The organism is Chryseolinea sp. T2, assembly GCF_037203685.1.
Taxonomy (GTDB): Bacteria; Bacteroidota; Bacteroidia; order Cytophagales; family Cyclobacteriaceae; genus Chryseolinea.
Genome location: NZ_JBBCAU010000008.1, coordinates 57,672 through 173,014, shown reverse-complemented (window position 1 = coordinate 173,014; position 115,343 = coordinate 57,672). Strand labels below are relative to the sequence as shown.

The 115,343-nt window shown below is 47.6% G+C and carries 87 protein-coding genes (2 of these 87 cut by a window edge); 46 read left to right on the top strand and 41 right to left on the bottom strand.

What is annotated here, in order from left to right:
* Both purD and recQ read right to left on the bottom strand, forming a co-directional pair.
* Positions 1–66, bottom strand: partial view of a phosphoribosylamine--glycine ligase gene (gene purD / locus WBG78_RS23935; RefSeq protein WP_337329037.1) — the 5' portion only. 1,221 nt of this gene lie to the left of the window's left edge; only the first 66 of its 1,287 coding nucleotides appear in the window; it begins with the start codon at positions 64–66; the stop codon falls past the left edge of the window.
* A 204-nt stretch (positions 67–270) separates the two neighbouring features.
* A complete protein-coding gene (gene recQ, locus WBG78_RS23930) occupies positions 271–2,457 on the bottom strand; it encodes a DNA helicase RecQ (protein WP_337329227.1) in 2,187 nt (728 codons plus the stop codon).
* A gap of 68 nt (positions 2,458–2,525) precedes the next feature.
* Here recQ and WBG78_RS23925 point away from each other — a divergent pair, with 68 nt between their 5' ends.
* Together WBG78_RS23925 and WBG78_RS23920 are read left to right on the top strand one after the other, a co-directional pair.
* The gene (locus tag WBG78_RS23925) at positions 2,526–3,494 is read left to right on the top strand and encodes a KpsF/GutQ family sugar-phosphate isomerase (RefSeq protein ID WP_337329036.1); all 969 of its coding nucleotides are present in this window, start codon (positions 2,526–2,528) and stop codon (positions 3,492–3,494) included.
* Positions 3,495–3,564: 70 nt separating this feature from the next.
* Positions 3,565–4,641, top strand: coding sequence for a mannose-1-phosphate guanylyltransferase (locus WBG78_RS23920; RefSeq protein ID WP_337329035.1), 1,077 nt, complete (start codon positions 3,565–3,567; stop codon positions 4,639–4,641).
* A gap of 115 nt (positions 4,642–4,756) precedes the next feature.
* Here WBG78_RS23920 and WBG78_RS23915 read toward each other — a convergent pair whose 3' ends face one another.
* Positions 4,757–6,271: a M28 family peptidase gene (locus WBG78_RS23915; protein WP_337329034.1), complete on the bottom strand. Its 1,515-nt coding sequence runs from the start codon at positions 6,269–6,271 to the stop codon at positions 4,757–4,759.
* Positions 6,272–6,618: 347 nt separating this feature from the next.
* Here WBG78_RS23915 and gcvP point away from each other — a divergent pair, with 347 nt between their 5' ends.
* Complete coding sequence (gene gcvP, locus WBG78_RS23910; RefSeq protein WP_337329033.1) at positions 6,619–9,504, top strand: aminomethyl-transferring glycine dehydrogenase; 2,886 nt, start codon at positions 6,619–6,621, stop codon at positions 9,502–9,504.
* Positions 9,505–9,752: 248 nt separating this feature from the next.
* Positions 9,753–10,625, top strand: a complete 873-nt coding sequence (locus WBG78_RS23905; RefSeq protein WP_337329032.1) for a nuclear transport factor 2 family protein — start codon at positions 9,753–9,755, stop codon at positions 10,623–10,625.
* 116 nt (positions 10,626–10,741) lie between these two features.
* On the opposite strand, the gene WBG78_RS23900 is transcribed toward WBG78_RS23905, so the two are convergent.
* Positions 10,742–12,124: a M28 family peptidase gene (locus WBG78_RS23900; protein ID WP_337329031.1), complete on the bottom strand. Its 1,383-nt coding sequence runs from the start codon at positions 12,122–12,124 to the stop codon at positions 10,742–10,744.
* A gap of 185 nt (positions 12,125–12,309) precedes the next feature.
* On the opposite strand from WBG78_RS23900, the gene sdaAA reads away from it, so the two are divergent.
* The gene (gene sdaAA, locus WBG78_RS23895; protein WP_337329030.1) at positions 12,310–13,209 is read left to right on the top strand and encodes an L-serine ammonia-lyase, iron-sulfur-dependent, subunit alpha; all 900 of its coding nucleotides are present in this window, start codon (positions 12,310–12,312) and stop codon (positions 13,207–13,209) included.
* Positions 13,210–13,234: 25 nt separating this feature from the next.
* Here the strand turns inward: sdaAA and WBG78_RS23890 are convergent, their stop codons facing one another.
* The 3 genes from WBG78_RS23890 to upp all read right to left on the bottom strand — a co-directional run bounded on the left by WBG78_RS23890 (position 13,235) and on the right by upp (position 16,933).
* On the bottom strand, positions 13,235–15,661 hold the full coding sequence (locus tag WBG78_RS23890) for an ABC transporter permease (protein ID WP_337329029.1): 2,427 nt from the start codon (positions 15,659–15,661) through the stop codon (positions 13,235–13,237).
* Positions 15,662–15,724: 63 nt separating this feature from the next.
* Entirely contained in the window at positions 15,725–16,135 is a 411-nt protein-coding gene (locus WBG78_RS23885) for a hypothetical protein (protein ID WP_337329028.1), read from the bottom strand.
* Positions 16,136–16,288: 153 nt separating this feature from the next.
* Positions 16,289–16,933 carry a uracil phosphoribosyltransferase gene (gene upp / locus WBG78_RS23880; RefSeq protein ID WP_337329027.1) on the bottom strand — a complete coding sequence of 215 codons (645 nt, stop codon included), beginning with the start codon at positions 16,931–16,933 and terminating at the stop codon, positions 16,289–16,291.
* Between the two features lie 102 nt (positions 16,934–17,035).
* On the opposite strand from upp, the gene WBG78_RS23875 reads away from it, so the two are divergent.
* Complete coding sequence (locus WBG78_RS23875) at positions 17,036–17,947, top strand: M20/M25/M40 family metallo-hydrolase (protein ID WP_337329026.1); 912 nt, start codon at positions 17,036–17,038, stop codon at positions 17,945–17,947.
* A gap of 95 nt (positions 17,948–18,042) precedes the next feature.
* Positions 18,043–19,401, top strand: coding sequence for a Gfo/Idh/MocA family protein (locus tag WBG78_RS23870; RefSeq protein WP_337329025.1), 1,359 nt, complete (start codon positions 18,043–18,045; stop codon positions 19,399–19,401).
* 220 nt (positions 19,402–19,621) lie between these two features.
* Here the strand turns inward: WBG78_RS23870 and WBG78_RS23865 are convergent, their stop codons facing one another.
* The 3 genes from WBG78_RS23865 to WBG78_RS23855 all read right to left on the bottom strand — a co-directional run bounded on the left by WBG78_RS23865 (position 19,622) and on the right by WBG78_RS23855 (position 21,994).
* Entirely contained in the window at positions 19,622–20,179 is a 558-nt protein-coding gene (locus tag WBG78_RS23865; protein ID WP_337329024.1) for a hypothetical protein, read from the bottom strand.
* Between the two features lie 606 nt (positions 20,180–20,785).
* Complete coding sequence (locus WBG78_RS23860) at positions 20,786–21,298, bottom strand: hypothetical protein (protein ID WP_337329023.1); 513 nt, start codon at positions 21,296–21,298, stop codon at positions 20,786–20,788.
* Positions 21,299–21,346: 48 nt separating this feature from the next.
* Complete coding sequence (locus WBG78_RS23855) at positions 21,347–21,994, bottom strand: BACON domain-containing protein (RefSeq protein ID WP_337329022.1); 648 nt, start codon at positions 21,992–21,994, stop codon at positions 21,347–21,349.
* Positions 21,995–22,177: 183 nt separating this feature from the next.
* Here WBG78_RS23855 and hpt point away from each other — a divergent pair, with 183 nt between their 5' ends.
* The 6 genes from hpt (at position 22,178) to WBG78_RS23825 (ending at position 27,370) form a co-directional block, all read left to right on the top strand.
* Positions 22,178–22,729 (top strand): hypoxanthine phosphoribosyltransferase, encoded by a 552-nt coding sequence (gene hpt, locus WBG78_RS23850; protein WP_337329021.1) that lies wholly within the window; start codon positions 22,178–22,180, stop codon positions 22,727–22,729.
* Positions 22,730–22,809: 80 nt separating this feature from the next.
* Positions 22,810–23,391, top strand: coding sequence for an adenylate kinase (locus WBG78_RS23845; RefSeq protein WP_337329020.1), 582 nt, complete (start codon positions 22,810–22,812; stop codon positions 23,389–23,391).
* A 57-nt stretch (positions 23,392–23,448) separates the two neighbouring features.
* The gene (gene obgE, locus WBG78_RS23840; protein WP_337329019.1) at positions 23,449–24,438 is read left to right on the top strand and encodes a GTPase ObgE; all 990 of its coding nucleotides are present in this window, start codon (positions 23,449–23,451) and stop codon (positions 24,436–24,438) included.
* A 220-nt stretch (positions 24,439–24,658) separates the two neighbouring features.
* Positions 24,659–25,201 (top strand): nucleotide exchange factor GrpE, encoded by a 543-nt coding sequence (locus WBG78_RS23835; RefSeq protein ID WP_337329018.1) that lies wholly within the window; start codon positions 24,659–24,661, stop codon positions 25,199–25,201.
* A 29-nt stretch (positions 25,202–25,230) separates the two neighbouring features.
* Positions 25,231–26,358, top strand: coding sequence for a molecular chaperone DnaJ (gene dnaJ / locus WBG78_RS23830; protein ID WP_337329017.1), 1,128 nt, complete (start codon positions 25,231–25,233; stop codon positions 26,356–26,358).
* A gap of 124 nt (positions 26,359–26,482) precedes the next feature.
* Complete coding sequence (locus WBG78_RS23825) at positions 26,483–27,370, top strand: hypothetical protein (protein WP_337329016.1); 888 nt, start codon at positions 26,483–26,485, stop codon at positions 27,368–27,370.
* A gap of 96 nt (positions 27,371–27,466) precedes the next feature.
* Here WBG78_RS23825 and WBG78_RS23820 read toward each other — a convergent pair whose 3' ends face one another.
* Together WBG78_RS23820 and WBG78_RS23815 are read right to left on the bottom strand one after the other, a co-directional pair.
* Positions 27,467–29,863: a penicillin acylase family protein gene (locus tag WBG78_RS23820; RefSeq protein WP_337329015.1), complete on the bottom strand. Its 2,397-nt coding sequence runs from the start codon at positions 29,861–29,863 to the stop codon at positions 27,467–27,469.
* A gap of 66 nt (positions 29,864–29,929) precedes the next feature.
* Entirely contained in the window at positions 29,930–32,152 is a 2,223-nt protein-coding gene (locus tag WBG78_RS23815; RefSeq protein WP_337329014.1) for a tetratricopeptide repeat protein, read from the bottom strand.
* 121 nt (positions 32,153–32,273) lie between these two features.
* Here WBG78_RS23815 and WBG78_RS23810 point away from each other — a divergent pair, with 121 nt between their 5' ends.
* The 9 genes from WBG78_RS23810 (at position 32,274) to WBG78_RS23770 (ending at position 39,759) form a co-directional block, all read left to right on the top strand.
* Positions 32,274–33,188, top strand: coding sequence for an ABC transporter ATP-binding protein (locus WBG78_RS23810; protein ID WP_337329013.1), 915 nt, complete (start codon positions 32,274–32,276; stop codon positions 33,186–33,188).
* Positions 33,181–34,044 (top strand): ABC transporter permease, encoded by an 864-nt coding sequence (locus WBG78_RS23805; protein WP_337329012.1) that lies wholly within the window; start codon positions 33,181–33,183, stop codon positions 34,042–34,044. Before WBG78_RS23810 ends, WBG78_RS23805 begins: the two co-directional genes overlap by 8 nt.
* The gene (locus WBG78_RS23800; protein ID WP_337329011.1) at positions 34,004–34,477 is read left to right on the top strand and encodes an ABC transporter permease; all 474 of its coding nucleotides are present in this window, start codon (positions 34,004–34,006) and stop codon (positions 34,475–34,477) included. The genes WBG78_RS23805 and WBG78_RS23800 overlap by 41 nt, the downstream gene beginning before the upstream one ends.
* A gap of 147 nt (positions 34,478–34,624) precedes the next feature.
* Positions 34,625–35,845, top strand: a complete 1,221-nt coding sequence (locus WBG78_RS23795) for a sensor histidine kinase (protein WP_337329010.1) — start codon at positions 34,625–34,627, stop codon at positions 35,843–35,845.
* A gap of 239 nt (positions 35,846–36,084) precedes the next feature.
* On the top strand, positions 36,085–37,590 hold the full coding sequence (gene atpD, locus WBG78_RS23790) for a F0F1 ATP synthase subunit beta (RefSeq protein WP_337329009.1): 1,506 nt from the start codon (positions 36,085–36,087) through the stop codon (positions 37,588–37,590).
* A 43-nt stretch (positions 37,591–37,633) separates the two neighbouring features.
* On the top strand, positions 37,634–37,879 hold the full coding sequence (atpC, locus tag WBG78_RS23785) for an ATP synthase F1 subunit epsilon (RefSeq protein ID WP_337329008.1): 246 nt from the start codon (positions 37,634–37,636) through the stop codon (positions 37,877–37,879).
* 118 nt (positions 37,880–37,997) lie between these two features.
* Positions 37,998–38,696, top strand: a complete 699-nt coding sequence (locus tag WBG78_RS23780; protein ID WP_337329007.1) for an RluA family pseudouridine synthase — start codon at positions 37,998–38,000, stop codon at positions 38,694–38,696.
* A gap of 95 nt (positions 38,697–38,791) precedes the next feature.
* Positions 38,792–39,124 (top strand): DUF6787 family protein, encoded by a 333-nt coding sequence (locus tag WBG78_RS23775; RefSeq protein ID WP_337329006.1) that lies wholly within the window; start codon positions 38,792–38,794, stop codon positions 39,122–39,124.
* Positions 39,121–39,759 carry a hypothetical protein gene (locus tag WBG78_RS23770; RefSeq protein ID WP_337329005.1) on the top strand — a complete coding sequence of 213 codons (639 nt, stop codon included), beginning with the start codon at positions 39,121–39,123 and terminating at the stop codon, positions 39,757–39,759. Before WBG78_RS23775 ends, WBG78_RS23770 begins: the two co-directional genes overlap by 4 nt.
* On the opposite strand, the gene WBG78_RS23765 is transcribed toward WBG78_RS23770, so the two are convergent.
* Both WBG78_RS23765 and WBG78_RS23760 read right to left on the bottom strand, forming a co-directional pair.
* A complete protein-coding gene (locus WBG78_RS23765; RefSeq protein WP_337329004.1) occupies positions 39,712–41,934 on the bottom strand; it encodes a peptidase domain-containing ABC transporter in 2,223 nt (740 codons plus the stop codon). The two genes, WBG78_RS23770 and WBG78_RS23765, sit on opposite strands and share 48 nt — an antisense overlap.
* 11 nt (positions 41,935–41,945) lie before the next feature.
* Positions 41,946–43,100: an HlyD family secretion protein gene (locus tag WBG78_RS23760; RefSeq protein WP_337329003.1), complete on the bottom strand. Its 1,155-nt coding sequence runs from the start codon at positions 43,098–43,100 to the stop codon at positions 41,946–41,948.
* A 271-nt stretch (positions 43,101–43,371) separates the two neighbouring features.
* Between WBG78_RS23760 and WBG78_RS23755 the strand changes: the two genes are divergently transcribed.
* The 5 genes from WBG78_RS23755 to WBG78_RS23735 all read left to right on the top strand — a co-directional run bounded on the left by WBG78_RS23755 (position 43,372) and on the right by WBG78_RS23735 (position 49,806).
* Entirely contained in the window at positions 43,372–43,695 is a 324-nt protein-coding gene (locus WBG78_RS23755; protein WP_337329002.1) for a PadR family transcriptional regulator, read from the top strand.
* Between the two features lie 18 nt (positions 43,696–43,713).
* A complete protein-coding gene (locus WBG78_RS23750) occupies positions 43,714–46,338 on the top strand; it encodes an ABC transporter permease (protein WP_337329001.1) in 2,625 nt (874 codons plus the stop codon).
* 153 nt (positions 46,339–46,491) lie between these two features.
* Positions 46,492–47,238: a L,D-transpeptidase family protein gene (locus tag WBG78_RS23745; protein WP_337329000.1), complete on the top strand. Its 747-nt coding sequence runs from the start codon at positions 46,492–46,494 to the stop codon at positions 47,236–47,238.
* 774 nt (positions 47,239–48,012) lie between these two features.
* Positions 48,013–49,140 (top strand): hypothetical protein, encoded by a 1,128-nt coding sequence (locus tag WBG78_RS23740; RefSeq protein ID WP_337328999.1) that lies wholly within the window; start codon positions 48,013–48,015, stop codon positions 49,138–49,140.
* Entirely contained in the window at positions 49,141–49,806 is a 666-nt protein-coding gene (locus WBG78_RS23735) for an LA_2272 family surface repeat-containing protein (RefSeq protein ID WP_337328998.1), read from the top strand.
* Between the two features lie 22 nt (positions 49,807–49,828).
* Here the strand turns inward: WBG78_RS23735 and WBG78_RS23730 are convergent, their stop codons facing one another.
* Positions 49,829–50,125, bottom strand: a complete 297-nt coding sequence (locus WBG78_RS23730; protein WP_337328997.1) for a hypothetical protein — start codon at positions 50,123–50,125, stop codon at positions 49,829–49,831.
* Between the two features lie 199 nt (positions 50,126–50,324).
* Positions 50,325–51,083, bottom strand: a complete 759-nt coding sequence (locus tag WBG78_RS23725; protein WP_337328996.1) for a DUF6882 domain-containing protein — start codon at positions 51,081–51,083, stop codon at positions 50,325–50,327.
* A gap of 23 nt (positions 51,084–51,106) precedes the next feature.
* Here WBG78_RS23725 and WBG78_RS23720 point away from each other — a divergent pair, with 23 nt between their 5' ends.
* Complete coding sequence (locus WBG78_RS23720) at positions 51,107–51,715, top strand: NADAR family protein (protein ID WP_337328995.1); 609 nt, start codon at positions 51,107–51,109, stop codon at positions 51,713–51,715.
* 145 nt (positions 51,716–51,860) lie between these two features.
* Here the strand turns inward: WBG78_RS23720 and WBG78_RS23715 are convergent, their stop codons facing one another.
* Positions 51,861–53,444 (bottom strand): peptide chain release factor 3, encoded by a 1,584-nt coding sequence (locus tag WBG78_RS23715; RefSeq protein WP_337328994.1) that lies wholly within the window; start codon positions 53,442–53,444, stop codon positions 51,861–51,863.
* 299 nt (positions 53,445–53,743) lie between these two features.
* Here WBG78_RS23715 and WBG78_RS23710 point away from each other — a divergent pair, with 299 nt between their 5' ends.
* Together WBG78_RS23710 and dnaK are read left to right on the top strand one after the other, a co-directional pair.
* Positions 53,744–54,715 carry an aldo/keto reductase gene (locus WBG78_RS23710; protein WP_337328993.1) on the top strand — a complete coding sequence of 324 codons (972 nt, stop codon included), beginning with the start codon at positions 53,744–53,746 and terminating at the stop codon, positions 54,713–54,715.
* A gap of 423 nt (positions 54,716–55,138) precedes the next feature.
* Positions 55,139–57,070 (top strand): molecular chaperone DnaK, encoded by a 1,932-nt coding sequence (gene dnaK / locus WBG78_RS23705; protein ID WP_337328992.1) that lies wholly within the window; start codon positions 55,139–55,141, stop codon positions 57,068–57,070.
* A 197-nt stretch (positions 57,071–57,267) separates the two neighbouring features.
* Here the strand turns inward: dnaK and WBG78_RS23700 are convergent, their stop codons facing one another.
* Positions 57,268–59,235 (bottom strand): S9 family peptidase, encoded by a 1,968-nt coding sequence (locus WBG78_RS23700; RefSeq protein WP_337328991.1) that lies wholly within the window; start codon positions 59,233–59,235, stop codon positions 57,268–57,270.
* Between the two features lie 159 nt (positions 59,236–59,394).
* Positions 59,395–61,797, bottom strand: coding sequence for an ABC transporter permease (locus WBG78_RS23695; protein WP_337328990.1), 2,403 nt, complete (start codon positions 61,795–61,797; stop codon positions 59,395–59,397).
* A 224-nt stretch (positions 61,798–62,021) separates the two neighbouring features.
* Here WBG78_RS23695 and WBG78_RS23690 point away from each other — a divergent pair, with 224 nt between their 5' ends.
* The gene (locus WBG78_RS23690; protein WP_337328989.1) at positions 62,022–62,198 is read left to right on the top strand and encodes a FeoB-associated Cys-rich membrane protein; all 177 of its coding nucleotides are present in this window, start codon (positions 62,022–62,024) and stop codon (positions 62,196–62,198) included.
* Between the two features lie 108 nt (positions 62,199–62,306).
* Here the strand turns inward: WBG78_RS23690 and WBG78_RS23685 are convergent, their stop codons facing one another.
* A complete protein-coding gene (locus WBG78_RS23685; RefSeq protein ID WP_337328988.1) occupies positions 62,307–63,314 on the bottom strand; it encodes an SPASM domain-containing protein in 1,008 nt (335 codons plus the stop codon).
* 72 nt (positions 63,315–63,386) lie between these two features.
* Between WBG78_RS23685 and WBG78_RS23680 the strand changes: the two genes are divergently transcribed.
* Positions 63,387–64,589, top strand: a complete 1,203-nt coding sequence (locus tag WBG78_RS23680) for a lipoprotein N-acyltransferase Lnb domain-containing protein (protein WP_337328987.1) — start codon at positions 63,387–63,389, stop codon at positions 64,587–64,589.
* A gap of 6 nt (positions 64,590–64,595) precedes the next feature.
* On the opposite strand, the gene WBG78_RS23675 is transcribed toward WBG78_RS23680, so the two are convergent.
* From WBG78_RS23675 to WBG78_RS23660, 4 genes are all read right to left on the bottom strand, one after another.
* Positions 64,596–65,285 (bottom strand): DUF6090 family protein, encoded by a 690-nt coding sequence (locus tag WBG78_RS23675; RefSeq protein WP_337328986.1) that lies wholly within the window; start codon positions 65,283–65,285, stop codon positions 64,596–64,598.
* A 72-nt stretch (positions 65,286–65,357) separates the two neighbouring features.
* Positions 65,358–66,755, bottom strand: coding sequence for a dihydrolipoyl dehydrogenase (gene lpdA / locus WBG78_RS23670; RefSeq protein WP_337328985.1), 1,398 nt, complete (start codon positions 66,753–66,755; stop codon positions 65,358–65,360).
* 28 nt (positions 66,756–66,783) lie between these two features.
* Complete coding sequence (gene odhB, locus WBG78_RS23665; RefSeq protein WP_337328984.1) at positions 66,784–68,346, bottom strand: 2-oxoglutarate dehydrogenase complex dihydrolipoyllysine-residue succinyltransferase; 1,563 nt, start codon at positions 68,344–68,346, stop codon at positions 66,784–66,786.
* Between the two features lie 54 nt (positions 68,347–68,400).
* A complete protein-coding gene (locus WBG78_RS23660) occupies positions 68,401–71,133 on the bottom strand; it encodes a 2-oxoglutarate dehydrogenase E1 component (RefSeq protein WP_337328983.1) in 2,733 nt (910 codons plus the stop codon).
* A gap of 334 nt (positions 71,134–71,467) precedes the next feature.
* On the opposite strand from WBG78_RS23660, the gene WBG78_RS23655 reads away from it, so the two are divergent.
* Together WBG78_RS23655 and rimM are read left to right on the top strand one after the other, a co-directional pair.
* Positions 71,468–71,998, top strand: a complete 531-nt coding sequence (locus tag WBG78_RS23655; protein ID WP_337328982.1) for a 30S ribosomal protein S16 — start codon at positions 71,468–71,470, stop codon at positions 71,996–71,998.
* Between the two features lie 79 nt (positions 71,999–72,077).
* A complete protein-coding gene (rimM, locus tag WBG78_RS23650; protein ID WP_337328981.1) occupies positions 72,078–72,587 on the top strand; it encodes a ribosome maturation factor RimM in 510 nt (169 codons plus the stop codon).
* A 215-nt stretch (positions 72,588–72,802) separates the two neighbouring features.
* Here the strand turns inward: rimM and WBG78_RS23645 are convergent, their stop codons facing one another.
* The 3 genes from WBG78_RS23645 to WBG78_RS23635 form a co-directional block, all read right to left on the bottom strand.
* Positions 72,803–73,825: an aldo/keto reductase gene (locus WBG78_RS23645; protein ID WP_337328980.1), complete on the bottom strand. Its 1,023-nt coding sequence runs from the start codon at positions 73,823–73,825 to the stop codon at positions 72,803–72,805.
* A gap of 96 nt (positions 73,826–73,921) precedes the next feature.
* The gene (locus tag WBG78_RS23640; protein ID WP_337328979.1) at positions 73,922–74,812 is read right to left on the bottom strand and encodes a helix-turn-helix domain-containing protein; all 891 of its coding nucleotides are present in this window, start codon (positions 74,810–74,812) and stop codon (positions 73,922–73,924) included.
* Between the two features lie 134 nt (positions 74,813–74,946).
* The gene (locus WBG78_RS23635) at positions 74,947–77,340 is read right to left on the bottom strand and encodes an ABC transporter permease (RefSeq protein WP_337328978.1); all 2,394 of its coding nucleotides are present in this window, start codon (positions 77,338–77,340) and stop codon (positions 74,947–74,949) included.
* Between WBG78_RS23635 and WBG78_RS23630 the strand changes: the two genes are divergently transcribed.
* The 8 genes from WBG78_RS23630 (at position 77,339) to WBG78_RS23595 (ending at position 89,163) form a co-directional block, all read left to right on the top strand.
* Entirely contained in the window at positions 77,339–77,503 is a 165-nt protein-coding gene (locus tag WBG78_RS23630; RefSeq protein ID WP_337328977.1) for a hypothetical protein, read from the top strand. The genes WBG78_RS23635 and WBG78_RS23630 overlap by 2 nt on opposite strands.
* Positions 77,504–77,694: 191 nt before the next feature.
* A complete protein-coding gene (trmD, locus tag WBG78_RS23625) occupies positions 77,695–78,381 on the top strand; it encodes a tRNA (guanosine(37)-N1)-methyltransferase TrmD (protein WP_337328976.1) in 687 nt (228 codons plus the stop codon).
* Positions 78,382–78,466: 85 nt separating this feature from the next.
* Positions 78,467–78,820, top strand: coding sequence for a 50S ribosomal protein L19 (gene rplS, locus WBG78_RS23620; protein WP_337328975.1), 354 nt, complete (start codon positions 78,467–78,469; stop codon positions 78,818–78,820).
* 374 nt (positions 78,821–79,194) lie between these two features.
* Entirely contained in the window at positions 79,195–80,265 is a 1,071-nt protein-coding gene (locus WBG78_RS23615; RefSeq protein WP_337328974.1) for a class I fructose-bisphosphate aldolase, read from the top strand.
* Positions 80,266–80,402: 137 nt separating this feature from the next.
* Positions 80,403–81,242 carry an acetyl-CoA carboxylase, carboxyltransferase subunit beta gene (gene accD, locus WBG78_RS23610; RefSeq protein WP_337328973.1) on the top strand — a complete coding sequence of 280 codons (840 nt, stop codon included), beginning with the start codon at positions 80,403–80,405 and terminating at the stop codon, positions 81,240–81,242.
* Between the two features lie 253 nt (positions 81,243–81,495).
* Complete coding sequence (locus tag WBG78_RS23605; protein WP_337328972.1) at positions 81,496–83,940, top strand: ABC transporter permease; 2,445 nt, start codon at positions 81,496–81,498, stop codon at positions 83,938–83,940.
* 303 nt (positions 83,941–84,243) lie between these two features.
* Positions 84,244–87,441: a SusC/RagA family TonB-linked outer membrane protein gene (locus WBG78_RS23600; RefSeq protein WP_337328971.1), complete on the top strand. Its 3,198-nt coding sequence runs from the start codon at positions 84,244–84,246 to the stop codon at positions 87,439–87,441.
* Positions 87,442–87,453: 12 nt separating this feature from the next.
* On the top strand, positions 87,454–89,163 hold the full coding sequence (locus WBG78_RS23595; RefSeq protein WP_337328970.1) for a RagB/SusD family nutrient uptake outer membrane protein: 1,710 nt from the start codon (positions 87,454–87,456) through the stop codon (positions 89,161–89,163).
* A 137-nt stretch (positions 89,164–89,300) separates the two neighbouring features.
* Here the strand turns inward: WBG78_RS23595 and hemE are convergent, their stop codons facing one another.
* Both hemE and WBG78_RS23585 read right to left on the bottom strand, forming a co-directional pair.
* The gene (gene hemE / locus WBG78_RS23590) at positions 89,301–90,350 is read right to left on the bottom strand and encodes a uroporphyrinogen decarboxylase (RefSeq protein WP_337328969.1); all 1,050 of its coding nucleotides are present in this window, start codon (positions 90,348–90,350) and stop codon (positions 89,301–89,303) included.
* Between the two features lie 156 nt (positions 90,351–90,506).
* Positions 90,507–91,037: a redoxin domain-containing protein gene (locus WBG78_RS23585; RefSeq protein WP_337328968.1), complete on the bottom strand. Its 531-nt coding sequence runs from the start codon at positions 91,035–91,037 to the stop codon at positions 90,507–90,509.
* A 68-nt stretch (positions 91,038–91,105) separates the two neighbouring features.
* Here WBG78_RS23585 and WBG78_RS23580 point away from each other — a divergent pair, with 68 nt between their 5' ends.
* Complete coding sequence (locus WBG78_RS23580) at positions 91,106–92,422, top strand: c-type cytochrome (RefSeq protein ID WP_337328967.1); 1,317 nt, start codon at positions 91,106–91,108, stop codon at positions 92,420–92,422.
* Between the two features lie 88 nt (positions 92,423–92,510).
* On the opposite strand, the gene WBG78_RS23575 is transcribed toward WBG78_RS23580, so the two are convergent.
* The 10 genes from WBG78_RS23575 to rplU all read right to left on the bottom strand — a co-directional run bounded on the left by WBG78_RS23575 (position 92,511) and on the right by rplU (position 108,612).
* Complete coding sequence (locus WBG78_RS23575) at positions 92,511–93,542, bottom strand: sulfotransferase family protein (protein ID WP_337328966.1); 1,032 nt, start codon at positions 93,540–93,542, stop codon at positions 92,511–92,513.
* A 9-nt stretch (positions 93,543–93,551) separates the two neighbouring features.
* On the bottom strand, positions 93,552–94,730 hold the full coding sequence (chrA, locus tag WBG78_RS23570) for a chromate efflux transporter (RefSeq protein ID WP_337328965.1): 1,179 nt from the start codon (positions 94,728–94,730) through the stop codon (positions 93,552–93,554).
* Positions 94,731–94,781: 51 nt separating this feature from the next.
* Positions 94,782–96,134: an aryl-sulfate sulfotransferase gene (locus WBG78_RS23565; RefSeq protein WP_337328964.1), complete on the bottom strand. Its 1,353-nt coding sequence runs from the start codon at positions 96,132–96,134 to the stop codon at positions 94,782–94,784.
* Between the two features lie 226 nt (positions 96,135–96,360).
* A complete protein-coding gene (locus WBG78_RS23560) occupies positions 96,361–97,320 on the bottom strand; it encodes a hypothetical protein (protein WP_337328963.1) in 960 nt (319 codons plus the stop codon).
* A 12-nt stretch (positions 97,321–97,332) separates the two neighbouring features.
* Positions 97,333–99,078, bottom strand: a complete 1,746-nt coding sequence (locus WBG78_RS23555; RefSeq protein ID WP_337328962.1) for a SusD/RagB family nutrient-binding outer membrane lipoprotein — start codon at positions 99,076–99,078, stop codon at positions 97,333–97,335.
* 12 nt (positions 99,079–99,090) lie between these two features.
* A complete protein-coding gene (locus WBG78_RS23550) occupies positions 99,091–102,432 on the bottom strand; it encodes a SusC/RagA family TonB-linked outer membrane protein (protein WP_337328961.1) in 3,342 nt (1,113 codons plus the stop codon).
* Positions 102,433–102,721: 289 nt separating this feature from the next.
* A complete protein-coding gene (locus WBG78_RS23545; RefSeq protein WP_337328960.1) occupies positions 102,722–104,377 on the bottom strand; it encodes a RagB/SusD family nutrient uptake outer membrane protein in 1,656 nt (551 codons plus the stop codon).
* Between the two features lie 11 nt (positions 104,378–104,388).
* Complete coding sequence (locus tag WBG78_RS23540) at positions 104,389–107,601, bottom strand: SusC/RagA family TonB-linked outer membrane protein (protein ID WP_337328959.1); 3,213 nt, start codon at positions 107,599–107,601, stop codon at positions 104,389–104,391.
* Positions 107,602–107,996: 395 nt separating this feature from the next.
* Complete coding sequence (gene rpmA, locus WBG78_RS23535) at positions 107,997–108,260, bottom strand: 50S ribosomal protein L27 (protein ID WP_337328958.1); 264 nt, start codon at positions 108,258–108,260, stop codon at positions 107,997–107,999.
* Between the two features lie 43 nt (positions 108,261–108,303).
* Positions 108,304–108,612 (bottom strand): 50S ribosomal protein L21, encoded by a 309-nt coding sequence (gene rplU, locus WBG78_RS23530; RefSeq protein WP_337328957.1) that lies wholly within the window; start codon positions 108,610–108,612, stop codon positions 108,304–108,306.
* A 406-nt stretch (positions 108,613–109,018) separates the two neighbouring features.
* Here rplU and WBG78_RS23525 point away from each other — a divergent pair, with 406 nt between their 5' ends.
* From WBG78_RS23525 to WBG78_RS23515, 3 genes are all read left to right on the top strand, one after another.
* A complete protein-coding gene (locus WBG78_RS23525) occupies positions 109,019–110,008 on the top strand; it encodes a ribonucleotide-diphosphate reductase subunit beta (RefSeq protein ID WP_337328956.1) in 990 nt (329 codons plus the stop codon).
* A 55-nt stretch (positions 110,009–110,063) separates the two neighbouring features.
* Complete coding sequence (locus tag WBG78_RS23520; protein ID WP_337328955.1) at positions 110,064–112,535, top strand: ribonucleoside-diphosphate reductase subunit alpha; 2,472 nt, start codon at positions 110,064–110,066, stop codon at positions 112,533–112,535.
* Between the two features lie 207 nt (positions 112,536–112,742).
* On the top strand, positions 112,743–113,069 hold the full coding sequence (locus tag WBG78_RS23515; protein ID WP_337328954.1) for a helix-hairpin-helix domain-containing protein: 327 nt from the start codon (positions 112,743–112,745) through the stop codon (positions 113,067–113,069).
* On the opposite strand, the gene WBG78_RS23510 is transcribed toward WBG78_RS23515, so the two are convergent.
* Together WBG78_RS23510 and WBG78_RS23505 are read right to left on the bottom strand one after the other, a co-directional pair.
* A complete protein-coding gene (locus WBG78_RS23510; protein ID WP_337328953.1) occupies positions 113,070–114,650 on the bottom strand; it encodes an FMN-binding glutamate synthase family protein in 1,581 nt (526 codons plus the stop codon).
* 183 nt (positions 114,651–114,833) lie between these two features.
* Positions 114,834–115,343, bottom strand: the end of a protein-coding gene (locus tag WBG78_RS23505; RefSeq protein WP_337328952.1) for a hypothetical protein. 1,308 nt of this gene lie beyond the right edge of the window; 510 of the gene's 1,818 nt are visible here — the last part of the coding sequence; the start codon falls outside the window, past its right edge; the stop codon is at positions 114,834–114,836.

Below are 115,343 nucleotides of genomic sequence, written 5' to 3'. Positions count from 1 at the left end.
ACTCTGTCTCATCTTCCATGCTAGCGCATGTTCCCTTCCGCCATTGCCGATTACCAGGATGTTCATGGATACTTTTTCGGTTCAACGCCAAATATAACGTGAATTAACATAAATAAAACACGGTTCTGCATCCCCAGGGCCATTTTGCCTCGACTGCCCAATGCCGTTGGTGGCTTATAAATAAAAAAACGTGAATGAAGAGCTCATTCACGTTTCTTAAACGCGGGTCTGGATGGCTCCGACCCACTCAGTATTAGTTGCTGCTCGGAATTAGTTGGCGTACTCGGACATAAACTTGATCCGCATCATACGCACTTCTTCCTCAGAGTAATCCGACATGGTGCCATCGCCCAAAGCCTGTTCGAGGCTATCAGTTTCCGCATTCATGAAATAGTCGTGAATGTCGTCCTGCTTATGCGCGTCGATCACCTGATCGATGTAGTAGTTCAGATTGAGCTTGGTTCCGGAATAGCAGATATTTTCAATCTCCGTCAATAGCTCCTCGAAAGACAGACGTGCCTTCTCAGCAATCTCTTCGAGATCTACCTTGCGATCGATCTGCTGAATGATGAGGATCTTTGTCTTAGACTTGTTGACAGAAGACTTGATCACTACTTCATTAGCAGTTTCAATATCGTTTTCATCAACATACTTACGGATAACAGCAAGGAACTCCTTACCAAACTTGTTCACCTTTCCAGTACCCACACCGTTAACCTGTGCAAGCTCATCGTTGGTAGTAGGATAGGTTGTCGCCATCTCCTCTAATGAAGGATCCTGGAAGATAACAAACGGCGGAAGATTCTTCTCCTTGGCAATCTTCTTACGGAGTGTCTTCAGCATTTCAAACAACTTGGTGTCGTATGATTTGTTGAGGACGGGCTTTTCCGTTGATTCTTCCTCTTCATCGACCGCGGTTGTGAAGTCGTGATCGCGAGCAAGTTCGATGGTATGAGGATGCTTCAGGAATGCGAGACCTTTCTTCGTGATCTTCAACACTCCTATATTGTCAATGTCCTTCTCCAGGTATTGATAGATCAATGCCTGCCGTATTACTGACTTCCAGTAGTCAGCATCTTCGTCCGAGCCTTTCCCAAACACGTCGAGATCGAAGTGTCCATAGCTCTTCACGTATTCATCTTCGATACCGCGGATAACGTGCACGAGGTGATTGAGGCCAAAACGCTCATTCGTCTTCTTGGCTGTATCAATTACCAAACGAACTGCATCGGTTCCATCGAACCGTTCGCGTGGATGCACGCAGTTATCGCACATGCCGCAGTTCTCCTGCTTATACTCTTCTCCGAAGTAGTGAAGCAGTTGTCGTCTTCTGCAAACTGGTGACTCGGCGTAGTATTCCATCTCCTGTAACAGCACGCGCGCGTTCTCGCGCTCCTGAACAGGTTTATCCTTGTTGAACTTCTCAAGTTTGTTCAGATCGTTGTGACTGTAGAACATGAGGCAGTGGCCTTCAAGTCCATCACGTCCGCCCCGACCAGTTTCCTGATAATATCCTTCAAGTGATTTGGGGACATCATAGTGAACTACGAATCGAACATCTGGTTTGTCGATACCCATACCGAAGGCAATAGTTGCCACGATGATATCAACCTCTTCGTTGAGGAAGTCATCCTGGTTCTTCATGCGAACATCAGGATCTAAACCAGCGTGATAAGGAGCAGCGCGGAAACCATTCACATTAATAAGCTGCGCGATCTCTTCAACCTTCTTCCGGCTGAGACAATAGATCACGCCCGACTTACCTTTGTTGTCCTTAAGAAACTTGATCAACTGTTTCTTGGTCTCTTTCTTAGGACGAACTTCATAGAAAAGGTTCTTTCGATTAAAAGAAGAGATGAATACATCTGCTTCTTCCATCTGAAGATTCTTTTGTATGTCGAGCTGAACCTTAGGAGTAGCCGTCGCAGTGAGCGCGATCACAGGCATATCGCCAAGGTTTTGAATCATCGTCTTGATCTTTCGGTATTCCGGACGAAAGTCGTGTCCCCATTCAGAAATACAGTGAGCCTCATCAATAGCTACGAACGACACATTAACCTTCTTCAGAAACTCAATCGTCTCTTCCTTGTTAAGTGATTCAGGTGCTACATAAAGTAGTTTCACCAGTCCGTTCATGCAATCCTTCTTGAGGCGTGTGATCTCACCTTTGCCCAATGTCGAATTCAGGAAGCGTGCGTTAACACCGTACGCATTCATCTGATCAACCTGGTTCTTCATGAGTGCTATGAGTGGAGAGATCACAATAGCGAGTCCCTCTCTCATCATCGCGGGCAGCTGATAACACAGCGACTTGCCCGCGCCTGTCGGCATAATTACAAACGTATTTTTTCCGTCGAGTAAATTCCGGATAATAGTCTCCTGATTGCCTCGAAACTGCGAGTAACCAAATATCTGCTTTAGTTTTTCTTTAAGCGCATCTTTCTCTTCAACCAACATCATTTTCAGTCTTAATAAACCTAAAATTGTATCTTTGTTCGTATAACAAAGCTAACCTTGAAAAGGAATTGAATTTAGTAAAAAATATCAAAAACATTGCACGCGAGGTTCTAATAAATGAATCTCAGGCAATAGAAAATCTAACTAATTACATTGACGATGCCTTTGAAAACTGCGTCAAGGAAATTTATTCTGCAAAAGGGCGTGTTGTCATAACTGGCGTTGGCAAAAGTGCCATTATAGCCAATAAAATTGTCGCCACATTTAATTCAACTGGAACACCTGCTTTGTTCATGCATGCTGCTGACGCTATACATGGTGATCTCGGCATGATTCAATCGGAAGATATCGTTATCTGCCTTTCGAAGAGTGGCAACACACCAGAAATCAAAGTACTTATTCCACTACTGAAACGTCGCGGCGTTAAGCTTGTTGCAATGGTGAGTAACACAAATTCATATCTCGCTCAACAAGCCGATTTTGTATTAAATGCAACGATTGCATCAGAAGCTTGTCCTCATAATCTGGCACCTACAACAAGTACTACTGCTCACTTGGCAATGGGTGATGCGTTGGCTGTTTGTCTGCTTGAACTCAGAAGTTTCACAAGTCATGACTTCGCGGAATATCACCCGGGAGGGTCTCTTGGTAAACAGTTATACTTAAAAGTATCTGACATTTACAAGCAGAATGAGACACCAATGGTACACGCTTCATCTACGCTGCGCGACGTTATTGTTGAAATCTCGTCCAAACGTTTGGGGTGTGCTGCCGTCGTAGATGATAAGTCGTGTCTGCTGGGAATGATCACAGATGGCGACCTTCGTCGTATGTTGCAGCATAACGTCGATATTTCCCATGTTAAAGCCTCTGATATAATGACCGCGTCGCCCAAAACCATACAAAAGGATGAGTATGCAGTCAGAGCCCTGCAGATGATGCATAAGAATGATATTACCCAGGTGATCGTTGTGGATGGCGATATAGTCGTAGGATTCATCCATATTCACGATCTTCTTCGGGAGGGGATAGTATAAAAAGCAGAAAACACTTTTAAAAGATTCTGTGAGTTCCGTTTTTTACCAAACTTTCTTGTCAAATAGCTAAATGAACAAAAACTTATTCGTTGTTTTAATGGCTGGTGGCGTAGGTGTACGCTTCTGGCCATACAGTCGCAATTCAAAGCCCAAACAATTTCTTGATGTTTTAGGTACTGGCAAGACCCTTTTGCAGTCAACCTGCGATCGCTTCCTGCCCTTATGCCCTATTGAGAACATTTACGTTGTAACTCATGAGGAGCACGAGCATCTTGTAAGAATGCAACTGCCTACGCTTAAGCCAGAGCAAATTCTCTCTGAGCCTATGCGCAAAAATACTGCTGCGTGTATTGCCTACGCCAGCTACAAAATCGCATTGAAAAACCCTGATGCCGTTGTCGTTGTGACACCTTCCGACCATCTTATTATGAAGGAGGATGAGTTTCAGAACATTATCAGAACCAGCAGCGAACACGCTAAAGGTCAGGATAAACTTATAACGGTTGGGATACCCCCAACCCGTCCCGAAACGGGATATGGCTATATCCAGTACCTTCCCGAAAAGCCTTTCATTAAAAAGGTTAAAACGTTCACGGAAAAGCCGGAGCTTTCACTTGCCAAGAAATTTATCGAAAGCGGCGACTTCGTGTGGAACTCAGGAATATTCATCTGGGGTGTTCAGGCCATCCTCGATGCATTCCACAAATTTCTTCCTGAGATGTCGGAAGTATTCGACGACATCAAATCCAAATTGAACACACCCGAAGAACGAGATGTAATTCACAGCGCTTACCCACAATGCAAAAGCATCTCTATTGATTACGGAATCATGGAGAAAGCGCAGAACGTATATGTCTGCCTGGGAACCTTTACATGGTCTGACCTCGGCTCATGGGCATCTATCCATGAGATCTCCGACAAAGACGACAACAACAATGCAATACGCGCCAATGCTCAAATGTATGATACGCGTAATTCGATCATCCGTGGTTCTGCCGACAAACTTATTGTTGTTCAGGGATTGAACGGATACCTGGTCGGCGAATTCGGTAACGTTATTATCGTCTGTGAAAAGGACAAGGAAGAGCAATTCCGTCGCTTCGTCGCCGACCTTAAAGCGAAACCGAACTCTACAGATTTTGTTTAGTGCTGCATTAAGCATGACCATTTGTCCCTGGACAAACGACTGAAATATTCTGTAAACAAAAGAGGCTGTTCCATTGAACAGCCTCTTTAATTATAGGAAGTTTCTAAGCCTATCTTCAATTAGACGTTTTGTCATTCACAATTCGCTTTTCGATATTCGATAATTCCCACGCCGTATAGAACACGCATTGTGCACGTTGTCTTAACAGAGGGAAGTCAATTTTACTGACTTCATCAGTTACCTTGTGATAGTCCTCGTGAATGCCATCGAAGTAAAATATGATTGGAACATTCCGCTTTGCAAAGTTCCAGTGATCAGAACGATAATATAGGCGATCAGGATGAGAAGGATCATTGTACGTATAATCAAAGTCCAGCTTACTATAGGTCGAATTCATTCGTTCACTGATAGCGTTGAGCTCCGACGATAGCTTGTCCGCCCCAATAACATACAAATAGGGATTACCAGTCTGATGTTTCGGATCGCGTCTTCCAATCATATCAATATTGAGATCGGCCACAGTTGATTCCAGTGAAAAAACTGGATGCTCGGCATAGAATTCCGAACCCAATAGTCCGCTCTCTTCACCCGTAACCAGCATAAACAGAATACTCCTCCTTGGACCATGACCCTCTCGGCGTGCCTTGGCAAATACCCGCGCAAGCTCCATAACTGCAACGGTACCCGAACCATCATCATCGGCCCCATTGTGAATAACATCACCTGTGCCATCCTGTTTTATGCCGACATGATCATAGTGCGCAGTAACAAGCAGTATCTCGTTCTTCTTATCTGTGCCTTCAACTAAGCCCAGCACATTTTCCGTTGGAACAGATGCCACCTCGATTGAGGTCCTGAATTGTATTGATGCAGACTTGATCTTTTTCAGGGACTTCTTCTCTGCGGCACTTTTAAGACCCGACAACGTGGTGCCCATGATCACTCCCGCGGCATGGGGAGATACAACGAAGGTACCTGGGCGAACGTGCTCGGATGTATTGGGTTTTTCAAGACTAAGCCGGCCCCGCTCAACATAACGCTTGCCCTGTGCAAGTACCCGCGTAAACTCAGCCTCCGTTTCCGTGTTGCAAACAAAGACGGCTTTTGCACCCCGGTCGCGTGCAAGCATCACTTCCTTGCTTCCACCAACCCAGGTGTTCTTCGAAAGCAGGAGCACTGCCTTATCCCGGACGTCCAGCTGCTGATAGACAGATTCCTCACCATAGCCAACAAATAAGATGGGCATGTTCATCTCTCCACCGCTGTCCTCCATACCAAAGAAGGCAACATCCTTGTAGTTTTCTAACCTGGTTTTACCCGCCTGTACGTATGTTTCTCCCGCGGTCACGCGATACAATTCCAGCGGCTGCAGATAATCGCCAGCGACTGGTGCCAGCAGGTTGTTGTCACTGAAGTGTGCTCTTATGAACGAAGCTGCCATGCGCTGTCCGCGCTTTCCGGTTTCTCTTCCTTCCATGAAGTCGGAGGCCAGTATGGTCAGATTTTCTTTAAGTCCCGCTTCCGAAATTTCCTTCGCATAGTGTTGCATTAAGGTGTCCTGTGCCTGCAATCGCAAGCATGACCCACAAAACAAAACGACAAGAGCTAGCATGTAAGACCGGCGCCTCATAAGTAAATCGATATGTTCAATTGTTAATAATGAAGGGGGCGGCAAGATGAAAACGTTATCTGATTCCATCAATACCGTCTGAAAACAAATTCCTGACAATTAAATGTCCGGAAGCCTGGTCCGCACACTCGAAAAATGTTCGAAATAATTTACCTTTGCACATTCAGGCCGACTCTCGATTGGCTTTCTAATTGATTGAAAATCAAAATCTTCGAATGAATGCCCATCAGGAAACTGATAAAATGTGTACCCCGAACTAAACACGTCTTTCTTTCGGTTGTATCATTTTACCAGTGCTGACCTGCAAGTGTGAAAACAAGCTCATTAACCGATATAATCACTAGACAATGAAAATAGACTCCCAGTACGCGGAAAAGTTCGAAAGCAGACACATTGGACCCGATGCCGAGGCCGTTGCACAAATGCTGAAGGTGGTAAAGGCCGCTTCTGTTGATGAACTGATCGACCAAACCATTCCGTCAAACATCAGATTGAAAAAAGGCCTTAAACTTCCTGCGGCCAAATCTGAATACGAATTCCTTCAGGACTTCAAGGCTATGGTTTCGAAGAACAGGATTTTCCGCTCGTACATCGGAATGGGCTATTATAACACGATCACACCTGGGGTTATTCTGAGAAACATTCTTGAAAATCCAGGATGGTATACAGCCTATACACCTTACCAGGCCGAAATCGCGCAGGGTCGCCTCGAGGCGCTGATCAACTACCAGACGATGGTAATCGAATTGACCGGTATGCAGATCGCCAATGCTTCGCTGCTTGACGAAGGAACTGCCGCCGCTGAAGCTATGCACCTGATGCTGGCCTCGCGCAAAAGGAAAACTGCCAATCGCTTCTTTGTCGATCAGAACACTTTTCCGCAAACACTTGATGTACTCCGCACAAGAGCGACGCCCATAGGCGTTGAGTTGGTTGTAGGAGACGTCAGCAAGCTCGATCTTACAGACTCCAGTCTGTTTGCCGTATATATTCAGAATCCGGACAACAATGGTGCTATCGCTGATCACACTGCGCTGATCAAGGAAGCTCACGATCGCGATGTGTACGTCGTTATGGGCGCCGACCTGATGAGCCTTCTGTTAATGAAGTCACCAGGTGAAATGGGCGCCGATGTGGTGGTTGGTTCAAGCCAGCGCTTTGGTGTACCCATGGGATTCGGTGGTCCTCACGCCGCCTTCTTTGCAACACGTGATGAATTCAAGAGGCAGATGCCAGGCCGCATCATCGGTGCCTCCATCGATGCTTCCGGAAATCCAGGCTATCGCATGGCGCTGCAAACCCGCGAACAACATATCCGTAGAGAAAAGGCGACATCAAACATCTGTACTGCACAAGTACTTCTGTCGGTAATGGCTGGTATGTATGCAGTATACCATGGACCTTCCGGATTGAAAAAGATTGCCGGTCGTATTCATGGCCTCGCACTGTCGCTCGATGCCGGCCTTAAGGCACTTGGCTTTAACCAGGTGAACAGGAATTTCTTCGATACGCTTAAAGTTGAAGTTCGTAATAAGACGGCCATTGCTGCTGAGGCCAATAAGCAGGAAGTTAACTTCCGCGACTTCGGTGACAATCACATAGGCATCACGTTGGATGAGGTATGTACAGTTGAAGATGTAAACATCATATTGGATATATTCTCCAAAGCGTCAGGACAAAAGTCTGCGCCTGTTATCTCCAACGGCCAGGAAATGAGATGGAGCAGCGGCCTCGAACGCACATCCGCCTACCTTACGCATCCCGTCTTCAATATGCATCATTCCGAACATGAGATGCTGCGCTACATCAAGAGACTGGAGAACAAAGACCTGTCAATGGTGCACTCGATGATCTCCCTGGGATCTTGTACTATGAAGCTCAATGCAACAACGGAAATGATTCCCGTTACATGGCCTGAGCTGGGCAACATCCATCCTTTTGCCCCTGCTGAGCAAACGGTTGGCTATCGCGAGATGATCGATGTACTGGAGCGCGCATTGTGTGAGATCACCGGCTTCACTGGGGTTTCGCTTCAGCCAAACAGCGGTGCTCAGGGCGAGTATGCCGGACTGATGGTAATCCGCGCTTATCACGAAGATCGTGGCGATCTCAAAAGAGATATAGCGCTTATCCCTGCTTCGGCGCACGGCACAAACCCGGCAAGCGCCGTAATGGCGGGTATGCAGGTCGTTGTGGTGAAGTCCGATGAGGAAGGCAAGATCGATGTCGCAGACCTGAAAGCGAAAGCGGTTCAGTACAGTGATAAGTTATCATGTCTTATGGTAACGTATCCTTCTACACACGGCGTGTTTGAAGAATCTATTATCGAGATCTGCCAGACGATCCACGAACACGGCGGATTGGTTTATATGGATGGTGCCAACATGAACGCACAGGTTGGACTGACATCACCTGCCAACATCGGCGCTGACGTTTGTCACCTGAACCTTCACAAAACATTCTGCATACCTCACGGTGGTGGCGGTCCTGGCATGGGCCCTATCTGCTGCAACGATAAACTCAAACCCTATTTGCCTGGTCACCCTGTTGTGAGCATTGGCGGAGAGAAGTCTATTCATGCAGTGTCAGCTGCTCCCTGGGGAAGCGCAAGCATCCTCACAATCTCTTTCGCTTACATTTCAATGATGGGCGGATCAGGACTTACGAAAGCAACCATGTTTGCAATCCTGAATGCCAACTATATCAAAGAGAGACTGGAAGGTCACTTCAAAATCCTATACACCGGAACCCACGGTCGTTGTGCCCATGAAATGATTGTGGATTGCCGCGACTTCAAAAAATCCGGAATCGAAGTGGAAGACATTGCAAAACGCCTTATGGATTATGGTTTCCATGCTCCTACTGTATCTTTCCCGGTAGCCGGAACGTTGATGATCGAACCTACGGAAAGCGAACCTAAAGAAGAACTGGATCGCTTTATCGAAGCATTGATCGAGATCCGGAACGAGATCCGCGAAGTGGAGGAAGGCAAGGCAGATCGCGAAAACAACGTCTTGAAGAATGCGCCGCATACAGCAGCCGTTGTCACTGCCGATAGCTGGAATCGTCCGTACTCACGCCAGAAGGCAGCATATCCTTTACACTTTGTTAAGGACGCCAAGTTCTGGCCTTCAGTAAGTCGCATCGACAACGCATATGGCGACCGCAACCTGGTGTGCAGCTGTTTGCCTATTGAAGAATACACGAACAAAGAACTTACGGCTCAGCTCTAAACAGCAAAGCTTCAGCTTTGGCCCCTTGAGGAATCACCTTACCTAATGGGCATTGTAACGGATTGAACGCCCTGTTTAATAACAATGAAACCTCAGGATCCGGAACTAAAGAAAAGGGTCGTCGCACTGACGACCCTTTTTATATACCCCCTTCCGGAGCATTTTATCAGGTTGCCCTTGATTTTCGACTTCCAATCCGGCTTAATAAAAACCCTGATCGTAGATTGCCGTATCATCCCGTAATAACGATGAAAAGACTAGCCTTCGCCCTTATCGCCGCCGCTATCTGCACAAGCGCCGGAGCTCAGTTCGCCAATCCGGAGCTCAACGCAATGGTCGCCGCAGAGAACGCATTTATCAAGATGGCGAAAGACAAGAACACGCGTGATGCCTTCCTCTATTTCCTTCACGACGACGCAGTCACAACCGACTCTAACGGACCAGCTACCGGAAAAGAACGAATCAGGAAACAGCCACCCAATCCATCACTACTTTCATGGGAAGTTGCATTCGGCGACATCTCTTCCGGAGGCGACCTTGGCTATGACACCGGTCCCTGGAAATTCTATCCCACTCGAGCCGATAGCGTGCCCGTTGCATGGGGACATTTCCACTCTATCTGGAGGAAGCAGCCCGATGGTACCTGGAAGAATATGCTCGATATCGGGATCTCGCACGACTCTCTGACTGTCCCTGAGCAACTGCACACTACCTCGATACCTTTGAAAGTACCTGCTGTGAAAGTGCCTGCACTGGACGCTACTATATCGTTGATGAATCAGGAAAAAGCCTTTCTGGCCGCCGTAAAAATGAACGGCATGGCCGCCTATGGTCCCGTTGCCTCGAAAGAAATCCGGTTTGCACGCCAGGGTGAGCAACCTATTATCACTGCCTCAGACAAAGAGCAATTCTTAAAAAGAGTAAGTCTCTACTCGCATCAGACTTTAGTAGACGGAGGCATTGCCTCTTCAGGAGATCTCGGCTACGTGTATGGTACAGCCAACGTCGTGGCAATGGTGAATGGCAACGAGGAAACAAAGCGCGCCACCTACCTGCGCATTTGGAAAAAGGAAAACGGAAAAGACTGGAAAATTGTGCTCGACGTAATGACGTACAATTAGAATTAAGAGTTAAGAATTAGCCATCGGCTAGTCGCCGCAAAATGACACGACCTTTGGTCGTGGTCAAAGGCAGCCCGAAGGCTGCTAGATAATTCTTAATTCTTAACTCTTAATTCTTAATTGACTCCGTGTTTGTCAATCAGCCCTATCAACGCCGCCATGCATCCCGCCCCCATGTCAAGCTCCCGCTTGCTTATTTTATCAAACGTATCTTCTTTGGTGTGATGATAGTCGAAGTAGCGTTGTGAGTCCGGCATGTAGCCAATCAGTGGTATATTAAACTTCGACAACGGCCCGATGTCTGCACCTCCACCTTCGCGTGAGAAATCCGTGAGACCGTAAGGCTCGAGAGCGGGCTTCCATCCAATAACTTTATTGCGAAATTCAGGACTTGCCGTCATTGAGAAGCCCCTCGGCGTGAAGCCCCCTTCGTCTGCTTCGATGGCTGCAATATGTTGCTCCTTCCTTTGTTCTGCCTGCAAGGCATACTCCCTGCCACCATTCAAACCGTTCTCTTCATTCATAAACAATACGACACGCACGGTGTGCTTCGGCGATAGTCCCAAACCACGATAGATCCTGAGGACTTCCATGGATTGAACGCAACCGGCACCGTCGTCGTGAGCGCCGTCGCCGAGGTCCCATGAATCAAGATGTCCGCCCACTACGATGATCTGCTCAGGATACTCGCTGCCTTTTAGTTCAGCAATAACATTATACGATTGAACATCAGACAGCATCTCGCAATGAGTTTCAAAATAAAACTGTAGCCCGTTGTCTTCCTTTAATGACTGACTGAGAAGATCTGCATGTCGTGTGCTGATGGCAATAGCAGGAATTTTCGGAGCATCCGGCTCATAGCGCAGCGCACCCGTATGTGGATAGTCCTCTGCATTCAATCCCATCGAACGAACAATTACGCCGACGGCACCATGACGCGCGGCCGCTGACGGCCCCATGGCACGCTGATCAACAGCACCCATGTAAGCATCAAATGTTCTCGGTTGAGTTACATCCATGGGACGGTTAAAGAATACGATGTTCCCTTTGATCCGATGGCTTCCCAACTGAGACAGTTCTTCGATGCTCTTCACTTCGATAACTTTTGCAGTAATTCCACCAGAACCCGTGCCAACGCTACCGCCCAGCGCACAAACATTTACAGCAACGTTCCTCTTCTTATTCGATCCCTTGATGTACGCATCTTCTTCACTGCCACGTATCCAATGTGGAACCATTACAGGCTGAAGCCAAACGGTGTCAGCAATATTCTGCATTTCTGTCTTCGCCCAGTTCACCGCCTCGGCCGCGCCCGCGGAACCGCTAAGACGCGGTCCAATCTGAGTGGTTAGATAACGAAGCCACTCGTACGACTTTCCGTTCCGAAGCGCCTCGTCAAATATGAGTTTAACATCATCAGCATCTGATGTCTGCGCGTGAACTGCCACCGGCAGTGAAAACATGGCAAACATGACTATGACTAACACTCGCAATTTCATCGCAATAACAGTGAAGGTGTATCGGTTTGTAAATGAAGGCCTCATTTAGGTTTTATCCTTAAACGTCTGTAACTTCTAAGGTCTAAATTGCATGCGGAAAGTAGTCAAGAATGATGACTCCGCAAAAGTCATTCGGGATGATCGAACGTAGTCGCAGTTGCAATTAACCGGTAAATCAAAAGCATATGGCTTTTCTATTTGATTCGTTTGAAAGCTGGAAAGAATATAGCATCGACAATAAACAGTCACTGACTACAGTGGTGCTTGATTATGAACTCGAACAAAAGGGTCGTAGCCATGAAGAGACGCTGAAAGGCCTGAAGGCTGCCTGGGAAGTAATGAAGTCAGCGGTCAACAGCGGCCTGAACGAAGATATGGTGTCGCGGTCGGGAATGATCAACAACGGCGCCAAGAAGGTATACCGGCATCCAACGGCAGTTCTTTCGATTGAATTCCAGCGACTAGTATCCCGGGCGTTGGCTGCCAAAGAAGTGAATAGCTGCATGGGCCGGATTGTTGCAGCTCCAACTGCAGGCGCAAGCGGCATCATGCCGGGCATCCTGTTTACGCTGCAGGAGATTCATCAGATTGATGATGACATGATCATCGATGCTATGCTGCTGGCTGCGGGCACTGCGCTGATCATGGAACAAAAGGCGTCGATAGCTGGCGCAGTGGGCGGTTGTCAGGCCGAAACGGGAACAGCGGCTGCCATGGGTGCGGCTTCAATCGTACATTGCCTCGGGGGAAACACCGATCAGATCTTTAACGCGATTGCCATCACCGTACAATGTATGTTGGGCCTGGTCTGCGATCCTGTCGCCGGCCTGGTGGAAGTGCCTTGCGTTGTTCGCAATGCAAGTGCCGCAGCTATCGCAAACAGCTCAGCCCAGATCGCCATCGCCGACGTAAGCAGTGTAATACCTGTTGATGAAGTTATCGAAGCTATGGGAGAAATAGGTGCGTCCATGGAATCGCGTTACAAGGAAACGGCACAGGGTGGGCTCGCAGCCACAAAGACGGGACAGGCAATTGCCCGGAAAGTGTTAATTCACGATATCGAAATTCTGCCTGATGGTAATTGATATACACTGCAACGATCACTCACAATCACTCCGACCGTAGTGTGTCGGCTGGATTCGTACGCGCCCCGCGGAATATCTGCAGACTGACAGTAGCCAACGCTAAGATTGACAGCGTCAGTAACGGCACTGCAAACAAATCGAATGTCAGACGGACTCTAAAAGCAAAGTTGCTGATCCATTCATCAGCAATGTACCAGGCAACGGGCAACGCAATCACTGCGGAAATAGCTACCAGTTTTACAAACTGCATCGATAGCAATGACACGATTCCACCAACCGTTGCACCAAGCACCTTACGTATACCGATCTCCCTCTGCCTGTTTGCTACGGTAAACGAAGCGAGCCCCCACAAACCCAAACAGGCAATAGCAATTGCCAGAACTGCAAATATGCCGAAGATGCGTTCCGTTTGTTGAACTTCCCGGTATTGCATATTGAAGAACTCATCGAGGAAATAGTATTCGAACGGATTTGCCGGGAAGAAATTCTCATAGATGCCTTCAATCTGATGTATGCTTTCCTGAATATTTCCGTTCAAGTGAACAGAGTAGAGGCTGTTGTTTGCTGACTGTGGCATGAACATCATTGGTTCATATGCAGACATCGGCGAATTCCAGTGAATGTTTTTTATCACACCTTGAATCGCCACCGGTTCACCATCACCAACGATGATTCTCTCGTGACGCGCCTCTTCGGGAGTATTGATGCCCATGCGATGCATCGCCGCTTCGTTCAGAAAAACCGCTTTCATTTCTGAAGCATTTTCCGGATTCCAGGGCTGCCCTGACAAAACCTGCATCCCATAAGTCCTTATGAAATCCGTATCTACCAGCACCACATGGATCGATTCCCGAAACTTGTTTTTATCTTCGGCAATTCCTGCCTTCTGCATCCCCGTCGTGAAACTATAACCTCCCCCTGGTATTGCCCCGGACGATGTTACGGCCGAAACAGAATGGATCTTCATCAATTCATGCTTGAACGATAGCATTCGCTCGCTCCTTCTGTCTTCGTCAATAATCTGCGGACCGGTTAAGATCAGCATTTGATCCGTCTTGAATCCCTTGTCGCTCTTCAACATATAATCGAGCTGACTGTATATGATGAAAGTTCCTGCAATCAGCAACAAGGACGACGAAAACTGAAATACAACAAGCGCGCGACGCAATCCAAAACCCCGCTCACTCTTCTTAATTCCCTTGATAACGTCAGCAGCCTGATATGACGATAAAATAAATGCCGGATAAATACCCGAGACAAATGCTCCCGACGCGAGCAGAACCCCAAATGCAGTCCACATTATCGGGTCAGAGTAATTGAATGAAATCTCTTTCCCAACAATGCTACTCAGTACCGGCAGCAACAGGCTGGCGATGGCAAACGCAAGCACCACGCTCATAAAGTTGATAACTATCGCCTCACACATAAATTGAGCGATAAGCTGACGCTTCAACACTCCCATCGCTTTTTTGACACCAACTTCCTTTGCTCGTTCAATTGCCCGAGCCGTCGAAAGGTTAACGTAGTTGATCCATGCAATACACAGAATGAATATGGAAATGAGAATGAAGAAGTACAGGCTTATCAGATGACTGTTGGCCCTGTTCAGATCAGGTGACAAATTTAACTCACGAAGCGGCTGGTATGAAAGCCTTACGCCCAACGGCTCCGTTCCAACACGATCATCCATGAAACGCTTCGTCTTTGACTCCAGCAATTTTACGTCGGCTCCCGGAACGAGTTCCACATAGGTGGTAAAGTTCATCGCAGTCCAGGCGGCATCAGGCTCTCTGTAATATTCAATCTGTAACAGATTATGCATCGGGAGAAGCATTTCAAACTGCAGATGTGCGTTGGCCGGTACGTCTTTTAGTACTGCCGTAACTACATACGTGCCGTCAACCCAATCCCTGGTCTTTACTTCAACAGATCTTCCAATAGGATCACCGTTCCCAAAGAAACGCCTGGCCATTGATTCAGTAATTACAATGGAAGAAGGCTGATCAAGAGAGTGCAACGCATCTCCCTTCAATACTTCATAACTAAAAATGCTTAGAAAAGAAGGGTCTGCAAACAGAACGTTCTCCTCGTGAAATATCCTGGCGCTTCCGTTGTTGTTGGCAATGTTCACAAGCGCTGCATCACCATATAATGGATGAACCCGCGCGTAGTTCCTCACTTCCGGTATTTCACTTTGTAAAGCTTGTCCCAATCCATAACCGAACTCAGTGAACCAATCATCCTTCCAGTTCTTGCCATACTCGGTAAATGCCGTCCGATAGATGTTGTCAGCATTCTTATGGAAATTGTCGTAGCTCATTTCGAAATCCACATATCGCCAGATGAGCATGCACGCGGCAATGCCGAAAGCTAATCCCGATACGTTAATGGCTGAATACAACTTCCGTCGTCGAAGACTGCGAAGCGCATGTTTGAAGTAGCTTAACAACACTTTTTTCCCAGGTTGAGTATTTCAGAAAGTCACGGAACTTCAGTCTTCCAAAGGGCACTCTCCTCAGTTGAAATATCGTGTCACAATCTCCTGCCCGAATACATAAACGATAACGCTCACCAGTACAGACCATATTGAAGCGCTAATGAACATGTGAAGAATCATAGTCTGCCTCGGTACGCCAAAACTCACCGCTATTGCTGCGCCCACAATTGGTGTAAACAATACCGGTGTCAGTATGGCCACACCGAAGATTCCAAAACGCTGCCATATGCGAACCAGCCTTCTGTTCTTGGGCGTAAAGCGACGTTTCCGCCTCATAAACCTGGCGACGATCTTCTGGCGGATGAACGTTCCAAAAAAGGCAAACACCAGCACAACGGTCATCATACCCGCTACGGTCGTTAATATCGTAGTGAGCAGCGTAAGCCCTGCCGCATAGCCACCCAGTGGCCCAAAAAAGAATTTGAGCATACACGAAAAGTATACCGGCACCGCTTTCAGCAATTCATCCCACATAGTTGTTCATTCTACAAATGCTGTCTGTTATTTGCAACTGAATGTCTCTGTCAACAATTCTTCCAACGCTTTCAAATGCACAAGCTATCTGTTATTATCGGCAGTTTATTACAACTTTACGCCAAAACTCAGATCTCCCGCATCTCCCAGACCGGGTACAATATAGAAACGCTCGTCTAACTGTTGGTCTACTGCACAGGTAAAAATCGAATGAGGCACACTAACATGACGTTCGATGTGATTGATTCCTTCCTGAACTGCTACCAGACTCGCAATATAGATATGTCTTGGCAATCCAACTTTTGAAATCGCATCAATGGCGCGTACGAGGGACTTTCCGGTCGCCAGCATGGGATCTACTATGATAACATCTTTGCCGGTCACAGTCGGAGAAGCGACATAATCCAATTGAATAACGAGCTCCTCACTGCCTTCCTTCCGATAGGCCCCAATAAAGCCACAGTCGGCGCGATCGAAATAATCGAGAAACCCCTGAAAGAACGGCAGCCCTGCCCGTAGCACTGTGAAGAGTACTGGCTCTGTCTTTAACAGCATAGTTGTCGACGTTCCAAGTGGCGTTTCGATACGGTGTGTATCGTATTCGAGCTTCTTTGATAGTTCATAGGCCATAACCTGCCCCAGCCGCTCAAGATTCTTCCTAAACTTCATTCTGTCTGCCTGGACGGACCGGTCACGCAACTGCGCAATAAAATGGTTGGCTACTGTATTCCCGGTGCTAAGGTTGAAAACCATGTTGCGTGCTTTTTTCTAATCAAAATTTAGAATAAAGTTGCAAGAAGAACCAACTTCTGCACCTGAATGCCAGGGTAGACTTTCGAACATTCAATATAATCGATGAAGATCCTTCAGCAGCTTTGTGAAATACATGCGCCCTCGGGCGACGAAAGTCCAATGAAAGACTTCCTTCTCCGCTATATCCGGAAGGAAATGAAGAAATGGAAGAAGAAGCCCGAACTCTTTCATGGCGATGAGTTTCAGGACTGCCTCATCCTGAAGTTTGGCAAACCACGAACGGCGATCTTCGCCCATATGGACAGCATTGGCTTCACCGTCAGGTATCATAACCAGCTGCTTCCAATTGGAAGTCCTGACGCTGAAGCAGGCACAAAACTCGTTGGCACCGACTCTTTGGGACCCATTGTATGCGAGCTGGAGTTTGATCGCGACAACCACGCATTCTACAAGTTCGGACGTCAGATCGATCGCGGCACCGGACTTACTTACCAGGTCAACTTCACAGAAACTAAAGACTATATTCAATCGGCATATCTCGATAACCGCCTCGGAGTGTACAACGCGCTGAAGGTCGCCGAGACTCTCACCGATGGCGTCATTGTCTTCAGCGCATGGGAAGAACACGGCGGTGGGTCAGTACCCTACCTTGCAAAATTCATTGCAGAAAAATGGAATGTCACGCAGGCGCTGGTCTCCGATATCACGTGGGTTACTGAAGGCGTGTTGCCAGGCAAGGGCGTCGCTATTTCCATGCGCGACAGGAACATACCTCGTAAGAAGTACGTAGATCGCATCATTGAAATTGCAAGAAAAAGAAAGGTCGAATTCCAGCTCGAGGTTGAAGGTGCAGGCTCCAGCGACGGTCGCGAACTTCAAACATCTCCGTATCCATTCGACTGGTGTTTCGTTGGCGCACCTGAAGCACACGCACACACTCCGCACGAGCGCGTGCACAAACGCGACATCGCTGCCATGATTCAACTGTATGAATGGTTGATGAAAGATCTTTAGAAAAAAACTGTTTCCGAAGAATACAACTTTCACCACCTTTAACCGCTCGGTTAAAGAGTATCACCTCGTAAGCATTTATTTATTAGTCATATCGTATGAAGACTTCCAGAAGAGATTTTATTAAAACCACTGCAATTGCAGGTGCTGGCCTTTCATTGGCTTCAGCCGAAAATCTGTTTGCAGCAACCGCTGATACAAAAGTGCGACTGGGCTTTATCGGTGTCGGACTGCGCGGACAAAATCACCTCGATCTCGCACTCAGACGCAATGATGTTGAAGTAGTGGCAATATGCGATGTGCAACAACGCATGATCGACATGAGCAAAGAGCTGATTAAAAAGTCGGGTAAGCCAATGCCTCAGGTCATTATGGATGGCGACTATGGTTACAAAAAACTGCTGGAGAATAAGAACATCGATGCCGTTGTGATCGCCACACCATGGGAATGGCATACGGTGATGTGCATCGACGCAATGAAGGCAAAAAAATATGTTGGCTGCGAAGTGATTACCGGCATGACCATAGAAGAATGCTGGGAAATCGTTCGTACCTCCGAAGAAACGGGAATGCCGCTGATGATGCTGGAGAACGTTTGTTATCGCCGCGACGTGATGGCCGTATTGAATATGGTGCGTCAGAATATCTTCGGCGAAATCGTTCACCTGCAGGGCGGCTATCAGCACGATCTTCGTGCCGTGAAATTCAATGATGGAAAGCAGGCGTATGGCGGAGGCGTTGAGTTCGGCGACAAAGCATTTTCAGAGGCAAAATGGCGTACGTTTCATTCTGTAACACGCGATGGCGACCTGTATCCTACGCACGGAATCGGCCCGGTAGCAATGATGGTTGACATCAACCGTGGCAATCGCTTTACTGAACTGGTTTCCTATTCAACGAAGTCACGCGGACTGCATGAGTACATCGTTAAGGTAGGAGGAGAAAACCACCCTAACGCAAAGGTGAATTTCAGGTTGGGTGACATTGTGACCACAATGATCAAAACTGCGAAAGGCGAGACGATTCTGTTACAGCACGACACTAACCTTCCGCGTCCCTACTCGCTTGGATTCCGCGTTCAGGGCACGAATGGTATTTGGATGGATGTGAACAACTCGATTTACATCGAGGGAAAAAGCAAGGAGCCGCATAACTGGGACAACGCAAAAGAGTGGCTTGATAAATACGATCATCCGCTCTGGAAGAAATATGGCAACGACGCCGCGGGCGCAGGCCACGGCGGAATGGACTGGTTCGTATTGAATGCATTCATTGAAGCAGTAAAGAAAAAGACGAACACTCCTCAGGATGTTTATGATGCAGTTACCTGGAGCGCAATCACTCCGCTATCGGAATCATCTATAAGGCTTGGAGGCGAAACGGTAGAATTTCCGGATTTCACAAAAGGACAGTGGATGTATCGCAAGAACGATTTTGCCACAGGTGATTCGTATTAGGTGACACTATCTACGTCACACCGTTATATACTTTGTAGCTTTGCCACTGACCACCGCCCATGCGTACTATCCTGACTGTGTTCCTTTTGGTACACTCCGTTGGGCTGCCTGCCCAGCAAGCGATTACAGGACACTACCGATATGGTCAATAGATCCAGTTGACGCCAGGAAACGCGGAAGTCGAACAGGGATTCCTGCTGTTGAGAATGACAGTTGATACCTAGTTCAGATTAAGGTGATAACCCACGCTGATCGCTATTGGCAGCGGGTCCGTCATATCGACCCGGGGATCGTTACTCACCATATCCACGTCATCATAGAATTCCTGAGAGCGGAACGGAACAAGCAATTCAAATGACCAGTAGTTAAGCTTCTTCCTCGAGTTTAATTGTATACCTGCGCCAATGGTAAAGCCGTTGTACGAGCCATTGTATTCATCCATATCAACAACCTTGATCACGCCATTGTATCCATACATGGCAAGCAGTGTAGGATTGACTTTTTTGTCAGGTGCAAACCTGAATCGCGCGCCACCATTGAAACCAAAGCCAACCAGGTTATAACCCATGCCTGCAAAAAGTCCGAGGCTCTTCACGGGCGAAATGGTCAGACGTGTTCCGAAACCTCCGAAGTCGAGACCCATTCCAAAACCCAACGTGAATTTTGCATAGTCATCCTCCAGAGCATACTTGTCTTTGTATTCCTTTTCATCACTCGTTTCCTGGGCGGAGGCAATACTTGAAATTAATAATAGCAGTACAACAAGGCGTTTTATCATGATGGATTAACGGTTTAAGAATTAAGGGGTATGTAAATCTATCCACCAATGCAGAAAATATCAGAGATCCATTCTCGCATTCCTTGCTGGTGTAAGGTTTGTGATGTTAATGCAATAGGTTTGAACGATAACACGCGGCAGCCCTGCACGTGAAATCGGAACTTCATTTAAAGTATGGGAAAGTAAAAGCCGCAGTCTCCCCTTCCTCGGAATTAACCCCGCTACGAAGAACAGAACTATCCAAAATAAAACCATAGCAAATGTGAAGACCTTTCAAATCAACGCACCTCCCGAAAACTCTAAAACTCCCTTGACTCCCGACCCTGCATTTATTCGCGCCAGCCCTGCACGTTAACTTGGTATTTTATTTAAAGTATGGGAAAGCAAAGCCGCAGTCTCCCCTTCCTCGGAATTAACCCCGCTACGAAGAACAGAACTATCCAAAATAAAACCATAGCAAACGCGAAGACCTCTCAAATCAACGCACCTCCCGAAAACTCTAAAACTCCCTTGACTCCCGACCCTGCATTTTATTCGCGGCAGCCCTGCACGTTAACTTGATACATTCCAAACAACTGCTGATCACGTGCGGGAAAACACTCTCTGCTATCGGACACTGAAATGATAGCCCACACTAAAGCCAACGGGCAATGCCGCGCTCATATTCGTGCCCATTGAGTTGAGCGCGTCGTAGTCATCATAAAAATTAGAATTCCTGAACGGCACGAGCAGCTCAAAGTTCCAGAAGTTTCCGCGGCTGCCTATCTTAAATAAATAACCTACCCCGGCAGTCACACCGTAGTAGATACCTCCGTCATTGCTGTCGCCGGTCATCACGAGAACTGCATTGTAACCATACATCGCGGTGAGATAAAATGCATGCCTGTTTTTGGGAAACAGAAATTGTGCTCCCGCATTGTAGCCTACGCCGTTTAAATTATACCCGGCACAGGCAAATAGCCCTAATCTTTCTATCGGCAGATAAGTAACGCGCCCTCCCAGTCCTCCATAGTCCATGCCTACACCCAATCCAATGTTGATTTTATGCCTGGAGTTTAAATTCTGGGCGTGTAGCGTATACGATAATATGACAAGCAACGATGCTAAGGCTGTTTTCATGACTAGTTAACTTTCAGCGAATATGTTTCAGCAACGATGTACCATCTTTCAATTGTTGATAGTAACCGTCGTTTCAGAAGCTAAGTAACCATCCAACCTGAGATCAAGAACAGCACTATAGGTTTTTGCTTCGAGTGTGCTCCTGTCTACATCCAGGGTCAGCGTCGACGTCTCTCCGGCATTTAATGAACCGTATGAAGGTGTAACAGCTACATAGGCTGCCGAAGGAGTAATTTGCCACGTCGCAGATTCAGTACTCACGTTACTAATGGTGAATTTCATTGTTGATTCATCGAAATTTACAACCATCGGCGAAGGCGAAATTTTGAAGGCTGTTGATGTAGTTATCGTTACTTTCACCGGAATGGTAAGGTCGCCCGTGGTAGTTTTGAAAACAACGTTGTCTTCAAGTGTCTGTGGCAGCAGACCCGTTATATCAGCCTTGATGACAATGGGCCCCGCATTCACTACTCCACTCATGTGATTTACATCAACCCATTCGGGCTTATAGATCACCTGCCAATGGATAGTGCCGGATGTACTGGCAAAGAGGTCAACGTACTGCTCAAGGTAGTCGGACCTTAAGATTACAATGCTCGGGCTCGCCATAACAGGTGGTAATTTTATCCTGTCATCCTGGCAACTGAATATGAGCACAACGATAATCGCAGCTAACAGATGGCGCATTGTTTTCATCGCCTTTTGGTTTACATGTACCACAAGTTACAGAAATAAAGACCTTTAAATCAATGCTTGTGTCAATTATGAGCCATCTGACTTTTTGATTCGTTTGCATCGGGTCCCGTTGCTAACAGTTGAGCGGGAATCTCTGCCCATGTCCCGGATTCTGCTAATTTTGCAATCCCTTTGGAAAATCCTATGATCGTTAAGGACCTCGAGTTCGTCAAATTCATAACCAAAACGAAAGTTCAGGCACAGGTGAAGGCGCTGGCTGAAATGATCAATGCCGACTACCAGTCGAAAGCGCCAGTGTTTCTGCCCATATTAAATGGGTCGTTCATGTTCGCTTCCGACCTGATGAAACAAATCGATGTTCCTAATAAGATATCGTTTGTGAAGGTATCCTCTTATTCAGGCACGGCGAGCACGGGCCAGCTTAAGACTTTGGTCGGTCTGGAGCTCAGCCTGTTCAATCAGGATGTGATCATAGTCGAAGACATCGTCGATACCGGCCTCACGTTACAAAAGATCGTGAACGAATTGAAAGAATTGGGTACACGGTCCGTGGAAGTTGTCGCTCTTCTGAGGAAGCCTCCTGCCCGCGAAAAAAAGATGGATGTTAAATATGTCGGCTTCGACATCGAGAACGATTTTGTACTCGGTTATGGATTAGACTACGACGGCCATGGACGCAATTTGACCGATATCTATCGTATGAAACCAACAAATTCCGAAAATCCGGCTTTATAAATTGTGGGATGCATTCACTATCTTCGTCGGCTAAACTGGTGGGAACACCCGCCTTTTCGAACACTTTCAACTCCTAATGCATGATTAACATTATCCTCTTCGGACCTCCGGGCGCGGGTAAAGGCACGCAAAGTGCCAAGCTCATCGACAAGTATTCTCTGCTTCATATTTCAACAGGTGACCTGTTCCGAAAACATTTGAAAGAAGGTACTCCTCTTGGTAAACTTGCCCAGGATTACATGACAAAGGGCAACCTGGTACCTGATCAGGTTGTGATTGACATGGTGGATGACAAGATCAAAAGCAGCCCCGGCATCGGAGGCATCATCTTCGATGGATTTCCGCGTACTATTCCTCAGGCAGAGGCACTCGATCGCCTCCTCGCAAACCTGGGAGCTCCCATCAAGGTTCTTGTTGAGCTCGTAGTAACCGAAGATGAACTTCGTTCGCGTCTTGCGTCAAGGGCACTGAAAGAAAATCGCCCCGACGACGCCAAACCGGAAGTGATTAACAATCGCATTTCAGTATATAAAGCAGAAACCGTATCGGTGGCAGGCTATTATAAAAACCTTGGACGTTATGCGTCTGTGGTTGGTGTTGGTGAGATCGATGCCATTTTCCATAACATCTGTCGCGAGGTCGACAAAAGCTTATTGCTGTAGTCTATGGTCACTAACCATCTCCGATTCTCAATTCTTAATTCTTAATTCTTAATTGAATTGTCGTCCCCCAATTTCATCGATTACGTAAAGTTCTGTTCACGGTCGGGCAACGGGGGGGCTGGATACCTTCATTTTCATAGGGAAAAATTCATTCAGCACGGCGGTCCCGATGGTGGTGACGGAGGTCGTGGGGGTCACGTCATCCTCAAGGGCAACAGTCAGCTGTGGACGCTCCTTCACCTGAAGTATCGGAAGCATGTCATTGCTACTCCGGGCAATCGCGGAGAAGAGCAGAACCGTACGGGCGCAAGCGGTAAGGACGAAATTCTCGAAGTTCCCCTCGGAACTATAGCACGCAACGCCGAGACCGACGAAGTGCTTTTTGAAATCACCGAAGACGGTAAAGAATACATTCTTACACCTGGTGGTCGCGGCGGAAAGGGAAATGCCTTTTTTGCAACGTCAACCAATCAGGCTCCTCAGCATGCTCAGCCGGGCGAAGCAGGACGTGAGGAATGGATCATACTTGAATTGAAGCTGCTTGCCGACGTTGGCCTTGTCGGCTTTCCAAACGCCGGCAAATCAACATTGCTGTCAGTTGTTTCTGCTGCCAAACCAAAGATCGCCGACTATCCATTTACAACGTTGACGCCTAACCTGGGCGTTGTGTCCTATCGCGAGGATCAATCGTTCGTAATGGCCGACATTCCAGGCATCATCGAAGGCGCAGCTGAAGGCAAGGGCCTCGGCCTTCGCTTCCTGCGTCACATCGAACGAAACTCACTTCTCCTCTTCCTTATTCCCGCCGACAGCGCCGACATCGGGAAGGAGTACGACATCCTGTTAGGTGAGATCTCCCAATACAACCCGGAGTTGCTCGACAAGAAGCGCATTCTGGCTATTTCGAAATCCGACATGCTCGACGACGAACTCCAGGCCGCCCTTTCAAAGGAACTTCCCGCCGATCTCCCCGCAGTCTTCATCTCTTCAGTAACGGGAAAAGGCATTATGCCCCTGAAAGACCTGATCTGGAAAAACCTGCACTAAACTCGCTCAAACCGGCCCCCTGATCCACCGCCACTCCTGGAGTAGTTAAATCTACTTGCCTGCTAAAAGACTCGTTACCCACTCAGGACTCAGGACTAAAGACTCAGGACTATCATATTTTTCCGGTCTTTTTGGCACTACCTCCGTCTTTGGCAAAATTGTTGACCTTTGCCCGTCATTTGAATTGCCGTCCTGAGGCGGCTCCAAAAACACATTAGAAATGAGTCAAAACGAAGAAATTCTTTCCGAAGATAACGGCACGCCCGAAAATGTGGCAGGTTCCGGCACTGCCACCGCTGAAGCAAACGTCGCTGCCGAGGTGACGAAATTGCAGAACGACCTCACCGAACAAAAAGACAAGTTCATTCGCTTGTATTCAGAGTTCGAGAACTTCCGCCGCCGTACGGCCAAGGAGAAACTGGATTTGATTCAGTCTGCAAATGAACAACTGCTGAAAACGCTTCTTCCTGTCGTCGATGATTTCGAACGCGCGGAGAAGTCATTTCAGAACAAGGAGGACAAGGAGCTGGAAGGCTTTTTCCTCATCCACAGCAAATTCAAAAAGGTATTGGAACAAAGCGGGTTGAAGGTAATGGACCTGAAGGCCGGATCGGACTTTAACACCGACCTGCACGAAGCCATCACCCAGGTTCCGGTAACCGATGATGCATTGAATGGCAAGATCGTAGACGTTGTCGAAAAGGGCTATATGCTTAACGACAAGGTGGTACGCCATGCTAAAGTCGTTGTCGGAAGCAAGTAACGGAACAGCACCCCATCACCTAATTTTACATGTCAACGAAACGGGATTATTACGAAATACTGGGTGTCGCCAAGACAGCAACGCCGGAGGAGATAAAGAAGGCCTATCGAAAAGTGGCCATCCAATTTCACCCGGATAAGAACCCTGACAACAAGGAAGCCGAGGAGAAATTCAAGGAAGCAGCTGAAGCTTATGAAGTCCTTAGCGACGCCGACAAGCGTGCTAAGTACGATCGCTTTGGTCATTCCAGGGGTAGCAGCGGTGGATATAGCGGCGGCCATGAGATGAACATGGAAGACATCTTCAGCCAGTTCGGAGACATCTTCGGTGGCGGCGGAAGTCCTTTCGAAAGCTTCTTCGGTGGAGGCGGCGGAACCCGTAACGGTCGCCGTGTTCGTAAAGGATCGAACCTTCGTATCAAGCTGAAACTCACTCTCGATGAAATCGCCAATGGAGTCGAAAAGAAACTGAAGGTCAATCGCCTCATCAAAGCTGAGGGCGTCACTTTCAAGACCTGTACAACCTGTCAGGGCTCCGGCCAGGTGCGCAAAGTGGTCAATACGATGCTTGGACAGATGGTTTCGTCCAGCACTTGTCCTACCTGCGACGGCGCAGGTCAGGTGATCGATAAGCGTCCCAGTGGCGTCGATAACTCAGGACTTGTATCGAAAGAAGAAGTTATCTCTGTGAAGATCCCCGCTGGCGTTGCAGACGGCATGCAGTTGTCAATGTCCGGAAAGGGCAACGAAGCACCTGGTGGCGTGGCCGGCGACCTGCTCATAGTAATCGAAGAACAGGAAGACAAACAGCTGAAACGCGATGGAAATAACCTCGTGTTCGACCTCTACATCAGCTTCGTGGATGCCGCATTGGGTACCGCAGTTGAAGTACCGTCGGTTAATGGAAAGGTAAAGATCAAGATCGACCCCGGAACCCAGAGCGGAAAAATCCTCCGACTGAGGGGAAAAGGCCTCAAAGATGTGAACGGCTATGAGGTTGGAGATCAGCTGATTTATGTAAACGTTTGGACGCCGAAAAAACTTACGGCAGAAGAACGGACAAAATTGGAGAGCTTCAGGCAGTCCCCCAACTTCGAACCCCACCCGGATGCCAACGAAAAGGGCTTTTTTGAACGAATGAAGGAGTTTTTCAATTAGTCAGAAATACTCAACTATTTCCACTGAGCCTCGTTTAACATTGATTAGACGAGGCTTTTTTACGATTTAACGCTAAATCTTACACTGCGTAACTTCGTGGGAGCCAAGGCCGTAAATATTCGTCATGCAGAAGAAATATTGGCTTACAGGCTGGGCAATTGCGATCGTGGGGTTGGCGTGTGGGCAGATCAAAAAGCAATTCACCGTAGAGGACGCCCCTTACTGTGAGAATATTAGCCTCACTTTGAAGGCGAATAGTGGCAACTGCTTCATCAAACCAAGCCAGAATCCAGAGATCCTTAACGTATACAGCAACCAGTCTGAATCGGGCTACGCCCACAATTTTCGCAAAGAGGTAAAGGGCAAAACCTGCGAGGTGGTCCTGAACCTGGAGGAAGTTCAGGCCGAAGGTCTTAGCCAGACGATTTCTACCCGCTTCTTCGGCCCGAGCGACAAGCCCGCCGACGACAAGGTCTGGAAAATGTACCTCACCAACTCCAAACCCTATCTGCTCGAACTGAACTACGGCGTTGGAAATGCCAACATCGATCTGTCCGGACTTGCTGTAAAAAAACTGAAGATCAACACCGGCAGCGCCGACGTCAACGTGGGCTATTACTCTGCCCTCGAAAACCAGGTCGACATGGATACCTTTTTTGTGAAGGTCGACCTTGGATCGGTAAACGTTAAGAACATTAGCCTTTCCCGCACCCATTGTGTGATGGCCGATGTCGGTTTCGGAAACATGACCCTCGACTTCAGCAATAAGCCGGTTGTTTCAAACCGCATCAAAGGAAGCGTTGGAGCTGGCAACCTTACCATCATCCTTCCAAAAGAAGAAACTCCTGTTCTGGTTAAGATCCAGGATTCATGGCTTTGCAGCGTAAACATTCCTTCCGACCTCAAGAAGGTCGGTGAAAATACATTCGCCAATCGCGCCTATTCCAAGGGAGCAAAGAATGCCCTCGTCTTCGACCTCGACGTGTCGATGGGGAATATTGTGTTTAAATAATTCACGGACGATCTCATACAACAAACGACGGGGTAGAGACGCAATGCATTGCGTCTCTACGATTCAACGCATTGCGTTGACACGACAACATTGCCTCTACCGCGGTTTCAAAACCAACCTATTCCCGCTCGCCTTCTCAATCTCCTCCTTATTCATTAACATCTTTCTAAACTTCCCCGTTGCGTACATCTCCGCCTGATCAGAATAATACGAGCTCATCACATTCCCCGACTGCCCTGACGGCGAAACCGTCTCGCCTTTTTCAATAGCTCCGAAATCCATGATCTTACGAAGTGCTGGTCCTCCGGTAACATGGAAGTAGCCTGTGGTATCAAGTTCGAAATGCAGATTATTCAGTACTTCATTTCCTCCATCCACCGGGAACGGCCCAACGCTGAACAGTTTATCGAGCACACTCACAACTCCAAGTGGATGCTTGTGCTTAAGGGTATGAATTTTACCCCATACCCAATCCTCAGGCTTGTCTCCACACGATTCATGTAACAGCGTCAACGTCTTTTGCGCTGCCTTATCAAAAATCATTGCGCGTGTTTCGCTTATGCTCCTGGTATGAATATCATCCCACCACGGCGAACTTTCATTTTTGATAAACTTGTTCACCGAGTTCTTGGGAACCGACGTGGCCAATATTGAATGTAGCGCGTCAGCTCCGATCTCATCTTTCATGGTGAGATAATAGATCTGCGACAACATGTTATAATAAACAGAAGGCGCCGTGTCGGTACTCTTGTGATCACCATTCCAGTTCTGAAGCAGTTCAATTAGCGGAGCGTATTCTTCCTTATTCAAAGATTTCAATACCGTTGCCATCTCCTTTGCAACTTCCGGAGCGCTGATTGAAACCACATCAAGATTGACCTCCTTCATGTCGTCGGACTTCCACTCCTTATCCTTGCTCAGGTACTCGACGATCCGTCCCGCTCTTGCCTTCGGATAATAATAGCCAGGATATAGCACGCCATCAACAGTGTCCGGTTGATTGTTTGCCGAGTACACATAGCCCCAGGGTGGATTGATAACTTGTGGATTCTTCGTGAAGTCGTAGTAACCCTGATACTCATCGTTTCCGCTTGCCCCATCTAAGAATAGTTTACTTACTGCATGCTTGGGTCTAACAGGCAATTTAGCACAGGCCCACCACGCAATGTTGCCGTCAACGTCCGCATACATCACATTGAGTCCCGGCGCTGAGAAGGTGGCCGCTGCTTTTTCCGCGTCGCGAAAACTCTGCGCATGATTCAATAGCCACGCAGCCTGCAAAGCTTCGTTTGTTTCCCTGGTAAGAATCCACGATAAGGCTACTGCCTGCTCTTCTGGAGCATTTTCCATGATGCCATTGATCAACGCACCATGGCGCGACGAACGCACTTCCAGTTCAACATCCGGCCTCCCCTTTACTTTGATAATCTCCTTTCGAACAGACAAATCTTCCCATTGATCTCTGAACTTAACCTGATTTACTTTGTGGGGATTCACCGTCTCAAAATAAAAATCAGCGTCGTCATTTTCGAACATGGTAAGTCCCCAACCCGAGTGACGGTTGTTGCCCAACAATCCAAATGGTATCCCAGCGATGTGATGACCATAGAAGCTCTTGCCTGAATACTCCATGTGCGCTTCGTACCAGACGGCTGGCTGACCAAATCCAATATGCGTGTCGTTCTCAAGGATAGGATATCCGCTTTCCGTTCTGCTGCCAGCAACAACCCAGCCGTTGCTTCCGCTCCAGAGAGGAGCAGGAATCTTACTCAACGCCTCATCTATGGTAGCAATGAGCGAATCACCAGGTGAATTCTTAATGGCTCCTTTATAGCTCTTTATCTTAATTGCATCCGGTGGCGTCTGTACGGCGAAGTCTGTGAGATACTCATCGCCATATTCGCTCCTGATCTTTTGCAACACTGGATCTGCGTGTAGCCCTTCCGCGAAGCCAAAAGACATAAAGCCGACTGCCAGATAGATATCTTCAGGTTTAAACTCTTCTTTGGGTATTCCTATGATGGTAAACTCGATCGGTGTCTTGCCAGTCTTGATATACTGGTTAACACCCTTTTGATAAGCAAGCGCATCTTTTTGAAAAGCTGCAGTGTCCGCATTGAGAAACTTCCGTGCATGCTCTTTTGCAAACTGATTAATGCCAAGCGTTCGGAACAACTTATCAACCTTGATCAAATCTTCACCTAAAATTTCAGAGAGCCTTCCACCTGCAGCGCGTCTCAGCATTTCCATTTGAAATAGTCTGTCCTGTGCGTGCACATAGCCAAGGGCAAAGTATGCATCCTCTTCGTTTTGAGCATAAATGTGAGGCACTCCATAATTGTCGTAGAGAACCTGCACTTCTGCTTTCAATCCGTCAAGTATGACGGTTCCTGAATAATCAGGGGCCGTAGACAGTAAATAGAAATAGAGTCCAATGATGATTGCAAAGATCACTACAACGAGTCCAATAACAATTCGTTTGAATATCTTCATGGCGGGGGCTCCTCAGATTGAATCAGGAAATGTCTAACAGGTCAATTCACTCGATAACGCACGCATTCACTGAGCATTGGAAAAAGAAAATCGTTTCAGGCTTTGTTCATATACTTCCCTGGCAGTTGCCAGCACTGGCTGAAGCCTCGAATCACTGCGCAATTTCGTCAACACGGGATGATTTTTCAGATACAAATAATCTTTAGGATTCTTCTTCAGATAGTCGATAGCCTCATCATTCATTTCCAGAAGTGTATAGGTTATTTCGTCTCGTCTCAAATTTAACGCGTCTTTCTGGCCGCTGGCTGCCAACCTGTATGCATGCATAACATCAGCTCTGTAGGGATTAAGCGGCCTAATTCGGTCGATAAACTGGTCAGCCGCCTTAAAATCACCTGAAACGATTTTCACACCCGCGAAATCGGCCAACGCGTTCACATTATCCGGCTCAAGTGCTAACGCTTTTTGTAAATACACTTCCGCTTTCGCAAGGTTGCCGTTCCCAAAGTGGAATCCACCCACGAGATTGTGGCCGTTTGATGAAAGTGGGTCCAACGTAATACTGAGCTCTGCAAGCTCGAGTGCTTTATCAAATAGTCCATGTCGTCTCATGAATAAAGAAAGTTCCTCCGTCACCGTGTTATCATTGGGGCTTCGTTGATAAGCCATCAACATATATTTGAAGATACTGTCAGGTTGCTCGCGCAATTCATTCTGAACATAATTGTTCGTAAATGTGAAAGCCTTCACGAGAAGCGAATAAAATGACTTGGGATCCAGCCGGTAAGAGATGGTAGCCAGCGAGTCACGGAGCTTCAAATAGTTAGCCCGATCCGATGCCCACCAGCTGTGCGTATCGTACAGGTCCGCCAACGCGGCATAGGCAATCGCATACTTCGGATCGAGTTCAATCGCCTTTGAAAATTCGGATTCTGCTTCCAGAAAGTCAGGTAGACGATGCGAGAGCTGATAGCGACTGTCATGTATGAACAGACCTTTGAGATAATGCTCATAGGCCTTCGGATTTGAAGGTCGCGCAAGCATTCTCGGTTGGTCCTCATTTTGCAGATGATGCCTGAGGGACTTCGCGATCTTCAATGACACTTCATCCTGCACACTGAAGATGTCCGACAGGTTCGTATTGTAATCCTCCGACCACAAATGTGATTCGTCTGAGACCGAAATCAACTCCGCCGTCACACGCAACTTCTCTCCTGACTTCCGCACACTGCCTTCCAATACGTGTGTAACGTTCAATTCCTTTCCAATCTCAGCAATAGACTTCGACGTCTTCTTGTACTTCATCACCGACGCCCGGGCAATTACCTTTAAGTCCCTGAGCTGAGATAGGTCCGTGATGATCTGCACCGTAACGCCATCACTGAAGTATTCCTGCTCAGGATCGTTGCTGATATTTACAAACGGGAGAACGGCTATTGAACTTGGTGCTGACCCAAATGTCGCTGCAACGGCTGCACTACTCGCCTGTGATCGCGAATAGACAAAATACGCAAGTGCCAGCAACAAAATTGCACCTGCAACAATCGACACCTTTGTCAAATTGGAAACACGCGCCTTTTGCTTAGGGTGATCAATCCCTTCTGCTATATCATCTTTTCTATCATCCCTATTCACCTCACTTCGCTCATCCTTAACTTCTCTTCGCCTGCTATTTGCTTCACTTTGTGAAACGGTTGTCGAATTCACGATATCCCTGATGCAGATAGCCACCTTGTTGATCTGATCGCGGTAAAAAGTATGACTTTGATTTTCACGAGGCTCATCCTCATGCGACCTGAGTGGACGATTAACCCCGGATGAAGTGTATATGAAATCAACAGGTCTGAGTACGCCCTTGGTCTCAGCCTCAAAGAGATTACGATCGCTTTGGTCCAGTTCATGGATTCGTATCGGAAGAATCCGACTCGTGACATTCCCGTTTTTTAACTTCACCTTAAGACCAAACTCATCGCTAAGTGCGTGGTCGCGGAATGCCAGCAACTCATGTTTCCACGCGAAGCTCTCCGGATCACAATAAGTTCTTGATAGAATAGGAATGAAGACCAGGCACCTTATCTTATCTCTCAGAGAATCTGCAACATCGTTGGTTTCATGAATCCCATCGTGTTGATTCTGGTCAAAGTAGATTGACAAGTCCCTTTTAAAGGTCGCCTCCAGCTCATTGCGGAGGTTGTTTACAAACTCGGTGACCCATCCATCGTACTTGTTATCCTTGTGGCGATAACTGATAAAGATATCGTATTGATGGCCGGCAACTGTCGGGGGCATATACTAAAGATTTAGGCAGCTTCTAAACATCGATTTAGAGAGCTACTAAAGATAAAGAATCCGTCCGGCAATTGTAATTAGTCCCTATCTTCCGACACTAATTAGCCAAACAACCTTGCCTGTGGACGCAGCACTAACCGCGAGTAACGTCACCAAGCGCTACACCAATCACCTGGCGCTGGACGATGTCAGTATTAACATCCCGGCCAAAACCATATTCGGGCTCCTGGGACCGAACGGAGCCGGAAAAACTACCCTTATCCGGATCATCAACCAGATCATCAACGCCGACAGCGGCGAGATTACACTGTTCGGCGAACGCCTTCAATCAAAACACATCGGCACCATCGGATATCTTCCTGAAGAACGTGGACTGTACAAAAAACTAAAGGTCGGAGAACAACTTGTATACCTGGCCCAATTAAAAGGTCTTAGCCGCAAGCAGGCCGTAGATAAAAGTCGCGCCTGGGTAAAGAAGTTTGAGGTCACAGACTGGTGGAACAAGAAAGTCGAAGACCTCAGCAAAGGTATGGCCCAGAAAGTACAGTTCATCAGCACGGTAATGCACGAACCACGACTCATCATCCTGGATGAGCCGTTTTCCGGATTCGACCCTGTCAATGCGCAGCTGATTACCAATGAAATCCTCGAACTGAAAGAACGCGGTTGCACCATCATATTCTCAACGCACCGTATGGAGACCGTTGAAGACTTATGCGATCACATCGCATTGATCAACAAGTCGAAAAAGGTGCTCGAAGGCTCCAAGAAACAGGTGAAACAAAACTATCGGACCAATAGCTTCTGGGTTGAGCATAGAGGCAGGCTTAACAGCGTCGCCGGACAATTTGACGTCCTGGAACAAAAGTCTCTGGAGGATGATTTTTATCGTTCCGTTGTCAAAACAGACGGCACCTCGCCGAACGTGTTAATACGTGAACTAACCAACAACACCGAAGTGCACAGCTTCGCAGAAAAAATTCCAACTATGAGTGAGATCTTCATTGGACTGGTGAAAGGAGGAAGCGATGAATAAGATTTGGTTGATCATACAGCGCGAATTCCTGAACCGTGTTCAGAAGAAGTCGTTCCTCATTGCAACAATCCTGTTGCCTCTTATCTTTCCCGCAATCATGGCCGTGCTCGTTTGGGTAGCCATCGAACAGAAGAAGAACGCAACAAAGGAAACTGTATACTATATCGACGAGAGCGGATACTTTGCTCCCGATACTGCCAAGTTCCACTTCAAGCAATTCAACGGTTCTCTCGATGATGCCAAGCGCGCCATCACCGCCGTCGAAAGTTTCGGTCTCCTATATATTCCCCAGTTCGACCTCTCCAACCCAAAGGGTATTGCCCTGTACACAAATGTAGACCCTTCACCCAGTGCGGTGGGAGACCTCGAACAGTTGCTTGCAAATCAACTGCGGGACCAAAAGCTGAAAAAGTTTCATGTCAGGCAGCAGCTACTGGATAGCCTCAAAACGGACGTGAACATTCAACGCCTCAGTCTTGCAGGAGGACAGGAAAAGGAATCCGATTCCCGCCTGTTGTCAGGTGTAGGTATGGCCAGTGGTATTCTTATGTACATGTTTATCTTCATTTACGGTGCGCAGATCATGCAGGGAGTGATTGAAGAAAAAACCAGCAAAGTGGTCGAGGTGATCGTTTCATCAGTGAAGCCCTTGCAACTGATGCTGGGTAAGATTATTGGCCTTGCATCGGTAGGGCTATTGCAATTCATTATCTGGATAGTCCTCATTACAACGGTTTCAACGGTAGTGCTGGGCGCATTCGGCCTGCAGATGCAGTCACCTGAACTTGCCGCACAATACGGCGACCAGGGCGGCAATGCAAAATCCAGCCGCTGTGCAGGCGCTCAAGATGTTTAGTCAGATACCTTTTGGCTACGTGATCTTTAGTTTCCTCTTCTACTTCCTCGGAGGTTATCTGCTCTATGGTGCATTGTTCGCGGCCGTGGGTTCTGCAGTTGACAGCCCCGCGGAAGCACAACAATTCATGTTTCCCATAACCATACCGTTGCTGATCTCCTACTTCGGACTCTTCACCTTCGTATTGGATAATCCCAACGGACCCGCAAGTGTTTGGCTTTCCTTAATTCCTTTCACATCCCCTATTGCCATGATGGGACGCATTGCCTTCAATCCACCTCTTTGGCAAATGGCTCTGTCGATGGTGTTGCTGGTCGCCGGCTTCATCTTCACCGCCTGGGTCGCAGGCCGGATCTACCGCGTCGGCATCCTCATGCACGGCACGAAGATCAACTACAAGGTGATGGCCAAGTGGTTCCTCCAGAGGAATTAAGAATTAAGAATTAAGAGTTAAGAATTAGCCACCGGCTGGTCGCCGCCGGTTTCACGACCAAAGGTCGTGGTCACGCCTGCCCATTAGGGCGGCGGCTAATTCTTAACTCTTAATTCTTAATTCTTAATTTCTCTATCTTTCTGCTCCATGAGCAAGAAGGCCATCATTCCCTCCGCAGACTTTTATCGGAATAATTCCAACCTCAAGTGGGTCGTGCTGGCGCTTTCTGTTTTGATCAGTATCGGATCCATCTATTATACCGATATACTCGTCGCTCAACTCAAGCAAAGAGAGCGTCAGCAGGTGCAGTTGTATGCACGCGCCATCGAGTACACTGCCAACGGCGACGATACCTTCGGAGACGTTAACTTCATCGCACAGGAGATCCTCTTCGAAAACATTTCCATCCCGATTATTCTCGTGGGTGACAGCGGACGCGTACTCGCTTCCAGAAACGTAATCATGGACACAACCTGGACGGACCAACGAAGCGAAGAGCACCTCAAAGCAGAGCTCAAGCTGATGCAGGAAACGTACGATCCTATCAAAGTCACGCTTCGGGATCCGCATACAGGCGAGGTTTTCGGCACGCAGTTCGTCTACTACAAGAATTCGCTGCTGCTTCGTCAGCTGATTGCCTATCCATATATACAACTCTCTGTCATCGCCATATTCGGCTTCATCGCCTACCTCGCCTTCAACTACTCCAGGGCTGCAGAACAAAACCGGGTTTGGGTGGGCCTCGCAAAAGAAACGGCCCACCAACTAGGCACACCGTTGTCGTCCCTCATCGGATGGATGGAAGTGATTCGCGACGACCCCGACATGAAGGAGAAAGGGATGGTGGAGGAGCTGGAAAAGGACATCCAGAAGCTGCGCATTGTTACAGAGCGCTTTTCCAGCATCGGTTCCGTCCCGGCCCTGAAGAAAGAAAACGTCGTTTCCCTAATCAACAACGTTGTAAACTACCTGCGACCCAGGGTTTCCTCTAAGGTGCGAATGGAGGTGTTTACACTTTCTGAAAACATATCCGCCAATGTGCACGCGCCTCTGTTTGAATGGGTAATAGAAAACCTTTCGAAAAACGCCGTGGACGCCATGGGGAACACCGGCACCATTGCTATCAAGATATTGCGTGGTAACGAGGGTAAGATCTTCATCGACATCTCCGACACGGGAAAAGGAATTCCCCGTTCCAAAATCGACCACGTCTTCAGACCGGGCTATACGACGAAAAAAAGGGGTTGGGGACTGGGCCTCACACTCGCAAAACGCATTATTGAAACCTACCACAACGGTAAGATCTTCGTAAAATCGTCTGAGGAAAACCTCGGCACTACCTTCAGGATTGTCCTGAATGCTGCCTGACAGACGCACAACACACATTCCGGATAACTGTAATGAATTAGTAGCTACAGCTGTGCTGGACGTTAAACATGCGCCTTTCATTGCGCGTCTTCAAAACCCTCGAAATCAACCAAAAAACGACCCTTTTCATCATCATTAAATACTATATATAATTCCCTTTCCCGCCTTTGTTCTTCGTCGTTATTCGGCTACTTTTGCGGTCGATTTTCAGACCTTTAATTCTCAAACCAGACAGATAAATGGCAAATATTGGTAAGATCACTCAGGTAATCGGACCCGTAGTGGATGTGGCCTTTGAAAACGATGCAAGGCTGCCCAACATTCTCGACTCTTTAATAGTGACCAAAAACGACGGCACAAAAGTCGTTCTCGAGTGCCAGCAGCACCTTGGCGAGGACCGCGTTCGTACCATTTCAATGGAAGGAACTGAGGGCCTTGTAAGAGGTATGCAGGTAATCGATACCGGCGCTCCTATTAAGATGCCTGTCGGTGAGGATATCAAAGGCCGCCTTTTTAACGTTGTGGGTGACGCTATCGACGGCGTGAAACAACCTAAAGGCACTCAAAGCCTCCCAATCCACCGTCATGCACCTGCTTTCGAAGATCTTTCGACAGCAACAGAAGTATTGTTCACTGGTATCAAAGTTATCGACCTCATCGAACCTTATGCAAAGGGTGGTAAGATCGGTCTGTTTGGTGGTGCCGGTGTGGGTAAGACGGTTTTGATCCAGGAATTGATCAACAACATTGCAAAAGCATATTCTGGCTTGTCAGTATTCGCCGGCGTTGGTGAGCGTACCCGTGAAGGTAATGACCTCCTCCGCGAAATGATTGAAGCCGGTATCGTAAACTATGGAGACGAGTTCCTCAAGTCACTCCACGCAGGTGGATGGGATTTGTCAAAAGTGGACGAAAATAAACTTAAAGATTCAAAAGCAACCTTCGTTTTCGGACAGATGAACGAGCCTCCCGGAGCACGTGCCCGCGTGGCCCTTTCAGGTCTGACGATCGCTGAATACTTCCGCGATGGCGACGGTTCTGGAAAAGGCCGCGACATCCTCTTCTTCGTCGACAACATCTTCCGTTTCACACAGGCAGGTTCTGAAGTATCGGCCCTCCTTGGTCGTATGCCTTCTGCCGTAGGTTACCAGCCTACACTCGCAACTGAAATGGGTGCGATGCAAGAGCGTATCACGTCTACAAAGAATGGTTCAATTACTTCCGTTCAGGCGGTATACGTACCTGCCGATGACTTGACCGACCCTGCTCCTGCGACGACTTTCGCTCACTTGGATGCAACAACCGTATTGTCTCGTAAGATCTCTGAATTAGGTATCTATCCTGCGGTGGATCCATTGGATTCAACTTCACGTATCCTCCGTCCTGAGATTGTGGGTGACGAACACTATAACACTGCTCAGCGTGTGAAGAGCATTCTTCAACGTTACAAGGAATTGCAGGATATCATCGCCATCCTCGGTATGGATGAACTTTCTGACGAAGATAAGCAGGTGGTACACCGCGCTCGTCGCGTACAGCGCTTCCTTTCACAACCTTTCCACGTTGCTGAAGCCTTCACAGGTCTTAAGGGCGTTCTCGTTGACATCAAAGACACAATCAAAGGATTCAACGCGATCATGGACGGTGAATACGATCACCTCCCTGAAATGTCCTTCAACCTTGTAGGAAGCATCGAACAAGCCGCTGAGAAGGGCGAGAAGATGCTTGCTGAAGCAAGAAAGTAATCGACTGAAAAGGGATAAGTATAGCGCCTCATAACGGACTAGCATGCACCTGGAAATATTAACACCTGAAAAGAAAGTATTCGACGGCGAAGTGTCTGTCGCTACTTTCCCCGGCTCGGAAGGTTCCTTTCAGGTTTTGGATCATCATGCTCCTATGATCAGTCTGCTCAAAGAAGGAGCAGTGGAATACAGAGGAAAAGAAGGATTACAAAACGTGAAAATCTCCGGCGGCGTTGTTGAAGTATTAAAGAACAGGGTTATCGTTCTCGCTACTGGTTTGGCGAGCTGATTAGATTAACGGTCCCCGGATTCGAAATAATGACTTACGAGGCTGTCCCAAAGACAGCCTCAATTTTTTTCTTTGATCTGATGTCGACATTAAGTATCGGCCGACTCAATCTCAAATTATGTCAAAAGCATCCAACGGATTCTCAGTCATATACGAAGACAATCACCTGTTGATTGTTAACAAAGACGCGGGCGTACTCGTACAGGGCGACGCAACAGGTGATGCTCCGTTGTCCGAACTTGCTAAAGAATACATCAAGAAGAAATACGAAAAGCCTGGCGAAGTATTTCTCGGGGTAGTGCACAGACTTGATCGTCCGGTTAGCGGAGTGGTTGTTCTCGCGCGTACAACGAAGGCCCTGGAGCGCATGAACGCTCTCTTTCGCGAGAAGGAAACGAAAAAGATTTACTGGGCGATTGTGAAAGAACGCCCCGTGTTGTCGGAAGGCACTCTTGTGCATTGGCTTCTGAAGGACGAGAAGAAGAACAAGACGACGGCTTACAAACAGGAAACACCTGGCGCATTGCGTTCCGAACTTAACTTTCGCGTGCTTGCTAATGTCGAAGACCGGTGGCTTCTCGAAGTCAATCCAATTACCGGCCGACCTCATCAAATCAGAGTACAACTTGCCACCATGGGATGTGTTATCTCCGGTGATGTGAAATACGGTGACCGACAGGCAAACCCTGATGGCAGCATATATCTTCACGCAAGACGACTTTCATTCGTGCACCCTGTTAAGAAGGAGCTCATGACCTTTCAGGCTTCAGTACCGAACTCCGGACTATGGCAGCTCTTCAGGACCTTTGAAGGTTAGCTTGTTCAGCTGCCTCCGATCCATGTCCTGACCATTCAAATGTTTTGGTAAGCCGCAATGGTTTTGGTTTAGCTTTGTATCTTGACCAGATATTGATGGAGCAAACTACCTGGATACAACGACTTAAGCAGCGGTGGAAACTCGGAAGCGCTTTCCAGGTTGTTGTTGTGCTCATCGTCTTCGCGTGCACTGGATTCACAGTGCTGTTCTTAAAGAAGCCTATCCTGAATTTTCTCGCTGGACCAAAAGGCGACTCCACGCTTGCCACTATACTTTACTACATTTTCATACTGCCGCTGTACAATGTCATTCTGCTGGCTTATGGCTTTATCTTTGGTCAGTTCACGTTCTTTTGGGAGTTCGAGAAGCGGATGTTCGGCAGGATGTTTAAAGGAAGAAAACGAGAGGGGAACCAGGAATCGAAATGAAAAGAATCACAGCATTCATTGTGCTGCTCATCACGGGCTGCGCAGCACCAAAGCATTACTACTACTTTGATCACTATACCGTAACTCCGGGCGCGAACTCAAAAGTTTCAGGACCATCAGAATCCACACCATCACCATTAGACATCAGAACAGCCGACCTTGCTGCGAATGCTAATGGCGCCGAACCTAAAATCGACGCCGGGCAGAAAGTTGTAGCCGACCAGAAAGTCGTTGATCTTGACAAGTTAACCGTCGACACTAATGAGCACTTTGCGATCAGACAAACGCAGGATAGTCATGAAGTTGTAATCAATAGTGACGAGCAGTACAGTAAACACCTCTCAAATGAACGTGTCTCTAAACATACATTGAGAGAAAACCGAAAGGAACTCATCAGCGCGCTCAAACAACTCCGTAAGGACTTGCGCAATAAGACAAACCTGAAGTCAAATGCTCCACTTCACGACGAGGCTACACAAAAGCTTGATAACGAATTGATCGTAGCCATTTCATTTGCCGCCGTGGGTATCACGCTTAGTATACTTGGCGGCCTGGGCGCGTGGTTCTGGATCGCTGGAGTGATCTGCTTAGGCGTTGGCGTTTACTTCTTTATCGACTGGCTCCGGAAGAGGTAGCACTTCAAACTCATGCTGATGATTTTCCGGCAATGGAAATTGTTGTATCCATAGTTTGCGATAATGTCCCGCACTTGCCATTAGCGATTCATGTGTCCCTTCTTCAACGACACGCCCTCCTGACAGCACGATTATTTTATCTGCCCGCATAACCGTACTCAGCCGATGCGCAATGATGATTACCGTCTTACGTCGCTCGCGCATCAGATCGATCATCCGATGAACATACTGCTCCGCTCCCGCGTCCAGGGCAGACGTAGCCTCATCCAGTGCCAGTATCTCTGGCTCACGATAGAGTGCCCGGGCAATGGCAATTCGTTGCCTTTGACCACCGCTTAGCGTCGAACCGTGCTCCCCGATCATCGTGAACAATCCCTGAGGAAGTTTCTCAATGAATTCCAGAATATTGAGCATGGTGCATATGTCGATCACCCGCGCCAAATCAGGTTCAGGCACGCCTGCAGCAATGTTCTCTACGATAGTGCCGGCAAACAGATCTATCTGCTGAGGCACAACTGATACAACCGTGCGCAGCGATTGAAGATCGAGATACCTCAGATCATAAAAACCAATCTTCACAGAACCCGCCTGCACAGGGTATAATCTTTGGATAATCGAAATTATCGTCGACTTCCCACTACCACTCTCCCCTACGATGGCTGTTACCTCACGCTGTTTGATCAACAGATTCAGGTGTTGAAAGACTGGAAGACTTGCATCATAGCGAAACCCGACATCGCGAAATACAATATCTCCCAGTTGATCCGAAGTTAATATCGCACGACTAGCCTGCTCTTCCGGTTCAAGATCCATAACATCCAGCAGCCGGTCGGAGGCAATGATTGCGTTTTGAAACGTCTTGTTCATTCCGATGAGTCCTACAACCGGACCACTGAAATATTCCAACAACGCGTAGAAGGAGAGCAACTCTCCGGCCGTCATTTCGTGATTGAGAACAAATCCCGCGCCTGTCCACAACAATACGATCGTGAACATCTTCGATATAAATTCCCCCGCCTGACCAACAATAATGCTGTTCCTTCCTGAAGCATAAGCCGACTGAAGAACTGGAACAAACCGCGATTCCGTTTTTCGGTCTTCATAGTTCAGCATGCAGAAGTTCTTTATGGTGGACACCGCACTGAGTGATTCCACTATCTGTGACTCGAGATCGGCGCTGCGCTCCATGAGTTCTCTTTCCACCCTTCTATGCAGGCGATTAGACACAACATAAAGCAAGGCATATGCTGGCAGCGCCGACATCATAACGATCGCGAGTTTCCAGTGATGCGTAAACATCAGAACAAACGCAGACACTACGATAAATACGTTAACCGCTACATTAACAACAGCATCGTTAATGAACAACCGGATCTTCATCGCATCATTGATCCGCGAGGTGATTTCACCTATTCTCATTCTGTCAAAGAACGCCTGTGGCAACCGGATCAAATGGGAATAGTACCCCAAAATCAGTTGCGCATCTATATGTTGCCCCGTTTGCAAAACCATCCTGGCCTTCGAATTGCCAAGAAAGGTCTGAACGAGTAACAATATGATCATGATGACACCCATCATGTTCAGCAAATTCCTGTTTCCATCCGGAAGCACATGATCTACAATCTTCTCCACGTATATGGATGTCGACAATCCAATGAGGGTAAAGACCAGCGATCCAATAAGTGCCTGCAACATCACAGACTTGTGTGACTTCATCAAATTCCAGAGACGACGCCACGCCGGTGTCTTGCGGTTACCCGGTGTGAACTTGTCGTTCGGAAGCATAAGAACCATTACACCTGTCCATTGCTCCAGAAATTCATCATTCGAATAATGATGGATTCTTCCATCTGCAGGATCCATCAACTCAACATGGTTCGATTCCGCCCCGTAAATCACCACGTAATGATGAAACCCTGCGCGTGGCATCACATGAGCTATCGCTGGCTTCGGCACATTCATAAGCGCCGAAATATCTCCGCGAACACCCTTCGCATCAAAACCCAATGCCGTGAGCGCCTCAACAAGCCCGGCAATCGTGGTGCCCTTTCCACTCGTACCGGCCATTTGTCTGATGCGGGCAATAGACAACATTAAACGATAATGTGAAGCAACGGACAGAATACATGCAGCGCCACAATCGCTGACATCGTGTTGTTTTACTTTGATCGACATCGTGTTCCCTTTTACCGGCTTACTGGATTCAGCCAGTCGTCCGTCTTATTATACAACAACTGCCATATGCTTCGCCTGCCGATAACAAATCGCGCGTGAAGCGTCATACCCTTTTTTACCGGACCCTTATTCCCATTGCGCAGCTGAAGGTATTCGCGTGAGAGCCTGCAGGTAACGATGTAATGGATGTCGTCCTTAATGGCAACCACATCATCGGATACATCAGTCACCACTCCGGTGAGAAATCCCCATTCATTATAGTTATACGTTGCGATCTGCAGGCGCACTGTCAGTCCCTTTCGAATGTTACCAATATCGTCCGGTGCAACATGCACCTCGGCAATCAACGTGGTATCCGGAGATATATAGCCAATTTCCTGCCCGGAGAAAATGTTACTCCCGGGATAGAGGCCAATAAGCTGATGAATCGTTCCACTCACAGGAGCAACAATCTGATTTTGTTCAACAGCATGCTTTGCCTCTTCTATTATAGTCTTCAGCTCAGTAAGTTCATTCTCATATTTCAGTTTGGTCTGTTGCCACTCAGTCATGTGTGTGTTCACAAGCCTGGAAACCGCCTCCTCGTTCTTTCGAAGGGCTTCATCCGCCTGCTCCATTTCACTCGCGGCTATTACTCCACTTTCAAATAGCGTCCGGCTTCGCCGATGTTCCCGCCTGGACTGCTCGGCCTGAAGCACCGCATCCCGATAGCGCTGACCAAATTCTCCAAGCAGTTGTTGATACAAAGCGGTAACAGGTTTCCACTTAAACCACATCAATCTGTTATCCCCATGAATACGCGTCGCTAATTCGTCGACATCTTTTAACAGATCCGTTACTTCAGTCCATCGGGCAGTCGCCTTTTGCTGACGATCGCTTAGCTCAGCAGAATGCACCGAGATCAATGCGTCCCCCTTCCCTACCCGCAGATTTTCCCTGGCGCGAACTTCCGTGACTATTCCCGACGAAAACGCCTTTATGGGCGTGACCGAAGTAACAGGCCGCATTATCCCCGGACTACCCACACTCACTTCAACCTTGAGAAAGGGCAGAACTGATATCACAACAATCGTGACTACCGCCAGCATTAAATATATGGGGTATCGAGTGGTATGACGATCAAGATAGACAGCCAGCGAGATGCGTGTTGCATCACGTGGATCCATAGCAATCAACAGTTTATGGTATAACAATAAAACACAACGCCCCGGTATTGGCTGCCGGGCAATTATCAGCTGATGAATCGAAGATAAAGGTTGATGCCGGCCCGCTCCAAAAAATAGCTACCGGGAATTCCTGACGGATTTTTGCCATTCTAACCTGACCGGTCGAAGCTCCTTAAAAAAATTGTCATTATTTCTGTAACCAATGTGAAAGATATTGGCTCTTATGGGAAACTTGTTGATTACATTCACTTTTGTTAAGTAATTCAAAATCATGCAACGAACTCTCGGAGAATTCGAAGAACTGGTATTGCTAATGGTTGCCGCTTTGCATGGCGAAGCGTATGGCGTCTCCATTCTGGAGAACCTCGAGCTGAGACTGCAAAAGAAAATGAATATCAGCGCCGTGCACGTAGCATTAAAGAGGCTCGAAGAGAAAGGATTCGTGAAATCGAAGTTTGGAGGCATCTCCGCCGAGCGTGGTGGCCGCCGGAAAAAATTCTACGTCGTTACCGCATTGGGAAAGCGAATGCTCGATGAAACCTATGCTCTCCGCATTAGCCTCTATAACGAGATCACGAAAGTTTCCTTCAGCTAGCCTAAACTTATCAGCATCATGCAACCCGTTCACCCCCCAAAGTTCGCTGTCAGATTCCTTCGCTGGTTTTGCCACGATGAATTCATAGAAGAATTCGAAGGCGATCTGGACGAAGTCTTTATAAAAATACATTCCGACCATCCCAAAACTGCGCGTGTAAGATTTTTCCTCCTCATACTCCGCTACCTGAGGCCCGAATTCATCAAATCATCTCTTTTCAAAACACATAATCCTCTTCTTATGTTAAGGCACAACGTCACACTATCATACCGGAACTTCGTACGACACAAGACATCGTTCCTCATCAATCTGGTCGGACTATCCACCGGTCTCGCCTGCACTTTGCTCATCTACCTTTGGGTGAACGATGAATATCAGGCCGATCGCTCTTTTAATAATACTGCCCGGCTCTATCAGGTGATCAAGACGTCGCTCGGTTCCGATGGTTCGGTTCATACGCACGAAACAACGCCGTCACTATTAGCCGATGCGATGAAAGAGGAAATTCCCGAAGTGGAATTCGCTACCAACGTCATCAAAGGAAGGTTTGGTGTCGTCTCCCTCAATAACAAGCGCGTCAAAACAAAAGTGGCATTTGCCGGAAAGAGTTTCTTTAATGTATTCTCTTTCCCTTTGCGCGCGCAGGACAAGTCCGTGCCACTTTCCGGCAAATATGGCATGTACATCTCATCCCAGCTTGCTCAAACATTCTTTGGTTCCAACGAGGCGGCTATTGGCAAGTCCCTGGAGTGGGCCGGCGAAGGGCTCGATGCCTCATACACTGTAGCTGGCGTGTTCGAAAGCCCAGCTCACAATCTGTCACTTCAGTTCGATGTCCTGCTCCCGTTTGACCTCTACTACGACACCTTCAGAGACAAGTATGGGATGGACAAGTGGTACAGCAACAGTCCGTCAACCTATGTGATTCTGCGTAACGAAACGAACATAGCCGACTTCAATGCGAAAATCAAAGACTTCTCAAATAAGAAATACATCCAGGCACACGGAGAAATCAACCAATACGAAGGCATGATGTATGTTCAGAACTATGCCGACAAATACCTGAACAGCAACTACGTAAACGGCGTACCCAACGGAGGCAGAATTGATTACATCCAGGTACTGTCAGTGATTGCCGTCGTGGTTCTCCTGGTGGCCTGTATCAATTTCATGAACCTGTCCACCGCCCAGGCTACACGACGCGTTAAAGAAGTGGGCGTTAAGAAAGTCGTCGGCGCTTCCAGGGTCCAGTTGATCGGTCAGTACATAACAGAATCCATGCTGATGGCAATTCTTGCTCTTGGCGTTTCCCTTTTGCTGGTCGCATTACTTCTACCTCAGTTCAATCTGATCACGGGAAAACAATTAACGTTCACTCCCGATAAGGACTTTCTTCAAGTATTGGTAGGGGTCACGTTGTTTTCAGGTCTTATGGCCGGCAGCTATCCGGCATTTTACCTGTCGCGTTTCAATCCCACATCCGTATTGAAGGGTGTGCTGAAAAATTATTCGGGCAAATTCACGCAGGCTTTTCTGCGAAAGGGTCTTGTTGCTTTTCAACTGGCGGTCTCGGTGGTATTGATGGTCGCGGTCCTCGTCATCTACAATCAGATCGACTTCATACAATCACGCAACCTGGGCTTTAACAAGAATAATGTGATTAGCCTTCCCGTTGATGGAAAGATGATCACCGGACTTCCTGCATTCATGACTTCTCTTAAGAAGCTTCCAGGTGTAGTGAATGCATCAGCTACTATGGGCGATCTCGTTGGTCTTCACAGCGGCGGCGGTGGCATCGACTGGCCGGGTAAAAAGCCCGATGAAGGGATTGAATTTTCAGGCATCGATGCAGACGACGCGTTTGCATCTACAATGAATATTCAAATGCTGACAGGCAGGTTCTTCAACTCCGCCAACAGCAACGAAAAGGACAAAGTGATTTTCAACCAGGCGGCGATCGATGCCATGCAATTAAAAGATCCAGTCGGGCAAACGGTCAAAATGTGGGGCAGCGACAAACAGATCATTGGCGTAGTAGACAACTTTCATTTTGAATCCATGTATAAGACTGTCGGTCCGTTTTTCATTCGTTATACTGATCAGCGTGCAATGACTGTCTTCGTCAAACTTCAGAACGGACGCGAACAGGAAGCTCTTGCCTCCATAGGAAAGTATTACAATCAGTTCAACGAAGGGCTGCCATTTGAGTATCACTTTATCGACGAAGACTTCAACAAATTATATGCGTCTGAACTTCAGGTGGGAAAACTGTCCCGCTACTTTGCGGGTATCGCGATCGTTGTATCATGCCTCGGTCTGTTCGGCCTTGCAGCGTTTGCAACGAATCGTCGCGTGAAAGAAATCGGCATCCGGAAAACACTCGGCTCAGGAGAATGGCGTATCATTAAGCTGCTTACGTCTGAGTTTACCTGGATGGCTGTTATTGCCATAGCTATCGCGGTTCCATTAAGCTACTACATGGCACAGGAATGGTTGGGTAAATTCGCCTATCGTATTCCGCTGAACTATTGGTATTTCATTATTTCATCTGCATGCACGCTTGTGTTCACGTGGCTAACCGTAGGGCTACATACAGTAAGGGCGGCAAGGATTAACCCGGCAACGTCGCTGAAGTATGAATGAGGCGCCTCTCTTGAGATTCCTGCTCCTGAAATTGACTTGCTTCGGAAGTGCCTTGCATAAAATTAGATGATGACCAAATTTACCTTATCACAAATACAACGACTAACAGTATCCATCCGTTGTAGAGGAAAGGCCCCCGAATAGCCTGCCTTTATGAGGTTGATCTGCTTAACAATACTGCTCTTGGTGAATCCAGGCTTTAGCAATGAACAAAAGAAGCATCCCCGCGTAAGAGATGCCTATCAGCAAAAGGAAGAAACCGTGAGAGGTTACTTCCACGAGAAGAAATTATCGGACGAAAAATTTAGTCTCTTCATTCGCGCTTTCAAGAAAGAAAGGCAGCTCGAGGTTTGGATAAAGGAACATAACAAAACGAAGTATGTGCTACTGCACACCTACGACATCTGCTCATCGTCAGGCACTCTGGGCCCGAAGCGAAGGGAAGGCGATCTGCAGGTGCCCGAAGGTGTTTATGCAATCAATCATTTCAATCCTCAAAGCAACTTCCACCTGTCGCTGGGCCTTAACTATCCAAACGCATCCGATAAAATTCTAAGCGACAAAAATCATCCCGGGGGTGAAATTTATCTTCATGGCAATTGCGTTACTGTTGGATGCATTCCCATCACCGATGATAAAATTAAGGAATTGTACATCCTCGCGGTGGAAGCAAAATCCAATGGTCAGGCCAGTATTCCCGTGCACATCTTTCCCTGCAGAATGGACGACAACGGCATGAATAGCCTGCGTCGCGATTTCCCTGATGACGCCTCACGCATTTCCTTCTGGCAAAACCTTAAACCAATCTACGCCGACTTCGAAAAGAACAAAGTTCTGACCGACACAAAAGTAAAGTCAGATGGCACCTACTACTCAGACCAAAACCCCACATTTAATTAACCCCCTGAATACCGACGGCCGCAGGCCGGCCAGCAAATTCTTAATTACTATTCTTAATTCTCACCCGCTTCGCCCCAGCGTTCTCGCACACAATCAATTTTTGCTGAGAACGAATCACTTCAGCAGCACTCTGCTTTAAAATTCAAAATATTTCATCACACTTCTCGACTGAATACGCAGTCGGAAAAATCTTCCAAGCCCTACCAGACGGCCGCAGGCCGGCCAGCTAATTCTTAACTCTTAATTCTTAATTCTTAATTTTTCTCCCTATCTTCTCTCCTTCCTGCAACTCCCTCTCGCAACGAGTTGCGCAAAGCAAGCACCCCACCCCATCCTACACTCATCCTTCACTCATCCGACACTCATCGTACACTCTCCGGTTTGTTGAGGCGGCATCAACCAGTCAGCTGCCAGTATGCTACTGGTTAATAATCAAATAAAATAATTTCTTCCCCCATCCGACTATCATAGGACACAGGAACGCGTGTCCACCTGTGACGTTGGGAAATTGTAAGTAGTACGAAAAGGACCGCATCCTATAAGTGTGCAGTTGACTTTTTTAACGTCGACTGGAAAGCTTTGAGATTCTCGCATTAACGCCTGACTCGCGATTGCAGGAATTACATCGGAGCAGAATGCCGAAATTAAAAATTTGCAATTCTTTAAATATCGCCGTGACCTTTCGCCGCTCGCGGTATTAACTGGACTATGAACTTAATTGACTGTATTTAAAACAAAACTATTAACAAAACATAACTACTAAAGACCACTCTCATGGCACTAGGAAACAACAACCCTCTGATACAGAAGGTCACCGGCATGCTCGGCGATACTGTAGTATTTAAAGACTATGACGGCAAGATCGTCATTTCAAAAAAACCAGAACCGAGCAGTAAACCGCCGTCAGCGAAGCAATTGCGCTCGCGCCGTATATTCAAGGTCGCGAATATGCTGGCGCAGCAAAGGTTAAATAACCCGGAAGAGCTGGAGCGATATAAGGCAATAGCGAAGTCGAGAAAGTCGCCCAATGCGCTCACTGCGGCTAGGCGTGACGCGCTGCGAACGATCTATGCGAATCCATCTGATTTTGAAGAACTCATTGCTGAGGCTACAATAGGCGAAGCGCCTGGCCTTCCAGTTACGGAGAGTTCGGCTGCTTCAGTTCATGCTAACGCCCCGGCTAACATCTTCGAAGCGCTACTCGCAGCAGGCAGTAACGCCAATGCCTCCGCAGGTAATGTTAACCCAATGACGCAACAGCTCGCGGACATGACGAATGCACTAAACCATTGTCTTCAGGAATTACAAAAGACAATGACAAAAGCATCCGAAATGTTACAGGCTATTAATGGTTTGAATGCGTCATCCGAACATACGTTCAACACAACGGTTGAGCAAACGGCAACCAATAATGTTGCGTTCATTCCCGGAACCACGGACACCACGAAATCAAACGACACGGATACAACGGTGTTTGTTCGCACGATCGATGACCCAACGTTCGCCTCCACCGCCGTAGAGACGCAATGCATTGCGTCTCTACAACACACGTCTCCACAATACGCGTCGCCCCAACGCCATGCGTCGCCGCCCGCGGACATGCCAAAACATGATCATCCCAACGTCGATGAAACGCCGACATCCGATATAACAACGCCATCGGAAGTCATTGCTTCATCCATACCATCACCATTCACCAACACACAAACAACCGCACATGTCAACGATCGCCGCCAACTATCCATTATCAAATCTTCAACGGGCGATGTACTGGCAAACGATTTTCATCGTTATTACTTTCCATTCCCTGGCGTTAAGCAACATATCTCCACGGACATGTTGGACAAAATAGCTATTATCATCCAGGGGAATGCTCCGCGTGTGCACTATAAACCCCGTTGAATGATATCACGTCCTGCATTGATTGCTGCATGTCTGCTGACACCATACCTGTCCAATGCTCAATTCAATTGTGAAGACTCTTTGACATACAGAAATGTATGCATGAAGAGGACGCACAACGGGTTTGGCTTTATTCCTTCCAAAGCAAGGATTACAAACGGTCTGGCTATGGGATGGCTTATTTCAGTGGACGACTATTGCGATCATATGGATTCGGTCAGAATCAACGGGCTTCACCTGAACGCATCGCCCTTTGCTGCCATCGCGGGTTGCATGGCTATGGTGTTTACCGTATATCAACCGGAGAAGTTCAGGGAGCAACTTGATCTAAAACAATTACGCCAACCATTAGCGATTCACCATAAATTAAATGGCCTGTCCATCAGCTTTGTTGAAGGCGGGAAAAATTGGTCATTTCAGGGCGCACACATTACCGTATTCGCTCAATTCATTGACAGGCAAAATGGCCTGTCTGTGTCAGGAATGTGGGCCGAACACAAAAACCTCAACGGGCTCGCAGTATCAGGCGTCCTGAATCTTGCAGTGAAGGCAAACGGCGTACAGATAGCATTGTTTAATCATGCTCATGAGATGCGGGGAGTGCAGCTTGGATTGTGGAATAGAATTGGCAGGAGAGCAACGCCATTGATTAATGCCAGCTTCTGAAGAAGCTGATACATCCTGGAAATTATGCACGCCGCTCCAGTAACGTAAATACCACATACCCATAGATCATCGCCATAGGGATAATGGCGGCTATTACACACGCAGACTTGAGGAAAGTATCCAGTTCGATCTTACCGGTTGCATTCCTGACTATTAATATGACTAATCGGACGATTGCGCTTAACAACGACACCACACCAAAGATGTAGAAGAGAACTAAAATAAATGGTGTCTGATTGAAAAGGAATAGCAACAGAATCATCGTGTCAATAACAAATAGCGCAACGGTAAGTCTAACAGCGGCTTTGAAATCGTCCATTTAACTGCGGGCAACTGAATGAGTCTGCTGCTAAAATAAAAAAATTTAAAGGATTTCCTCCGCCGGCGGAGACGTCCATGCGAGTCATGACGTTACCATTGTTGTTCTGCGGGATAACATAAACCAAACCGTTCTGAGTAAGATTAGTATCGGCTTAGTGAAAGGGGGAAAATAAAGGGGCTTATAGTCTCTAAAATAATCAACCTCCTTCAGAAATATTCCGTCGCTTACTCTCAAAATAACATTGATCACAAACGATCTTTAAATCGACAAATGCCTTGAAAGTGGCGTTCCATTCGCCTTCGCGTATCCAGGCAATCTCGCAATCATCGCACCACGCCTGGTAGTCGTCGTCAGGATCTGTCAAAGGATTGGATTCGATCGTCTCATGAAAACCAAGGTTCGATCCCTTCAATAAGTGCTGGCACACGAAGGCAACACGGCTCATCCCATGAGCCTCACATTCGACGTATTTGTTCTTCAGTTCATCATACTGCTCCTGCGTCAACTCGTTAGTGAACACAAAGTATATGAGCAAGTGTTCGTGCGGCGCGCGATACGCCCCAATAGCACTCAAAAGTTTAGCTGTGATCGCCGTCAGCGCCCAGCCGGTGTAATCATCTCCGTCTGCAACAACGCCTTCGAGCAACGTGTTGAATCCTCTCTGTTGCCCGAAGGCCTTCACCTTTTCAATGCCCCTGATCACATGTTTGGGAACAGAATCATTTTCCCACGACCACATCCATGTGTTTCTTTCAGTGGAAAATGAACCGACCTCAACATATTTGAAATACAGGTTCCTCCCATCGTCCGATTTAAAATGAAACGCACCGATGCCATGGTCGTAAAACCAGTGTTCATAGCTTTCGATGTCATATAGTTTCATAAATTCCTCCTGCAATACAGAGAGGTGCTCTACGCATTGATCTTTATAACTTTCGAAAGCCTCGTTTAACATTGGGCGCAATATAACCAACGGCAATGATGACTTTCAACTTTCGTGACGCCTCTGCATATGTTATCTTACTGACTCAAAAGCCAGCGATGTACACCACACAAAATCTGATAGACCGGATCAACCAGGGAGAGACGCTTAAGTACATCTTCTTCTGGGGACATCAACCCAGTAAAGACAACCAAATAACCAATTCGTGTTTCAGCCAATGGTGGGAAGCTCCGTTTAATGTTGACGGAATAATCTACAAGACTGCCGAACACTGGATGATGGCAAAGAAAGCGGAGCTATTCAACGATAGCGGTATACGAGATAAAATCATCAACTCGAAGACTCCCGCGGAAGCCAAAAAGCTCGGGCGAAAGGTTGCCGGTTTCGATCAGCAAAAGTGGGAAGACGCGAGATTCGGCATTGTTGTCGAAGGCAACTATCATAAGTTCTCACAGCACCCTGCATTGAAACTATATCTCGTCAACACACAGGACAGAGTCCTGGTTGAGGCAAGTCCGGTGGATAACATCTGGGGCATTGGATTAGGAAAGGATAACGCCCTCGTTAATAATCCTGAAACCTGGAAGGGCCTGAATCTATTGGGATTCGCGCTGATGGAGGTTCGGGACAAACTGTCAAGCTAACAGACAACTTTTACATTCTACATTTATTCTACATTTAGGGTTTTACATTTTGCGGTTGCATTCCAAACACCGGATAGATAACCGCAAAATCTAAAACCCTAAATGTAAAATAATGTAAAATGTAAAATGTAACAGCCGTCTGGTATTAGTCCTTAAACTCCGATGTAAAATGAAAGTTTATATCCGGAAAGTTATCCTGTACCATCTGCAGCCACGCACGCGACTCGGCCATGAACACCAGCTTGTCATCCTTGTCACGGGCAATGTGCCGCTGCTTGTTCTCTATAAATTCCGCGAGCTTCTTCGGATCCTTTGCACTGATCCAGCACGCCTTGTAAATGCTCTGCGAGTGAAACTGAACGGTGGCGCCATATTCGTTCTTCAACCGGAATTGAATTACCTCGAACTGCAGCGCACCAACAACACCAACGACCTTTCTCTTCCCAAGTTCATAGGAGAACAGCTGTGCCACCCCTTCTTCCATCAGCTGAAGCAAACCCTTCTCGAGTTGCTTCGTCTTCATGGCATCCATGTTCACCACCTCTTTGAAGATCTCCGGTGAGAAACTCGGAATACCCGTGTACATCAGCTTCTCGCCTGCTGTCAACGTATCCCCTATCTTCAAATTACCCGTATCGAAAATACCGACAATATCACCAGGCCATGCCTCGTCGACTGTCTCGCGGTCCTGGGCCATGAACGCCGTGGCATTGGAGAAACGAATGCTCTTCTCCTGACGAACGTGATAATAGTTGTTCCCTCTTTCAAACTGTCCCGAACAGATGCGCATGAACGCAATCCTGTTCCGGTGCTTGGGGTCCATGTTCGCGTGGATTTTAAAAACGAAGCCCGTGAATTTGTTTTCATTCGGCTCCACTATCCGTACCGTTGTATCTCTCGGAATCGGCGGCGGCGCGATACGGATGAACGTATCCAGCAATTCCTTCACTCCGAAATTATTGACAGCACTTCCAAAGAACACCGGCGCAACTTTGCCCGACAGGTATTCATCGACATTAAACTCGGGATAAACACCTTCGATCAACTCTACGTCTGCACGCAGCTGACGAGCATTCGATTCACCTACATAGCTCTCCAGCTCCGGATCCTGAATGTCCTTTATCTGTATCCCTTCCTCAACAGTGATCTTACTGGCCGTGAACAGGTGCAAACTCTTCTCATAAAGACTATACACCCCTTTGAATGTCTTACCCATGCTGATGGGCCAGCTCAACGGGCGCACCTTGATGCGCAGCTTCTCTTCGATCTCATCGAGCAACTCAAATGGATCGCGTCCTTCACGATCCAGCTTATTGATGAAGCAAAGCACAGGGGTGCTCCGCATGCGGCAAACCTCCATCAGTTTCTCCGTCTGCATCTCGACACCTTTCACACAGTCGATCACCAGGATCACGCTATCAACGGCCGTAAGCGTCCTGTACGTATCTTCAGCGAAGTCCTGGTGACCTGGCGTATCGAGCAAATTGATCTTGACGTCTTTGTAATTAAAACCCATCACCGACGTGGCCACGGAGATACCGCGTTGCTTTTCAATTTCCATCCAGTCGGAGCGGGCGTGGTCCTTGATCTTGCTCGACTTCACGGCCCCCGCCTTCTGAATCGCGCCCCCAAACAGCAGCAGCTTCTCCGTCAGCGTCGTCTTCCCCGCATCCGGGTGACTGATGATTCCAAACGTCCGGCGCTTCTCGATTTCTTCTTCCAGGCTCATGATGACTTATAAGGGCGCAAAAGTAGCACGAAATATCCGTCCTGAAAAGGTGCCCTCAGGCTCACCGCAAAGCCCATACCCGTAGCCGCCATTACCCTTTTATTGCAATTACCCTGGTTAATGACAAATCCCGCTGAACCTACGGCCCCAACTAATAAACTCAAAATACCACTAACCAATCTCAGGACTAAATACTCTGGACTAACTACTCTCAAAAAATACCAGTAACCAATCTCAGGACTAAGTACTCAGGACTAACTACTTCTCCCCTATCTTTCTGATCTAATTTAAAACCACCTATGCAGTACAGAAGATTTGGAAGAACCAACTGGCAGGTAAGCGATATAGGATATGGCATGTGGGGACTTGCAGGCTGGACCGGAAACGATGAAAAGGAAATTGAAGCATCACTCGACCGCGCCGTCGAACTGGGCTGCAATTTTTACGACACCGCCTGGGCCTATGCGGCCGGAAAAAGTGAGGAGATCCTCGGTCGCCTCGTCAGGAGAAACCCGAACAAAAAACTGTATTGCGCCACGAAGATCCCTGCAAAGAATTTCAAGTGGCCTGCTAAGCCGGAGTACAAAGCCGAAGACTGCTATCCGCTGTCGCATATCATCGAGTACACCGACAAGAGCCTGAAGAATCTCGGAACCGATACAATAGATCTCCAGCAATTCCACGTGTGGGATGATAGCTGGACACGCCACGACGACTGGAAAGAAGGCATTCAGAAACTCAAAAAGGACGGCAAGGTTCAGTTCTTCGGCATCAGCGTAAACCGTTGGGAACCTGACAATGTTTTGGAGGCACTTCAAACGGGACTCATAGACGCCGTCCAGGTGATCTACAATATCTTCGACCAGAATCCCGAAGACAACCTCTTCCCTATGTGCCGCAAGCACGATGTGGCAACGATTGCCCGTGTTCCATTCGACGAAGGTACCCTCACCGGCACGCTCACCAAGGAGACTACCTTTCCAAAGAACGACTGGCGCTCAACCTACTTCGTTCCCGAAAACCTGAATTCCAGCGTAGATCATGCCGAGGCCCTTCGTCCCCTCATTCCTGCTGGAATGACAATGCCGGAGATGGCGCTTCGCTTCATCTTATCTAATGATGACGTCCATACCATCATCCCGGGCATGCGCAAGCTCCGAAACGTGGAGGCCAACACCGCCGCCAGCGACAAAGGCAAGCTGGATAAATCACTGTTAGCGAAGCTGAAAGATCACCGCTGGGACCGCACGCCTACAGAGTGGTCACAATAAAACCATTTGTTGATTTGTTGACTTGGTGATTGTTGATTTGGAAGGTCTTAGAGGGCGTAGCCATCAGGGAGGGGAACATAGCTGTCAGATCGAGGACGTACCAATCGGGTCGAGGAGCATCACGACGGAGCCGTACATCCATAAGGATCAGCGGCACCCATGCTCGGGCTGCCGTTTCCAATCAACAAATCAGCAGATCGACAAATGAATCCGGGCCGCTTGTCGGCCCTCCTTTAATTATCAATTATCAATTATCAATTATCAATTGTCAATTATCAATTTGACCGCTTTTTATCCCTCCCCCGGGCCCATTCCGGAAACCCTGTCAAAATACCTGTCAACGTGTCATATAAATGCCTCTAAATGCCCCCCGGCACAAACATTGAAGGTGAGGGGATGTTTAGAACTTCAAAAACTGATCATATGGGAAAAATAATTGGAATAGACTTAGGAACCACCAACTCGTGCGTTGCCGTGATGGAAGGCAGCGAACCAGTGGTTATAGCTAACAGCGAGGGCCGTCGCACGACACCTTCGATCGTTGGCTTCCTGGATAACGGGAAAGGTGAGCGCAAGGTTGGTGATCCTGCAAAACGTCAGGCTATTACCAACCCCAAGAATACTGTATCATCCATCAAACGCTTCATGGGCAAAAGCTTCAGTGAAGTATCTAGTGAAAAGAAAATGGTTTCCTACCAGGTCGAATCTGGTAACAACAATACCGTGCGCGTGCGCATAGGTGACAGGTTGTATACGCCTCAGGAAATCTCAGCAATGATCCTTCAGAAGATGAAGAGCACTGCTGAAGACTACCTCGGCACAACAGTTTCCGAAGCCGTTATTACTGTTCCTGCATACTTTAACGATGCAGAACGTCAGGCTACCAAAGAAGCTGGTCAGATCGCCGGTCTCGATGTGAAGCGTATCATCAACGAGCCTACAGCCGCTGCGTTGGCTTACGGTCTCGACAAGAAGAACAAAGACATGAAGATCGCCGTCTATGACTTAGGTGGTGGTACTTTCGATATCTCGATCCTCGAACTTGGTGACGGTGTATTCGAAGTAAAATCTACCAACGGTGATGTTCATCTCGGTGGTGATGACTTCGATATGCGCATCATGAACTGGCTGGCTGACGAATTCCAGAAGGAAGAAAACGTCGACCTGCGCAAAGATCCTATGGCGCTCCAGCGCTTGAAGGAAGCTTCTGAAAAGGCAAAGATCGAGTTGTCAAGCTCTCAGGAAACTGAAATCAACCTTCCTTATGTAACGTCGGTTGATGGTGTTCCGAAGCACCTTGTGAAGAAACTTTCCCGTTCGAAATTCGAACAACTTGTAGACGACCTCGTGCGCCGTACGCTCGAGCCTTGCCGCAAGGCAGTTGCTGATGCCGGTGTAAACGTATCAGAGATCGACGAAGTGATCCTTGTGGGTGGTTCTACTCGTATCCCCCGCATCGTTGACGAGGTTGAAAAGTTCTTCGGCAAGAAGCCTTCGAAAGGTGTTAACCCTGATGAAGTTGTTGCAGTAGGTGCAGCGATCCAGGGTGGTGTGTTGACTGGTGAAGTAAAAGACGTGTTGCTCCTCGACGTTACTCCGCTTTCGCTGGGTATCGAAACAATGGGTGGCGTGTTCACGAAGCTGATCGAATCTAACACTACGATTCCTTCTAAGAAATCTGAAGTGTTCTCGACAGCATCTGACAACCAGCCTTCAGTGGAAATCCACGTGTTGCAAGGTGAGCGTCCGATGGCGAAGGATAACAGAACGATCGGAAGATTCCACCTCAGCGATATTCCGCCTGCACCACGCGGCGTACCTCAGATCGAAGTAACGTTCGACATAGACGCCAACGGTATCCTCCACGTGTCTGCAAAAGACAAGGGAACAGGCAAAGAACAGAAGATCCGCATCGAAGCTTCTTCCGGATTGACTGATGCCGAAATCCAAAAGATGAAGCAGGAAGCTCAGGCAAATGCCGAAGGCGACCGTAAGGCGAAGGAAAGCGCCGAAAAGATCAACCAGGCTGATTCACTGATCTTCCAGACTGAAAAGCAGCTGAAGGAATACGGTGACAAGCTTTCTGAAAGCAACAAGTCAGCGATCAACAGCGCACTTGAAGGCTTGAGAAATGCTCACAAGAGCCAGGATCTTGCATCGATCGATTCAGCACTTGAAAAGCTGAACAATGCATGGCAGGCAGCTTCTGCCGAGATGTATGCAGCGACTGGTGCTAACGCCGGTGGCTCAGCAACGGGTGATCCAGGCGCAGGCCCACAAGGCGGAACGGGTTCAACAGCTGATCCTAACAATGTATCAGACGTTGAATACGAAGAAGTAAACGACAAGAAGTAATTCCTGTTCGATTAGTTTTAAATACGAAGGCCCGCCACAAGGTGGGCCTTCTGCTTTTAAAGGTCCGCAGGACCGAAAGAAATTAAGAATTAAGAATTAGCCGCCAGCCCTCTGCTGATTGAAAGCCACGACCGCAGGTCGTGTCGTGCAACCAGGGCGAAGCCCACTCCTAATTATCAATTATCAATTGTCAATTATCAATTCTTGAAGTACCTCCCGTACCACTCCAAATACCTTTCCCACCGGTCTCTTAAGTAGCTGGGCACGTTCAGCCCATGATGCTGCCCGGGGTAGATGATGAGCTGAGTAGGTACGCCCATCGATCTCAACGCCTGATACATCTGCTCACTGCCAGCAGCCGGTACGTTGTAGTCGCTCTCACCCACCATGTATAATGTTGGTGTCTTGATGTTGTCAACCTTCCAGAACGGATACGACACCTTCATCCACTTCTCCATGTTCTTCCATGGAACACCGAGTTCCATTTCGTATTGCTGAACGTATTGATCGGTCCCATACATGGTGATCTGCAGTGCACTGCCTGCACCACTGGCAGCCGCCTTGAAGCGCGAATCGGATGCCGTTACGTAGTCTGTAAGAATGCCGCCATAACTCCATCCTCCTATGCCTAACCGATTCGGATCGGCAACGCCGGTCTTAATAAGATGATCGACACCTGCCAGGAGATCTACTACTTCATAATGACCCCAGTCACCAAAGATGGCCCGTGAGAAAGCATATCCCTTTCCATTACTTCCTCTGTAGTTAATACACGCAACGGCATAACCATGCGCTGCAAACAACTGAGGTGTCTGGTCCCATTCATATTCATCCTGCGACACCGGCCCGCCGTGAATCCAAAGTATAAGAGGAAGCTTCTGATCCTTCGGCTTGTCACTGGGTCGGATGAGCAAGCCGCCAACCGTCGTGTTGGCGTCACTCTTGAACGTAAATCCTTCCACAGTGGCAAGTCTGTACTTTGAAATAAACTCATCATTGTGGTTGGTGAGTTTTTTGAACTGATCATTTTGAAGCACGTAGATCTCTGATGGCTTCGTGGGTTCACTCATCAGAACGATGCTTCTTGAAGCATCCAACGGCTTTACAATCGTGATGCTCCTATCACCCGATGACAACTTCTTTTGTTGCCCGGTGGCTATATCAACGGAGATTACATAACGCCTGCGATCGTCTTCAACAAGCGCCAGCACGCTTTTGCCATCAGAGGCAAGAACTGGTTTCGAGATAGGCCTGTCGAGAGCTTGCGTAAGGAGTTTAGGAGTGCCTCCTCCAACCGGAAGTGACGCGAGCAGCGGCTCGTCATAGGTATCGCCCTCTGGAGATATCGATCGAAGATAGGTGATGGTCTTGCCGTCAGCACTCCAAACCGGGTTACGGTCGTAGTCCTCCCACGTGGTTAACTGCCGGGCTATAGCACCGGGTTTAGCTTCTATGATCCATACATCGTTGTTGAGGTTTCGATCTGAGTCCTCCGTTCTGTTACTGGCAAATGCAATATACTTTCCGTCGGGCGACCAGATTGGCTCGATGTCGTCAAACTTCCCGCGGGTAAGCGTGTCCAGTCGTCCGCTGGCAACATCATAAAGATAGAGGTGCGAATAGCGATGTTCGAGATAGCCGCTTCCATCAGCCTTGAACTGGTAACGATCGATCACAATTGGATCCGCCGGCTTCTCCTTCATGCTGTCGGGACGATTGATCTGATCGTGCATGAGCAACAACAGAGTCTTCGAATCGGGACTCCAGAAGTAATCACTGACACTCGCCCTAAGCTTTGTCAGCTGTTTTGCCTCACCTCCTCTTCTGTCGAGTAGCCACACCTGAGATTTGCTCGGCTTACCTCTCGACGAAGTAAAGCTCAGCCACTTATTATCAGGACTCCATTTGGGATGCCCTTCATCCTTATCTGAATATGTAACCTGTATTGATCCCGAACCATCGACGGCAGTCATCCAGACGTTGTCGTCGAAGGTATCTTCGGTCGTATCGGCAGATGACACAACATAAGCCACCCATTTCTTGTCCGGAGAAACCTCGGGACTGCTTACCTGTTTTGTTTCAAATAACGATGAAGGTTTGAGCTGCTTCTGTGCTGCGCAGGGGAGGGACCAGACCGCGACGAGCAGAATGAGTAGATACTTCATGATTCAGGGGGTAAAAAGGAAAGTTAACGCACTTTCATTTAGATAGTACACCTTCCAAAAAAAAGATGCGTGCAAAAAAAGATGCCCGGCACACCTCGACGGCGTAACGGGCACCACTCCATACAGCTATTCTTAAATCAATTCACGGTCGCTCCCGGATTACTCCGATCGCAGCGCGGTAGCTGGATTCGCTACGGCCGACCTGATCGACCGGTAGCCCACCGTTAATAATGCCACAACAATGGTGGCGACAAATCCGACTGCGAAGATCCATGCACTGATGTTAATGCGATATTCAAAATTCTCAAGAACTTTACCCATCACGAACCACGCTATGGGAGCCGCTATGAGGAATCCAATTCCGATCAGCTTGAGATATTCCTTCGAGAACAAATACACGATGCTTTCCACAGATGCACCCATGACCTTCCGCACACCGATCTCTTTCGTCTTTTGATTGGAGAGGAACGTCGCCAATCCGAACAGACCGAGGCATCCTATGAAAATGGCAATGCCAGAGAATACACTGAGCATGATCGACATCCGTTGATAGCCCTGATAAAACTGCTGAATGCGGCTGTCGAGAAAATCGTACTCAAATATTGATTCGTGATAGGCAGCTTCCCACTTTGGTTTAAGAGCGTCGATAATCGACTGCGTCCTGGTAAGATCTATCTGTAGCGCGAGGACAGAATATCTCGCCCGACGGTTCAACAGGATGGTTGCTTCAATTGGATTCTCGAGTGAGACGGTGTGAAAGTTCTTCAATACGCCTACAACAGGAAGGTCCTTACCCCACATATGGATGACCTTGCCGACCATATCGTCTGGCGTAACGCCAACTACTTCACACAGCTTTTCATTTACAACGAAGCCATTGGCTGTATCCAGATCATCGAGATTTCTTCCGCTGACAAGCTTCAGATCAAACAACGGTATATAGTTACCATCGACCTGTTTCACCTGCGTTTCATAATCACGCTCTGTGCCGGCCATTTTGAAATTAGTGCCGTTAACATTTCCCGAAGATGGAGCAGAACCATTTAAGCTTGCTGCGTTTACACCAGGCACACGCAACATTTCATCACGAAGCGTAAGCATCTTGCTTGGCGCACTTCCCGGTCCGACTTCCTCCGATAACGGTATGGGTACCATTAACACGGCATCCTTTCTGAAACCAAGGTCTTTTGCATTCATGAACTTCATCTGATAAATGAGAACAATGGTCCCAAAAATGAAGAACTGTGAAATGACAAATTGGGTAATAACAAGTCCGCGTCTCAAGGCATATCCCGATGAGTTCTTATTGCCAACAAGATTCTTCAACGCCATAACTGGATTATACCCTGACACAACGAGCGCCGGGTACAGCCCCGACAGCAATGCAACACTGACTGTCACTCCCACAATAAATATCCAAAGCCATGGATTGGTGGCAAAGTCAAGTGAAAGACTCACCTCCATGAACGGATTGACATACGTGATGGCAAGTTGTGCCGCCCCAAGGGCAAGGAGCATAGAAATGACGACAACAATGGTAGTCTCACCAAGAAACTGACGAATGAGCTGACCTCTTGTGCTACCCAGTGACTTGCGTATACCTACCTCCTTCGAGCGTTTGATGGCCTCCGCCGTTGCAAGGTTGATAAAGTTGATAGATGCCGTAACAATCAGAATTATTCCAATGGCAGCAAATGTCAATAATGTGGCGCGACTTACTGTATCATATGTATACGTTCCATAGCGATCGTCAAAATGAATATCCGTAAATGGTTGAATGGTGAACGCTGCCTTTCCTTTATTGTCTTTGCCGAGATACTTAGTGAAAAAGTCAGGCATGCGAGCTTCGAGCGTTTGAATTGAAACACTCTCCTTCAAAAGAAAGTAACAATGCTCGTCGCTCCAGATGCTGTTCCATCCATGTTCTTCGGTTTGCTTTTTGATCGTGCTATAGGATAACATCAAATCAAATGGAAGATCTGTGTTATTAGGCGGATCGGCCATCACCGCTGTGATCGTGTATTCATTCTTATCAAAGCGCACAACTTCGCCAAGCACATCTTCCCGTCCGAAATAGTTCTTTGCCGATCTCCGTGATATGATTGCAGTATTTGGATTGTCAAGTCCGTGTTGCTTATCACCCGTAACAATCTCCCGATCAAACACTTTAAAGAAGTTGGATTGTGTAAATACCGTTCCTCTTTCAGCGCTGAATGGTTTGATGGTTCCGTCTGGTTGAGGAATAATGATAGTGCTGTTGGACCGGTAAGAAGTAAACACAACTTCTTCAGCTTCCGGGAAGTCGAGTTTGAAAGCATCGGGCAACACAGAAGGTATCCCCGACGTGTAGTCGGTACCGTTGTTTCCTTCCGACTGATGCACCACCCGATAGATGCGGTCGCGCTTAGACTGGAAGTTGTCGAAGCTCGACATATAATTCACCAGGAGAAAAAGCACGAGGCTGCAAGTGATTCCAAGAGTGAGGCCTGCAATGTTTATGGCAGCGCTGCTCTTTTCGCGTAGAAGGTTCCTGAAGGCGGTCTTGAGATAGTTCCTGAACATAACGAAGGGGTTTTTCCGGATTCCCGGTTTAGTATTGAAGATCGTGCCACTTGATCGTTAACCGAAAAAGAGGCGATTCCGTTTTAGAAACGAACTTTGGATAGTTAGGTTTGGTCGTTTTTGCTGTTCGGATCGAAAAAGTGGTGTCCGGTTCCGATCATCAGGCTCCAGTAAAAGACGGCAGGAACGAACGGGATGCCGTTGAAATGCGTTATTTTTGAGCTATGGTTCAGCAGCTATTGGTCGGATTGCTTTTCGTGGGTGCCGTTGGCTACCTGGGAAGGATATTGTATCAAAGCTTCAAGGCCAAGTCAACAGGCTGCGCTTCCGGCTGCGGCAAATGCGGAGCAATCGATCTGAACAAGATCGAAGCCCAGATCCGCAAGAACGAGAAGTTCTGAGTTGTCTTATCTTCGAATCAAGAACATTGATTTGAACTTCGAACCCCACCGATTCGCACAAAGGCGGCGAAGCCGCCTCCCCAATTATCAATTATCAATTGTAAATTATCAATTCGAAGTGCAGTTCCTGCACATCTCAATCTCCGCCCTCGAACGAAACAATGACTCTCTGAATTCATTGTACTTCTCCCCATACCAGATGTCACGAAACGATGTCGTCTTCAAATCGCCCATCGCATAAGCTCCATCCTTATCAAAGCAGCAAGGCAACACTTTCCCATCCCACGTGATCACACATCCCTGCCACATCCGCCAGCATTCATTCAAAAACCTCGACTTGATCTCGTACGTTCCATCGTCCTTCCGCCGGTAACGCGAATACCGATCATCATCAGGTATGAGATCGGAGCCGTTCTCATAATTGTATATCTGCGCAGTTTTCAACACAAGCTCATCGGCACCGAGCTTCTTTGCTAGCGCGCGAACATCTCCGATCTGATGTTCATTGGGCTTCACAACCAAAAATTGAAACATAACGTGGGGGGTATGCGTTCGCAGCAGTTTCTTGTAATGTATTACCCGCGACGCACCTTCGAGCACCTTCTCGAGACTTCCGCCAATACGGTAAGACTCGTAAGTATCCTGCGTCGTTCCATCGATAGAGATAATTAATCGATCAAGACCAGACTCAACAGTTGCTCTCGCCGATTCATCCTTCAGATAATGTCCATTGGTTGACGTTGCTGTATACACGCCCTTTTTAGATGCATATCCCACCATATCCAGAAAGCCCGGATGCAAATACGGTTCACCCTGAAAATAAAACGTCAGATAATTCAGTGTGGGAGCTAACTGATCGATCACATTCGCGAAAAGATCCTGCTTCAGCATACCCGTTGCGCGGGTAAACGACCTTAGACCACTGGGGCATTCAGGGCACCGGAGATTGCACGATGTTGTGGGCTCAATGGATATACTTAGAGGTAATCCCGCAATAGTCGGCCGGCCCCGCAAACGCGAATACTGATAACTGGACCAGATTCGCGCACCATTCGCCATACGCTCTGCAGTGAGCCCTTTCGCCAAATTCCACGAGTCTCGAAGTTGCGCAACCATGCGAGGGCAAAGTAATCAGATTTTCGGCAGTCGGGTTATGGAAACTGCCTTATCTTGCAGTGATATTAGGTCATGAAGAACTTCCTATTTAGCCTGGTTGCAGCCCTCATCTTCAGTTTCGGATACGGCCAGCACCTGACAGACAGTTCGAAATTCTCAATCATCACCTGCGGCCCGGATCCTGGTCCCGTATATCTCGCCTTTGGTCACAGTGCCATCCGCATGGTTGATCGGTCATTGGGTGTCGACTACGTATTCAACTACGGCGTATTCGATTTTGCCCAACCAAATTTCTACCTGGACTTCGCCCGCGGTTCCAACAACTACCTGCTCGGTGCGTACGACTATCAATACTTCGAGCAGTCGTACATCGAAGACAATCGCTTTCTGCATGAACAATCGCTCAACCTCACATTAGATCAGCGTCAACGACTCTACAAGTTCCTCGTGTGGAACTCGATGCCTGCAAACCGCGCCTACTGGTACGATCCCTACTACGACAATTGTGCGACCCGTGTTCGCGATGCATTTGTAAAGGTGTTCGGCGACAGCGTAAAATTTGATGGCTCGTACATCAGTACTAAGTACACAATCCGCCAGCTGAAGGATCTTTATGCAAAGTCATATCCCTGGGGAAATCTTGGAATTGATATTTGCCAGGGCATGCCCATCGATCGGGTAGCCACTCCGTATCAATACATGTATCTGCCCGCATATATCGAATCAGGATTCGATCATGCCACGATAATGAATGATAGCGCAACGGTTCCGCTGGTGGGCAAGAAGCGTGTTGTTTACGAAGCGAAGCCCTTTCCAGCATCATGGATACCGCATCCAATTTATGTGATGGGACTGATTGCCCTGATCGCATTGGTACTCGCCGGCCGCGACTTCTCAAAACAACAGCTGTCGACATGGTTTGATGCATTACTATTTGGAGTTACTGGCTTCATCGGCATTATTTTGTTGTTGTTATGGTTCTTTACCGATCACAAGGCCGCAGCCGATAACCTTAACCTGATCTGGGCACTGCCTACACACTTAATTGCAGTCTTTGCCATGATCGCACAACCCCGTTGGCTGAAATGGTATTTCCTTTTAACCGCATTGATACAATTGGCGTTGATTATTGGCTGGTTCTTCCTTCCACAACAATTAAACACAGCACTCATACCATTAGCAACCGCGCTGATGGTGCGTTCTTACATTCAGTTTGTGCTTAGAAAACGAGGCGCTTACACAAGAGCGCGTATTGCAAAGGAGATGATGTTGTAGGATTAGCTAATGGTATTTTGCTAGTTCTTTCTCCAGCATATTGATCAAATCTTTAGTTTGCTGAAGAATGGTGCCAGAATCAAGATATTCTACTTCAAGTAAATCGCGCCAGACACGAAAAAACTCTATGACTTTGTTGTTATGCGCCAGCTTCTCAACGGATACCGGAGTAGCGCCCTCATTCATTGAAAAGTCTTTAAAATGTTCGTGTAGTATTGGAACATAATAATTGAAAACCTGGTCATAGCTGACTTGAGCAAGATTGATCGTTCGTTGCTCTCTAAACTCATAAAACTGCATGATTCTTATCCGCAGACTATCATTTTCAATTAAGTTGAAACCAACCGACTTGAATGTCTCAAAGGTTGCCGAGTGAAACTGATAAGCGTTGTAGTAATTAAGACGGGCAATGATTCTCCTTATAGAATCATCCGGCACGCGAGTCGTCACCAGGGCGCTCACCATTCGGTTCGCAGCTGCGCTTTGTTTGTTTACAGAGGGAAGATCTCTGTTTAAATTGGCCGCATCGTCCTTTAGCTCCCGAAGCATTTCGCTTAGGAGACTTCTGCCCATCTCACGGTTTTGACGTTCTTCTCTTAGATTCTCAACCCACGCAGCAATTAGAACGCTGGCAATGATTAGAACAGACTGACCAATACCTAAAACTGTGATTCTCAGAATTCGTGCTTTGTCCATGTGGAGGGTGGCGATGCGTTATTAGTCAATATAATAAAACGCAATTAGAATTGCCTAACCTCCATTCATACATCACATATGTATCGGCCGGTTCGCCGTGGCTGCCAGACAAGCTTCCTTCACGGCCTCCATGTAGGTCGGGTGCGCATGTGACATCCGCGACACATCCTCAGCAGATGCCCTGAACTCCATCGCCGTAACACCAGCAGCAATCATATCTGCAGCACGCGCGCCAATGATGTGAACACCGAGGATCTCATCAGTAGTCTTGTCAGCAAGTATCTTTACAAGTCCGTCAGTGTCGCCGCTCGCGCGTGCACGACCCAACGCCTTATAAGGGAAGTTACCTACCTTATATGCCTTGCCCTGTGTTTTTAATTGCTCTTCCGTATAACCTACGCTGGCAACTTCAGGCCATGTATACACAACACCAGGAATCAGGTTGTAATGAACATGGGGTTTCTGTCCCGCCATTGTTTCAGCTACATATACACCTTCTTCTTCAGCTTTGTGAGCGAGCATTGCACCGCGAACCACATCGCCAATAGCGTATACGTTATCTACTTTGGTTTTGAGGTGATCATCTACCTGGATCTGGCCCTTTACCGTCTCAATACCTATCTTATCCAAACCAAGGCCATCAGTATAAGGGCGGCGTCCGATGCTCACAAGGCAATAATCGCCTTTGAGCTCAATCGACTTTCCATCTTTGCCTTCAGCTTTCACAGTTACTTCGTCACCCTTGCTCTCGACCGAAGTGACCTTGTGTCCGAGGTAAGATTCGATGCCCAGCTTCTTGGCAACCTTTAGTAACTCCTTGCCCATGGTGCCATCCATGGTTGGGATAAGGCTGTCGAGGAACTCAACAACTGTAACCTTTGAACCAACGCGGGCGAAAACAGAGCCGAGTTCCATACCAATTACACCACCACCGATGACGATGAGATGCTTCGGTAATTCCTTCAATTCAAGTGCTTCCGTGCTGGAAATAATCCTCTTCTTATCGAATGGTGCAAAAGGGAGCGGTGTCGGCTTCGATCCAGTAGCAATGATCACTTTTTCAGTGGTCAGTGTCGTTTCCTTGCCGTCCTCAGCAGTAACCTTGATCGTGTTCTTATCGACGAAAGATCCAACGCCCGTATGAACGTCGATCTTGTTCTTCTTCATGAGGAAGGCAATGCCATCCACGTTTGCTTTCACAACCTCTCCCTTGCGCTTGATCATCTGCCCAAGGTTCAGCTTCGGCTCGGGGATTTCGATGCCGTGCTCTTTGAAATGTTGTTTGGCATTGATGAAATGTTCTGATGAGTCAAGTAATGCCTTTGAAGGAATGCAGCCAACATTAAGACAGGTACCGCCCAGTGTCTTATACTTTTCAACGATGGCCGTCTTGAATCCCAGTTGTGCGCAGCGAATGGCCGCCACGTATCCACCGGGGCCTGACCCTATAACAATGACGTTGTATTGCATGGTAAGTTTTTAGTTGAGATAAGTGGAATCAGACACCGAGGATCAATCTTCCCGGATCCTCAAGCAGTTCCTTCACGCGAACAAGGAAGCTCACCGATTCCCTTCCATCGATAATTCTATGGTCGTACGACAAAGCGACGTACATGATAGGTCTAACCACCACTTCGCCGTTCTTCACCACCGGACGCTCAACAATATTGTGCATACCGAGGATGGCCGATTGAGGCGGGTTCAGGATTGGTGTCGACAACATCGAACCGAACACACCACCATTGGTGATGGAGAACGTTCCGCCTGTCATTTCATCTATTGAAAGCTTGCCATCGCGTCCGCGTGTCGCGAGGCGAATAACTTCTGCCTCGATCTGATTGAACGAAAGTGATTCCGCATTGCGGATCACCGGCACAACGAGACCTCTGGGCGTTGAAACAGCTATCGAGACATCACAGTAGTCGTGATAAATGATTTCATCTCCATTGAGGGATGCGTTCACGGCAGGGAAATCCTTCAATGCGGCACAAACTGCCTTCGTGAAGAACGACATGAAGCCGAGGCCCACGCCATATTTCTCCTTGAATTGATCTTTGTACCTGGAACGAAGATCCATTACTGGCTTCATGTCCACTTCGTTGAAAGTAGTAAGCATCGCAGTCTCGTTCTTTACAGACACGAGTCGTTTCGCGATGGTCTTGCGCAACGAAGTCATCTTCTCATTGCGGACATTCCTTCCACCACCTGAGGTAATTACCGGAGGTCCGGACGGAGTCTGCGCCTTGGTATCCTTCGACGGAGCCTGTTGCTTGGCAGGAGCCTGCGCGTTCTGTGCATCATCTTTTGTGATTCTTCCACCTACACCAGTACCCGCCACGTTGTTAGCAGCAATACCTTTCTCATCCAGAATCTTTGCAGCAGCAGGTGAAGGATGACCCGCTGCATATGATTTGTCGCCGGCGGGGGCTGTGGCAGCCTGATCAGATGGCTTGCCATCTGTAGCCGGCGCAGCAGCTCCGTCAGTGATCTCAATCTTACATATCAGGCCACCGATAGGCAGTGTTTCTTTCTCTTTAGCTACAATGCGCAGTATGCCCGTCGCTTCAGCAGGTAACTCAAAAGTTGCTTTGTCTGATTCTACTTCAGCAATGATCTCATCAAGTTTAACGAGATCACCGTCCTTCTTGAGCCACGTTGAAATCGTCACTTCAGTAATCGATTCCCCTACAGTAGGAACCTTCATTTCCTTCACTCCACCTGTTGCCTTAGGTGCAGCTGCGGGCGCCGGCTTTGCTGCAGGTGCTGCCGCCGCGGCTTTCGTTTCCGCCGGTGCTGCTGCAGTTTTCCCGGCAGGTGCGGCCGCTCCGTTAGGATCGATCTCGCAAAGCACCTCGCCTATGGGAACCGTTGTGCCCTGCGGCTTCACGATCTTCAGCACACCAGCACTTGACGCCGTCAGTTCAAAAGTTGCCTTATCAGATTCAAGCTCTGCAATTACTTCATCCATCTTCACTACATCACCATCTTTCTTCAACCAGTTGGCGATGGTGACCTCTGTGATAGATTCACCAACCGCGGGGACTTTAATTTGTACTGCCATTAGTTATAATTTTATTATGTACACAAGCACCGTCATTCAACGGGCCTGCCACTATTATATTTCAAATGCTTTGTTTACCAGTTTCTCCTGCTCAATCTTATGAACCTTTGAGTATCCTGTTGCCGGCGAAGCGCTGGCCTTGCGCGATACAACTTCGAGCTCATACTTAGGCATCATGCGAAGTATATAGGAAAGAGCACCCATGTTAGCAGGCTCTTCCTGAGCCCAAACCAACTTGGCATCTTTGTATTTCTTCAACACCGCCTTCAATTGCTTTTCAGGGAAAGGATGAAGTTGCTCAAGACGAACGACCGCTGTGTCCTTGATCTTCTTCTTCTGTTGTGTCTCTGCGAGATCGTAATAGATCTTTCCTGAACACAACACGACGCGCTTCACTTCTTTAGCTGATACGTTCGCATCGTCAAGTACCTCTTCAAAGGTTCCTGATGTAAAATCCTTGACCGGAGATATTACAGCAGGATGGCGAAGCAATGACTTCGGCGAGAACACGATGCATGGCTTACGGAATGGCCACGTTACCTGGCGTCTCATCAAATGGAAGAAGTTAGCTGGCGTCGTCGGGTTCGTAACGATCATGTTGTACTCAGCCGACAACTGAAGAAATCTTTCAGGACGGCAGCTCGAGTGCTCCGGTCCCTGACCTTCATATCCGTGAGGCAACAGCATTACCAGGCCATTCATGCGCTGCCATTTCGATTCAGCGCTGGATAAGAACTGGTCGATGATTACCTGAGCACCGTTAACGAAGTCACCAAACTGCGCCTCCCACAATACTAATGCGCGGGGAGTTGACATGGCGTAGCCATATTCAAAACCAAGTACACCAAACTCAGACAACAGAGAGTTATAGATGCTGAACTTTTGCTGTCCCTTCTCGATATTGTTCAAGCCGCAATACGGCTCGTTGGTATTGGCATCAAAGAAATATGCATGACGGTGAGAGAACGTTCCGCGACGAACATCCTGTCCTGACATACGCACAGGTGTCTTCTCCAGGATAAGCGAACCATAAGCAAGAAGTTCTGCTTCCGCCCAGCCGAGTTCTTTTGTTTCAAAGAAAGCTGCACTCCTGTCTTTCAACAGTTTCTCAATCTGTTTCAGTGGTTTGAATCCTTCCGGAATCGTGATCAACGCCTTGCCTACTGCATCAATAACGCTTTGCTTGATCGCGGTGTCCGGTGACTTATCGAAATCCTCCGGCTTAGCCCAACGCATTTGTTCCCACTCCTCCTCGATCTTCTGAGGCTTATAAGGAAGCGGCTTTTGTTTCACCTCATTGAGGCGGTCCTGAAGCTGGTTCCTGAAGTTCTTATCCATCTCATCGGCCAGTGCCGCATCCACATCACCACGCTCCACAAGTTTCTTCACGTATATCTCGCGCGGGTTCTCGTGCTTGGCAATGATGTTATAGAGTTTCGGCTGCGTGAACTTCGGTTCATCACTTTCATTGTGACCGTGACGACGGTAGCAAAGGAGATCGATGAAGATATCCTGTTTGAATTTCTGACGGTATTCAACTGCTACTTTGGAAACGAAGCTTACTGCTTCAGCATCATCCCCATTCACGTGTAATACAGGAGCATCAACGATCTTGGCAATGTCCGTACAATAAATGCTGGTACGTGCATCGTCATAATCAGTCGTGAAACCTACCTGGTTGTTGATGACAAAGTGAATCGTTCCACCCGTCGTATATCCAGGGAGACCTGACATCTGCAGGAGTTCATAAACTATACCCTGTCCTGCTACGGCCGCGTCGCCGTGAATAAGGATGGCCATACCTTTCGTCAGGTCTCCTCCATATTCGTCGTCGATCTGTCCGCGTGTATATCCAATCACAAGCGGATCAACTGCTTCAAGGTGAGACGGGTTCGGAGAAAGCTTCAGATATATCTTCTTGCCGGACGGCGTCTTGATGTGACTTGAATAACCCAGGTGATACTTCACGTCACCATCGCCCATTGTTTGTTCCGGGCTCACGTTTCCTTCAAACTCTGTGAAGATCTGTTCATAGGTCTTGCCGAGTATATTTGAAAGCACGTTCAGGCGACCGCGGTGGGCCATACCTATTACGACCTCCTTCACATCAAGCTCTGCAGCTTTATTGACGATGGTTTGAAGGGCGGGAATTGTGTTCTCTCCACCTTCAAGGGAGAATCGCTTTTGTCCGAGGAACTTCGTGTGAAGGAAGTTCTCAAACACCACTGCTTCATTGAGCTTGGTGAGAATGCCCTTCTTCTCCTCGAGGCTTGGGCTGTAGCTCACCCATTCCTTTTCAAATTTCTCGAAGAACCATGCCCTGACAGCATCGTTCCGTATAAAGTTGTATTCAACGCCAATGGCGCCGAGGTATACTGTCTTGAGGCGTTCAATGATTTTGCGGAGGGTCGCGCGGCCCATACCGATTTCCGCCCCTACATCGAATTCTGTGTCCAGATCGGCGTCAGTAAGACCGACATTCTTGTGGTCGAAGTTGACGTGGTGATTCCGGCGCTCACGAACAGGGTTTGTCTTTGACTGGAGGTGTCCGAAAGAGCGGTAGGTAAAGATCAGGTTTCGAACCTGTGTTTCCTTAATGGAGAGCGAGTCATCGGTTTTTACACCGTTTCCGTTGGTCTTGTCACCGTAGCGCTGGCTGGAGAAGTCATAGCCTTCAAAAAACTTTTGCCAGGTGATGTCGACAGAGGCGGGATCCTTCTTGTAGTTTTGATAGAGCTGATCGAGGTATCCTACGTCTGCATTCGATATATATGAGTAATTATCCATGATTTTTAAAAAGTAGCCAAAGGTATAGAAGGCGCTGAAGATTAAAAAATTGCGTACTCGCTTGGCCGAATGTTCGCCACTTGCCCTCGATTTCAGCCGTTTTAACCTTCTATTGGCCTTTCTGTCTCAGAAAATATTCCTTGAGGTGTTTCCGCGCACGGGCAGGAGGATAGCCTGTTAACGCAAATTTCGTCGTTCTGGTGCCCGGTTGTTGACCCGACGCAGCCCAATTAAATTGTCAATTCTCAACTTTCAATTCTCAATTCTCAAAAAAGCCTTAACTTTGCAGCCTTTAAAAATTGGACGAGATCCACGTAATTAACAAACTAACGTAATGGTTAAGATCAGACTGGCCCGCAGAGGCCGCAAAAAACTGGCACTGTACGATGTAGTCGTAGCCGACGCCAGAGCTCCACGCGATGGGCGATTCATTGAAAAGATCGGGACTTACAATCCCCTTACCGTACCTGCAACAATCGAACTGAACGATGATAAAGCGTTCACCTGGTTGATGAATGGCGCACAGCCTTCTGACACGGTTAAAGCGATGCTGTCATACCGCGGCATCATGCTGAAGAAACACCTCCAGATCGGTGTTATCAAAGGCGCTATCACTCAGGATCAGGCAGACAGCAAACTGGCTGCTTGGTTGAAAGACAAGACCGAGAAAATCGACGCCAAGAAAGGCAAGGCAACTGCCTCTAAAGAAGCAGATGCTAAAGCACGTAAGGCTGCAGAAACCAAAGTTCGCGAAGCGCGTGCTGAGGCCATCCGCAAGAAGCAACAGGTTGCTGCCGAAGCTGCAACACCAGCAGCCCCTGCAGAAGGAGAAGCTCCTGCTGCCGAAGCAACAGAACAGGCTTAAGAATTACTTTGCCCATAGTAAAATGGTGCCAGTGCATTTAGGTGCACTGGCATTTTTCTTTTGATACGTTTTATCACAGATGCTAAAAGAAGATTGCTTTCAGATTGGCTTCGTTCAGCGTACGCACGGCCTCAAAGGCGAGCTTACTTGTGTGATCAGTGCTGATTTGCCCGAGGCAGACTTCAACGCACTCTTCATTGAACTGGACAACCGATTGATTCCTTACTTTATAAAGCAGCTTTCGCTGAAAGGAGATCGCGCCCTGATCCAATTGGAAGATGTAGACTCACTTGAACAGGCCAAAGGTCTCGTCGGGAAATCACTACACCTTCAAAAATCCCTTCGCCCTAAATTAGGAAGAGGAGAGTTCTACGACGATGAAATCGTAGGCTTCATTGTTACAGATCAAACATTGGGCACTCTCGGCAAGATCAGAGAGATGATTGACGCAGGCCCGAACAAACTGATTGCCGTCGAACACAACGACAAGGAAGTACTTATACCCGTGAACGGCCCCTTCATCAAGTCTATTAATAAGTCGAAGAAAACGGTCACGGTCGAGCTGCCCGATGGCTACCTTGATATGTAAGTAGTACTGAGTAGTTAGTCCTGAGTCCTGAGCTTGGTTTGTAGTTTGAAAATAGTCTTTGAGTAGTTTATTCTGAGGCCAACTACTCCTTCCAATACTTACGAACTGCGCTACTGAATAGCAGTACTAAAGACCTACACACTACTAATGCCAATACTAAAGAACTAAAACTACTAATAAACCAATACTCAGGACTAAAGACTCAGGACTAAAGACTATTCTTTCTTCCGGTCATATCCCGTCCGCTCAAACATCCATCCCGGATACTCCATCGGAAGTTTACTTACTTCATTTAACTGACTAAGTTCTTCAGTTGAAAACTTGATGTCGGTTGCCTTGAGGTTATCATCAAGTTGTTCCAGTTTGTTAGCACCAATAATCACTGTGGTGACAGCCTTTTGATGCAGTAGCCAGGCAAGAGCCAGTTGAGCCACTGTTGCGTTCTTAGCGGCTGCCATTGGCGTCAACACATCGAGAACATCGAAAGCCCTGTCCTTATTCAATGGAGGAAAATCGAATGTCGCGGTACGGCGACCTTCTTCGCCTGTCGCGTTCCTCTTGTACTTGCCGCTGAGAAAACCTCCGGCTAATGGGCTCCAGACCATCAGTCCTACGTTCTGATCATTCAGTAAGGGAATGAGTTCCCGCTCCAGATCACGACCGGCAATGGTATAATATGCCTGAAGCGAAACGAACGGCTCGAAGTTATTGTGCTTTGCATAAGACAACGCCTTCATGAGCTGCCACGCTGCAACGTTGGATGCCCCCACGTAACGAACTTTGCCGCTTCGAACCAGATCATCAAAAGTGCGAACTGTTTCCTCAATAGGTGTTAAGGGATCATAGCTATGCATCTGATAGAGGTCGATATAATCCGTGTTTAACCTTCTCAGACTCTCTTCCACCTGGTGCATGATATGCGCGCGCGTCAGACCCTTTTCATTCGGGCCTGCTCCCATCGTACCTCTTACCTTCGTTGCCAGTACAAGCTGATGTCGGTTGAGCCCGACATTACGTATAGCCTGGCCGGTAATCTCTTCAGACCAGCCTTCTGAATACACATTTGCTGTATCGATGAAATTGATACCTGCATCAATTGATTTCCTGACCAGCTCATCTGCAATTCCCTGACCCTGACTACCGATAACTTTGAACATTCCCTTGCCACCGAAAGTCATCGTACCCAAACACAACTCCGACACCAGCAGGCCGGTGCGTCCTAATAAATTGTACTTCATAAATGGATTCCTTTTAGTTCATCATGTTAATGAGAACAAAATTATCAGTGAGCAGAGGCTGCTACGGTGCAACTATCAAAGTAAAAAGTATAAAAATCAAAGTATCGATGGTTCTTTCCGGATGGAAAGCGGGGTTCGGCCGGTTGATTTCTTGAAGAAGTTATTGAAGTAGTTGGGGTAGTCGAAGCCCAGAGCATAGGCGATCTCAGCAATCGTGAGGTCTGTGTGACGAAGAAGTGCCTGTGCCTCGGTCACGATACGGTCGGCGATATGCTTCGTAGTGGACTTTCCTGTAACAGCACGCACGGCATGATTAAGATGGTTCACGTGTACAGATAAGCTGTGAGCATAGTCGCTGGCCTTCTTTAGACGGAGCGCATGATGCGAAGAATCTATCGGAAACTGACGTTCAAGCAATTCAAGAAACAAGCTCGCGATACGTTCTGAGGCGCTGTGGTAGCGGTATGACGCAAGCGCCGGCTCTAATTTCAGACCCTCGTGAATGAGGAGGTTCACATAATTTCTTGCGAGATCATGTTTATATGTGTACTCGGTTTCCAACTCCGAAATGATCTTGTCGAATATGCCCGAAACAGAAGCCAGCAACTTCTCATCGAGGAAGAAAACAGACTTAGCGCCAATCCTAAACAACGGCGACTCCTGTAAACTTTCCGTTCGACCATGAACCTTTAGATAATCCTCCGTAAAGATGCACATGTATCCTCCGGCAGGCTCAAGACTCGTGTAGGCATAGGGAACAAGTGGATTCGAAAAGATCAAAGCAGGTTGATTGATCTCCACTGTTTCCGTTGCATAGCTGATGCTTCCGGCACCCATCGTAATCCAGATCTTGTAGTAGTCCCGGCGGCTATAGGGAAGTATTTTGCTGCCAGTGCGTTCGAATTTTTGAGCACGGACCTGCTGTTGTGGTGCCTGAGGATCCATCAGGCAAGCCACTACCGAAGGGAAATTAATCGCTGATGACATGCCATAAAACTATGAAAATCAAAGCATGTTCACCAGCGTCAGGTTCCTTCAAACTTGTATAGTGCCTTTCCTGGCTTATCGATCGTTTACGGGTTCTCAGCCGCCATCCTGGCCGGCGCGCTGTTTATACTACACTATTCGTACTTTAGAGATCTGGCCGGATTTGCCATTGCAGAGCGGATCGTGTGATAGCTGATAGTCGCCAGCGCAATCGCCAGACCCAATACTCCACCCAGAACAAAGAGCAGTGGATTGATTTCTACCCTGTAGGCAAAGCCATCAAGCCACTTCAGCAGCAGCCAATAAGTTACCGGGCTCGCGATCACAAATGCTATAGCAATGAGCAGCGCGAAATTCTTTGACAGCAGTATAGTGATCTCCGCCTCGGTCGCCCCCAAAACCTTTCGAATGCCGATCTCTTTCGTCTTTCGCACTGTAGTAATGGCCGCGAGTCCAAATAGCCCCATACATGAGATCAGGATCGCCAGTACAGCCATAATTGTAACAACAGAACTCATTTGTTTGTCTGATCTGTACAATCGTTCAAAGTGATCGTCGAGGAATGAATAATCAAAAGGATAGTTGATGTTGCTCTCCCACGTCTGCTTAATGAAAGCAATGGCTTCCTCTGCACGACTTCCGTCTATCTTTACAGACATCTCATCGTAGCCCCATTCGGGATGAACCGACATCTGCAACGTGTTGATCTTGTAATGCAGCGAATTGAAGTTGAAATCTTTCGCTACACCTATAATTGTTCCCAGTGAATCGTTATGATACCAGCCGTGACCGGCCTGTGTTCCAATTGTTTCCTTCAATCCCAATTCCTTGGCAAACGACTCATTGATAATGAAGGCCATGTCTTTATCAGTGGGAATCGATTTTGAAAAGCTCCGTCCCTCTTTCATCTTGATGCCATACACATCGAGATATTCGTAATCGACATTGACATTCGACGGTGTGATTGAAAATACTCCGGTATCAGCCTTCACCTTAAATCCAGATTGATGGAAGTTCTCCCCGAGTCTCTGACCGCTGGCCGTTACGCCTTTAACTAAAGTGTTACGCTTGAGCTCCGTCCGCAGCATCTCAAATTTCTGATTGGCTTCCCCATTCATGTCGATGAGCATCATCTGGTCTTTATTAAAACCGAGATCACGGTTCTTCATATATGTCAATTGCTGCACAACGATAAGGGTACTGACGATCATGGCGAGCGCAAGTCCGAACTGTATTACCACCAGGCTACTACGAAAGAGAGAGCGTCCGCTTGCCTGCGCGCTTTTCAAAATCTTCGACGCCGGGAACGACGTCATATAAAATGCCGGGTAGATGCCGGTGAGTAGTCCGAGGCCCAGCGTCACTCCGATCAGGTAGATAATGTTCAAAGGTTCCGTCACCAGCGTCGTCAGCGACAAATGCCGGTCTATCAGCGTATTCACAACAGGTATGAAGATGAGGTTGATCAACGCAGCCATCATCAATGCAAAGACAGCAAGCAAGGTTGATTCAAAAATGAACTGGCTGAACAGTTGAAACTTCTTTGCTCCAATGGAGGTGCGTACGCCGATCTCCTTCCAGCGATGTGATGACCTCGCGGTTGTCAGGTTCATGAAGTTGAGTCCTGCAATGATCAGAATAAAAATGCCAACGATCGAGAACACGCCCAGGTAAGACCCGTTGAACTTTCGATAATTGTTATAATCGTGCTCGATATCAGTTGAAGCAAGATGAACGTCTTCCAGTTGTTGTAAGAAGAGAACATAGGCTTTGTTGATGTCGGGGTTGTCCATGTGACGACGAAGGAATGCAGGAAGCTTTTCCTCCAATGCGTGTATATCAGTATTTGGGTTCAACACCAGATAGGTGTTCAGAAAGTTACTTCCCCAGCGATCATTGAATTGCTTCTCTTCGCTTGTGATGGTGGTCATCGACACCAGAGCATCGAACTGCATGTGCGAGTTCTCGGGAACGTCTTTAAGAATGCCGGTGATCTTATATTCCTTGTCTCTGAACTTCAGCGATTCGCCCATGGCCTTGTCGACCGTTGGAAAAAACCGGAGGGCGGTAGACTCGGTCACCATCATTGAATAAGGTTCGTCGAGTGCTTTCGAACGGTCGCCCTGGAGAACAGGGAAGTCAAAGATGTCGAGGAAGGTGCTGTCAACGGTGGCGAGGTAAGGCAGGAGAAATTGCTTATCGTCACGTGCCACAAGTTGTTTGGGACGGCACATGAAACGAGCATAGTTCAGCACTTCGGGATATTCTCTTGCAAGGTTGGGGCCCATGCCAGGCATCGATAAAGCAACCTTCTGCACGTTGGTGCCGGTGAAGTTCTGAACTTCATCAAGCCTGTAGATCTGCGCCTTCTGCGAATGGAAAGCATCGAAACTTCGCTCGTCCTTTATGAATAGGTAAATGATGATACATGCCGCCAGTCCAACCGAGAGGCTGAAGATGTTAATAAATGCGTACAGAGGGCTCTGCCGGATGTTACGCAGTGACGTCACGAAGTAGTTCCTGATCATGGTTTTTGTTGAAGGGTCGCTGGTGAATACTTCGCCCGAAGGCGGTGGTTACTTGAAGGTATCTGTTTTTGTTCTCTTGTTTGCCAAGAATTGTGCCGTTGGGAAATGGATTGTCTCCATAGCATTCCGCGCTGTTCACGTGCTGGGCGATGTACAGTATTGAACATAGGTCGTCCGTTACCATGCCATATCTGTTGCCAATCAAATCCGGAACTTAGACGGTCAGGATCGTTGGATGTTACAGCGATAAATCCCGGCTGCAATTGTATCAGCATCCGGCCTCCGACGAATTGAACACTCGACGCCTGGCATATGCCGTTTTCGCGTTAGCTTGCGGCCTTAAAGAACGATCCGATGCACATCGACATAATCACTTGCCTCCCAAATCTTGTGGCCAGCCCGTTCTCCGATTCAATTTTGAAACGTGCTCAGTCAAAGGGCATTGTAGAGGTGGACATTATTGATTTGAGGGCGTATGCTACTAACAAGCACCGGACAACGGATGATTACGCGTTTGGAGGAGGTGCCGGCATGGTGATGCTGATCGAACCCATCGACAATTGCATCACGGCATTAAAGGCAAAACGGCAGTACGACGACATTATATATACGAGTCCTGATGGCGAACGTCTGACTCAATCTATGGCCAACGAATTGAGTCTCAAGCAAAACCTCATCATCTTATGTGGTCATTACAAGGGCGTTGATGAACGGGTAAGAGAACACCTGGTGACCCGGGAGATCAGTATCGGGGATTACGTTTTGTCCGGGGGCGAGCTGGCTGCGGCCGTAATAGCCGATTCCGTGATTCGCCTGATCCCCGGGGTACTGTCTGATGAGACATCGGCCCTTAGCGATTCCTTTCAGGACGATCTCATCGCGCCGCCCGTTTATACCCGACCCGCTGAATACAAGGGCTGGAAGGTTCCGGACGTGTTGCTGTCGGGTCATCAGGCCAAAATTGAGGCCTGGAGACACGAGCAGTCGCTCGAAAGAACCCGGAAAAAGAGGCCTGAACTGCTCAAAAAGGGCGATTTGTGAATAGTTCACAAAGTATCAGGATTGCGTTTCCCAAATATCAATTCTTTCCCTACATTTGCAGTCCAATTTTGAAACCATCGGAGTTATGGCAGATCTCATTAAACTCGTAGAACAAGAATTCGCAAAGGTTCGTGAAACCCAGCCAGCATTTAAGCCAGGCGATACCGTGAACGTTCACGTGAAGATCAAAGAAGGTAATAAAGAGCGTGTCCAGCAATTTCAAGGCACTGTAATCCAGCGCAAAGGCGGTGGAACGAATGGTGAGTCATTCACTGTCCGGAAGGTGTCTAACGGAGTTGGCGTTGAGCGTATCTTCCCTGTGGTGTCTCCTACGATCGATAAGATCGAAGTGTTAAAGTCAGGTAGCGTAAGAAGAGCGAAGCTCTATTACCTGAAAGGCAAGCAAGGTAAGGCTGCCCGTATCAAGGAGAAGATCTAAGCATAGAAAGCATTTTCATAGGAAGCCATTGGCCACCAGGCCGATGGCTTTTTTGTTTGGTATCGGTTTCGTTCGAAGTCACATCTCAGGTTACATGCCCTATTCACCTGTTTATGGCTAATCACCTGCATGAAAGCCTTGCAAGCGCCAGGCCTGTTTCTGCCTGATTGTCATGGATGACGCTCCTGTTGAAACCGAAAAATTAGCGAGTTGACTTAGAAAAAATCTCTGCCTTCAAAGTCGTCTTCATTTGGAAAAATGCTCGTTCCGACAAACTGTATACGATTGCAATGGCACGGCACGGACGAAATATTCTGTAGTTAGCATAAAATCAAATAATTAATAACTTTGTCCCCTCGCACAAAAAACCAATTATGGCACGAAACATCGCAGAGCTTCTTGGTAAAGAGGCTGACTATCTGCTGAAGCACAAAAGCAAAACCATCTCGAAGGATCAACTTCACCTGCCTTCATCCGATTTCGTAGACAAGATCTTTATCAACAGCAATCGCAGCCCTCAGGTGTTGAGAAACCTGCAGCTGTTATTCGGAACAGGACGTCTCGCTAACACGGGCTTCCTTTCAATCCTTCCGATCGACCAAGGCATTGAACATAGTGCCGGTGCATCGTTTGCCAAGAACCCAATTTACTTTGACGCCGAAAACATTGTAAAGCTTGCTCTCGAAGGAGGTTGCAACGCAGTGGCTACTACATTTGGTGCTCTTGCCATTGTATCACGTAAGTATGCGCACAAGATTCCTTTCATCGTAAAGATCAACCACAACGAGTTGCTCACTTATCCTAACAAGGCTGATGAGATCATGTTCGGTTCAGTACGCGATGCATGGAATCTCGGAGCAGCAGCAGTTGGTGCTACTATCTACTTTGGTTCAGACAATTCAACACGCCAGATCCAGGAAGTGTCGGCAGCGTTCGAAGAAGCACGCAAGCTCGGCATGGCAACTATCCTCTGGTGCTATACCCGTAACAACGCATTCAAGAAAGATGGCGTTGATTATCACACATCTGCCGATCTTACCGGTCAGGCTAACCACCTCGGTGTAACTATCCAGGCGGACATCATCAAGCAAAAGCTTGCTACTAACAACGGTGGCTACAAAGCCCTCAACACTGGTGGCAGCAGCTACGGTAAGCTTGATGAGCGAATTTACAGCGAACTAACTACTGATCACCCTATCGATCTTTGCCGTTACCAGGTTGCTAACTGCTTCATGGGACGTGCAGGGTTGATCAGCTCAGGTGGCGAATCCAAAGGAGACAGCGATCTGGCGGATGCAGTACGTACAGCCGTCATCAACAAGCGCGCTGGTGGTATGGGCCTCATTTCGGGTCGTAAGGCATTCCAGCGTCCGATGAAAGAAGGTGTAGAGATCCTGCAATCAATTCAGGACGTATACCTGGATAATGCAATTGACGTAGCGTAATTATAGTCCTGAGTACTTAGTCCTTAGTCCTGAGTGGTTCGTAGTATTTATAATTGAGTTTTACTCCTGACTATAAATACTAATAACCAAACTCAGGACTAAGGACTCAGGACTAAATACTAAATACTGTTTCACACATGTCATGGTTCAAACGCAGTGACAAGGGAATTTTGACTCCAACCGAGTCGAAGCGTGAAGTTCCCGACGGACTTTGGTTCAAATCTCCATCCGGTAAGATCGTTCATACGCGCGAGTTGAAGAACAACGCGTATGTCGTGCCCGAAGAGAACTACCACGTACGCATCGGCTCTGAAGAATACTTTGAAGTATTGTTCGACGACAACAAGTTCACCGAGCTTGATGTCAACATGGAGTCAGCAGATCCATTGAAGTTCAAAGACACAAAGCCATATCCAAAGCGTATAAAAGAGACCCAGGAGAAATCCGGATTGAAGGACGCTGTACGCACTGCGTATGGTAAAATAAATGGTCTCGACATCACGATCGCCTGCATGGACTTCAGCTTCATCGGAGGCTCTATGGGTTCCGTTGTAGGTGAAAAGATTGCCCGTGCCATGGACCACAGTCTCAAGAATAAGAAACCTTTTCTGATGATCTCGAGATCAGGTGGTGCGCGTATGATGGAAGCTGGCCTCTCGCTGATGCAGATGGCTAAGACCAGTGCACGGATCGCGCAGCTGGATCAGGCAGGCATTCCTTATGTCTCATTGTTAACTGATCCTACGACCGGCGGCGTTACTGCTTCTTATGCTATGCTTGGTGATTTTAATATAGCGGAGCCTGGTGCGTTGATTGGATTTGCAGGTCCCCGCGTTATCCGCGAAACGATCGGCAAAGACCTTCCCAAAGGTTTTCAAAGTGCCGAGTTTGTACTGGATCACGGCTTCCTCGACTTTATCGTCGATCGCCGGAACCTCAAATCGCGGCTTTCCACACTGCTGAAAATGCTTCAGTAAGCGAGTTCGAAATTGTCATTGCACCAGTTCGATTACGGACGCGAACGCGCTTTTCCGGACACTCTTCTTTCTTTATTTGGCTGAGAATCCCGTCATACTCAGATATTTAACGGTTATCGCCTATGGCACGAGGATTGGATTTGCTCGATCGGCGAGCGATTTCATTCTTGGGCATTGGGTTGTGCGGATGGATTTCGTTTCTTGATTCAGGCCTGTGCCGTTGGAAAGCCGCCATCCTCATAAAGCCTGGCCCATGATCAAGAACTACCTGAAAATCGCCCTTCGTAGCCTTCTCAAGCAACGTGCCTACACGATCATTAACGTCCTCGGACTTTCGGTCGGTATCGCCAGTTGCCTTCTCATTACCCTTTTTGTACTCGACGAATTTTCCTTCGATCGATTCCATGCAAAGGCAGATAGAATCTATAAAGTCTGGCTCGAGCGAAAATATCCAAACCACATTACCAACTATGCGATCATCCCCCATTCTTATGCTGACGCGATCGCGCGTGACTTCCCTGAAGTTGAAGCAACGGTAAGGCTGGCCGGCCCAAACGAAACCCAGGTCAGCTATATAGATGAACGCCAGGAGAGAAAACAGTTTGAAGAAGAGTTTGTCCTCGCCGCGGATTCAAACTTCTTCGATGTATTCTCGCTTCAATTGCTGAAAGGTGATTCGAAGAAAGTTCTGAAGACAATATCTGATCTTGTTATTACCGAACAAACAGCGAAGCGTTACTTCGGCGACGCCGATCCAGTCGGAAAGTCAATGACTCTCTTTGGCAGAGAATTTCGCGTGACCGGCATCTGTGAAAATGTGCCGAACAATTCGCACATGAAGTTCGACTTCCTTACAAAGTTTGACGCCAATATCTTCGCGCCCGGAGAACGTGAAAACTTTATAACCTTCTCTGCACACACCTATGTACTAATGAAACCAGGTACTGATGTTCGTGCCCTCGAAGCAAAGTTTCCAAAAATGGTCGACACTTATGCCTCGGCGCAAATTGAACGGGACCTTGGCAAGTCATGGGAGGAATACAAAAGAGAAGGCAATGGATATCGATATAGTCTTCAGGGGTTAGCGGATATCCATCTGGATCCTACAAACATCGAAGGCAAGCTGACACCCGGAGGGAACCTCAACTATGTTTACTTCCTGATTTTCGTAGCGGTGTTAATACTGACGATTGCCTGTATCAATTTTATGAATCTGGCGACCGCGAAATCTGCCGAACGCGCGCGTGAAGTTGGTGTTCGTAAGACAATGGGCTCAATGAAAGGTCAGCTGGTCTGGCAGTTCCTTGTAGAGTCTGTATTACTTGCATTGCTATCAACCTTTATTGCAGTTGGTCTCGCGCAGCTTGCATTACCTTCATTTAATGAACTCGCCGGCAAACATCTTTCAATAGGATACACTCCATTGCTGTTCGGAGTATTGATTGGCGTGGCCGCAGTCGTTGGATTTATGGCTGGTAGCTATCCGGCATTCGCTTTGTCTTCGATCCATCCCATACTTGTGTTGAAAGGGAAATTCACTTCAAGTGCAAAAGGCGCATGGTTAAGAAATGGATTGGTGGTATTTCAGTTCTTCATCTCGATCGTGCTCATCGTCGGCACGCTTGTGGTTGTTCGTCAAATGAACTTCATGCAATCCAAGTCACTTGGCTATGACAAAGAACAGGTGATTGTTGTGATGCGTGCATTTACACTTAACAACAAATTACAAACTTATGTTGATGAAACTGAGCGTTTGAAAGGAGTACGGAAAGTGGGAACCAGCTTTTCATTGTTGGGTCGCGCAGACGAGTTCTTCGGAGCACAGTATAAGCCGGAGGGCTCAACCGAGATCCTCACAACGAAAACGACAGCTATAGACGATAATTTTGCAGAGGCAATTGGATTTGAGTTCATAGCGGGGCATGGTTACTCCGTTGCTACCGACGATTCTCTTTCCATTGTCCTTAACGAATCGGCTGTACGTACAATGGACATTTCAGATCCAATCGGCAAGAAGCTGATTGCATTACAGCGAACTCCTAACGGCAATGTCGAAGTAACATATACAATCATCGGGGTTATCAAAGACTTTAACTTCCAGACGCTTCATGATCCTATCACACCGCTGGCTATTCAAAGCAATGAAAGCTTCGGTGGAGGAGCTGGCCACGTTTATGTGCGTGTTGAACCCGGTGATCATCAAAGGATAATTCAGGACCTTGAGGCGAACTGGAAACAGCTTGCTCCTGAGCAGACATTCCGATACACTTATCTCGACCAGGATCTGAAGGCACACTACGACGCGGAACGCAGGGCAGGACAAGTGTTCGCCATCTTTGCATCGCTGGCTATCATCATTGCCTGCGTCGGACTCTTTGGCCTCTCCGCTTACACCGCCAGCCTAAGAACAAAGGAGATCGGTGTGAGAAAGGTCCTTGGAGCCACCGTTGGAAGTGTTGTGTTATTGCTCTCCGTCGAATTCTCGAAACTCATTGTTGTTGCATTAGTACTGGCAATTCCCGCTTCCTGGTATGTAATGGATCAGTGGCTTAGCGGCTTCGCTTATAGAGTCGACGTTGGCGTGACGGTATTCGTGGTAGCTGGACTTGCCGCGTTGGCTATCTCCTGGATCACCGTAAGCTATCAATCCATAAAGGCCGCCATGGTAAATCCGGTAAAGTCGTTGCGCAGCGAATAGCGCCCGTTCACCAACGCCCGGGATACAGCATCTAACGGTTGCCCTACCCCATCAAGTTAAAAGACTCGGCGTCGTCGAGACGAAAATGTCTTACGTGGATGGCTCTTTTAAAAAAATGTTATAACTATTTTTTTGATTGTCAGTTCGTCGCTTCGAACACGATTACTCCTGTTCATTCAATCGTTGTAGCTGCATGTTACACCTCTCACTAAGATTCATGTGTTGATAGTCGTGAGTGTTTAAACTCACTTTTTGGTGTGTCTTATTCTCTATAGATTAGTCACCTAACCTAAACCCACACACATGAAGAGATCTCTACTTTTCCTGTTAGGAATGGTATGCGCATTATGCTCTTACGCTCAAGACCGGAACCTGACAGGTAAAATCGTTGATGAGGCCGAAGTCGGCCTTCCTGGAGTAAACGTTATTCTTAAAGGAACAACCGTCGGAACTGTATCTGACTCCGACGGTTCGTTCTCACTTGCAGTACCGCAGACCGGCGGCACGCTGGTATTCTCATTTATTGGTCTTGCAACTCAGGAAGTAGTCATTGGTGAAAGCAATACGCTTTCAATTAAGATGATGTCCGATGTTCGGCAACTGAGTGAAGTCGTAGTGACAGGTGTCGGTGTAGCCACCGACAAACGCAAGATTGCCATCTCTGTTTCGTCTGTCTCATCAAGTGAACTTCCTCAGGCGCCAACCGCGTCTGTCGACCAGGCACTTGTTGGAAAAGTAGCCGGCGCACAGATCTCCAGCACAAGCGGTACGCCTGGCGCGCCCGTTAACATTCTGTTACGAGGCATTAACACCATTAACAAAGGAACCAATCCGATGATCCTTATAGATGGTGTTCAGATGAGTGCTACTGCACTGAATACTATTGATCTAAGTACTATCGATCGGGTTGAAGTAGTACAGGGAGCTGCAGCAGCAACGATATATGGAGCGCAGGGTGCAAATGGAGTAATCCAGCTTTTTACTAAGCGAGGTAAAGCTGGCCGCTTAAGCGTTGACATCTCGTCAAGTGTTGCCAGAAATGAGTACCTGAACATTGGTAATGTACATAAGGCAGACAAGCATGCGTTTGTCACAAACTCCGACAATGTTGTTATAGGTGCATCAGGTAACCCGTTAACCGTAGACCCGGCGACGGGAGCCTACTCTGAAAATGTTCAGTACTTTTCACTGGACCCGACCGTCACCAACAGCAAGGAGTATGATCAGAATCTTCAGTATCATGATCACCTGTCGCTCTTTTTTCGCCCAGCCAACACGATCAACAACAGTGTATCGGTATCCGGGGGAAGCGAAAAGATGGACTTTGCTATCTCAGCTTCCAACAGCCATCAGGAAAGCAACGTGATTAACAATGGCTACTGGGACCGCAGCAATTTTACAGCGAATGTCGGAACTACTCTGGCAAAAGGACTTTCATTTCGCTCCATTACCAACGTTGCCTTTACAAAAAGCACGCTAAAGACCCGCGATCGTGACATCATCTATCAGATGATGAACGCTTATCCCTTCGCAGACTTCGAAGCGACTACGACCGATGGTTCTATCCCATACTACCTCAATCAGACGATCGGTATCAACTCACGTAATCCTCTGTTTCGTCAGCAGTATACGGATAACAACGACAAGAAGATCGATATTATTCAAAGCTTCAACCTCAACTACAAATTTCCAAAGTTTGTTGAACTTGACGCTAAGTACGGTCTGAACTATCAGGTTCAGGAGCGTCGCCTTGAATACATGAACCAGTCTAAGAACCAGAACGTGCGTTACTGGGCAAGCCAAAACAGCCAGCAGTTCATTTCAAACTACAATACCGCGAACACTGGTGATATCACAAAGTACAATAACTCAATCACGTTCCAGAACTTCCTTGCGAGCTCAACTTTTACCTTCGACTTCAAGGATGATTTCAACATGGAGTTGCCATTGAAGTCCTCGACGCAGGTAATGTTTGATTTCAGAAAGAACGTAATCCGCGAGTTTACAACTGCAGCCATCGGACTCCCTGCTACATACGAGCCTTATAATGCAGCGAACACAAGCTCGTGGCGCGTGTACCGCGACTATGAAGAGCCATTCGTTACGTATGGTTACCTGGTGAATCAGCGTTTCGACTATGACGACTTCGCCGGAGTATCGGGCGGTTTTCGCAGCGACTACTCGTCGGCATTCGGACAAGGCTCCAAGCCTTTCATCTTCGGCCGTGGGGATGCCTACTTGCGTCTCTCGGCACTGGGCTTCTGGGAGAACAGCAGCATCTCGGAGGCGATTCCGGAATTCAAACTCCGCGCGGCGTATGGCCAGGCCGGTATACAGCCCAAACCCTTCGACAGATATATCACCGTCAACCCGACAACGGTTGGAACTAGCCCTGCGTTCTTCTACACCCATCAGCAAAGCAACTCGGCATTACAGGTGGAAGTGTCGTCAGAGTTTGAAGCCGGCATCGATATGGTAGTGAGTCTTCTGAAAAACACACCGTGGCTGAACGACATCGCGATAAGCCCGACTTACTGGGACAGAAGAACGGACAATTCGATCTTTAACGTGGATGTTGCTCCTTCAGTAGGTCTTGGAACAGTAAAAGACAACGCCTTCGGCATCGGCTCGCATGGATTCCAGGTTTCTTTAAACTCAACAGTTTACAGTGGATCCAATTTCACCTGGAACACAACTGTAAATTACGGCAGCCAGACATCCAAGATTTTGTCTGTAGTTGGCAATCAACCGATCCTCATGACAGCGGCGGCGGGCAGCACGAATTATATCCTTCAGCCAGGCCTGAAGATTGGTCAGTTGTATGGTAACAAGATGCTGCATGCAGTTGATGCGGTAGATGAAAACGGAAACTATTTCATCCCTGAGGCGCAGCAAGCCAACTATGCAGTGGCTAGTAACGGGTACGTTGTAAATAAGACAACGAAGCAACCCTATCTCACTGCTCAGAAGTATAGCTTCGGCGATCCCAATCCGAAGTTCAACATGTCATTCATCAATGAATTCAACTACAAGAGTTTCCTCTCCATTGGATTTCAGTTCGACTGGGTATACAAGAGCCATTTGTATAATCAGACAAAAGGATGGATGTTCCGTGACGGTATCAGCTCTGACTACACGAAAACATTTTCAATCGAGGGTGAAGAGCCTCAGGCGTGGACAGCTTTCTATCGTGGACTTTATGCTGCACGCATAGCCAACGGAACAAAGGACTACTTCTATGAAGATGCAACATTTCTCCGCCTTCGTAACGTATCTGTAGGTCTCGATCTGGCCAAGATGTTTACAATGCCAGTTTTCAAAAAGCTTCAGCTTGTGTTGTCAGGACGCAACCTTTGGACGCTCACAGACTACACTGGTTTCGATCCTGAAATCAGCTCTGATACTTCTGCTGAAGGTAGCTCAGCATGGGATCGTGGTACTGACCACAACACAATGCCCAACTTCAAGTCTTATCAGGTTACACTCAACATTGGCCTTTAATCAAAGAACATTATGAACATCATTCATAAATTAAGAACGCTGGGATTTACTCTGCTCCTTTCGGCAGCCGCTCTCTCCTGCTCCGAGCAATTGGATGTGGAGAATCCCAATCAGCCATCACCTGATGCTATTAAGACTGAAACAGGTCTCATCTCTTTTGGCCTTGGCATCTACAAGTCTGGATTTCTCGGTGGCACCAACCTGGGTATTAAATATTACGACGGTGTTCCAGGTCACTTCTGGTCTGGTGCAATTGGTAATCACGAGCTTATGGCCGATGTTATTGGAACAGATATCGCCAACATCTTCATTAATCAGATCGGCTGTCCCGATAAAGTTACGTTTGACAATGGTACGACTCTGTTAAATCCTAACTCGCCAAACAAGCAGGTCGATTTCATTCGTATCACTTCAAACCTCAACTCGACGGCTGGACAAAACTCATTGTACTTCGAATGGGCATATATGTACAGTCTGAACAACGCCTGCAACACCATTCTTGCTACTGTAGATGAAGTTGAATTTACCGGCGATGCAGAGACAAAGAAGAACGTCCTGAAGGCATGGGCACGCTGGTGGAAAGGTTTTGCATACTCCCGAATCGGTTCCATGTACTATGCGGGCTTAATTGTGGATGAACCGAATGGCGAGGTGATCAATGGAACAAACGGTAACTACGTCGCCAAAGAAGCCGTGATCGCAGAAGCAAATCGCAACCTTGATGAAGCAGCTTCAATTCTCGGATCATTGACGCAAAACGCGGACTACAATTCGACCTTAACAGGTTTGATTCCAAGCTTCAACCTTGTCGGAAAAGGCGGACTTCTGACTCCAGCTATGTGGATCAGAACAATCAACACATTAAAGGCAAGGAACATTCTTGTAAACTCTCGTCTTGTTGCTATGACCGCTACACAGTGGGACCAAATCCTGGCACTCACCTCCGAAGGTGTAACAAGCTCAGACTTTGTCTTTACCGGCAGATCGAACACGACTGCAGACTTCCTCGATCCTACAACAGGAACGGTATCGCTTAAAGCAACCGGACCAAACAATACCTACAAGATCACGGAACGCCTCGTACAGGATTTCAAAGGTGGAGAGCTTACAGCAGACCTCAGGTTCAAAAACAATGTTAAGCTAAGAGTAAATGCACAGGGTGGTGTAACGCCATATATCGGTGAAGTATCACGCGGCAACAGTTTCTTTACCCGCTGGGAGTTGATCAACCGGGCGACAACTCCAGGCCTCGCCAGTGTAATTCAGTGGTCTAACCAAAGTGCCGGTGGTTACGAATTGTTCATGGCATCTTCTTACGAAGAGAATGCTCTTATGCGCGCCGAGGCACTCATATTCAAAGGGTCGGTAGACGAAGGGCTTACATTGATTGATCAGGTTCGCACAGCGCAGGGCGCAGGTCTTGCAGCTGTCTCCGGAACTGGCCTTACGCAAGAACAGGCCATTGCAGAACTTAAGAGTGAACGCCGTATAGGATTGGTATTCCGTGCACTCTCTTACTATGATGCACGTCGATGGGGCATTCTTGATCCTCTTGCTTCCGGCGGTGGGAGAACCGGAGCCGTTGCTCTGGATAGAACGGGTACCGTATTCAGAAATACAACAATTGAATACAACTTCCTTGACTATTGGGATGTTCCGGACAACGAGCTTGCTTACAACCCTCCGGCTGAGGGAAGCGCTCCGACGACAAATCCGAGATAGTAACAGATTGTCTTTAGAAAAAGAGGCTGCATCAGGCAGCCTCTTTTTATTTGTGATAGGGTTTGAAATTTCAGAACCAGTGGTTTTTGCCAGGGTTTTAATTTCACGGCTGAGTCATTCTGTTAACTGCGTGTACCCTAAACACCAGCCCTCGCCGACTTCTTCGAAGTGCTATATTCCTTCACTGTATCAATAAAACATCTCACCTTATCCACTTCAGTATCCGGATACAAACCATGACCGAGATTGGCAATATGCTTACTGGTTCCAAATCCGTCGACCAGTTTGCGCGCCTCAGCTTTCACATCAGAAAGTGTTCCGTATAATGCACATGGGTCAAGATTGCCCTGTAATACTTTTGATGGCATAAGAGCACGTGATTCTGCTATGCCCATGTTCCAGTCGAGCCCAACGACCTGGCAATTGAGTTTCTCCAGTTCAGTGCGCGCAAAGAATGCGCCCTTGGGAAACACAATCTTGGGTACCTCCTCTATGGCGTCGCAGATCTTCTTAATGTACTTCAGTGAGAACTCGTTGTATTGTTCGGGACCAAGCACGCCTGCCCATGAATCAAAGATCTGTATGATATCCGCGCCCGCTTTGATTTGCCCTTTCAAATAATTGATCGTGCTTTCGGTAATCATGTCGAGCAACCGGTGTGAGAATTCCGGTTGGAGATACAGCATCTTCTTCGCGGCACTGAACGTCTTGCTTCCCTTTCCTTCTGTCATGTAAGAAAAAATCGTCCAGGGAGCACCGGCGAAGCCAATCAATGGAACTCTTCCATTCAGTTCACGACGCGTAAGCTTGATGGCCTGGTAAACGTAGTCCAGCTCTTCCGCTGCAGATACATGTAATGTGTTAAGGTCTGCAATGCTTTGGATACGTTGTGGAAAAACGGGACCCTTATTCTCTTCCATGAGATAGTTGCAGCCCATGGCTTCGGGGATGACCAGTATGTCGGAGAAGATAATAGCTGCATCGACCTGGAGTATGTCGACGGGTTGAATAGTAACTTCTGCAGCCAGCTCCGGAGTTTTGACCATTACTTTGAAGTCTTTCGCTTTTTCACGAACGACGCGATACTCAGGCAACACGCGTCCTGCCTGACGCATGAGCCACACTGGCGTCCGATCGGTGGGAACTCCTTTCGCTGCTTTCAAAAGTAGGTCATTACTCAAAGTCATCTTCTTAACTATTTGTTTTGTTATCTCTGTATAATTCCGCCTGCATCCTTGAACTTGCTCCGATGAGTATATTAGATTTCAACAAGCGTATGCCACATAATCGATGCCCGTGTGAATTTCTATTCATCCATCAGTGCTCACGTGTCATGAGGTTAATCAATGCACATGAGTCATATTGATGATACATCCTACCACTTCAGTTCTTCTAATCTCCACAGCCTTACCCGACAACAAACCCTCAATCGCATCCTTAAGGTAGTTCTCAGTTGGCGATTGCCGGTGTTTCCCCAATGAGTAGTACCAGTTATCAATGGCACCCTGATATTGCACTACGTTGTCATTGTCAAGCAGCACAACTTCAGGCGTTGAATGAACATTGTAGCTCTTAATCATCGACATATTTTTGTCTGAGGCGAGGTCAAATTTTACCTCGTACTCGTCTTTGAATTCTTTAATTTCGTCAGCCCGGCCTGTATCCGGCACAAACCCCATAAATGTCACCCTATCCTTATAACGGACAGTCATTTCATTCAATACACCCACGTAATCCTGACTGATGGGACAATCTGTTCCCAGAAATACGTAAACCCGCAATGCCTGTTTGTCCCTCCGTTGCGGGACTGTTTCATGCGCAAACGCGAGGCAAAAACCAGCCAAAAATTGAGCACAAATAAATATATTTAGCATGATTCTGCTCCCTCCTCAACGGTGTTGCATGGGGGCCGAAAGTTAAGAAAGGTAGGCTCAGCTCGACAATGTTTGGAGGTAAAAAGAAGGTTTCGCATTTGCCACGAGTCATTGCCGTGATTCTTTTATCTATTGGCAGTAAGTCTGTGTCCCTCGCGCAGACTAGCAGGGTGACCTTCTATGAGCACATCGAACCTATAATTGCTAAGAATTGCACGCCGTGCCACAGGCCTGGACAGGCCGGGCCATTCAGCCTGATAACTTTCGAGGACGTTTCGAACAAGGGTGACTTCATTGCCCGCGTTACGAAGGATCGTTACATGCCGCCGTGGAAAGCTGACCTTGGCTTTCAGCAATACCGGAATGCGCGTAGCCTGACCGATACTGAGATCAACTTAATTCAATCCTGGGTTAGCGGCGGAATGCCAAAGGGCAAAGCTCCGAAAAAGCGAAAAGACCATTACGAAGAAGCGCCGTTCGACAGTCCCGATCTGAGCCTGAAAATTGCAGAGCCCTATCGCATACCGGCAACAGGAACGGACGACTTTCGCTTTTTTAATGTACAATCCAAATTGGGCAGTGATAAGTATATACGAAAGATAGAGTTCCTTCCCGGAAACAAACGACTTGTTCATCACAGCCGACTGATGACGGACACCACTCATAAGGTACGCGACATCCATGGACTTTCTGCAAATGATCCAAAGGTGAACCAATTTGAAAAATATCCACCTGTTGACAAGTTCCTTTACGGTTGGGTGCCCGGTAATTTCGCCATTGAATTCCCCAAAGGAACAGGCAAGAAGCTGTATAAAGATTCGGATATTATTGTAAACATTCACTACTCACCAAACCGGCGCGAAAATCAGGAAGACCAGTCGACCGTGAACTTTTACTTCACCGAAGAGGATTCGCTACGCGAGGTCTATTCGCTCGCTATCGCAGAACAAAACATAACGAATGGACCATTTGTAATTCCAGCCGACGAATCAAAAACTTTCTATTCCAAGTTTGGTCCGATCCCTATTGACATTTCGGCCGTTGCTGTATTGCCTCACATGCACTTTCTCGGAAAAACTTTCAGAGCATTTGCCGTCACCCCCGAGGGAGATGCAATTTTTCTGATCAAGATCGACAACTGGGATTTCAACTGGCAGGAGACCTATCAATTCAGCAAGCTTCAAAAGATACCACGCGGATCAAGTATTTTTGTTGAAGCTACATTTGACAATACGATGCAAAACCCCGCCAATCCAACGCGGCCGCCCAAGACGGTAACCTATGGATGGGAAACGGCGAGCGAAATGCTCGATATGATTTTGTTCTATATTGTTTATAAACCGGGCGACGAAAACATTGACCCGTACTCGGCAAACCACAATTGAAATCACCCTTGCTTTTCCTGAGAACTGACTTGCTGCTTGTTGATTAAGGACTAAAAGGCCACCGGATTGTTCACATCTGTGATACTATTTACATCTGCGATGGAGGCCGTGACAGGATCTCCTTCATCAATTGTTCTTGTGGTATTCTGCGTTCAAGTTCGCCTTGTTCTGCGTCATGAATAACCTCCTCGTACCGTTCCTCCGCAGCATGTTTGAAATCCGCAAGTTCAGCCGCTGTAAAGGGAGCCTGAGGAACGTTTGGCCAGAAAATGTTTTCATATCCGAGTTCGTTAAGCACCGGCCCGGCTATACGCTCAAACACGACCAACTGTTCTTCCGAAAATTCACGCCTGAATTTATCATGGTTGCCGGACATAATGGGCTTTACCACATTCTTCCACATCTGACCGGACGAAGCTGTATTTAAAGATTCGGCCGAATGATAGTATTCGAACACTTCATCCGAATAGGGAACATTCAGCGCGCGGCATATACGATGCATTTCAGAACGGGGATCATGAATAAGCGTTTCGTAACGAACCTGAATCACTCTGGAGGGGCCCAATTTCTCTTTCACTTTAAGTGAGGCCGTCTGCTCCTCAGCCCATTTCTTTGCGAGGTGATATACGTGCTTGGGTCCAACGATTGCTTTTAAGAATGAAAGCGCTACATCACGTCCATCCCGATATATGTGAATGTAGTATGGTTCGATGCCCTCCTGTTCCAGCTGCTCAACGTAATTCACACTCTCCATGCTTTTACAACACCAGTATTTCGCGTTGTCATGAACTGCCTTTACTTCATAAATACATCGAAACAACTCTATCAGGGAGCGTCGCCTGCATTGACTTACGATCTTGTGCGCATGAAAGGTAACGCCTTCCCATGGTACCGGATTCGCGTTAACCCATGCGCAAACATCCAGGGCGAGCTGCAGAAAGTTCTGTGCTTCATCAAGGTTGCCGTAACGGGGGAGTATTGGAAAAAATGTCTTCAGGATATGTGGTGGATGAGGAGCCGAGATTTCTGGTAGTTGATTCAGCATCAACCGCAGGAGATTCGAACCAGAGCGCTGTGTCCCGATAAACTGAATGGCTCTAAGAATATTTTTGTTTTCCATCGTGTGACATCAATATAACAGATATCCGGCGAGAGCACCTCCAATGATCAGCAGCACGTTGGAAGTATTGAAGCGAAACACCAGGAAGAAGGATAGCGCCGTGAGTGTAATAGTTACCAACGCATAGGTATTCTCAATATGAGTGATGACGATGGAAACGCCTGAATACAGGATCATGCCAACCACACATGGCTTGATACCCATGAGCGCGGATTGAACGAACCGATTCTGCTTCAGCACGTCGAAAATGACGGACAACATCAACATAAGAATTGCCGATGGCGCGAATATCGCCAGGGTAGCCACGACCGCACCGGTGAAGCCCGCCAGCTTGAACCCGAAGAAGGTAGCGCTAATGAGAATGGGGCCAGGAGTAACCTGTCCAATGGAAATTCCATAAATGAATTCCTGGTCCGTAATCCAACCCAACTGATCAACCAGCACGCTTTTCATGATGGGTATCATTACATATCCTCCGCCGAATAGGGACAGGCTCACGGTCGAAAACTGTCTGAAGATATCGCCCAACAAGGTGCCGGACGATAACCAACTGACGGCCACCAGCACGGCGGTGAATGCGCATAGCCACATCACAACCGGTTTCCATTCGCGCGACTGACGCAACGGGACGTCCACATGCGTTCTGAATATTACGATACCAGCTACAGCCGACAGTACCAACACCATGACAATCGACCAGTACGACTTGAACAGAAATACAACGACAAAGCTTATTGCGGCAATCGCATAATGCTTCCAGTTGGTGCAGATCTTTTGTCCCATGGATGTCCCTGTAGAGAAAATGATTCCCGCCACAACCGGAAAAATCCCTTTCAGAATGTCATCAATTTGTACGGCATCACCGGCGTACAGGTAGAAATAGGTCAAACTCAGTACCAACACAAAAGATGGAAGCAGCACCGAAAGCATGCTCAGCAAAGCTCCTGGAAGTCCCGCTATGTTGAATCCAACGTATGTCACGACGTTAACGGCGGCGGGACCAGGCAACATCGAGGCAAGCGAAATGCCCTCTGTAATCAGGTCATCGTTAACTGTCTTGTCGCGTACAACCATCTTGTTGCGCACCATTGCAATGAGCGACATATATCCACCGAACGACGTCGAACCGATCAGTAAAAAGGTCTTGAACAGATAAAAATACCGGTGAAAGGTCGACTTGTATTCCAAACTCAGTCAATGATCTGATTTTCTATTAAGCGAAATCGATAAACTCTGGCGTTACTTTCCTGTGGTCCGTTTGGATGTAAACGGATCATCAAGATAGTATGCGCGGTATGAAGGATTGCTCAGATCCACACGCCACAGCACCTCGGCAGAGTCGTTAACTACTGTAATTATCCCATTCTTTTTGGTGGTACACACCAGATACTTGCCTGGTTCAATCGAAACAGCACTGCACATTTTCTCGGCAGACAGCTCGCGGGGAAGTACGACCTTTGTTTTTAATACAGCTTCCTTCTTCTGCTCATCTATCACAAACGAAAGTACTCTGGATTCGGGCCTGATCTTTCGATCGCCGTTATCAAACAGCATCAGCTCGCCCTGATCGTTAAAGCAGACCGCGTGCTGACGGAGGAAGAATCCTTCTTTAGCGAGTTTGAGATCTCCCCCATCGCCAAGAGTCCACATGATGGATCCATCCGAAGCATTGATCTTCCACACCTGTGAAAAATCCCTGAATGAAACAACGTAGTTGCCATCCGACGCAATAGCGAGGCTGTTAGCATGGCCAAGCGAATGAGTGAGGTCAAGTTTTCGGTTGGGATGGTCGTGGGGATCATATACATTCAGAATGTTCCACTCTGATACCTTCTTCCCTTTTGTTGTTATTACTACGATGCCATCGCCACGAATGAATTGTTCGTTACCATAACCAAACTTCCGAAGGTCCATTTTTACAGAATCATGTGTCAGAGCTACTATATCCCCTTTAGCATCAAATGCGGCATCGTGGTGAAGCATGTTTGGAATGTTATAGTCTTTCAGGTCCATGTCAAAGACCGCGTCGCCATAAAGGTCGTACTCAACTATTCGCGCAGTATCAACCTCCGATAGAACAGTATTCCTGGATGTCCAGTTAAAAGGCCGGCGCACGACAGAATCGTACATGTGATACCAGACAATATCCCCCGCATTGTTGAGCATCACATCGACACCCTGAGGAGAAAGGCGGCGTACAAGAACGTATCCGTTAAACTGTGTTGTGTCGATTAACTGTTTCCTGATCTGTGTTACTCCGGCTGGAAGCTGTGATGTTGAAAACGTGAGAGTATTGGTTACGCGTTCCGGGTTCGACGTATGTATCGTGTAGTCGTATGTTGTTGATGGAGTTACTCCAACAAGTATGATCCGGTGATGTTTGCCTGTTGATTGGCCGGACCGTTGCAGCCGATCGGTATGATCTCTTGGCCAGTATTCCACATAGGCCTCTGTGTCTTCTGATGTCGAGAATTCCAGCGTTGGCAACAACACATTGTTATTATGGAAGCTGATCTTCGGATCGAGGCTTTGCCGAATGCATCCGGTAAACAACAGAATGAAGGTGGTTGCTAAAACGTTGATCCGGTTCATGAAGAGTTCTTGATTGATATGTCACCTCGGGCCAGGCCTCAAAGAAACTAAATCGCAGGGATAGTTCGTAGTTAGAGTTATTGCAAGTTGCAAATCGCTGACGCTATGAATGTAGAATCGTGTTCAAAAGGCAATCCTCGTTAAAATTTGATTGTTCTTAAAAACAATAGAGGCTGCCTCGATTAAGAGACAGCCTCCGTATTGGTTTGGCAATTGGTGATCTGTATTATTCGTTCTCCTTACACAAGTTCAATGTAAGTGTGCCAGCAGCCTGAGAAGGACCACCTTTTGCAATCGTATTGCCTTTTGCCGATACGATAGTAAAGCTTGCTTCTTCGTCATAGTCACCAGACACATATTCGAACGTGAGTGTCTCCGTGCCGTCAGGAACGGTAACTGTTTCTTTGCCCTCGCCTCCGTCATCCAGGGTGTAGTCTGTGCCGACTCCGTCTACTACCACTTTAATGGCAGCTCCGTTCCAGCCATCGCCATAGGAGTCTACAAAATTAATGGTCCAGTCACCTGCGGGTTTCTTGATGGTCTGAGAGCAAACTGCTGCCCAGTTAACTGAACAGTTGGCCCCGGGAAATTCTGTACAAACGGAAACGCCCCATTTATCGAACACGCGGCCATCCGCTGTTGTGAATACCCACTTCAACTGAAAAGCATCTCCGTCGACGAACTTAAAGTCGCCCGTGGTACGGTCAGGACGATCAGGATTATTCCAAACAGGAACCTGGTTGCCATCTTCTTTGTAGTCATACGTATCATCCTTATAAAGCGCATAAACATCGTTTTGCGAGATGGTAAACGTTGTTACTGCTTTGTCCTTAGGGACTGTTGATCCTTCCATCGAACTATACAATTTGCCCTGGTCGCCACCGTGCTTCGCTGTCTTTGGATTACCAGATGGATCGGTGTAAGCCTCATTAAAGGCAATGTACAGGTCGATTTTTGTTACTTCATTTTTGTGATCTATCGAATTCCATAACAGGTCGATTGTAAGGTCAACAGATGGATCACCTTTGATGAAGTTTACGTCTGCGGTGGTCGCTGCGAACTCGCCAAGACCATGCACGCCGGATTCCCATTCAGGAACGATTACCCGGTCTTCATCCTTACAGGAGGAAACGCAGGATAGCGCGGCGATAAGTGTTAGTGCTGAGTATTGATATATCTTTCTCATGGTTTCTCGACTTTAGAACTGATAGTGAAGCACGTCCCAGAACAACGCATTTTCAGGCGCATCATAATTCAGGACCGGCGTATTTGGATTCAGGTTCACCTCACTTTGTCCATACGGAATTCGAAGTGCAAACTGTCGTGGGATCTGAAGTGGTTCCTGCAGATCGCCAGGGAATCCGGTACGACGGAAGGCGGTATATATTTCAAATCCGTTTCCATAGTTTGCAAACCATGCTTGCTTCAATACAAACTGCAGCTTATTTCCAGTAAATGCTGTGTAATCGGATACTACGTCCTCGATATAATCTTCGGGCAGCGTATATTCGATTGGCCAATCGTATATTTCGCCCCACTTTGCCAATTCCGGGGATGCATCGGGATCTGCGGCCGATCCAAGAGAGATCACCCGCGCGAATTGATCTGTCAGCGCGCTCTTTAAAAGATCTTCGTTACTTTGGCCAGCATCTGCACCAGTAACAGTTAATTGAGCCTCGATCAGGTAAAACTTCACCATCCATGAGGTGATCATCGGGAAAATACCGTCGCCAGAGCCCTGGTTGTTACCACCAGCCTCTGCCTCATCGTCGAATAAGCCGCCAGCTGGATATGCACCTACAGTAGTACGGATAGCGTTATCGTTGGGTACTCCTGATGGATCGGCTCTATCCCTTCCAAAGAAGCCTGCTAGGTAATCCTTCTCATCAGCTGACAGGTCACCGACAGGCTTTTGAAACACCAGGTTGGATACATAGTTGCTAATGGGGAAGTATCCATATACGCAATCATCGCGCTGCGAACAGGGAGCTGTTTGCTTCTGCGCAGGATCTTCCAGGTTAAGAACCTTGTCCGTTTGTCTCTTAAAGTAGAATGGCGTACGTGGATCGCGGTTAGCAAGCATTTCAGCCATGAACTTAGATCCGAAGTAAGTATAAGCTGCCTCGCCACCAGCGTATCCGTCCTGGTATGCCGGGTGACGGTTATCAGGGTTTTGCGTTTTCGCAAAACGGAAAAGGAAATCGTCGGCAGGACTCGTGATGAAAATTGGTTTTGCTTTATGGGCAGCAATCAATGCCACAAGTTGGTCCTTTGCTCCTATGTCATTAGCTCCGGTTGCAAGTCTTGATTGCACCAGCAATTTCAACTTGAGGCTGTTTGCGGCCTTGATCCAGCGCGTAACGTTTCCGTTGTAGATCAGGTCGCCTCCAATTGCAGCGGAACTTGTTGCGCTAAGATTGGCAATCGCCTCATCCAAAGTGGCGAGAAGATTTGCGTATATATCCTTGCTTTTATCGAACACTGGTGTCTTAACACCCTGATCACCCTGGAATGCTTCAGAATATGGAACATCACCCCAGAGGTCAACCATAAGTGTAAAATAGTAACACTTCATTACTTGTGCTGCACCAAGCTGCTTGGGAACATTTCCCGCTTCTTTTGCGGCAACGATGATACGATCAAGGTCGGTTAGTGGATTTTCATACAAATAATTCCACTGTGTGTTCCAGGTGCTGTACGTCATGTTATGATCATCACTTGAAGTAGTGAGACTCATAAAACCCATGGCCGAGTCATTCAAATCTGCAGCGAAGGTCGATGACGCATTCAAAATAGCATTCGAGAACAACAAGTTCAGGGAAGCCTGCGACGGGTTATTCGGATCGGTATTAACATCCAGATCAAAGATGTCGCACGACGATACCGAGAACACCATCAATATCGAGAGAAAGAGGACTACTCCTTTATTTCTAAACTTTTTCATGTTGCTAATCAATTAGAAGGTTAGCGTTAAGTTCACACCGTAGCGACGCACGGTTGGCGCCGATCCGTATTCAAAGCCCTGCACGTTAGAGTCAGCTGATTCTCCAAGCACTTCCGGGTCGAGGTTTAAGCCATCGAGTACGTTGGGTGCTTTGAACCAAAGATTTCTTCCGGAGACGGAAATCTGCGCTGAACCAAAAGGCGTCTTAGAAAGGATCGATTTTGGAATTGCATAGCCGAGACTGATCTCGCGAAGACGTATTACTGTTCCGTCGTAGATATTCACCTGATCTGAACCATAAGCGCCCCAGCCGTTTGTGAAGTGAGAGTCGAAGGCAGTAATAGGAATTGTGTTCCTTATAGGTTGATTCGACTCATCCAGTATTGGCTGACCAGTCTGAACATCGCCAAGAACACCAGGTACAACCCGTAGCGCCTCTCGGTCTACGGAGTTGGCTAATTGTCCTCTCAGAAGTAATGATGCTCCTGTGAATGAATAGAATTCGCCACCCTGTCTCCAGTCAACCAGAGCGCGAAGCGTAAGGCCTTTGAACGTAAAGGTATTTGTGAGGCCGAGGGTGAAATCTGGATTAGGATTTCCGACAATCTGTGACTCAGGGCCAAGGAACGGAAGTCCGGTGTTTGGATCGATCAAAAGTGTTCCGTCTTCTGCAGTAACATATTTGCTCCCATAAATCTGTCCATAAGGATAGCCGTTACGGTGAATCGTGGCCAGCGTTCCGCTAGGACCACCGACGATGATCTCGCCGGAAGGCCCGGCATCAACAATTTCAGAGCGGATGCGGGTGTATGCCGCGAATATATTCCATTTGAATCCATTGTTCATGCTGACTGGTGTTACATCAAGTCCAATCTCCCATCCCTTATTGGTGAGTTCACCTATGTTAACCACCTCGCGGCTAAAACCACTGGTGCGGGCCACATCAGCAAATGCAATTTGGCTTGTTGAAACTCGCGTGAAGTAGGTGAGATCGAGTCCGATTCGGTTTTGAAGGAATCGCGCTTCGACACCACCTTCATATTCCGTTGTGAATTCGGGCTTCAAATTCTTGTTGCCTAAAGTCGCGGAGAGTGTTGCCATGTTCCAAACACCATTGGTGTTTGTAAATGGAGTTGTAATGTTGTAAACAGAATTTACAAGGTACGGGCTAGCATCGTTACCAACTTTTGTTGCCGATATACGTGCTTTCAGGAAAGATATCGCCGTAGGTAGTTCAAACATGTCACTGAACACCGCTGACAAACTTACGCCGGGATAGAAGTAGCTATTATTTCCCTTAGGAAGTGTTGAAGACCAGTCATTCCGACCAACCAGGTTAAGGAACAGATAGTCCTTATAAGAAAAGCGGATGTCACCATATACGCCATACAGTCTTCTGAGACGGCGGTAGTCATAATCCACGATTTGAGTTGAGGTCGCATCTGTGAGGTTCAGCCCGGACGAGATTATACCCGTACCTGTAACTTTGCGCCTGCTGAGGTCGCGCTGGTTAGCGTTGATACCGACAATAGCAGTAAGGTTAAAGTTTTCAGCCAGGTTCTTATCAACAGTCGCAAGGAAGTTATAGTCCTGCTCAGTGTTGGTAATATCCTCAGTGTATACCTGGCCAAGCGGAATGGTCGAGCCCCCCGCACGAACAATATTGCGGCGGTTTTCACTGTAAGTGTTGATACCTCCTTTGAACAACAGATTTAACCATGAGGTGACATCGTAACCAACTGTCATGTTACCATATACGCGGTTCACTTTGCTGTTGTACAGGTTATACTTGGCAATCCAGAGTGGGTTATCAAGTGCTCTGTAGAAGATGTTGTTGCCGTTTACAGGGTTTTCGAATGGAAGTCCGTTGAGGTCAAAGTTCCGTGGCAGGTAGAAGAGACGAGAATAGATTGAGGTCGCACCGATGAAGCTACCATTTTGTGAGAAGTAGTCATTGAATGCACTACCACCGGACTGAGGCGATTGCTGGTTTGTGTTAACGTAATTAACGGTTCCTGAAATGCTCAGCCCGTTCACAAGCTCACCATTGCCCCCGAAGCTTAGCGTTGTCCTATCTGCTTCCGAGTTAGGAACGATCCCTTCCTGATCCATTCTCGAAAAGCCGGCATTAATATTTGCGCGCTCTCCTCCGGATGAAATCTGTATTGCATTCTCCCAAAGTTTGCCCTGCTTAAAGAATCCGCCGATGATGTCGTGTGGTTCAATTTTGTAAGGTGCAGGTACGCTGACGGTCTTTCCGTCGTCAGTGCGCGTGTATTGCTGAACAAATTCAGGAAATAGGCCAGATTGGCCGAGTTGCACGTTTCTGATTTCGATAGGGTTTGGTGCATAGCCTTCAGGATACGGCACACCATCCGGATACGCACCGTAAGTTTTAGTGTAATTAGTGCCGTACTGCGCATTGATGGCATCTACGTGGTCAGGAAAGGGAGCACCCCAGTTACCAATAAATGTTCCGTTGTACACCTGGTTTGAACCTTGTGTGTAAACGTCCTGATAGTCCGGGATACCAGAAAGTTCCTCGAAGTTCAATGAACCATTATAGGTCACTTCAAGTCCTTTACGGGAATTCTTTTTTCCTGCCTTTGTAGTAACGACCACAACACCATTGGTTGCCCGCGATCCGTACAATGCAGAAGCTGCTGCTCCCTTTAATACAGATATACTTTCAATGTTGTTTGGATCAAGGTCAAATGCGCGGTTGGAATAAACGGTGTTTGAACCTGAATTCGTGGTAGAACCGGTTGGATCTGTACTATTAGTAGAGTTGTCGAAGGGGATACCGTCTACGATAAACAGCGGCTGGGTATTGCCGGTGAACGAGGACATACCCCGGATGTTGATCTTGGTTGACTGACCCGGTGCGCCACCACCACCGGTGATGTTCACGCCTGGCATCTTACCAGAAAGTGCTCTCAGTGGATCGGGCTCAGAGCGCTGGGCGAGATTTTCTGATCCCACGGTCGCGACAGAGTAGCCGAGCGACTTCTTTTCGCGCTCCATACCCAGAGAGGTCACGACAACTTCAGTGAGCTGCTTAACATCCTGCTGAAGCTGGACATCAACAACGCTGCGCTGCCCTACCGTTACTTCCTGGGTAGTTAGGCCGATAAATGAAAATACGAGGATTGGATCTGTGCCTGATACAGACACGGAGTACTTACCGTCGGAATCGGTGACTGTTCCATTAGTAGTACCCTTGAGAACGACGTTGACGCCAGGTAGGTTAGTTCCGTCTTCGACGGATGACACCTTCCCTGACACGACTCGATCTTGCGCCCATGCACTGAGCGCAAAGACCAACGCACTACACGCCAGTAGAAGTTTCTTCATAGGTTTAGGTTAGGTTAATTGGTACCCTAAAATAGGGGAGTAATCGACAAAAAGAAATACCACATAATGAGCTACCCATGTTCAAAAAGCCCCGGTTGAACTGAAATCACGTTAATTATCAGTGGAAACGGGTTTTTTCTTTACCCCAGGATCATTCAAAAAAAATTTTCAGCACCATCATAAAAACACAACATAAGTTTAAACATGCTTCTTGCCATTCATCCAAAAATGCCCAAAAAAAAAGCGGCACGATAAGTAGCCGCTTTCTTAAAAGAGTCATTAAAATGTTCTACTGACCGTCAGGATTTTTTACGGGACTGCTATCTGCAGATGGCGGATTGTAGACCAGCTCATTGTCAGGAACATCCCAGTAATCGACGAAGTTATAGTTAATAGTTGCGTTGAAGTTCACCTTACCGGTCGCATCAACCACAACAGCACCTGTGCGACCACCGCCGTCGCTGATATCCCGAATGACGCCCCATCGCCGTGCATCATAAAAGGACAGGCCCCGGAAAGCCATCACAATACGACGCTCAGTACGAAGCTCTTCCTTTGCCTGGGCGAGCGAAAGTCCTGTTCCTGTTACGGCAGCTAGACCTGCACCCTGCAGAGTTCTTATCTCATCGATAATAGCCAGACCACCTTCGATGTCACCCGTATTTATTTTGGCTTCAGCATTCATCAACTGATTCTCTTCATGTGTACTTGCCAGATAGAGCTCATACTCGCCTACTTCACGACTACTCATCACAATGGTTCCTTCAATACCGTCGCCACCATTCAAAAGCTCCCAACGCGTGTTAAAAGAATTGCCACGTGAAGACTCTCCACGCCATGGTGCCGCCAGCTGATTAAAGTTATTCTCAAGCCTCTTATCTCCAGGCTTAAACTCCTGAATCAACCTTTCGCTGATTTTATAAGTGATCCCGCTGCCCGGATTTCCTGTTGACTTAGGTGCTATTGCGCCAGAGGTCGCTGATATGAAATCGCCATTGCTGTTGGCCCTGCCTGTGAACACCATGTCGTCTTCCTGCAAACCAGAGTTGGTAAGTGAGATAATTTCGTTCCACTGGGCAGGAGTCATCACAGCGACAGTTGTATTAACGAGAAGATTTCGTGCCTTCATTGTGTTGATGCTCCTGGTCCACATTTCAGGACTCGGAACGCCACCCTTTCCGGCCTGGTTAAAGCTTGGAATCAGTAGCCCAAGAGTTGACCGGTAGGCATCGTTGTCAGTCGTGCTTGCCAGCAGTGCAGCAGCTGCATCAAAGTTTGCGTTTGACTCGGCAATAATCTCCTCCTTGGTCACGAAATCACTGTTGGAAGCATTTGATTCGTTGTTGATGATTCCGGCATAATAAGTTGACCCGATACGGGAATAGGCATAGCCCTTCCAAAAGTGTGCCCACGCTTCAATTACCTTTTTCTTGGTTTCGGCATCGCCAGTAAAATCTACATCTTCGATTGTTGTCAACACAGTGTTGCAGCCATTATTCATGGCGTACATGTATGCCCATTCATAAAAAAGTGTATTCTGGCCGGCATTGGCATTCACGTTTACAAGCTTCAGCAAACTTCGCTGCGTATTCGGTGCGTTTGGATTTAGTACCTTGGAATTGTTGTCGAGAGTAACATATTCCGGGCAGCCTATCTGGTTGCCATAGATGTTCGCGGCCTCTTCGCCGATAACGTCTCCCATCAATTCATGGAAACCCATAGCACCCGTCCAATAATAACCGGGTACACCATCGTAATATTTCAATTCCTTGAATCCATTGACATAGACTGAACCCTGCGCAAGGGAAATGATTCCATTCTCCGTGGCCGCTGTGGCAGGCCCAGGTTGGTTAGGGTTTTCAATATCAAGATCGTCCTTGCAGGCAAAAGTTGTCACTGCAAGAAATGCTATCAGCGTATAGGCTAGTTTATTCTTATTCATCATAGTCGTTGCTGTTAAAAACCAATGTTCAAGCCAACCTGATAAGACTTGTAGTTGGGCATCGTATTGTGATCGGTGCCTCTGTCGAACGAAGAGTTCGCGGTACCCGAGCTGATTTCGGGATCCATTCCGGTGTAGTTCGTATACGTGAGCAGATTTCTTCCGGTGAGTACAAGCTGAAGCTTGCGAAAGGCATTCATATGAAACACCTTGGAAATATCAACTCCTACAGATACGTTCCTCAGACGAAGGAAAGACGCATCTTCGTAGAAATAGTCCTTCGTACCGTTGGCCTGACGCTGCGCATATACTCCCCGATAGAATGCAGTCCATGCACCTGTTTCTCCGTCGATCGTAATTGGCTTTTCATAGTCGCTATGAATACCGTCGCGATACATCCACTCCTTGGTCTGGTTGTAGAGATGACTTCCATTCATCCAATCGAACTGGAAGGACAGGTTGACCAGATTTCGGAAGCTCAGGTCGTTGATAAACGACATGTTAAAGTTCGGATTGGGATCTCCGAAACTGTATAGACCTGACGTGAAATAGGGCTGCTTGGTTGATTTACTTACAACGTACCCGTTACTCGCCACAGTATAGTTTGCCTGATCGGCTTCTGGAATATAGAAGTTACCGTTTGCGTCGCGCGCATCAACCTGATGCAACGAAAGGCGACCGTACAGCTGTCCTATCTTTTCACCAGGCTTCAGCACATAGTTAGTGCTTCCTGCGCTGGACAACACAACTATTTCCTGTCCGTTGGTAGAGGTTATTTCCGATGTCTGCTTGCTGAAGTTGGCGACAAAATTCCAGGTCAATGCGTTGTTATTGAAAACCTGGAAGTTCAACGATGCCTGAAGTCCGCGCGATTCAATAGAGAATGCGTTGTCCAGTAAAGTTCCTATGCCGGTTGTCGGCGCAACGTTCACATCGTAGATCGCATTATCGGTACTGCGTTTCCACCACGTTACTGAAAGTCCAATGTCGTTAAGCCAGTTTGAGTTCGCATTCACAGCGAAGTTCATATCAGATCCGATCTCAAACTCGCGCGACACTTCCACGTCCAATCCCGGGTTAGGCTGTGCCGCTGGAGTATAGAATGAGCTTGTCTCACCCAGGCTCTTCGTACCCAATTTCAAATATCGATCGAAAGGCTTTGGTTGAATGCCCGCCTCTCCATACGCAGCACGTAATTTAAACTCGGGCATTGCATCAGATATACCTGCGCCCTGCCAGAATCCAAGTGAAGAAATTCTCAAATAAGCATCTCCTCGCGGAAAGGTGAATGGCTTCGATCCTTTGCCGAACGAAGAAGAATAGTCGCTGCGGAATCCACCTGACACTCCGGCCACTTCTCCAAACTCGAACCGTTGATTGACAAGATAGCCATACGTAAAGAAGGGCTCTGTATAGTCCCCACCATAGTATACTGGGTCGGTCTTTTGCCGCGTTACATCGGCCGCTGGAATGACAAAGGTTGTTGCCTGACTCGCTGTGAATGGCGTATACGTAGGCAGCCCGAGTCCATAAGTAATGTAATGACGGTAATCGGTCTTGCGCACATCGTAAGACACCTGAGTAGTGGCGACAATAGGAACATCCATGTTGAAGTCATTCTTGAAATCAAGTTTCAGGATGGCCGTTCCAAGGAAGTTTTGAAATGTTTTGTGAAAGGCATAGTTGTCGATTTCACCATAATAGTCGGTGGCAAAGTTGGACACATATGATTGTGTAGCCACTGCGTTGTTATTGTCCGACTGATTACGGAAAACTGTTTGTTGCTCCTGCTGTTGCCAGTTGAGGCCGTACTTCAGATCGACTTCAACAAACTTCGGAAACTTGTAATTCAGATTGAAGTTTTGAATGATATCAATCTTGTTGTCTTTGTATTTTGTATTGCGTTGATAATACAAAGGGTTGAAGTGGTTGACGCCAACGGCATCTCCGAAGTATGCTGCTACGTCACCATCAGTATCCAGTTCATCAAAGTTGGCAAATGGCCGCGCGTTGTTTACACTGTAGATGATAGTCCTGTCAAGAGTCTTGATTGTATTCTTGGTGTAAGCGAGTTGAGTTGTTGTTCGGAACGTAAGACCCTTGGCAAGCTGAAAGCCAAGGTTTGCTACAAAGTTGGTACGATTCAAGGCGCCGTTCTCAATGATGTTGCTTTCCTGATAGTTGTTCGATGCCGACACCATGAAGTCGATCTTATCGCTTCCGCCCGATACCGACACGCTGTTGTTGAAAGTGTTAGCAGGGCGGAAGAAAAAATCATAGTGATCATAATACTTTAGGTTTTGATCATAAGGCTTGTCGAGTTTGCTGGTGAGCGCAAGTGGATTGTATTGAACGTTCTCACTATAGACAAGCGTTTCGGGATCCAGTGTTAGTGGATTTCCCGACGTACCTATAACGACGTTGTTCTGATCCGTGGTGAAGGCGTGATACTGTGCCTTCCGCAAATTGCCCACATTGAGATAGGTGTTGTTCGCGACGCTGCTCGAGACGTCAATGTTTACTTTTCCGGCTTTTCCCTTCTTCGTGAAAAGTTGAATAACTCCGTTCGCGCCCTGAGCACCATAGATGGTTGCCGACGCCGCGCCCTGCACGACTTCAACGCGTTCGATCGTGCTAAGATCGATCGTATTCAGGTTCGTTGCCGCCACCTGAACGCCATCGATAAGAATGATCGGCGCAGTACCACGGTTGATTGTGTTGATACCCCGAAGCACAATGTTCACATCAGCGCCAGGCGTTCCACTAACGCTGCTGATTTGAGCACCGGCAATTTTGCCAACGAGTGCCTGGTCGATTGATGCCGTCGGTGCCTGAGGCAGTTCGCTTGCTGCGACAGACTCAACAGAGATTCCAAGTTTGCGTTTGTCGGTTGCAACGCCGACGCCGGTTACAACGATTTCCGAAAGTTGTGTGACGTCAGTGCTCAATTGAACATTCACTACCGATCGGCCTTCGATGGTGACCTCTTGTGTTTTCAATCCGATAAAGGAGAAGACGAGGACGGATCCTGATTCCGGAACAGACAGGCTAAAGGATCCATTGCTGTCGGTAACGGCACCGGCAGTGGTCCCTTTCACGAGGACATTAACACCGGGAAGGTCGGATCCATCATCAGCGGATGTGACCTTTCCGGAAATCGTTCGCTCCTGTGCAAAAGCGGAAAGCGCAGAAGCGAGTAACATGTACATGAGTACAAGTCTCTTCATAGGTTTAGGTTAGGTTAGGTGAAAAATTTCCTTACACCTAAACCTACGTGAGGTAGCTTCCAGTCAAAACACGCGTTATGGGGTATTTGGATTGGCGCTCAGCATGTTGACTCATAGCGTTTGCACCGCTAACGTTTGATCTTTCAGGGGAAGAGTCGTGAGAACCTTATTTCAGCAGGAAAATCCAAAGGCGATGCAGAAAGCCGGAATGTTGGCTTTATCTCTTACAACAAATACCAAAGGGTCAGCAACTAACCCATATGACGTCAATTTTGTAAACAAATAATCCCCTGATTCGGGAGGTAGGAGGGTAGCGCAGGTACGGTGGATTGGAGGAAAAAGCAAAAGCCCTCGCAGTGCAGGGCTTTCGTATTCGGGCAATGGATGTAATTCGATCAGGCTTCCGCAACGGGCTCAACTGATACGAAAGACTTACCTTCTTTTTTCTTTTTGAAAACAACAACGCCGTTAGTCAGGGCAAACAAAGTGTGGTCTTTGCCGATGCCGACGTTCTTGCTTGGGTGATGCTTGGTTCCGCGCTGGCGAACGATGATGTTGCCGGCAACAACCTGCTGACCACCAAACACCTTAATGCCCAGTCGTTTGCTTTCTGATTCGCGACCGTTCTTTACTTTACCTTCACCTTTTTTATGTGCCATGGCTTAATGTCTTTTGCTTTTGGTAAATAAGGGGAATCAGCGATTACCCGATGCTGTTGATTTGAACTTTGGTAAACTGCTGGCGATGGCCATTCTTTTTGGCATAGCCCTTTCTGCGCTTCTTTTTGAAGACGATGACCTTGTTGCCCTTTACGTGCTCGAGAATCTTACCCGACACGGTAACGCCACTCACAGTAGGGGCGCCAATATTAACTGTCGTTCCGTCATCGGTAAGGAGGACCTTGTCGAAGCTTACTGCTGCGCCTGCCTCTCCCTCCATTTTAGGAGCGTAGATATATTGATCTTTAGCCACTTTGAACTGTTTGCCGGCAATGTCTACAATTGCGTACATAGCTTTTCTGAAAAATTGGACTGCAAAGGTAGGCAAAGATTTAAGAAAGTCAGATGGGGAATTCGAATATTTTGAAAAAAGGCTTTTGACGATGCTCTGAAAATTTTCAAAAAAAAATCTTTTCCTACGTTAGCTCACAGAATCCGCTAAATGGCGGCGATTAAGACGTTATTTTACAGTTACTTAACTGTCCACAAGTTTTCCACAAGTTGTCCACAATCGGTATATATGGGCCGGAATCGCAGTTTTGATAATTAGAACCATTCTATTTCATTTGTACACTTGACGCTGCAGGGGCGGTTACAACTCTGCATCAAGCAAACAAACAAATTTACAGGAGACAGCGGGGAACTGGTGAAAAACCGGTACCCTGTTGAGCTTTTTTTCACTTTTAAAACCTATTGCCATGAGCCATGCCATGAAAGAGGAACCGATTCTGAAGGAGAACAAAGACCGCTTCGTGCTTTTTCCTATCCAGCAACATGACATCTGGAAGTTCTACAAACAGGCCGAGGCGAGTTTCTGGACGGCAGAGGAAATTGACCTGAGTCACGACCTGCGTGACTGGGCAACCTTAAACGATGGCGAACGCCATTTTATCACCCATGTATTAGCATTCTTTGCCGCCAGCGACGGCATCGTAAACGAAAACCTCGCTGAACACTTCGTTTCAGAAGTACAGTACACTGAGGCTAAATTCTTTTACGGCTTTCAGATAGCGATCGAAAATATCCATTCTGAAACCTATTCGCTACTGATCGACACGTATGTAAAAGATACCAAGGAAAAGGACAAACTTTTCCATGCTATCGAAACGATGGATTGCGTTAAGAGAAAAGCCGACTGGGCATTGCGCTGGATTAACCAGGGCAACTTTCAGGAACGCCTCATCGCATTTGCCGCCGTTGAAGGCATTTTCTTCTCCGGATCATTCTGCTCAATCTTCTGGTTGAAAAAGCGCGGACTGATGCCCGGCCTCACATTCTCGAATGAACTCATCTCCCGCGACGAAGGATTGCATTGCGACTTTGCCTGCCACATCTACACTCAACACGTGGTCAATAAACTTCCTGTTGACACTATCGTAGACATCATCCGCGATGCCGTTGAAATCGAAAAAGAGTTCGTCACCGACGCACTCCCCGTTAACCTCATCGGAATGAATGCTGCACAAATGCGCGAATACATCGAATTCGTAGCTGATCGTCTTCTCAATGAACTTGTGGGTAAGAAAATCTACAACACAGCTAATCCATTCGACTTCATGGACATGATTTCATTGAGAGGTAAAACCAACTTCTTTGAAAAACGCGTGGCTGAATATCAAAAAGCCGGAGTAATGAACAGTATGGAGAAAGATACCGCTCCTAAATTTTCACTCAACGAGGATTTTTGATTACTTTCAATCACTTTTTAACCTATTCTTCTTACCACAACCCCTTACCTAAAAGATGCTTGTACTAAAACGCGACGGACGCAGAGAATCTGTCAAGTTCGACAAAATCACCGCGAGGATTGAAAAGCTCTGTTATGGATTAGATCCGAAGTTCGTCAACCCGGTTGAACTGGCCATGAAGGTGATCAATGGCCTGTATGATGGTGTTTCTACTCAAGAGTTGGACAATCTCGCTGCAGAGATTGCTGCAACAATGACGACTAAACACCCTGACTTTGCCAAGCTGGCGGCACGCATCGCCGTTTCCAACTTGCACAAGACTACCAGCAAGTCGTTCTCTAATACGATGAAACGACTTTATACTTACGTTGATCCTAAGACCGGTGAAAATGCACCGCTCATTTCTAAGGAAACATGGAAAGTTATAAAAGACCATGCCGCTGAACTGGATGAAGCTATCATCTATGACCGCGATTTCAGCTACGATTACTTTGGCTTCAAAACGCTTGAGCGTTCGTACCTGATGAAAGTTGAAGGCAAGGTGATCGAACGTCCTCAGCATTTACTCATGCGTGTAGCGGTAGGGATACACGGTGAGGATATTGCAGGTGCCATAGAGACGTACAACCTTCTTTCAGAAAAATGGTTTACGCATGCTACACCGACGTTGTTCAACGCCGGCACGCCTAAGCCACAATTGTCATCGTGCTTCCTCCTCACGATGAAAGACGATAGCATCGATGGCATCTACGATACGCTGAAGCAATGCGCTAAGATTTCTCAATCTGCTGGCGGTATTGGCTTGAGCATCCACAATGTTCGCGCTAAGGGCTCATATATTAAGGGAACAGGTGGTACTTCAAATGGTATCGTGCCCATGCTGCGCAACTTCGACATGACTGCACGCTATGTTGATCAGGGCGGTGGCAAGCGCAAAGGCAGCTTTGCTATCTATCTTGAGCCATGGCACGCCGATATCTTCGATTTCCTCGACCTTAAGAAGAACCACGGTAAAGAAGAACTTCGCGCACGCGACTTGTTCTTTGCGGTTTGGATCTCCGACCTCTTCATGAAGCGCGTTGAAGGCAATGAAATGTGGTCATTGTTCTGCCCTAACGAAGCTCCCGGACTAGGTGATGTGTGGGGTGAGGACTTCGAAAGACTGTACGAGAAATACGAGAAAGAAGGCAAGGCACGTCGCCAGGTGAAGGCACAGGATCTCTGGTTCGAAATACTGGAGTCTCAGATCGAAACCGGAACACCTTACATACTTTACAAGGACGCTGCTAACCGGAAATCAAATCAAAAGAATCTCGGTACTATCAAGTCAAGCAACCTTTGCACTGAAATTATCGAGTATACCTCTGCTGATGAAGTTGCTGTATGTAACCTCGCTTCGATTGCTCTTCCTAAGTTTATCACTGCTCAGGGCAAGTTCGATCACCAGAAGTTGTACGAGATCACCAAGGTGGCAACACGTAACCTGAATAAGGTTATCGATATCAACTATTATCCGGTAGCTGAAGCACGTACTTCTAATATGCGCCATCGCCCGATCGGACTTGGCGTTCAGGGACTTGCTGATTGCTTCATCATGCTCCGCATGCCTTTCGATTCTCCGGAAGCACGTGCTCTTAATGAAGAGATCTTCGAAACGATCTACTTCGGAGCGATGGAAGCCTCTATGGAACTTGCCAAACTGAATGGTTCATATGAGACCTTCAAAGGCTCGCCTGTATCAAAGGGCATCTTCCAGTTCGACATGTGGGGAGTTACACCTAAGAGCGGTCGCTGGAACTGGGAACAACTGAAGCGCGATGTAAAGCAACATGGCGTTCGCAACTCTTTGCTGGTTGCTCCAATGCCTACGGCATCTACTTCTCAGATCCTCGGAAACAACGAGTGCTTCGAACCATATACTTCGAACATTTATACTCGTCGCACGCTCTCAGGAGAATTCATCATCGCTAACAAGCACCTGATGAGAGACCTTATGAGCCTGGGCCTCTGGAGCGAAACTATGCGCCAGAAGCTCATCGCGTCAAATGGCTCCGTTCAGAATATCGCAGAAATCCCTCAGAACATTAAGGATATCTACCGTACTGTTTGGGAGATCTCACAGAAGGCAATCATTGACATGTCGGCCGATCGCGGTGCCTACATCTGTCAGTCACAAAGCCTGAACATACACCTTACAAACCCTAACTTCGGAAAGCTCACTTCGATGCACTTCTACGCATGGAAGAAAGGTTTGAAGACTGGCATGTACTACCTGCGCTCTACGGCTGCAGCCGATGCTATCAAGTTTACGCTTGATAAATCAGCGATCCAGGAAACAGCGGGTGTTGGTGTAGCACTTGCTCTGAATTCCGAACCTGTTAAAGCTGAAGTTGGAGCAGAACACGCAGTTGTCGACGATGCACAACAAAGCATTCCTTACGAGCAGGGAGCTGACTACGATCAGAAGCGCTCTGACATGATGTGCTCGTTGGATAATCCGGATGCCTGCGAAGCTTGCGGTAGCTGATTGAAGTCAAGCTTAGTCCCGAATAGGACAAGTTAAATTATAAAGCCCTTGTCAGTTGATCCTGACAAGGGCTTTTTCGTTCTAACCATAAACATTGTCGGCGCAGATCGGATAATGATGCTTTCGTTCGGAACCGCAAATACTCACTAATGAACTTGTCCGAATCTGATTTACAATGACTCTGTCAGTCCAAACTTTACATTCCTAATGTCAAAGCCAGTCAATTCAATGAAAGCCGGGGCGGTCAAAGATCTGATGACAATTCCGGGGGTCGGTAAATCCATTGCCACCGATCTTTGGAATATTGGGATTACCAAAGTGGAGGACCTGAAGAAGCAGGACCCTGACTCCCTGTTCGACCTGTCGAATCGCTTCGCAGGAGTTGTTCAGGATCGTTGTCTTCTCTATGTGTTCCGATGTGCCGTCTATTATGCGGAACACACGAAGCACGAGCCTGAGAAACTCAAGTGGTGGAACTGGAAAGATAAACCAGTGGCATCAGCAAAAAAGGCAAAGGACGCCATTCGGCGCTAGTCAAAACCGTTCCGCGCTGGCAGAACTAAGCGACATTCGATATTGCTCCGGCACCACATCACCCAACATCGAACCGACCGGTATTGAAGGGTAGATTTCCTCCAGCGTCATGACCTTATTCATAAACACACGCCTGTTGATCTGATGCCTGTTCAACTTTGCGGGATCAGACAGGCCGGCAGCACCAAGGAGCTCAACAAAGCTTTCAATTGTATTCTTATGAAAGTTTGCAGTGCGCACCTTCTTATCATCTATGACGAGGCCAGCAACCAGTTCGGGATCTTGTGTGGCTACTCCGGTGGGACATGTATTCCTGTTACACTCCAAAGCCTGAATGCAACCCACTGCCATCATCATTGCGCGTGCGCAGTTACAAAAATCGGCGCCCAGCGCAATAGCACGCACAAGATGAAAACCTGTGAGAACTTTACCGGATGCTCCTACTTTGATATGCTGGCGAATGTTAAACCCTTTCAGCATGTTGTCGACGAACGCAAGCCCATCGAGCATAGGCATGCCGACGAAGTTTGAGAATTCCGGGGGCGCGGCTCCAGTGCCTCCTTCGCCACCGTCAACTGTAATGAAATCGGGATAGCTGTCCATCTCGACCATCGCCTTGCAAATGGATATAAACTCACTTCGGCGTCCAACGCAAAGCTTCATGCCGACAGGTTTGCCGCCTGCAAGTTCGCGCAGCTGTTGAATAAACTTAATGAGTTCGCGTGGCGTGCCAAATGCGCTGTGATAAGGAGGAGAAAATACGGTGGTTCCAGGTTTCACGAGTCGTATAGCGGCCACTTCAGGTGTGTTCTTCTTCGCCGGCAATATGCCGCCGTGGCCAGGCTTGGCCCCCTGGGAAAGCTTAAGCTCGATCATCTTCACCTGAGGCAACGCGGCATTCTTTGCAAAAGCATCAGGAGAAAACTTACCGTCTTCCGTACGAGCACCAAAATATCCTGTGCCTATCTGCCATATCAGATCACCGCCATACTTCAAGTGGTGCGGACTGATTCCGCCTTCTCCGGTGTTGTGAGCAAAGCCGCCAATTGCAGCGCCAGCATTCAATGCTTCAATGGCGCGACCGCTCAGAGAACCAAAACTCATGGCGGAAATATTGAGCACACTTGCCCTGTAAGGCTGCTTGCAATCTTTATTACCAACGTGTATTCTGGGATGATGGTCGATCGTATGAAAGTCGAGTGGCACCATCGCGTGACTCATCCACTCATAACCCTCGGCATATACGTCGAGCTGTGTTCCAAACGGAGTAGTATCGATCTGCTCTTTGGCACGCTGGTAGATTACGGATCGGTCGATGCGACTTACCGGTTTCCCATCTGTATCCGACTCAACAAAGTATTGCTGAATCTTTGGTCGCAGGTCCTCGAACACGTAACGCAATCTGCCCAATACCGGAAAATTCCTCCTTATTGACTGCTGTCGTTGAATCATGTCGGCGACGCCCATAAATATTACCGGGCCTGCTAACAGAAATGCAAACAGAGCGTATGGCCAAAAGTATGCCCATACCAGAATCAGCAGCGTGACGATAATGCTGACTGTGACGAATTCTCTTCTCATAGGATACGATATGTGTAAAGATAGCAAGTTGGGAACTAGTGATCCAGCAAACAGAGGCATTGCAAATGACGTTCATGGAATTCCCATTATTCATCTGCCACCGCAATAACCAAGGGCGCAGCAGTGTTGCAGATGAATACCTGAATTCTTCTTGTGAAACGACTAAGTGCTAAAGACTAATGTTCAATTGTAGGTGATAAAAGACGGGGCACGAACAAAACTGGCACTGTACTTTATTCTCAGGTTTGACGTAACCTGAATTTTGAAAGACGACACGTCTTCGGGTGTTCGCGGATAGTAGAAGACCTTTAGCTCAACAGTTCCAAAGACAAGGTTTTCGTTTCGCGTGCGGATGCCTGCACCCAGACAGGCATAGGGAGCATCAAACCAAAGTAATTTATCCTTTGGTGCTAGAAGGACGAGATCAACAAACGCGAGTGGCGCGAAGTGAAACCCCAGAAACTTCCAGGGCGTAAACAATGTCGTTTCGTAACGCGCATGTAGCCGCTTGGTACCAAGAACACTATCAGCGCGAAATCCTTCAAGGCCGTACGAATCTCTTATATCCAGCAATGTATTCAATCGCTGATTGAACACGTAGGTAAAGTCTGCTGTAATTGTGCGGCGAAGCATAAACCGCTTGAAGTGGTAAAGTCTGCTGAACAATTGTCCATATAGCAGAATCGTCGCATC

Excerpts from the sequence above, each read along its gene's own strand:
- WBG78_RS23775 (WP_337329006.1), top strand. The coding sequence starts at position 38,792 with ATGGAGCAAACTACCTGGATACAACGACTTAAGCAGCGGTGGAAACTC.
- WBG78_RS23660 (WP_337328983.1), bottom strand. The coding sequence starts at position 71,133 with ATGGATAATTACTCATATATATCGAATGCAGACGTAGGATACCTCGAT.
- WBG78_RS23755 (WP_337329002.1), top strand. The coding sequence starts at position 43,372 with ATGCAACGAACTCTCGGAGAATTCGAAGAACTGGTATTGCTAATGGTT.
- WBG78_RS23510 (WP_337328953.1), bottom strand. The coding sequence starts at position 114,650 with ATGAGAAGAGAATTCGTCACAGTCAGCATTATCGTCACGCTGCTGATT.
- rpmA (WP_337328958.1), bottom strand. The coding sequence starts at position 108,260 with ATGGCACATAAAAAAGGTGAAGGTAAAGTAAAGAACGGTCGCGAATCA.
- sdaAA (WP_337329030.1), top strand. The coding sequence starts at position 12,310 with ATGGCTTTTCTATTTGATTCGTTTGAAAGCTGGAAAGAATATAGCATC.
- WBG78_RS23695 (WP_337328990.1), bottom strand. The coding sequence starts at position 61,797 with ATGTTCAGGAACTATCTCAAGACCGCCTTCAGGAACCTTCTACGCGAA.
- WBG78_RS23580 (WP_337328967.1), top strand. The coding sequence starts at position 91,106 with ATGTTTGGAGGTAAAAAGAAGGTTTCGCATTTGCCACGAGTCATTGCC.
- WBG78_RS23540 (WP_337328959.1), bottom strand. The coding sequence starts at position 107,601 with ATGAAGAGACTTGTACTCATGTACATGTTACTCGCTTCTGCGCTTTCC.
- WBG78_RS23595 (WP_337328970.1), top strand. The coding sequence starts at position 87,454 with ATGAACATCATTCATAAATTAAGAACGCTGGGATTTACTCTGCTCCTT.
- trmD (WP_337328976.1), top strand. The coding sequence starts at position 77,695 with ATGCACATCGACATAATCACTTGCCTCCCAAATCTTGTGGCCAGCCCG.
- rplU (WP_337328957.1), bottom strand. The coding sequence starts at position 108,612 with ATGTACGCAATTGTAGACATTGCCGGCAAACAGTTCAAAGTGGCTAAA.
- WBG78_RS23515 (WP_337328954.1), top strand. The coding sequence starts at position 112,743 with ATGTCAAAGCCAGTCAATTCAATGAAAGCCGGGGCGGTCAAAGATCTG.
- WBG78_RS23675 (WP_337328986.1), bottom strand. The coding sequence starts at position 65,285 with ATGGACAAAGCACGAATTCTGAGAATCACAGTTTTAGGTATTGGTCAG.
- rimM (WP_337328981.1), top strand. The coding sequence starts at position 72,078 with ATGCTAAAAGAAGATTGCTTTCAGATTGGCTTCGTTCAGCGTACGCAC.
- WBG78_RS23685 (WP_337328988.1), bottom strand. The coding sequence starts at position 63,314 with ATGGTTGCGCAACTTCGAGACTCGTGGAATTTGGCGAAAGGGCTCACT.
- WBG78_RS23710 (WP_337328993.1), top strand. The coding sequence starts at position 53,744 with ATGCAGTACAGAAGATTTGGAAGAACCAACTGGCAGGTAAGCGATATA.
- WBG78_RS23730 (WP_337328997.1), bottom strand. The coding sequence starts at position 50,125 with ATGGACGATTTCAAAGCCGCTGTTAGACTTACCGTTGCGCTATTTGTT.
- dnaJ (WP_337329017.1), top strand. The coding sequence starts at position 25,231 with ATGTCAACGAAACGGGATTATTACGAAATACTGGGTGTCGCCAAGACA.
- WBG78_RS23870 (WP_337329025.1), top strand. The coding sequence starts at position 18,043 with ATGAAGACTTCCAGAAGAGATTTTATTAAAACCACTGCAATTGCAGGT.
- WBG78_RS23920 (WP_337329035.1), top strand. The coding sequence starts at position 3,565 with ATGAACAAAAACTTATTCGTTGTTTTAATGGCTGGTGGCGTAGGTGTA.
- WBG78_RS23750 (WP_337329001.1), top strand. The coding sequence starts at position 43,714 with ATGCAACCCGTTCACCCCCCAAAGTTCGCTGTCAGATTCCTTCGCTGG.
- WBG78_RS23740 (WP_337328999.1), top strand. The coding sequence starts at position 48,013 with ATGGCACTAGGAAACAACAACCCTCTGATACAGAAGGTCACCGGCATG.
- WBG78_RS23655 (WP_337328982.1), top strand. The coding sequence starts at position 71,468 with ATGGTTAAGATCAGACTGGCCCGCAGAGGCCGCAAAAAACTGGCACTG.
- WBG78_RS23760 (WP_337329003.1), bottom strand. The coding sequence starts at position 43,100 with ATGGATCCACGTGATGCAACACGCATCTCGCTGGCTGTCTATCTTGAT.
- WBG78_RS23550 (WP_337328961.1), bottom strand. The coding sequence starts at position 102,432 with ATGAAGAAACTTCTACTGGCGTGTAGTGCGTTGGTCTTTGCGCTCAGT.
- WBG78_RS23825 (WP_337329016.1), top strand. The coding sequence starts at position 26,483 with ATGCAGAAGAAATATTGGCTTACAGGCTGGGCAATTGCGATCGTGGGG.
- WBG78_RS23555 (WP_337328962.1), bottom strand. The coding sequence starts at position 99,078 with ATGAAAAAGTTTAGAAATAAAGGAGTAGTCCTCTTTCTCTCGATATTG.
- WBG78_RS23860 (WP_337329023.1), bottom strand. The coding sequence starts at position 21,298 with ATGAAAACAGCCTTAGCATCGTTGCTTGTCATATTATCGTATACGCTA.
- gcvP (WP_337329033.1), top strand. The coding sequence starts at position 6,619 with ATGAAAATAGACTCCCAGTACGCGGAAAAGTTCGAAAGCAGACACATT.
- WBG78_RS23720 (WP_337328995.1), top strand. The coding sequence starts at position 51,107 with ATGATGACTTTCAACTTTCGTGACGCCTCTGCATATGTTATCTTACTG.
- WBG78_RS23845 (WP_337329020.1), top strand. The coding sequence starts at position 22,810 with ATGATTAACATTATCCTCTTCGGACCTCCGGGCGCGGGTAAAGGCACG.
- hemE (WP_337328969.1), bottom strand. The coding sequence starts at position 90,350 with ATGACTTTGAGTAATGACCTACTTTTGAAAGCAGCGAAAGGAGTTCCC.
- WBG78_RS23700 (WP_337328991.1), bottom strand. The coding sequence starts at position 59,235 with ATGAAGTATCTACTCATTCTGCTCGTCGCGGTCTGGTCCCTCCCCTGC.
- WBG78_RS23545 (WP_337328960.1), bottom strand. The coding sequence starts at position 104,377 with ATGATGAATAAGAATAAACTAGCCTATACGCTGATAGCATTTCTTGCA.
- upp (WP_337329027.1), bottom strand. The coding sequence starts at position 16,933 with ATGGTTTTCAACCTTAGCACCGGGAATACAGTAGCCAACCATTTTATT.
- WBG78_RS23585 (WP_337328968.1), bottom strand. The coding sequence starts at position 91,037 with ATGCTAAATATATTTATTTGTGCTCAATTTTTGGCTGGTTTTTGCCTC.
- WBG78_RS23560 (WP_337328963.1), bottom strand. The coding sequence starts at position 97,320 with ATGAGAAAGATATATCAATACTCAGCACTAACACTTATCGCCGCGCTA.
- recQ (WP_337329227.1), bottom strand. The coding sequence starts at position 2,457 with ATGTTGGTTGAAGAGAAAGATGCGCTTAAAGAAAAACTAAAGCAGATA.
- atpC (WP_337329008.1), top strand. The coding sequence starts at position 37,634 with ATGCACCTGGAAATATTAACACCTGAAAAGAAAGTATTCGACGGCGAA.
- WBG78_RS23765 (WP_337329004.1), bottom strand. The coding sequence starts at position 41,934 with ATGTCGATCAAAGTAAAACAACACGATGTCAGCGATTGTGGCGCTGCA.
- atpD (WP_337329009.1), top strand. The coding sequence starts at position 36,085 with ATGGCAAATATTGGTAAGATCACTCAGGTAATCGGACCCGTAGTGGAT.
- lpdA (WP_337328985.1), bottom strand. The coding sequence starts at position 66,755 with ATGCAATACAACGTCATTGTTATAGGGTCAGGCCCCGGTGGATACGTG.
- WBG78_RS23630 (WP_337328977.1), top strand. The coding sequence starts at position 77,339 with ATGGTTTTTGTTGAAGGGTCGCTGGTGAATACTTCGCCCGAAGGCGGT.
- WBG78_RS23725 (WP_337328996.1), bottom strand. The coding sequence starts at position 51,083 with ATGTTAAACGAGGCTTTCGAAAGTTATAAAGATCAATGCGTAGAGCAC.
- WBG78_RS23885 (WP_337329028.1), bottom strand. The coding sequence starts at position 16,135 with ATGCTCAAATTCTTTTTTGGGCCACTGGGTGGCTATGCGGCAGGGCTT.
- WBG78_RS23735 (WP_337328998.1), top strand. The coding sequence starts at position 49,141 with ATGATATCACGTCCTGCATTGATTGCTGCATGTCTGCTGACACCATAC.
- WBG78_RS23565 (WP_337328964.1), bottom strand. The coding sequence starts at position 96,134 with ATGAACCGGATCAACGTTTTAGCAACCACCTTCATTCTGTTGTTTACC.
- WBG78_RS23905 (WP_337329032.1), top strand. The coding sequence starts at position 9,753 with ATGAAAAGACTAGCCTTCGCCCTTATCGCCGCCGCTATCTGCACAAGC.
- WBG78_RS23615 (WP_337328974.1), top strand. The coding sequence starts at position 79,195 with ATGGCACGAAACATCGCAGAGCTTCTTGGTAAAGAGGCTGACTATCTG.
- WBG78_RS23800 (WP_337329011.1), top strand. The coding sequence starts at position 34,004 with ATGCAAAATCCAGCCGCTGTGCAGGCGCTCAAGATGTTTAGTCAGATA.
- WBG78_RS23795 (WP_337329010.1), top strand. The coding sequence starts at position 34,625 with ATGAGCAAGAAGGCCATCATTCCCTCCGCAGACTTTTATCGGAATAAT.
- odhB (WP_337328984.1), bottom strand. The coding sequence starts at position 68,346 with ATGGCAGTACAAATTAAAGTCCCCGCGGTTGGTGAATCTATCACAGAG.
- WBG78_RS23635 (WP_337328978.1), bottom strand. The coding sequence starts at position 77,340 with ATGATCAGGAACTACTTCGTGACGTCACTGCGTAACATCCGGCAGAGC.
- WBG78_RS23680 (WP_337328987.1), top strand. The coding sequence starts at position 63,387 with ATGAAGAACTTCCTATTTAGCCTGGTTGCAGCCCTCATCTTCAGTTTC.
- WBG78_RS23835 (WP_337329018.1), top strand. The coding sequence starts at position 24,659 with ATGAGTCAAAACGAAGAAATTCTTTCCGAAGATAACGGCACGCCCGAA.
- WBG78_RS23900 (WP_337329031.1), bottom strand. The coding sequence starts at position 12,124 with ATGAAATTGCGAGTGTTAGTCATAGTCATGTTTGCCATGTTTTCACTG.
- WBG78_RS23690 (WP_337328989.1), top strand. The coding sequence starts at position 62,022 with ATGGTTCAGCAGCTATTGGTCGGATTGCTTTTCGTGGGTGCCGTTGGC.
- WBG78_RS23820 (WP_337329015.1), bottom strand. The coding sequence starts at position 29,863 with ATGAAGATATTCAAACGAATTGTTATTGGACTCGTTGTAGTGATCTTT.
- WBG78_RS23875 (WP_337329026.1), top strand. The coding sequence starts at position 17,036 with ATGAAGATCCTTCAGCAGCTTTGTGAAATACATGCGCCCTCGGGCGAC.
- WBG78_RS23605 (WP_337328972.1), top strand. The coding sequence starts at position 81,496 with ATGATCAAGAACTACCTGAAAATCGCCCTTCGTAGCCTTCTCAAGCAA.
- WBG78_RS23575 (WP_337328966.1), bottom strand. The coding sequence starts at position 93,542 with ATGGAAAACAAAAATATTCTTAGAGCCATTCAGTTTATCGGGACACAG.
- rplS (WP_337328975.1), top strand. The coding sequence starts at position 78,467 with ATGGCAGATCTCATTAAACTCGTAGAACAAGAATTCGCAAAGGTTCGT.
- WBG78_RS23715 (WP_337328994.1), bottom strand. The coding sequence starts at position 53,444 with ATGAGCCTGGAAGAAGAAATCGAGAAGCGCCGGACGTTTGGAATCATC.
- accD (WP_337328973.1), top strand. The coding sequence starts at position 80,403 with ATGTCATGGTTCAAACGCAGTGACAAGGGAATTTTGACTCCAACCGAG.
- hpt (WP_337329021.1), top strand. The coding sequence starts at position 22,178 with ATGATCGTTAAGGACCTCGAGTTCGTCAAATTCATAACCAAAACGAAA.
- WBG78_RS23815 (WP_337329014.1), bottom strand. The coding sequence starts at position 32,152 with ATGCCCCCGACAGTTGCCGGCCATCAATACGATATCTTTATCAGTTAT.
- WBG78_RS23805 (WP_337329012.1), top strand. The coding sequence starts at position 33,181 with ATGAATAAGATTTGGTTGATCATACAGCGCGAATTCCTGAACCGTGTT.
- WBG78_RS23770 (WP_337329005.1), top strand. The coding sequence starts at position 39,121 with ATGAAAAGAATCACAGCATTCATTGTGCTGCTCATCACGGGCTGCGCA.
- WBG78_RS23525 (WP_337328956.1), top strand. The coding sequence starts at position 109,019 with ATGAGCCATGCCATGAAAGAGGAACCGATTCTGAAGGAGAACAAAGAC.
- WBG78_RS23865 (WP_337329024.1), bottom strand. The coding sequence starts at position 20,179 with ATGATAAAACGCCTTGTTGTACTGCTATTATTAATTTCAAGTATTGCC.
- WBG78_RS23855 (WP_337329022.1), bottom strand. The coding sequence starts at position 21,994 with ATGAAAACAATGCGCCATCTGTTAGCTGCGATTATCGTTGTGCTCATA.
- WBG78_RS23640 (WP_337328979.1), bottom strand. The coding sequence starts at position 74,812 with ATGTCATCAGCGATTAATTTCCCTTCGGTAGTGGCTTGCCTGATGGAT.
- WBG78_RS23600 (WP_337328971.1), top strand. The coding sequence starts at position 84,244 with ATGAAGAGATCTCTACTTTTCCTGTTAGGAATGGTATGCGCATTATGC.
- WBG78_RS23780 (WP_337329007.1), top strand. The coding sequence starts at position 37,998 with ATGTCAAAAGCATCCAACGGATTCTCAGTCATATACGAAGACAATCAC.
- WBG78_RS23915 (WP_337329034.1), bottom strand. The coding sequence starts at position 6,271 with ATGAGGCGCCGGTCTTACATGCTAGCTCTTGTCGTTTTGTTTTGTGGG.
- WBG78_RS23520 (WP_337328955.1), top strand. The coding sequence starts at position 110,064 with ATGCTTGTACTAAAACGCGACGGACGCAGAGAATCTGTCAAGTTCGAC.
- WBG78_RS23745 (WP_337329000.1), top strand. The coding sequence starts at position 46,492 with ATGAGGTTGATCTGCTTAACAATACTGCTCTTGGTGAATCCAGGCTTT.
- WBG78_RS23645 (WP_337328980.1), bottom strand. The coding sequence starts at position 73,825 with ATGAAGTACAATTTATTAGGACGCACCGGCCTGCTGGTGTCGGAGTTG.
- dnaK (WP_337328992.1), top strand. The coding sequence starts at position 55,139 with ATGGGAAAAATAATTGGAATAGACTTAGGAACCACCAACTCGTGCGTT.